At 45.7% G+C, this 115,343-nt stretch carries 106 protein-coding genes, 1 tRNA gene and 1 pseudogene (1 of these 108 running past the window's edge); 52 read left to right on the top strand and 56 right to left on the bottom strand.

The features are described from left to right. Positions 1-458, top strand: partial view of a S9 family peptidase gene (locus H6F98_RS19580; protein ID WP_192220374.1) — the 3' portion only. 1,444 nt of this gene lie to the left of the window's left edge; only the last 458 of its 1,902 coding nucleotides appear in the window; its start codon lies off the left edge, out of view; the stop codon is at positions 456-458. Between the two features lie 94 nt (positions 459-552). Here H6F98_RS19580 and H6F98_RS33120 read toward each other — a convergent pair whose 3' ends face one another. Further along, positions 553-903 carry a hypothetical protein gene (locus H6F98_RS33120; RefSeq protein WP_206759661.1) on the bottom strand — a complete coding sequence of 117 codons (351 nt, stop codon included), beginning with the start codon at positions 901-903 and terminating at the stop codon, positions 553-555. Positions 904-956: 53 nt separating this feature from the next. Between H6F98_RS33120 and H6F98_RS19575 the strand changes: the two genes are divergently transcribed. The 5 genes from H6F98_RS19575 to H6F98_RS19555 all read left to right on the top strand — a co-directional run bounded on the left by H6F98_RS19575 (position 957) and on the right by H6F98_RS19555 (position 8,752). Continuing rightward, positions 957-1,178, top strand: coding sequence for a hypothetical protein (locus H6F98_RS19575; protein WP_192220373.1), 222 nt, complete (start codon positions 957-959; stop codon positions 1,176-1,178). 201 nt (positions 1,179-1,379) lie between these two features. Continuing rightward, positions 1,380-2,675, top strand: a complete 1,296-nt coding sequence (locus tag H6F98_RS19570) for an SDR family oxidoreductase (RefSeq protein ID WP_242058623.1) — start codon at positions 1,380-1,382, stop codon at positions 2,673-2,675. Between the two features lie 378 nt (positions 2,676-3,053). Beyond that, a complete protein-coding gene (locus tag H6F98_RS19565; RefSeq protein ID WP_192220372.1) occupies positions 3,054-5,270 on the top strand; it encodes a CBS domain-containing protein in 2,217 nt (738 codons plus the stop codon). Between the two features lie 328 nt (positions 5,271-5,598). After that, positions 5,599-5,847: a hypothetical protein gene (locus H6F98_RS19560; RefSeq protein ID WP_192220371.1), complete on the top strand. Its 249-nt coding sequence runs from the start codon at positions 5,599-5,601 to the stop codon at positions 5,845-5,847. Positions 5,848-6,199: 352 nt separating this feature from the next. Then, the gene (locus tag H6F98_RS19555) at positions 6,200-8,752 is read left to right on the top strand and encodes a filamentous hemagglutinin N-terminal domain-containing protein (protein WP_192220370.1); all 2,553 of its coding nucleotides are present in this window, start codon (positions 6,200-6,202) and stop codon (positions 8,750-8,752) included. 94 nt (positions 8,753-8,846) lie between these two features. Here H6F98_RS19555 and H6F98_RS19550 read toward each other — a convergent pair whose 3' ends face one another. After that, entirely contained in the window at positions 8,847-9,188 is a 342-nt protein-coding gene (locus tag H6F98_RS19550) for a 2Fe-2S iron-sulfur cluster-binding protein (protein WP_192220369.1), read from the bottom strand. A gap of 3 nt (positions 9,189-9,191) precedes the next feature. Then, positions 9,192-9,569 (bottom strand): calcium-binding protein, encoded by a 378-nt coding sequence (locus H6F98_RS19545; RefSeq protein ID WP_192220368.1) that lies wholly within the window; start codon positions 9,567-9,569, stop codon positions 9,192-9,194. Positions 9,570-9,804: 235 nt separating this feature from the next. On the opposite strand from H6F98_RS19545, the gene H6F98_RS19540 reads away from it, so the two are divergent. Beyond that, positions 9,805-10,665, top strand: coding sequence for an Npun_R2479 family HD domain-containing metalloprotein (locus H6F98_RS19540; RefSeq protein ID WP_192220367.1), 861 nt, complete (start codon positions 9,805-9,807; stop codon positions 10,663-10,665). A gap of 198 nt (positions 10,666-10,863) precedes the next feature. Here the strand turns inward: H6F98_RS19540 and H6F98_RS19535 are convergent, their stop codons facing one another. The 8 genes from H6F98_RS19535 to H6F98_RS19500 form a co-directional block, all read right to left on the bottom strand. Further along, a complete protein-coding gene (locus H6F98_RS19535; protein WP_192220366.1) occupies positions 10,864-11,643 on the bottom strand; it encodes an ion transporter in 780 nt (259 codons plus the stop codon). Positions 11,644-11,658: 15 nt separating this feature from the next. Next, positions 11,659-13,419 carry a DNA mismatch repair endonuclease MutL gene (gene mutL / locus H6F98_RS19530; protein ID WP_192220365.1) on the bottom strand — a complete coding sequence of 587 codons (1,761 nt, stop codon included), beginning with the start codon at positions 13,417-13,419 and terminating at the stop codon, positions 11,659-11,661. A gap of 299 nt (positions 13,420-13,718) precedes the next feature. Next, positions 13,719-15,218 carry a PAS domain-containing sensor histidine kinase gene (locus tag H6F98_RS19525; RefSeq protein WP_192220364.1) on the bottom strand — a complete coding sequence of 500 codons (1,500 nt, stop codon included), beginning with the start codon at positions 15,216-15,218 and terminating at the stop codon, positions 13,719-13,721. Further along, positions 15,215-15,718, bottom strand: a complete 504-nt coding sequence (locus H6F98_RS19520; protein WP_192220363.1) for a Rab family GTPase — start codon at positions 15,716-15,718, stop codon at positions 15,215-15,217. The genes H6F98_RS19525 and H6F98_RS19520 overlap by 4 nt, the downstream gene beginning before the upstream one ends. 69 nt (positions 15,719-15,787) lie before the next feature. Then, complete coding sequence (locus tag H6F98_RS19515; protein ID WP_192220362.1) at positions 15,788-18,289, bottom strand: OmpA family protein; 2,502 nt, start codon at positions 18,287-18,289, stop codon at positions 15,788-15,790. A gap of 194 nt (positions 18,290-18,483) precedes the next feature. Continuing rightward, positions 18,484-19,095: a hypothetical protein gene (locus H6F98_RS19510; RefSeq protein ID WP_192220361.1), complete on the bottom strand. Its 612-nt coding sequence runs from the start codon at positions 19,093-19,095 to the stop codon at positions 18,484-18,486. Between the two features lie 88 nt (positions 19,096-19,183). Continuing rightward, positions 19,184-20,314: an aldo/keto reductase gene (locus H6F98_RS19505; RefSeq protein ID WP_192220360.1), complete on the bottom strand. Its 1,131-nt coding sequence runs from the start codon at positions 20,312-20,314 to the stop codon at positions 19,184-19,186. A gap of 147 nt (positions 20,315-20,461) precedes the next feature. After that, positions 20,462-20,968 carry a bifunctional nuclease family protein gene (locus H6F98_RS19500; RefSeq protein ID WP_192220359.1) on the bottom strand — a complete coding sequence of 169 codons (507 nt, stop codon included), beginning with the start codon at positions 20,966-20,968 and terminating at the stop codon, positions 20,462-20,464. 297 nt (positions 20,969-21,265) lie between these two features. Here H6F98_RS19500 and ribE point away from each other — a divergent pair, with 297 nt between their 5' ends. Beyond that, positions 21,266-21,955 carry a riboflavin synthase gene (gene ribE / locus H6F98_RS19495; protein WP_192220358.1) on the top strand — a complete coding sequence of 230 codons (690 nt, stop codon included), beginning with the start codon at positions 21,266-21,268 and terminating at the stop codon, positions 21,953-21,955. 89 nt (positions 21,956-22,044) lie between these two features. Here ribE and H6F98_RS19490 read toward each other — a convergent pair whose 3' ends face one another. Beyond that, complete coding sequence (locus tag H6F98_RS19490) at positions 22,045-22,953, bottom strand: alpha/beta hydrolase (RefSeq protein WP_192220357.1); 909 nt, start codon at positions 22,951-22,953, stop codon at positions 22,045-22,047. 154 nt (positions 22,954-23,107) lie between these two features. Between H6F98_RS19490 and H6F98_RS19485 the strand changes: the two genes are divergently transcribed. After that, complete coding sequence (locus H6F98_RS19485; RefSeq protein ID WP_192220356.1) at positions 23,108-24,793, top strand: M14 family metallopeptidase; 1,686 nt, start codon at positions 23,108-23,110, stop codon at positions 24,791-24,793. A gap of 46 nt (positions 24,794-24,839) precedes the next feature. Here H6F98_RS19485 and H6F98_RS19480 read toward each other — a convergent pair whose 3' ends face one another. The 4 genes from H6F98_RS19480 to H6F98_RS19465 all read right to left on the bottom strand — a co-directional run bounded on the left by H6F98_RS19480 (position 24,840) and on the right by H6F98_RS19465 (position 31,157). After that, positions 24,840-25,241, bottom strand: a complete 402-nt coding sequence (locus H6F98_RS19480; protein ID WP_192220355.1) for a BON domain-containing protein — start codon at positions 25,239-25,241, stop codon at positions 24,840-24,842. Positions 25,242-25,853: 612 nt separating this feature from the next. Beyond that, on the bottom strand, positions 25,854-26,468 hold the full coding sequence (locus H6F98_RS19475; protein ID WP_192220354.1) for a Uma2 family endonuclease: 615 nt from the start codon (positions 26,466-26,468) through the stop codon (positions 25,854-25,856). 179 nt (positions 26,469-26,647) lie between these two features. Next, complete coding sequence (locus tag H6F98_RS19470) at positions 26,648-28,600, bottom strand: adenylate/guanylate cyclase domain-containing protein (RefSeq protein ID WP_192220353.1); 1,953 nt, start codon at positions 28,598-28,600, stop codon at positions 26,648-26,650. 544 nt (positions 28,601-29,144) lie between these two features. Next, on the bottom strand, positions 29,145-31,157 hold the full coding sequence (locus H6F98_RS19465) for an adenylate/guanylate cyclase domain-containing protein (protein ID WP_192220352.1): 2,013 nt from the start codon (positions 31,155-31,157) through the stop codon (positions 29,145-29,147). Positions 31,158-31,274: 117 nt separating this feature from the next. Between H6F98_RS19465 and H6F98_RS19460 the strand changes: the two genes are divergently transcribed. Beyond that, the gene (locus H6F98_RS19460; protein ID WP_192220351.1) at positions 31,275-31,547 is read left to right on the top strand and encodes a hypothetical protein; all 273 of its coding nucleotides are present in this window, start codon (positions 31,275-31,277) and stop codon (positions 31,545-31,547) included. Positions 31,548-31,871: 324 nt separating this feature from the next. On the opposite strand, the gene H6F98_RS19455 is transcribed toward H6F98_RS19460, so the two are convergent. Then, positions 31,872-32,306 (bottom strand): hypothetical protein, encoded by a 435-nt coding sequence (locus H6F98_RS19455; protein ID WP_192220350.1) that lies wholly within the window; start codon positions 32,304-32,306, stop codon positions 31,872-31,874. Between the two features lie 113 nt (positions 32,307-32,419). Here H6F98_RS19455 and H6F98_RS19450 point away from each other — a divergent pair, with 113 nt between their 5' ends. Both H6F98_RS19450 and H6F98_RS34635 read left to right on the top strand, forming a co-directional pair. Continuing rightward, positions 32,420-32,617, top strand: a complete 198-nt coding sequence (locus H6F98_RS19450; RefSeq protein ID WP_192220349.1) for a hypothetical protein — start codon at positions 32,420-32,422, stop codon at positions 32,615-32,617. Between the two features lie 69 nt (positions 32,618-32,686). Then, positions 32,687-32,815 (top strand): annotated as a pseudogene (locus H6F98_RS34635) (hypothetical protein); the annotation flags it as partial. Between the two features lie 67 nt (positions 32,816-32,882). Here the strand turns inward: H6F98_RS34635 and H6F98_RS19440 are convergent. Further along, positions 32,883-33,944: a sulfonate ABC transporter substrate-binding protein gene (locus H6F98_RS19440; protein WP_199348697.1), complete on the bottom strand. Its 1,062-nt coding sequence runs from the start codon at positions 33,942-33,944 to the stop codon at positions 32,883-32,885. A 436-nt stretch (positions 33,945-34,380) separates the two neighbouring features. Between H6F98_RS19440 and H6F98_RS19435 the strand changes: the two genes are divergently transcribed. From H6F98_RS19435 to H6F98_RS19370, 15 genes are all read left to right on the top strand, one after another. Then, positions 34,381-36,090 (top strand): fumarate reductase/succinate dehydrogenase flavoprotein subunit, encoded by a 1,710-nt coding sequence (locus tag H6F98_RS19435; protein WP_192220347.1) that lies wholly within the window; start codon positions 34,381-34,383, stop codon positions 36,088-36,090. 101 nt (positions 36,091-36,191) lie between these two features. After that, positions 36,192-36,419, top strand: coding sequence for a ferredoxin family protein (locus tag H6F98_RS19430; protein WP_192220346.1), 228 nt, complete (start codon positions 36,192-36,194; stop codon positions 36,417-36,419). 10 nt (positions 36,420-36,429) lie between these two features. Next, entirely contained in the window at positions 36,430-37,404 is a 975-nt protein-coding gene (locus tag H6F98_RS19425) for a HEAT repeat domain-containing protein (protein WP_192220345.1), read from the top strand. Beyond that, the gene (locus H6F98_RS19420; protein WP_192220344.1) at positions 37,397-38,497 is read left to right on the top strand and encodes an Mrp/NBP35 family ATP-binding protein; all 1,101 of its coding nucleotides are present in this window, start codon (positions 37,397-37,399) and stop codon (positions 38,495-38,497) included. The genes H6F98_RS19425 and H6F98_RS19420 overlap by 8 nt, the downstream gene beginning before the upstream one ends. 173 nt (positions 38,498-38,670) lie before the next feature. After that, complete coding sequence (gene ssuD / locus H6F98_RS19415; RefSeq protein ID WP_192220343.1) at positions 38,671-39,828, top strand: FMNH2-dependent alkanesulfonate monooxygenase; 1,158 nt, start codon at positions 38,671-38,673, stop codon at positions 39,826-39,828. Further along, on the top strand, positions 39,825-40,610 hold the full coding sequence (gene ssuC / locus H6F98_RS19410; RefSeq protein ID WP_192220342.1) for an aliphatic sulfonate ABC transporter permease SsuC: 786 nt from the start codon (positions 39,825-39,827) through the stop codon (positions 40,608-40,610). The genes ssuD and ssuC overlap by 4 nt, the downstream gene beginning before the upstream one ends. A gap of 188 nt (positions 40,611-40,798) precedes the next feature. Continuing rightward, positions 40,799-41,566 (top strand): ATP-binding cassette domain-containing protein, encoded by a 768-nt coding sequence (locus H6F98_RS19405; RefSeq protein WP_192220341.1) that lies wholly within the window; start codon positions 40,799-40,801, stop codon positions 41,564-41,566. A gap of 361 nt (positions 41,567-41,927) precedes the next feature. Continuing rightward, positions 41,928-43,022: a dimethylsulfone monooxygenase SfnG gene (sfnG, locus tag H6F98_RS19400; protein WP_192220340.1), complete on the top strand. Its 1,095-nt coding sequence runs from the start codon at positions 41,928-41,930 to the stop codon at positions 43,020-43,022. 17 nt (positions 43,023-43,039) lie between these two features. Further along, a complete protein-coding gene (locus H6F98_RS34165; RefSeq protein WP_277927599.1) occupies positions 43,040-43,162 on the top strand; it encodes a hypothetical protein in 123 nt (40 codons plus the stop codon). A 73-nt stretch (positions 43,163-43,235) separates the two neighbouring features. Further along, complete coding sequence (gene ssuE / locus H6F98_RS19395) at positions 43,236-44,879, top strand: NADPH-dependent FMN reductase (RefSeq protein WP_192220339.1); 1,644 nt, start codon at positions 43,236-43,238, stop codon at positions 44,877-44,879. Positions 44,880-44,882: 3 nt separating this feature from the next. Further along, positions 44,883-45,968 carry an aliphatic sulfonate ABC transporter substrate-binding protein gene (locus tag H6F98_RS19390; RefSeq protein ID WP_192220338.1) on the top strand — a complete coding sequence of 362 codons (1,086 nt, stop codon included), beginning with the start codon at positions 44,883-44,885 and terminating at the stop codon, positions 45,966-45,968. Between the two features lie 151 nt (positions 45,969-46,119). Beyond that, the gene (locus tag H6F98_RS19385) at positions 46,120-47,298 is read left to right on the top strand and encodes an acyl-CoA dehydrogenase family protein (RefSeq protein ID WP_192220337.1); all 1,179 of its coding nucleotides are present in this window, start codon (positions 46,120-46,122) and stop codon (positions 47,296-47,298) included. A 58-nt stretch (positions 47,299-47,356) separates the two neighbouring features. Further along, entirely contained in the window at positions 47,357-48,700 is a 1,344-nt protein-coding gene (locus H6F98_RS19380) for an LLM class flavin-dependent oxidoreductase (RefSeq protein ID WP_192220692.1), read from the top strand. Positions 48,701-49,371: 671 nt separating this feature from the next. Next, positions 49,372-49,992 carry an alpha-ketoglutarate-dependent dioxygenase AlkB gene (locus tag H6F98_RS19375; protein ID WP_192220336.1) on the top strand — a complete coding sequence of 207 codons (621 nt, stop codon included), beginning with the start codon at positions 49,372-49,374 and terminating at the stop codon, positions 49,990-49,992. A gap of 215 nt (positions 49,993-50,207) precedes the next feature. Further along, positions 50,208-50,960, top strand: coding sequence for a YcjF family protein (locus H6F98_RS19370; RefSeq protein WP_192220335.1), 753 nt, complete (start codon positions 50,208-50,210; stop codon positions 50,958-50,960). A gap of 324 nt (positions 50,961-51,284) precedes the next feature. On the opposite strand, the gene H6F98_RS19365 is transcribed toward H6F98_RS19370, so the two are convergent. The 3 genes from H6F98_RS19365 to H6F98_RS19355 form a co-directional block, all read right to left on the bottom strand. Further along, on the bottom strand, positions 51,285-51,932 hold the full coding sequence (locus H6F98_RS19365) for a hypothetical protein (RefSeq protein WP_192220334.1): 648 nt from the start codon (positions 51,930-51,932) through the stop codon (positions 51,285-51,287). A gap of 222 nt (positions 51,933-52,154) precedes the next feature. Continuing rightward, positions 52,155-53,327, bottom strand: coding sequence for a molybdopterin-synthase adenylyltransferase MoeB (gene moeB / locus H6F98_RS19360; protein ID WP_192220333.1), 1,173 nt, complete (start codon positions 53,325-53,327; stop codon positions 52,155-52,157). A gap of 88 nt (positions 53,328-53,415) precedes the next feature. Then, positions 53,416-53,901: a Mov34/MPN/PAD-1 family protein gene (locus tag H6F98_RS19355; RefSeq protein ID WP_192220332.1), complete on the bottom strand. Its 486-nt coding sequence runs from the start codon at positions 53,899-53,901 to the stop codon at positions 53,416-53,418. 121 nt (positions 53,902-54,022) lie between these two features. On the opposite strand from H6F98_RS19355, the gene H6F98_RS19350 reads away from it, so the two are divergent. Next, entirely contained in the window at positions 54,023-55,165 is a 1,143-nt protein-coding gene (locus tag H6F98_RS19350; protein WP_192220331.1) for a hypothetical protein, read from the top strand. Between the two features lie 9 nt (positions 55,166-55,174). Here the strand turns inward: H6F98_RS19350 and H6F98_RS19345 are convergent, their stop codons facing one another. Continuing rightward, positions 55,175-55,366, bottom strand: a complete 192-nt coding sequence (locus H6F98_RS19345; RefSeq protein WP_192220330.1) for a hypothetical protein — start codon at positions 55,364-55,366, stop codon at positions 55,175-55,177. Positions 55,367-55,696: 330 nt separating this feature from the next. On the opposite strand from H6F98_RS19345, the gene H6F98_RS19340 reads away from it, so the two are divergent. Next, positions 55,697-56,785 carry a hypothetical protein gene (locus H6F98_RS19340; protein WP_192220329.1) on the top strand — a complete coding sequence of 363 codons (1,089 nt, stop codon included), beginning with the start codon at positions 55,697-55,699 and terminating at the stop codon, positions 56,783-56,785. Between the two features lie 145 nt (positions 56,786-56,930). Here the strand turns inward: H6F98_RS19340 and H6F98_RS19335 are convergent, their stop codons facing one another. The 9 genes from H6F98_RS19335 to H6F98_RS19300 all read right to left on the bottom strand — a co-directional run bounded on the left by H6F98_RS19335 (position 56,931) and on the right by H6F98_RS19300 (position 67,227). Then, on the bottom strand, positions 56,931-60,536 hold the full coding sequence (locus H6F98_RS19335; RefSeq protein WP_192220328.1) for a PAS domain S-box protein: 3,606 nt from the start codon (positions 60,534-60,536) through the stop codon (positions 56,931-56,933). Between the two features lie 132 nt (positions 60,537-60,668). Then, entirely contained in the window at positions 60,669-62,090 is a 1,422-nt protein-coding gene (locus H6F98_RS19330; RefSeq protein WP_192220327.1) for a GUN4 domain-containing protein, read from the bottom strand. A 228-nt stretch (positions 62,091-62,318) separates the two neighbouring features. Next, on the bottom strand, positions 62,319-62,543 hold the full coding sequence (locus H6F98_RS19325; RefSeq protein WP_192220326.1) for an indolepyruvate ferredoxin oxidoreductase subunit alpha: 225 nt from the start codon (positions 62,541-62,543) through the stop codon (positions 62,319-62,321). Between the two features lie 296 nt (positions 62,544-62,839). Next, the gene (locus H6F98_RS19320) at positions 62,840-64,075 is read right to left on the bottom strand and encodes an ATP phosphoribosyltransferase regulatory subunit (protein WP_192220325.1); all 1,236 of its coding nucleotides are present in this window, start codon (positions 64,073-64,075) and stop codon (positions 62,840-62,842) included. After that, positions 64,075-65,037, bottom strand: a complete 963-nt coding sequence (locus H6F98_RS19315; RefSeq protein WP_192220324.1) for a J domain-containing protein — start codon at positions 65,035-65,037, stop codon at positions 64,075-64,077. Before H6F98_RS19315 ends, H6F98_RS19320 begins: the two co-directional genes overlap by 1 nt. A 201-nt stretch (positions 65,038-65,238) precedes the next feature. Beyond that, positions 65,239-66,063: an inositol monophosphatase family protein gene (locus tag H6F98_RS19310; RefSeq protein ID WP_192220323.1), complete on the bottom strand. Its 825-nt coding sequence runs from the start codon at positions 66,061-66,063 to the stop codon at positions 65,239-65,241. 2 nt (positions 66,064-66,065) lie between these two features. Further along, on the bottom strand, positions 66,066-66,698 hold the full coding sequence (locus H6F98_RS19305; RefSeq protein WP_192220322.1) for a thermonuclease family protein: 633 nt from the start codon (positions 66,696-66,698) through the stop codon (positions 66,066-66,068). Between the two features lie 29 nt (positions 66,699-66,727). Further along, entirely contained in the window at positions 66,728-66,856 is a 129-nt protein-coding gene (locus H6F98_RS34160; protein WP_277927598.1) for a hypothetical protein, read from the bottom strand. Between the two features lie 2 nt (positions 66,857-66,858). Then, the gene (locus tag H6F98_RS19300; protein ID WP_192220321.1) at positions 66,859-67,227 is read right to left on the bottom strand and encodes a 2Fe-2S iron-sulfur cluster-binding protein; all 369 of its coding nucleotides are present in this window, start codon (positions 67,225-67,227) and stop codon (positions 66,859-66,861) included. Positions 67,228-67,299: 72 nt separating this feature from the next. On the opposite strand from H6F98_RS19300, the gene H6F98_RS19295 reads away from it, so the two are divergent. Then, positions 67,300-67,386 (top strand) — tRNA-Ser (locus H6F98_RS19295). A 537-nt stretch (positions 67,387-67,923) separates the two neighbouring features. After that, positions 67,924-69,873, top strand: a complete 1,950-nt coding sequence (locus H6F98_RS19290; RefSeq protein ID WP_242058609.1) for an ATP-binding protein — start codon at positions 67,924-67,926, stop codon at positions 69,871-69,873. Between the two features lie 333 nt (positions 69,874-70,206). Here the strand turns inward: H6F98_RS19290 and H6F98_RS19285 are convergent, their stop codons facing one another. The 6 genes from H6F98_RS19285 to H6F98_RS19260 form a co-directional block, all read right to left on the bottom strand. Continuing rightward, positions 70,207-70,326: a photosystem II reaction center protein J gene (locus H6F98_RS19285; protein WP_192220320.1), complete on the bottom strand. Its 120-nt coding sequence runs from the start codon at positions 70,324-70,326 to the stop codon at positions 70,207-70,209. A 47-nt stretch (positions 70,327-70,373) separates the two neighbouring features. Then, the gene (locus tag H6F98_RS19280; protein ID WP_192220319.1) at positions 70,374-70,496 is read right to left on the bottom strand and encodes a photosystem II reaction center protein L; all 123 of its coding nucleotides are present in this window, start codon (positions 70,494-70,496) and stop codon (positions 70,374-70,376) included. An 11-nt stretch (positions 70,497-70,507) separates the two neighbouring features. After that, complete coding sequence (gene psbF / locus H6F98_RS19275) at positions 70,508-70,642, bottom strand: cytochrome b559 subunit beta (RefSeq protein WP_192220318.1); 135 nt, start codon at positions 70,640-70,642, stop codon at positions 70,508-70,510. Between the two features lie 25 nt (positions 70,643-70,667). Beyond that, positions 70,668-70,913 (bottom strand): cytochrome b559 subunit alpha, encoded by a 246-nt coding sequence (psbE, locus tag H6F98_RS19270; RefSeq protein ID WP_192220317.1) that lies wholly within the window; start codon positions 70,911-70,913, stop codon positions 70,668-70,670. Between the two features lie 87 nt (positions 70,914-71,000). Then, complete coding sequence (locus H6F98_RS19265) at positions 71,001-72,005, bottom strand: photosynthesis system II assembly factor Ycf48 (protein WP_192220316.1); 1,005 nt, start codon at positions 72,003-72,005, stop codon at positions 71,001-71,003. 205 nt (positions 72,006-72,210) lie between these two features. Continuing rightward, a complete protein-coding gene (locus H6F98_RS19260) occupies positions 72,211-72,558 on the bottom strand; it encodes a rubredoxin (RefSeq protein WP_192220315.1) in 348 nt (115 codons plus the stop codon). A gap of 497 nt (positions 72,559-73,055) precedes the next feature. Here H6F98_RS19260 and ndhC point away from each other — a divergent pair, with 497 nt between their 5' ends. Genes ndhC through H6F98_RS19245 form a run of 3 tightly spaced genes read left to right on the top strand, consistent with a single transcriptional unit; the run spans position 73,056 to position 74,726 of the window. Then, entirely contained in the window at positions 73,056-73,418 is a 363-nt protein-coding gene (gene ndhC / locus H6F98_RS19255; protein ID WP_192220314.1) for a photosynthetic/respiratory NAD(P)H-quinone oxidoreductase subunit C, read from the top strand. After that, entirely contained in the window at positions 73,415-74,161 is a 747-nt protein-coding gene (gene ndhK / locus H6F98_RS19250; protein ID WP_199348691.1) for a photosynthetic/respiratory NAD(P)H-quinone oxidoreductase subunit K, read from the top strand. The genes ndhC and ndhK overlap by 4 nt, the downstream gene beginning before the upstream one ends. Continuing rightward, entirely contained in the window at positions 74,154-74,726 is a 573-nt protein-coding gene (locus H6F98_RS19245; RefSeq protein ID WP_192220312.1) for an NAD(P)H-quinone oxidoreductase subunit J, read from the top strand. Before ndhK ends, H6F98_RS19245 begins: the two co-directional genes overlap by 8 nt. Before the next feature lie 97 nt (positions 74,727-74,823). Here H6F98_RS19245 and H6F98_RS19240 read toward each other — a convergent pair whose 3' ends face one another. Continuing rightward, a complete protein-coding gene (locus H6F98_RS19240) occupies positions 74,824-77,058 on the bottom strand; it encodes an esterase-like activity of phytase family protein (protein WP_192220311.1) in 2,235 nt (744 codons plus the stop codon). A 418-nt stretch (positions 77,059-77,476) separates the two neighbouring features. On the opposite strand from H6F98_RS19240, the gene H6F98_RS19235 reads away from it, so the two are divergent. Both H6F98_RS19235 and H6F98_RS19230 read left to right on the top strand, forming a co-directional pair. Continuing rightward, a complete protein-coding gene (locus H6F98_RS19235; RefSeq protein WP_192220690.1) occupies positions 77,477-78,754 on the top strand; it encodes an MFS transporter in 1,278 nt (425 codons plus the stop codon). A gap of 89 nt (positions 78,755-78,843) precedes the next feature. Then, complete coding sequence (locus H6F98_RS19230; RefSeq protein ID WP_192220310.1) at positions 78,844-79,311, top strand: MarR family winged helix-turn-helix transcriptional regulator; 468 nt, start codon at positions 78,844-78,846, stop codon at positions 79,309-79,311. Between the two features lie 94 nt (positions 79,312-79,405). On the opposite strand, the gene H6F98_RS19225 is transcribed toward H6F98_RS19230, so the two are convergent. Beyond that, complete coding sequence (locus H6F98_RS19225) at positions 79,406-79,660, bottom strand: hypothetical protein (protein ID WP_192220309.1); 255 nt, start codon at positions 79,658-79,660, stop codon at positions 79,406-79,408. Positions 79,661-79,902: 242 nt separating this feature from the next. On the opposite strand from H6F98_RS19225, the gene H6F98_RS33630 reads away from it, so the two are divergent. The 3 genes from H6F98_RS33630 to H6F98_RS19210 all read left to right on the top strand — a co-directional run bounded on the left by H6F98_RS33630 (position 79,903) and on the right by H6F98_RS19210 (position 81,668). Beyond that, a complete protein-coding gene (locus tag H6F98_RS33630; protein ID WP_242058608.1) occupies positions 79,903-80,283 on the top strand; it encodes a type II toxin-antitoxin system Phd/YefM family antitoxin in 381 nt (126 codons plus the stop codon). After that, positions 80,280-80,543, top strand: a complete 264-nt coding sequence (locus tag H6F98_RS19215; protein WP_192220308.1) for a Txe/YoeB family addiction module toxin — start codon at positions 80,280-80,282, stop codon at positions 80,541-80,543. The genes H6F98_RS33630 and H6F98_RS19215 overlap by 4 nt, the downstream gene beginning before the upstream one ends. A 252-nt stretch (positions 80,544-80,795) precedes the next feature. Continuing rightward, the gene (locus H6F98_RS19210; RefSeq protein ID WP_192220307.1) at positions 80,796-81,668 is read left to right on the top strand and encodes a DUF2806 domain-containing protein; all 873 of its coding nucleotides are present in this window, start codon (positions 80,796-80,798) and stop codon (positions 81,666-81,668) included. Positions 81,669-81,821: 153 nt separating this feature from the next. On the opposite strand, the gene H6F98_RS19205 is transcribed toward H6F98_RS19210, so the two are convergent. Then, the gene (locus H6F98_RS19205; RefSeq protein WP_192220306.1) at positions 81,822-82,055 is read right to left on the bottom strand and encodes a helix-turn-helix transcriptional regulator; all 234 of its coding nucleotides are present in this window, start codon (positions 82,053-82,055) and stop codon (positions 81,822-81,824) included. Positions 82,056-82,260: 205 nt separating this feature from the next. On the opposite strand from H6F98_RS19205, the gene H6F98_RS19200 reads away from it, so the two are divergent. Then, on the top strand, positions 82,261-82,752 hold the full coding sequence (locus H6F98_RS19200) for a hypothetical protein (protein ID WP_192220305.1): 492 nt from the start codon (positions 82,261-82,263) through the stop codon (positions 82,750-82,752). 216 nt (positions 82,753-82,968) lie between these two features. Continuing rightward, complete coding sequence (locus H6F98_RS19195; protein ID WP_192220304.1) at positions 82,969-83,322, top strand: hypothetical protein; 354 nt, start codon at positions 82,969-82,971, stop codon at positions 83,320-83,322. Positions 83,323-83,365: 43 nt separating this feature from the next. On the opposite strand, the gene H6F98_RS19190 is transcribed toward H6F98_RS19195, so the two are convergent. Continuing rightward, the gene (locus H6F98_RS19190) at positions 83,366-84,100 is read right to left on the bottom strand and encodes a LuxR C-terminal-related transcriptional regulator (protein ID WP_192220303.1); all 735 of its coding nucleotides are present in this window, start codon (positions 84,098-84,100) and stop codon (positions 83,366-83,368) included. A gap of 231 nt (positions 84,101-84,331) precedes the next feature. Between H6F98_RS19190 and ilvC the strand changes: the two genes are divergently transcribed. Then, entirely contained in the window at positions 84,332-85,378 is a 1,047-nt protein-coding gene (gene ilvC / locus H6F98_RS19185) for a ketol-acid reductoisomerase (protein WP_313929910.1), read from the top strand. Positions 85,379-85,433: 55 nt separating this feature from the next. Here ilvC and H6F98_RS19180 read toward each other — a convergent pair whose 3' ends face one another. Continuing rightward, positions 85,434-87,290, bottom strand: a complete 1,857-nt coding sequence (locus H6F98_RS19180) for an ABC transporter permease (protein WP_192220301.1) — start codon at positions 87,288-87,290, stop codon at positions 85,434-85,436. A 408-nt stretch (positions 87,291-87,698) separates the two neighbouring features. On the opposite strand from H6F98_RS19180, the gene H6F98_RS19175 reads away from it, so the two are divergent. Then, entirely contained in the window at positions 87,699-88,493 is a 795-nt protein-coding gene (locus H6F98_RS19175; protein ID WP_199348685.1) for a serine/threonine protein kinase, read from the top strand. Between the two features lie 137 nt (positions 88,494-88,630). Here the strand turns inward: H6F98_RS19175 and ndk are convergent, their stop codons facing one another. Together ndk and H6F98_RS19165 are read right to left on the bottom strand one after the other, a co-directional pair. After that, positions 88,631-89,080, bottom strand: a complete 450-nt coding sequence (gene ndk / locus H6F98_RS19170; RefSeq protein ID WP_192220300.1) for a nucleoside-diphosphate kinase — start codon at positions 89,078-89,080, stop codon at positions 88,631-88,633. A gap of 229 nt (positions 89,081-89,309) precedes the next feature. Next, positions 89,310-90,452 carry a D-alanine--D-alanine ligase family protein gene (locus H6F98_RS19165; protein WP_192220299.1) on the bottom strand — a complete coding sequence of 381 codons (1,143 nt, stop codon included), beginning with the start codon at positions 90,450-90,452 and terminating at the stop codon, positions 89,310-89,312. Between the two features lie 293 nt (positions 90,453-90,745). Between H6F98_RS19165 and H6F98_RS19160 the strand changes: the two genes are divergently transcribed. Further along, positions 90,746-91,351: a YdcF family protein gene (locus H6F98_RS19160; protein WP_313929899.1), complete on the top strand. Its 606-nt coding sequence runs from the start codon at positions 90,746-90,748 to the stop codon at positions 91,349-91,351. A 53-nt stretch (positions 91,352-91,404) separates the two neighbouring features. On the opposite strand, the gene H6F98_RS19155 is transcribed toward H6F98_RS19160, so the two are convergent. Then, a complete protein-coding gene (locus tag H6F98_RS19155; protein WP_192220298.1) occupies positions 91,405-91,653 on the bottom strand; it encodes a hypothetical protein in 249 nt (82 codons plus the stop codon). Positions 91,654-91,882: 229 nt separating this feature from the next. Further along, the gene (locus tag H6F98_RS19150) at positions 91,883-94,294 is read right to left on the bottom strand and encodes a GAF domain-containing hybrid sensor histidine kinase/response regulator (RefSeq protein ID WP_192220297.1); all 2,412 of its coding nucleotides are present in this window, start codon (positions 94,292-94,294) and stop codon (positions 91,883-91,885) included. 235 nt (positions 94,295-94,529) lie between these two features. Here H6F98_RS19150 and cobN point away from each other — a divergent pair, with 235 nt between their 5' ends. Next, the gene (gene cobN / locus H6F98_RS19145; protein ID WP_192220296.1) at positions 94,530-98,525 is read left to right on the top strand and encodes a cobaltochelatase subunit CobN; all 3,996 of its coding nucleotides are present in this window, start codon (positions 94,530-94,532) and stop codon (positions 98,523-98,525) included. 87 nt (positions 98,526-98,612) lie between these two features. Here the strand turns inward: cobN and H6F98_RS19140 are convergent, their stop codons facing one another. After that, positions 98,613-99,230 (bottom strand): alpha-ketoglutarate-dependent dioxygenase AlkB, encoded by a 618-nt coding sequence (locus H6F98_RS19140; protein ID WP_192220295.1) that lies wholly within the window; start codon positions 99,228-99,230, stop codon positions 98,613-98,615. Positions 99,231-99,256: 26 nt separating this feature from the next. Between H6F98_RS19140 and H6F98_RS19135 the strand changes: the two genes are divergently transcribed. Further along, positions 99,257-100,000, top strand: a complete 744-nt coding sequence (locus H6F98_RS19135; RefSeq protein WP_192220294.1) for an SDR family NAD(P)-dependent oxidoreductase — start codon at positions 99,257-99,259, stop codon at positions 99,998-100,000. Here the strand turns inward: H6F98_RS19135 and H6F98_RS19130 are convergent. Both H6F98_RS19130 and H6F98_RS19120 read right to left on the bottom strand, forming a co-directional pair. Then, positions 99,997-100,182, bottom strand: a complete 186-nt coding sequence (locus H6F98_RS19130) for a hypothetical protein (protein WP_192220293.1) — start codon at positions 100,180-100,182, stop codon at positions 99,997-99,999. The two genes, H6F98_RS19135 and H6F98_RS19130, sit on opposite strands and share 4 nt — an antisense overlap. A gap of 247 nt (positions 100,183-100,429) precedes the next feature. Further along, positions 100,430-101,788, bottom strand: coding sequence for a TrpB-like pyridoxal phosphate-dependent enzyme (locus H6F98_RS19120; protein ID WP_192220291.1), 1,359 nt, complete (start codon positions 101,786-101,788; stop codon positions 100,430-100,432). A gap of 93 nt (positions 101,789-101,881) precedes the next feature. On the opposite strand from H6F98_RS19120, the gene H6F98_RS19115 reads away from it, so the two are divergent. The 3 genes from H6F98_RS19115 to H6F98_RS19110 are packed head-to-tail and all read left to right on the top strand — an operon-like array spanning position 101,882 to position 103,397. Next, positions 101,882-102,100, top strand: a complete 219-nt coding sequence (locus H6F98_RS19115) for a hypothetical protein (RefSeq protein WP_192220290.1) — start codon at positions 101,882-101,884, stop codon at positions 102,098-102,100. Positions 102,101-102,125: 25 nt separating this feature from the next. Further along, a complete protein-coding gene (locus H6F98_RS32840) occupies positions 102,126-102,275 on the top strand; it encodes a hypothetical protein (protein WP_199348683.1) in 150 nt (49 codons plus the stop codon). A 39-nt stretch (positions 102,276-102,314) separates the two neighbouring features. After that, positions 102,315-103,397, top strand: a complete 1,083-nt coding sequence (locus H6F98_RS19110) for a hypothetical protein (protein ID WP_199348681.1) — start codon at positions 102,315-102,317, stop codon at positions 103,395-103,397. A gap of 18 nt (positions 103,398-103,415) precedes the next feature. Here the strand turns inward: H6F98_RS19110 and H6F98_RS19105 are convergent, their stop codons facing one another. Beyond that, complete coding sequence (locus H6F98_RS19105) at positions 103,416-104,189, bottom strand: class I SAM-dependent methyltransferase (protein ID WP_192220289.1); 774 nt, start codon at positions 104,187-104,189, stop codon at positions 103,416-103,418. After that, positions 104,182-104,598 carry an alternative ribosome rescue aminoacyl-tRNA hydrolase ArfB gene (gene arfB, locus H6F98_RS19100; RefSeq protein WP_192220288.1) on the bottom strand — a complete coding sequence of 139 codons (417 nt, stop codon included), beginning with the start codon at positions 104,596-104,598 and terminating at the stop codon, positions 104,182-104,184. Before arfB ends, H6F98_RS19105 begins: the two co-directional genes overlap by 8 nt. 110 nt (positions 104,599-104,708) lie before the next feature. Between arfB and H6F98_RS19095 the strand changes: the two genes are divergently transcribed. Then, on the top strand, positions 104,709-106,454 hold the full coding sequence (locus H6F98_RS19095; protein ID WP_192220287.1) for an ABC transporter ATP-binding protein/permease: 1,746 nt from the start codon (positions 104,709-104,711) through the stop codon (positions 106,452-106,454). Positions 106,455-106,668: 214 nt separating this feature from the next. Here the strand turns inward: H6F98_RS19095 and H6F98_RS19090 are convergent, their stop codons facing one another. The 5 genes from H6F98_RS19090 to H6F98_RS19070 form a co-directional block, all read right to left on the bottom strand. After that, a complete protein-coding gene (locus tag H6F98_RS19090; protein ID WP_192220286.1) occupies positions 106,669-108,324 on the bottom strand; it encodes a cellulase family glycosylhydrolase in 1,656 nt (551 codons plus the stop codon). A 666-nt stretch (positions 108,325-108,990) separates the two neighbouring features. Beyond that, positions 108,991-109,863 carry an SMP-30/gluconolactonase/LRE family protein gene (locus H6F98_RS19085; protein ID WP_192220285.1) on the bottom strand — a complete coding sequence of 291 codons (873 nt, stop codon included), beginning with the start codon at positions 109,861-109,863 and terminating at the stop codon, positions 108,991-108,993. A 56-nt stretch (positions 109,864-109,919) separates the two neighbouring features. Then, positions 109,920-111,749 (bottom strand): M48 family metalloprotease, encoded by a 1,830-nt coding sequence (locus tag H6F98_RS19080; RefSeq protein WP_192220284.1) that lies wholly within the window; start codon positions 111,747-111,749, stop codon positions 109,920-109,922. A 165-nt stretch (positions 111,750-111,914) separates the two neighbouring features. Continuing rightward, positions 111,915-112,961 (bottom strand): DUF1611 domain-containing protein, encoded by a 1,047-nt coding sequence (locus H6F98_RS19075; protein WP_192220283.1) that lies wholly within the window; start codon positions 112,959-112,961, stop codon positions 111,915-111,917. Continuing rightward, positions 112,945-114,000, bottom strand: coding sequence for a dipeptide epimerase (locus H6F98_RS19070; RefSeq protein ID WP_192220282.1), 1,056 nt, complete (start codon positions 113,998-114,000; stop codon positions 112,945-112,947). The genes H6F98_RS19075 and H6F98_RS19070 overlap by 17 nt, the downstream gene beginning before the upstream one ends. A 99-nt stretch (positions 114,001-114,099) precedes the next feature. Between H6F98_RS19070 and H6F98_RS19065 the strand changes: the two genes are divergently transcribed. Both H6F98_RS19065 and H6F98_RS19060 read left to right on the top strand, forming a co-directional pair. Beyond that, the gene (locus H6F98_RS19065; RefSeq protein WP_192220281.1) at positions 114,100-114,312 is read left to right on the top strand and encodes a high light inducible protein; all 213 of its coding nucleotides are present in this window, start codon (positions 114,100-114,102) and stop codon (positions 114,310-114,312) included. A 365-nt stretch (positions 114,313-114,677) separates the two neighbouring features. Then, complete coding sequence (locus H6F98_RS19060) at positions 114,678-115,223, top strand: NUDIX hydrolase (RefSeq protein WP_192220280.1); 546 nt, start codon at positions 114,678-114,680, stop codon at positions 115,221-115,223. Positions 115,224-115,343: the final 120 nt, after the last annotated feature.

Raw genomic sequence — 115,343 nt, 5'->3', positions numbered from 1 at the left:
TAGTTGGGTTGACATACACACCGGACGTGTTTGCAGCAGGTGTGGACATTGTTGGCCCAAGCAATTTAGTGACATTGATGAAGAGTATTCCTCCCTATTGGGCACCCCTGTTAGCAAATATGTACCACCGTGTTGGGAATTTGGAGACAGAAGAGGAGTTTCTCAAATCGCGATCGCCTTTATTTTTCGTTGACCGCATCCAGAAACCCTTACTGATTGGACAAGGCGCAAATGACCCACGGGTTAAGCAAGCGGAAAGTGAACAAATCGTTGAAGCGATGAAGAAAGCTGGCAAACCTGTAGAATACGCCCTCTATACCGACGAAGGACACGGCTTTGCTCGTCCAGAGAACCGACTACACTTTTTTGCGATCGCAGAAGAGTTTCTTGCTAAGTACTTGGGTGGTCGTTTTGAACCCATAGGTGATATTCAAGGTCATTCCGGTATCGTCAGCTAAGACTTCTTTCTGGTAGAGACGTGATTAATCGCGTCTCTATTCTCACCTGTAACTATTCATGTATTCGATTAGCAGAGAACCTCTAAAGGAGTTCTTATAGGGAAGTTTTTTGTATTTTTGATACCGATTGACTCAACATTGGTTCATTCCCATAGACAGACGAGCAGACAATGCCGCAGTGATAGGCTTGGCACAATAGGACTGTAGCGCAAGAAGGCAGAAGGCAGAAGCCATATCGGTTGTACGCTAAGTCTTTTAGCCAATGTCCAACTGGATGGTTATTTCCGCCGCGCTGTACTAGCCAGTCTGGGAGGGGGATTGAAGATGAGTCAACTAAACAAACAACAATACACTCATCGTCAGTGGTTGTTTGCCATAAGTGCAAATGTGCGATCGCAAACGGTGCGAAAAGAGTGAAGTCGTTCTGAATTAAAGTTTGGCTCAAAGAGAAGGGGCATTATTCAAAGCAGCATTCAGGAGTAACAGAGAAACTCATCCATGACACAAATGGAAACCAAAACAAGCGAGACAAGGGCTTCCACCGGGCAAGCTTTAACTAAGTCGCGCCCGATTATTATCTTGCTCTCCTTGATTATCCTGATTGGCTTCTTAGCCTTTCGGATTGAGATTGCTTTTCCGGCAACGCCAAGCATCCACAATACCTTTCCCCTGACACAGCCTGCCCCTCAAGAAATCGGCTCCTATGATGTGTTGGGCTAGGCCATTAATAAAGATGAGGCAACAGGTTTACTCCAAACCGATGATGGGAAGAAACAACTCTCACCGGAAAATGGGGCAGTTGCTGTAACAGAGGAACTGCTGAGTCTGGGTCGTAAGGCATTTTACTCGGAAACCTTTGGCAATGAAGTCTTCCAAACCGATGTAGTTGGTGCCCTGGATGGCCCGATCAACCCTGTGACGATGACAAAGGCGATCGCACGGCTTGGAGGTAAACACACAACAAATTTGCAGATTCCCTTGGATGAAGATGTCACCATTGGTGGACGCAGCTTCAAGAAAGGCACATTACTAAATACAGGTTTAGATGTGCCAGCGCGATCGCTTCTTCCACTGGGTATGCGTCCCAGTATCGGTCAGGGTAAGCTTCGGGTGGGTATCACCTGCGCGTTATGTCATGCCAGTGTCGATAACAGAACTGGACGCATCCTGGAGGGGGCACCAAACATTGATATCAATACTGGCTTGGTTTTAGCATTTGCCACTAATTCAGCGGCAATGTTTCGTCAGACTGACGGTATTGGGCGTGCGACTGCCCTCCAATTTGCAAAACGGGGGGCAAAGGTGGTTGTCTCTGGTCGCAGTGAGGCAAAGTTAGCCTCGTTGGTGGACGAGATTCGGGGGTTTGGTGCTGAGGCAAGTTCTATCGTCGCTGATGTGTCGGTCTTTGATCAGGTTAAGGCGATCGCTGATCATACCGTGGAGGTGTATGGGCGACTCGATACGTGGGTGCATGTCCCTGCGATCGGCTTGTTTGCCACATTCGATAACATCACACCAGAAGAGTTTAAGCACGTCATTGATGTAGATCTGATGGGGCAGGTATACGGTGCGATGGCGGCACTACCCCATCTCAAGCGTGAGGGACGAGGGGCGCTAATCCACATTTCTTCAATGGAAGGAAGGCGAAGTCTTCCCTACCAGAGTGCATACTCCGCCGCAAAACACGGTATCGAAGGCTTTACCGAAGCCATGCGCGTCGAGTTGCAACATGAGAAAATTCCCATCAGCGTGACCAGTGTAAAGCCTGCGGTGATCAACACCCCCTTCTGGAACAATGGTCTTACGAAGTTAGGCGTAAAGCCGGCAGGGATACCGCCCTACTACGACCCCAGATTGGTAGCTGACGCAATCCTTCACGTTGCCGAACATCCCACCCGCGACTTCCTCGTTGGGGATGCAGCTAGAGCATTAGATGTACTACAGCGGCTTTCGCCAGAACTGGTAGATTCTTTGTTGCTACTCATCGGCTTCCCCCTCCAGCGAACTGATCAGCCGAAGTCACCAGAGGATCGAAACAATTTTTACGAGCCTGTCCCAGACGATACCCGAATTGACGGAGACTTTAATAAGCAGGTGATACCGAGTGTTTCCGACTGGCTGGATAAGAATCCAGTGGTCAAGTGGGGTGCGATCGCTGGTGTAGCAGCATTAGCCCTGCTGGCAACACAGGTAGGAAAAGACGGGGGGCGAGTTTAGGAGCAAGCGGGTTGAGTTGTCGCTGCTCTACATCAAAGGGCAGCAAAAGTTCGGATAACTTTGCTCAAAAATGTATATCAGTTGGGAAAACTCACGCCTTATCAGGGTTACAGCATTTGCTATAGCGAAGCGCTGCCGCAAGGCGGCGGATCGCCTAAAGTGACAGAAGAGCGATATTGTTAAATGTGAAAGAATATAGCAATTTGTTGCGCTGATGTGAGGATTTATTGCAATGCCTAAAAAATTACAGTGTCATTGAGTGTATCACAGCGTACAATTGCCAGCATTACCCCTGTTGGTGCGAGTTCATCAGGCTTGTACCATGCTGTTACCCTGTGCAACATAATGCTGTGCAAACGCTAGTCCATAGAATTGCTCATGCAGCCTAACGGTCTGCCCCTCCAGCCTTTAGCTTTATCACCTGCGATCGACTCTTGTTTCCTGACAGTGGCTCCTGATACTCCACTGCTTGATGTCTTAACACTAATGAGTCGCTTTCGCAGTTGTACGCTGCCTGCTGACAATTCCAACAACAATGCTGATGAAGCTTACACCCAGATCAATAACATCTCCTGTGTTGATCAGGAATGGCAGACAGTAATTGATGTTGTCGATACCGCAGGTGGTTGTGTCTTAGTAACCCACGATGCGCGGCTATTAGGCGTATTTACAGAGCGAGATATTGTTAAGCTAACAGCGGCAGATATTCCTTTAGGAAATCTCAAAATTGGCGACGTTGTAGCGCAACCCCCGATTAGCCTCAAGCAATCAGAGACTCACGACATTTTTACAGCGCTTGGGCTGTTTCGCCAACACCGAATTCGCCACTTACCAATTCTGGATGAGCAAGCTCGACCTATAGGAATTGTCACCCACGACAGTATTCGCAGAGCTATGCAAGCTGTCAATCTACTGACGCGACTGCGGTATGTCAAAGATGTGATGACAACCCAGGTTATTCATGCGCCAGTGACAGCTTCCGTGCTGCATTTAGCAAAACTGATGACAGAACATCAGGTTAGCTGCGTGGTTATTTGTCAGTCGTCAGAAACTACTAATAACGAAGAACAGCCAACCGATAACAAACAACTAATCCCCATTGGTATTGTCACAGAGCGAGACATCGTGCAATTTCAAGCACTGGAGCTGGATTTGTCCCGAATGCCAGCTCAAGATGTGATGAGTACGCCGTTATTTTGCCTTCAACCCTCAGATTCTTTGCGGCTTGCTCATGAGGAGATGCAACGATATCAGGTACGGCGCTTAGTTGTCTCCGGTAGCAATGGAGAGTTGGTGGGGATTGTTTCCCAAACGAGTTTGCTGCAAGTACTGAACCCAGCGGATATGTACGGAGTCATTGAGATATTGCAGCAGGTGGTGGAAGAGCGAACGTCTGAATTAGAGAAGACAAATCAGCAGCTACGCCATGAGATTATCGAGCGCCAACGAGCTGAGTCAGAGTTATTGAAGGCGCATGATCAATTGAAAATCCAAGTCGAGGAAAGAACGGCTCAACTTACTCAAGCGAATGCCCAACTCAAGCAAGACATTCTTGAACGCCAGCGGGTAGAAGCAGCCTTACGGCAAAGTGAAGCGAAGTTAAAACAACAAGCGACCAAGCTAAGAAATGCTATTCAGGAACTGCATTCTTATCAGGCTCAGCTAATTCAGACGGAAAAAATGTCTTCTTTGGGGCAACTGGTTGGTGGTATCGCTCACGAAATTAACAATCCGATTAATTTTGTTTACGGCAATATTGCTTACGCGAGTCAATACATTCAGGACATTTTGCGGCTACTGCAACTTTACGCCCAGCACTATCCTCAACCTGTGTCAGAAATCCAGAAGATTGTGGAGGAAATAGACCTGGATTTTGTGCAAGCTGATCTTCCCAAGCTCTTTAATTCCATGAAATTAGGAGCCGATCGCATTCGTGATTTAGTGCTGTCGTTGCGGAACTTCTCACGTCTGGATGAAGCTGAGATGAAATCCGTCAATCTGCACGAGGGTATTGATAGCACTCTACTGATTTTACAGAATCAAGTGAAAGCAACGGCGGGACGTTCTGAAATTCTAGTAGTCAAAGAGTATAGCAATCTACCGCTAGTGGAATGTTATGCAGGACAACTCAACCAAGTGTTTATGAATCTTCTCTCTAACGCGATCGATGCGCTGGAAGAATCTAGGATACTGAATGCAACATTTATGCTTGGCAATTCACAACTCCCAGTATCAATGCCGATGATCACAATTCGTACTGGGATTGAGGACGTAAATCAGGAAGAACCTTCTTTGAAATCCTCATCTCATCCTAAGGGAAAGCCTTTAGCACGTACTCCTCATGCTGTTATCCGCATCACAGACAATGGTTCTGGGATGACAGAAGCCGTGCGTCAGCGTCTTTTTGACCCGTTTTTTACAACAAAGCCGGTAGGAAAAGGTACAGGTTTGGGTTTATCAATTAGCTACCAGATTGTCGTCAAAAAACACGGTGGACACATAGAGTGTAATTCCACGCCTGGGCAAGGAACTGAGTTTGTGATCACAATTCCAATTTCGCAACGGAATCAATCCACTGGATTTGCGATCGCCTAATCTGAAAATAGGTGTTAGGTGGTAGGTGGTAGGGAGAGAAATTTTCATCCTTTTTTTGTACTCCTATTTACGGATGTCTAACTTATCAAAGGTAAAAGATAATAACTTTTTCCCTTTTCCCAAAAACCGATTAGTGAAATAGGCAATGCGAGATGCTCTCGGCAACTTAGCGTACAACGCCTAAGCAAATAGTACCCTCAAGGGTACTGTGAAAGCCTTACAGATTTGACCACAATTTAGACATAGACGATTTCCTTCTACCCAAACATTTGGAAGTCAGGAAACGTACTAGAAACTCAAATAGTGAAGACAAGAGGATAAATCTACCATGCTTGAAGCACAGGAAAAAGTTGTGGAATCTGAAGAGATACAGCAGTCATCCACAGAAATCGAACAGAAGCTGCCTGTAATTCTAGGTGACATGAAGGCAGTGTTGGAAAAGAACGGTATCACAGGGCTTAAGGTAGTTGAGTTCAAACTTGTGAAAGATGAAGATATTCAAGCTCAACTATCGTCTAATCCTAATCGTGTTTGTTGTAAGCCATTTGGTTTTACTGTGGTTTGCGGACGTTGCTGAATCTAAAGCTTTGTATTCCCCAGCAAACACTGCGCTCTGGTTCTGATTTCTAATGAAATTTCAGATTTTTGGAACGAAGAGCTAGTTTCTAAGTTGGGACTTACGCAATCCATCTCCTAGCCTCTAAATTTCGGGGATTAAATTTATGTCCCAAAACTTAGGCAACGAAATAGTTGATATTGTGTAAGTCCTGTAACTTTAATTTTTTCTAAGTTGTGGTGAGTAGTGGTAGATAGTTAAAAGAGCAACTAACCTGCTGATTTCTTCATTACCTGAGCGAAAAAGAATGGTGTAAAGCACCGAAAATTGTAGATAATTGGTCGATTCCCTTTGGTTAAAAGACTGATTTTCTATGAAGCAACACCTTTATCCATTCGGAATTGCTACCGGGATTGCTTTATGTTGCTTGACCATCACAACTTCTACCCAAGCTCAAATTGTTCAGGACGCAACCCTTAACACCAGCGTCACCACCCACGGCAACGTCACAACGATCGCTGGTGGCACTCTAGCAGGAAGCAATTTGTTTCATAGCTTTGATCAGTTTTCTGTAAGCAACGGGAACACAGCTTACTTCAATAACACCACAGATATTCAGAACATTATTAGCCGAGTAACGGGTTTGTCCACCTCTAATATTGAGGGGACTATCCAAGCTAACGGCACCGCCAACCTGTTTTTGCTTAATCCCAACGGCATTATTTTTGGTTCCAATGCCTCAATGAACATCGGTGGCTCTTTCCTGGCGAGTACGGCGAGTAGTCTGACCTTTGCTGATAGCACCGAGTTTAGTGCTACTGCCCACCAAACCACACCCTTGCTAACCATAAGTGTGCCGATTGGCTTGCAATTTAATGGAACTGTGGGGAGCATCCGTAATCAATCTACCACCCGTGGGAGTGACAGTACAGGTGAAGAATATGCCGTTGGTCTTCAGGTACAGCTTGGTAAAACCCTAGCGCTTGTAGGCGGTGAAGTGGTGCTAGAGGGAGGATATCTGACAGCAGAAGCCGGACGGATTGAGCTTGGTGGTGTCGCTGGGACGGGTTGGGTTAGTCTCAACCCAACAGCACAAGGCTGGGTTTTGGGATATGAAGGAGTACAGAATTTTAGGGACATTCGACTGTCCCAGGAAGCTTTTGTGGATACCAGTGGTCAGGGGAGCGGCGATATCCAAGTACAGGGTAGGCGCGTAATCCTGGCTGAGGGTTCACAGATTAATAGTATAAACGTAGGGTCAGAACCGGGAGGGACTTTAACTGTTACTGCCTCAGATTCCGTCGAAGTGAGCGGCACTTCACCAAATGGTAGCATTAGTGGCTTGTTTACTATAACTGAAGCCGGAAGGGCGGGTGACATTACAATTGACACTCGGCAGTTGATTGTCCAGAATCGGGCTGGTATATCAACCGACGCGCAATCAGCAGCTACTGGAGGAGGGGGAAATTTGACGATAGTTGGCACCGAGTCCATAAGCTTAATAGATGGCTACTTGCTTACCCAAACTCAGGGGAGCGGAAATGCTGGAGACTTGAGGATTGAAACTGGACAGCTAATTGTCCGCAATGGGGCAACAGTGTCAGCTTCTACTTATGGTCAGGGAGAGGGTGGGAATATTTGGGTTAATGCTTCTTCTGTGGATATTTTCGGGGTTGGCTCTAGTGGGATTTCTAGTGGATTATATACAGTCACCTTTAGCACAGGTCAGGGAGGTAACATCACGGTTGATACCAGGGACTTCCGGGTAGCAGACGGCGCGTTAATGAATGCTTTAACCTTAGCTGAGGGGAATGGTGGGAACATCACCGTCAACACGGATACTTTTGCCGCAGTTAATGGTGGTCAACTAGTCACCACTACCCGTGCCACTAGCCCTAACGGGGGAAATGCCGGGGACATCATCGTTAATTCTACTAACAGCATTATCCTCTCTGGTAGCGATCGCACTTTTGCTGAACGAATTGCCCAGTTTTCCACAAGTGTTGCTAATGAAGGTGCTGCTAGCGGGCTATTTGCTAACACCACTCAAGGGTCTACAGGTAATGGCGGTGATGTGACGCTCAATACTAGACAGCTAAACATCAGGGCTGATGCTCGTGTAACAGTGAGTAGTCTTGGAACAGGTAATGCAGGTAACTTGCTGATTATTGCTCCTAGCTTAGTCAAGCTCGATCAGGGGACTCTGAGTGCGGAAACGGCAAGTGGTGAAGGCGGTAATGTCACGATTGAGCAGGTTGGAAGCATCCAGCTACGCAACAACAGTCTTATCTCCGCTAAAGCAGACAGCAGTGGGAACGGCGGCAATATCAATATCGACACTGACACATTAGCCGCCCTAGAAAATAGCGACATCACAGCTAATGCTTTCGACGGAAAAGGCGGTAGTGTCCAAATCACAACCCAAGGACTGTTTCTTTCTCCAGATAGTGAAATTACTGCCAGTTCCGAACGGGGCATAGATGGCGTGGTAGAAATCAACAGACCAGATGTTGACCCCAGCCAAGGATTAGCCAACCTACCAACTGAAGTCGTTGATGCCTCTAACCAAATTGACCAAACCTGTGCGGCTGGAGGTTCAGTGGCGAGTGGACAGAGCTACTTTGTCATTACAGGTTCAGGTGGCTTACCCGACTCTCCCAACGAAGCCCTTAGTCCTGATGCCGTTTGGGAAGATTTGCGTTTCGTTGAGAATAGGAAGCCGTCGCTATCACAGCCGACTGTGCCCGTACAATCGTTAGCAGCAACTAACAACCGACAACAAGCCACAAACAACAGACAACCGACGATTGTAGAAGCCCAAGGGTGGGCACTCAATCAAAAAGGAGAGGTAGTACTCACTGCTACTGCTCCGACACCCGTGCTTCATAGTTCTTGGCAAAAGCCAGTAGCTTGTCCTCGGTCTTAATATTGGTGTACACCTTCTTGGTTTTTGGGTTGTTTCTTGTGGGATGGGCAACTTGCCTGTTCAGATTATGCAATTTAGATGCATGTCAGTGTATTTATTGAGCTTGAGCCGTATCTGACTTAAAGTAAAGTGACGATTTATATAAAACTTGTTCTTGGTGAGTTTCTAGGGCGCAATCAGACATTGGGTAAGCCACACAAGTGACTGTGTATCCATCTGCTATTTCTGAGGGTTGTAAAAACTTTTGCTCACTTTGATCAACTTTACCACTAACAAGTTTGGCGATACAGGACGAACAGGTTCCTTCCCGACAACCAACGGGTAATCGGATACCTGCTTCCTCTGCCATGTCTAGAATGTACTGATCGTCTGGAACTGATATAGTGCGATCGAGATTCACTGCCGGATTCACTAATCGAACTTGATACACTGCCATTGGTTAGTCTTCTCCAAACTCGTATCCCATACCAACCCAATAGTGCCAATCTTTGACTGCTTCTTGAGTGTCGTCATCCGCTTCGATAGGCTCAATGTCAGATAGGGCAACAGAAAATACATCTTCAGCCGTACCTTCTTTGTAAAGCACCTCGACAAACATCTCCCTCTGGCAAGCCTCCTCTGGGGACATTTTCAGTACCTCAACGTCTTCGCTTTTTGATGTGCTTTCCCCTGTCAACCACTTAGCCTTAAAGGGAACGTTGAGCTTATTGTCGAGGTAGTAGTACCAACCCATTGCCTGTTCTTCTTCGTTGTAGGCATCGACAATGATCTCCATGTCAATGCGTTCCTCTCGGTTTTCGTCTCTTTCAATGGACATAAGGCACCTGATGCAGAGGACTGAACTCAGACTATGGTAAGGCTATAGCGCGATCGCATTTACCCAACTTTGCCAAAATTTTCAGGAACTATCCTACCCAGATAATAGTTACTGACTTCAGCTTCAGATTACTCTTATCCCTGCCAAGACATACCACAACGTTATCAACCTTCCATTAGTATGCGTTAGCATATCTTTAACTTTTACCTAATTTCCCGTAACACCTAGGGTATCAATGTTTAATCCTACCAAGCTTTTAATTGAAGCTTTCATACCTGAACTGAAGGCGGCTTACGACTCGGCTTATAGTAACCTGAAGCCGGAATATGCCAGTATTATTGCCTGGGTAGGGAACATGGCTTTAGAGAATATTGCCAATAGTAATGCTCTTTATCACAATGTAGAACATACTATTTTAGTAACTTTGGTAGGGCAAGAAATCTTGCGAGGAAAGCATATCCGTGAAGGTGGAGTTTCTTGCGAGGATTGGTTGCACTTCCTAATTTCTTTGGTATGCCATGATATTGGCTACGTCAAAGGCGTTTGCCGACAAGATCGAGTGGATTTAAGGGTGTACGCTACAGGTGAAGGTAACAATACCGTCACACTTCCGCCTGGTTCTACAGATGCCAGTTTGACTCCTTATCATGTTGACCGAGGTAAACTTTTTGTTCAAGAGCGATTTGGTGGTCACAATATCATTGATGCTCAAGTTATCAAGAAGAATATTGAACTGACTCGCTTCCCTGTGCCTTTGGATTCTGATCATCAAGATACTATCAACTACCCCGGTTTAGTTAGGGCGGCTGATTTGATTGGTCAATTGAGTGACCCACGCTATCTACAAAAGACGGCCGCATTATTTTATGAGTTTGAAGAAACAGGAGTAAATAAACAATTGGGTTATCAACATCCAGATGATTTGATTTACAGCTATCCGAAGTTTTACTGGAATGTTGTTTACCCTTACATCATTGATGGTTTAGATTATTTAAAGCTAACTCAAGAAGGGAAGCAAATTATTGCAAACCTTTATTCCCACATCTTTGAAGTAGAACACAATCGCGGTGCTAAAACTACTGCGATCGCATCCTAGTACTGCTACTCTTACTGAGTTTCTCCTAGATGTAGGTTGGCTTTGAATAAATCATTAATTGTACGTTCTTGCCCTAAAACGTAAAAATTAATTATATAGGAGTTCTCAGTTAAATAAGGTACAGTTAAAGGCTGCAAAACAAGCGCTACTAATCTGAAAAAAAGCTGATGGCTGATAGCTGACAGCTTTCTGCTATATTTAAACCTTGTCCAACTTGCTACCGCAGATTTTGCAGAACTGAGCATCAGTATCATGGAAGGGCAAACGACAACCGGAACAAGCTTTCTCTACCTGATTAGCTGTTTTGAGTAGTTGCTTAATCAAGTCACCCAATTGCCAAGGAATTAAAGCAATCCCTGTTAAAATCATCAGGACTGTCATTAGGCGACCGACTTCTGAAGTTGGGGTAACATCACCAAAGCCAACAGTTGTCATTGTTACTACTGAAAAATAGAACGCATCCAAAAACGTTCCGAAATCCTCAGCATTAACCCTATGCTCAACTTGGTAAATCAACCCAGAGTAAACAAAAACAATAGTAAATAAAGTAAATAATATTCTCGTGAAAATAACACCATCTTCACTGCTTATGCGTAAGAAATAAATTTTGAGATCTATAAATCGAATTAATCGTAAAATTCTGAACCATCTAAATATCCTGATAAACTGTATATTGTTTAAACCCAAAAAGAAAGGCAGTATTGCAATTAAATCAACAAAGGAAAAGGGACTAAAAATAAATTTTATTTTGTCAATCGCATAATAAAGCCGAATTAAATACTCAATGACAAAAACCACTAAGATCAATGTATCAATAGTATCAAGACTAATGCGAACAGGCTCCGGAAGAGGATAAGTTTCTGCTACGAAAATAAGTGAAGACAGCAGAATGAATCCCATAATGAGCAAATTAATTGCTCTACCGACGGGTGTTTCAATATCTTCCAAGTAAAAGGCAATTTCTCGTAAATTTAGCATTAGGAAAACTTTGAATTAAATGCCATGACTTTTGCCAATCACCCAATGACGGCGGAAAAAACGGGCAAGTGCTGACTCTTCCAACGATAAATAAATTGGGCGTCCGTGGGGACAGGTGCGAGGATTACGAGTGCTTTTCCATTGATCTAACAAGATTTGCATTTCTGGCAAACTTAGTGGTGTGCCATTGCGGATGGCACTGCGGCAGGCTGTTGCCACTTGAGCCGTTTGTAAATCTCCGCCTAAACTTAGTTCCAAAAGAGCAGTAGCACAATCCCCCCGCTTTTGCAGCATTTCTGGGGCGTTGCGTACTGCCCATAGTTGTTCACCAAAGGGTTCGATATCCAAACCTAAGCGCTGTAGTTGCTCAACTTGAGTAGTGGAGAGATTGCTGAGAATCACTGGAGGTTCTAAAGAGACTAGCTGCCAGCGATCGCATAATTGTTCATACAACACCCGCTCATGGGCAATATGCTGCTCTACCAACCACATCCCCGTCGGATGTTCTGCCAGGATATACATATTGTGAACCTGGGCGATCGCTTTTAGGGAAATTAGCCCAATTTCAGCAGCATTTTTGGCCGATTCTTCAGCTTGCGGTGCAGGTTGTATTGAGCGACTGACGTGATAGGCTCCTTTTTCTTCCGATACTTTCAGCAACTTTTCTACTCGTTGGGAGTGGGTTGCTTCTGGAAGATTGGTTGGACTGAGGCGCAAGGCTTGCTCAATTGCAGAGGATACTTGTTCTTTCCAGTAGGAGAGCGAGTGTAAGTAAATTTCTGCCTTAGCTGGGTGACGATTCCAGTCAATTTGGCTGGGGCAAATTTGCAGATGGAGGAAACAGATGGGGTAGCGATCGCGTGGACAAGTGCGTGTCAATGCTGAAAGAATTGTCTGTTCTAATTCAGGCGATCGCACTAAGCGTCGATTCGTCGCTACCTTTACCCAATCTGGGCGTCGTCGATGGCAGCGATCGGGTAATCCTAATACGAGTTGGATTTGAGATGAGGGGAGAGATGGAGTAGGGGCGGTAGGGGAGGTTGAGGGGAAATTTTCCCTCTCAGATTCCTCACTTTCTAAAGGGGTTGGTACTTCTAGCGTTAGTTGCTGTAAGTCAGTTTGCCGCACTTGCTTCAATATTTGGGGCAAAATCTGCTGTGCCGTCTTACCTGGACTGATAGTAAACCAGGGACGCTCATTTTGCTGAACTTGCCAAGTGACACAGGGATGGCAGAGAGCAATTTGATGAATTGTTGCTTGGACAATTTTCAATTGTTGACTAATCGTTGGTAGTCCTTTGCGGCGTACTGGCCAACTACCAAATAGATTAGAAACAGTGACAACTGTACCCGGTGCGATCGCTACCGTCTCACTTCTTATCGGTTCACCTTGAGAATCATAAGTCACTCGCCAACCCTCAAACGTCCCTTTGAGTCGGCTCAAAATTTCTAAATCTGCCAGTGCCGCTAGACTATGTAACGCTTCCCCGCGAAATCCTAAACTGCTAATCTTCCATAAATCATCACTGGTACGGATTTTGCTCGTACTGTGGGCAGAGGCGGCTTGCTGCAAGTCTTCCAAGCTCATGCCAGAACCATTATCTGCCACTCGTACCCGCCATTGATCAGACCATACTGAAACAACAATACGGCTTGCACGAGCATCGAGAGCATTTTCCACAAGTTCTCGCACAACTGCTGCTAGAGAGTCAATTACCTCACCAGCAGCAATGAGATTCACTACCTCTTGGGGTAGGGTTTGAATACCAACGCTCATAAATTCCTATTGTAGGCGGAGGCACAAGATGGGGGAGATGAGGAAGTAATTTCTGCCCTACCTTCCCTACCTTCCTTAAGTCGAATGGCACTGATTTAATGCATGAATTCAACTGCCACCTCTCGATCAAGCCTTGTGCAGGGGGTTTGGGGGAGGCACTCCGTCCCCCACCGGAGCTTTAGTGAGGAGGGGGTTGGGGGGAAGCCCCCCAAGCAGGGTTTTTCTACGAACGATTACTTTTTGCTTAAATCAGTGCCATTCCTCTTAAGTTAGTGAACAGTTGTGCAACAGATGATTTCTCAACTATCCAAGGGCAAAATCACTTTAAACGTTGTGCCAACTCCAGGTTCACTCTCCACAATAATCCTGCCACCATGCAAGTCCACAGACTTTCGGACAATGGCTAAACCCAGTCCAGTACCGGGGATATTACCCACATTCTTTGCTCGATGAAATGACTCAAATAACCGCTCTAGATCTTCTATCGGAATGCCTATTCCTTCGTCTTTTACCTCAAAAAGCACCTCTTCCTCTCTACAATAACAGCCAAAGAGGATAGTCGTATCTTGAGGAGAATACTTAATTGCGTTGCTCAATAAATTCCCGAAAATGTGCATTAGGAGTTTTTCATCCATACAAGCATTGTGACAGGAACCAGAATAGACAAAGGTAAGTTTGTGATTTACACCAATACCGAGTTGTAGTTCCTCAACTAAATCACTGCAAAAATTTTTGAGTACTAAGGGCTGAGGATTGAATTCTAGCTTTCCTGCCTCTACTTTGCTAAATAGAAGCACATCATCTAGGAGGCTTGTCATCCGATCTACAGCCGATTCAATCCGCTGGTAGTGTTTCTGCTTTTTATCTTCAGTCCACTTTTGACCGTAAATTTCTAGTAATTCTGTCGAAGAAACAATAGTAGTAAGGGGAGTCCGAAATTCATGGCTTGCCATTGAAACAAAGCAAGATTTAAGTTCTCTAAGCTCTCTTTCTCGTTCGAGGGCTTTAATCATTTCAGCTTCTACACGCTTGCGATCGCTAATATCTCGACCGATATAAACGAAATGTTCTAATCCCTCTACTTCTGTTGGAATTGCTGAGCAGGAAAAGGCAACAGGAATTTCTTCTCCTGTTTTAGTTTGACAAATAACTTCTACATCTTTCAAAGCTTGCTCTGGCTTTGAAGAGGATAGGGTATTTATTTTTTGTAGAAATTCTTTACTTTTGATTAGTATTGAAATAGGATTGTTATCTAATTCGTATTCGCTATATCCAAATAAATCTTGAGCAAATCTGTTAGATTTTTTTATAATCCCTGATGCTGTAGTTACCAATACAGCATCTGCCATTGATGTGATAATTTGATTTATATAATTTCTTGAAGCCGTTAAGGAACTTAATAAAAGAGCCGCTTCGTTAGTTCGTTGAACTAAGGTCTGCTGCAAGACCATTTTTTCTGTTACATCTTCAAATACAATAATTAACTGAGTATTCCCCGATTCTTTGTCAAAATGTCCACTGATATATAAGTCAAAGTATAGCGGAGAGTTAGGAATTCCTGAGCGAGTAATTCCTGTTAATTCAAAACTATCTTTTTGACCCTCTATAAGCTCTATAAGCGTTTCTTCAAGCCCTACTAATTCAGGAAAAGCAAGGCGAACATCGTTCTTATGCCTGACTTCAGAAGGACAATCTGCAAAACCTCTTGAGCCAGAGGATGCTTCCAAGATGATTAAGTTTTTATCAAGCACCAAATACTCATAACGAGATGTTATGAGTTTTTTAATGAGAGAATTCATACAGGAGATATTATAGATTCACCTAATTTGTTAAATATTTCATCCACATATGAGCCTGTTTTAGCAGACGTTTGATAAACTCCTAATACTTGATTTGAATATTGAAGCTCAACTAAATGACTGATTTTTGTCAATTTTTCCTCTTCGACTAAATCAGATTTGTTTAAAGCAAGGGTAATAGAGCCTTTAGGGTTAACAGAGGAGAAGAGTTTAATATGTTCAGAAATTCGCTCAACAGTCTCCTGCCGCGTAACATCTGCAACAATGACTGCGCCGCTTCCCCCTTGTAAATAAGTGGGTGCGATCGCCTTAAATTTAGTATGACCTTCTAAGTCCCAAATTAGCATCTGTAAATTCACGGATTCCAAAGTCTTTCGTGAGATTTTTACACCGACTGTGGAAAGATACTGATCACTAAACTGTTGCTCGACAAAACGGCGAATTAGACTAGTTTTGCCAACTCCAAAGTCGCCAACCAAGCAGATTTTTTTTGATATCATTAATGCTGCGTCTAAATTTTATTTTCCATTGTCACTAGTTACCCAATCCTGATCCAGGATAGCTAACGCTTATGGTGTGACAATCTCAAATTCTACACATCTACTGAGCTGAAGTGGTTGATCACGATTAAGACCGATAGGAACATTGGTTGTCCCTTCAACTTGCAATCGCTTGGGATCAATACCTTGATTGACCAGAGCATTCCTCACCGATGTCGCTCGTGCCACTGCCAATTGCTGATTTTCCGTAGAAGTGCCGATCGCATCGCTATAACCTAAGAGCCTCAGTGCTGTATTAGGGTACTGCTCCAGAAACGACTGAATTTGAGAAACCTTTGAAAGTTCGGCTGATTTTAACTCAGAGGAACCTCCATCAAAGTAGATGCGGGAAGCGAATGCTTTAGCTTGTAACTCTACCGTGTTGGTCACTGTTTTAACACCGGGAATTTGCTGAAAGGCAAGTGTAACTTTTCTTGCATCAGCCTTCTGAAGCACTACTCCCTGCACCGTAACTTCGCCCTCACTATAATCTGCCAATATCACTGCACCATCCATTTGATTCAGAATGTCAGCAACTCGCTTCACCTCGGCTGCCGTTGCCACCGGATCGGGTGGGACTTCGACAGGGATGATGGTATTGTTTATTTTCCGTTTCGGTTGAACTGCCTTAGCAATTTGTTCAGCTTTTGAGCGGAGGTATTGATTAGGCAACTTTCCAGAAAGCTTCAGGGTTTTTCGCGAGTAGTCTACTCCCAGACGATAAACCGCTAACTCTGGCTCGGATGCCAAAGCATCGCTAGTTTCTGCCTCAATGCGCTGGCTAACCCAACCGCGATATTGATAGATTCCCAGGGATAGAGAAATTGTACTTAGCACGGCAAAACTGATGAGCAACAGGGCAGTAGGAACTTTGCCTTTTTCCTTCTCATTAGAGGTTGTGCTAGCAGTTACCAAGTCTCCTAGAATCTCGTGTATCTGTTCGGGTACATTAGCGGGGTCGCCATCAAATAACTCAATCGCTCTACCATGATCTTGAACGATAGTTCCCAAAGCACCCCGCATCTTCCCCGTAAATGCCTTGGGCGATTGTCCTTGAGCCACGACTGCCAGATAACAGTACCCCGCCACTTCTAGGGTGATTTTGGAATTACCATAGTCGATCTGATCGATCTCCGAGACTTCCCCGCTTTGAGCGATACAATCATTCACAAAGCTGCGAATTGCCGTGAGCATCCCGGCTACCATGTCCGACTCTAGGCGCTGGCTATCTAAGCGTTGTACGTCAGAAATTACCAATCCAGAGCCTTTGTGAATTAAAAAAACAGCTTGGACGGTAAAAGGCATTGCCTCCTTGAAGATGAGTTCTGCCTCAGAAACCCCCTGCACCTTGGCACGGATTTTGCGTGAAATTCCCTCTAGAGTAAAGGTGTTTTCAACCTTCTCATTAATTGATTTAATAGCCTCCGCCATGTACTTAGAAATCGTACTGCCAATAACGGGATAGAGAGCATCCACCATCGCATCCCGCTCTAAAGTAATTTGTTCTTTAATGGCTGTACCCATTTCTGGACCAAGTGCTTTGGCAAACTCTCCAGGAGAGTCCTTCACCTGTTGGGCAACGGCATCAGGTAGAACGGGTGCCAAAGCAGAACTAAGCGCTCCTTTATCCTGTTGCGCTTTAATCTGAATCATTTCATCAGTAAGAGGAGCGATCGCTTGAGCAATTTCTTCCCTAGCTACAGTCACTTTTAGAGTCAAAATCTCAGTGACTAAAGGCAGGAGTAAATCAATCAACTCCTTGGGTTCATAAATCTGATGTTCGAGACTTTCTAGTTTATTTTTAAAATTTGCGATCGCTTGACGAGCATCCATGACTTCTTGAGTCAGAAGCAAACGTTGCCAACGCTCAAAAAGTTCAATTGAATTCTGTACCTCTTTATCACTAGTTGATGCAATCGATTGACTTGAGTGATGGTGTTGAGCTTTTTGCCAATGAGACTGAATGAGCCGATTGAATACTTCTTCAGACGGTTTATCTGAGTTTTCTGGCTGATTCAAATTCGCCTCAGACTCAACGGGTTGGTGTTTAGACTCATCTTGTTGCTCATCTTGCCGAATAGGCTGAGATAGCAGATTTTGTAAAGCTTCAATCGCCTTAAGAGAATCATCTGTCGCCAACTTGTCACCATTGCTTTGCTCTAAAGAGGTGAGCGAGTCAACGAGTAAAGGAGTAAAGGGTGTTTCATCCTCGGTTGAAGTTGAGGCATTCTCCATCTTTCCCACTGACTCAGGCGAAGTAGGGGTGGGTGAATCTTGGTGTTCCTCTACCAATTGAGAAGTACAAGCTTCAGCTAGATGGTTTAGGCTATTGGCATCGGGATAGATCCCTTCTGCCATCTGCCTTCTTTCCTCTGCCTTTCTTGGTTCATCCTGACTGATTACCTCCTGATCAGAGGGAGGAGATTCCTGGCTATATTCCTTAGTAGAATTAACTACCTCTAAATCAATTAATAAATCCAGCAAGCTTTGTAACGGGGAACTGCCAGATGGATTTTCTTTTGATAAAGCCATACCCTGAGCTGCCTCACCTAAATCTTGATTAGGTTGGTAGATGTTGCTTGAATGAAACGGAGCTAAATTTGTTTGAACTCCTAAAGAATCAATCCTACAATTCTACCCAAGAAAGGGGTTAGGTTTTAGAGCTTAGAACTTAGGTTCTAGATTGCCGTTTGTCACCTACCACCTATCCTCTAATCCATGCTACTTCACTCTGAAACTTTGCTAGCTTCTATTAATAAAGTATCATCCGAGCCATTGGTATGAGATGATTTTTTGAGTTCCGGAGTAAATTCCGCTTTTTTTATCCTTAAACCAAGCTCAAATAAAATATCTGCTACGTCATTCCTAGAAAGCTTTGCGTCTGTGAGCAGTGAAAATCGTTTTTCCAGTTCATCAAAAACCTGAGACTTGAGATTTTGGGTATCTTCTTGAAGCTTTTCTCTCGTTTCTGAGAGTTCTTTGCGAATTGAGGTTGTCTGGGAAGTAACGTTTTTATCTATTGAATCAAGACTACTAGAAAAATTCTTATAAGTTCCCTCAATTAATTGACGAATGTCTGCGTTATCTTTCTGGGACGTGAAGCTGAGAGACTTTATTTTTTCCTCAAGAGAGTCAACGGATATTCGGAGTTGTGTCAAACAATCAGACTTAACTTGCTCGGTGCGATCGCGCATCTCCTTCTCTAGAGAAGATAAATGAGATTCTAGCTTGTCGAGACGGCTATCATATTCTTGCAGTTTAGAGCCAAATATTAGATCACGAATTAGTTCAATATTGCCTATTCTTTCCCGCACTTCATCTCTAGTGATTTCACCCATTTTTCCCTCCTATGGCTATGGCACCATCACTATAACAAATACAAATTTCCCTTGGTGATGCTACACATTGACTTCCCCATAACAAGTATTATTCCCAAAGTCGGCGTCGAGGTTGTCCGTTAAGACGTTGATGGGTATCGGCGAGTAAGGCAGGAATATCTAGCTGTTCGGGACAGCGAGGTAGACAATCACCGCAGCTAGTACAACGATTTCCCTTGACACCGGGAAACCAATGACCAGCGTTTTCAAACATTTGATAGCGGTATTGACTAAAATTGCTCATCTCGTAAGCGACAGCTAAATTCCGCAAGCGCAGGACTTCTGGGATGTGAATCGTTTCAGGACAAGGCAGACAAGCATAGCATTGACTACAGTGGTCAGTACCTAGAGCCTCTTTCGCTTGCGCTTCCAGACGCAAAAACGCCTCAACTTCCAGTTGTGTTAGGGGTTCATCTTGGTTAGCAACAGCAAGAGGTGCTATTAGTTCAGTGGAATTAGCAGGGCCAATACTGAGGGTAGTGATTCGGCGATCGCTTAATAAAAAGCGATAATTCAACTCTAGTGGTGAAAAGGGCGCACACAACTGTTCTAGCTTGGGTGGAGGGGTATAGAGTTGCCCTCCCTTATCTGCCGGGGAGATGATAAAAATGCCCATATCCTTGTTGTGGGCTGATTCAATCGCTGCTGCATTGCGTTGAGAAAAGTAATAGTAATGAAGGTTTATAAATTCAAATAAATCTGTCTTAATCGCTGCCAGAATGACATCGAGTTGAGCGTGAGTTGAAAAGCCAATATGTCGTACACGACCATCTGCCATCGCTTCTTTTATAGCTTGCATACAACCTGTAGGAGACTCAACCCAAGCCAGGTGTTCCCAGGTGTTGATGCCATGAATGGCTAAACAATCCAAATAATCGAGTTGTAGACGCTGTAAAGACTCCTCTATCCACTGCCGCATCAAGCTAGCATCGGGGGTTGGCGGCAATTTGGTAGTGATGTGTAGCTGCTTTCGTGGCACCGACAACTCGGTTTTTAGAATCTTGCCAAGATACTGCTCACTTTTCCCATAACCTCTAGCGGTTTCAATATGGTTAATTCCTCTTGCTATTGCTTGGCAGACGGTAGCGTGAGCCTCTGACTCAGACGCTAAGCAGCGCATAGTGCCCAGAGAAAACACTGAAAGAAGCAACTCAGTTTTCCCAAACCGTCGGTAACGCATTTTAGCTATCAGCCGTCAGCTTTCAGCTTTCAGCTTAGAAGAAATAAGGGACGAGGGTTGAGCGTTAAAGTTATCAAAAGAAAACTAAGGAAGTTTTACTTTAAGCCAAAGCAAATTTATTAAAGCTGACAGCTAAAGGCTCAAAAGCTAGGCTTCGCCACCCGTTTTAAATCCTTTACGTTGGGAAAAATCTTCAGGGCGGATGTTGGAGACAAACTCCCGGAAGGCACGTCGTTCTTCTTCGTCAGCGTCTCTATCAACGGGGATCGAGGCATCGGCAATGACTTCTTCCATAACCCAGATTGGGCTATCTGTACGTAATGCGATCGCAATTGCGTCACTTGGTCGAGCATCGATTTCTTTTTTCGCCTCACCCTGACGGACACAGAGAATAGCGTAGAACGTGTTATCTTGGAGCGCGTGAATAATAATCTTCTCCAGACTCATGTTCCAGCCTTGCAGGAGGTTCACGAATAGGTCATGGGTAAGGGGTCGGGGAGGTGTTTGTTTCTCCAAGGCGCTGATAATTGCCTTTGCCTGATCTTGCCCAATGTAGATTGGTAGGGCACGTCGATCCGAGGCATCCTTCAGCAGGACAATCGGACTCTTGGTGACGGCGTCTAGTGCAATTCCAGCAACTCTCATTTCAATCATCAGATTAGCCTCTAGAATACAGTCGGCATCGGGGGCATCAAAGCGGAGCGGTAAACTAGTACTGGACGGTTTAGGACTGGAACAAACTTCGCAATCTGTCCAAATTACTTCACCAGTCAACCGTAAAATCAGCCCTTGAAAACCTAATTTTAGTGGGGATCAACAAGGTTGTATTCTCCAAGTATGCCCCAGTCTCAGGACGTTTGCGCTGGGACTTCACGAAAAAAACACAGATTATTGCTGAATATTTCACTACCACCCGCCCAGTCGCACACGCTCAGGAGTTGAACGAAAACAGTGTTTACAGGATTAATTCAAGCCCTGGGAACGATTCACCCGTTAGGAGGCGATCGCTTTGATATCTCCTGCCGCCCTGATGCCTCGCACGTAATCTTACAAGATTTAGCGATCGGTGACAGCGTTGCGGTCGATGGAATCTGCCTAACAGTAGAAGAAATCTTACCACAAGGGTTTGTCGCAACCGCCTCTGATGAAACGTTACGTCGTACAACATTAGGGCAAGAGCATCGCTCAGCTCCCTATGTCAATTTAGAAACATCAGTACGTGTTGGGAGTAAGCTCGGTGGGCACTTTGTCACAGGCCACATTGATGGCATTGGCTGTCTACAGGAATCAGTAGAAACACCTAATTCATGGGAACTCTCCTTCACCGCACCTGTTTCCTTACGTGACCTTTGGCAGCACCAAATTGCCCGCTATATTGTTCCCAAAGGGAGTGTCGCCGTTAATGGGGTAAGTCTAACTATTGCCGATTGTGACCCCCAAGGAAGCTGGTTCAAAGTCGCCGTTATTCCTCACAGTTATGCTCAGACCAATCTGAGCTATTTACAGATTGGTAGTTGGGTCAATTTAGAGGGCGATATCTTAGGCAAGTATGTTGAAAGATTGCTCGGTCATCAAGTTCCCTCATCTAACCACCAAGAGGAAATTTCACCGACATTTCTGGCTGAACATGGTTACCTGTGAGACGAATAAGCCCTTGTGCTAACTCCCTTGGCGATACTTGTGGACAATTCAACGACTCCACCCTGCTACACTTCGCAATTAAGGCTCCGCTATGGCTGGGCTAATTGCCCTTGTCTTGCTTGAGCTTGTTCAACCAGCCATTGAATTGCTTGTAAGTATTGAGCGCTACCAAGTTCCTCTACATTGTGATGTCCTGCTTCTGGCACTAAGAGCAGTTGTTTCGGTTCGGTTGCTGCTGTAAATAAGAGTTGGCTCATGTGCGCTGGAACAACTGGATCGGCAGTACCGTGAATAATGAGGATAGGCACTAAAAGCGATCGCACTTTAACAAGAGAGTCAAAGCGCTGATGTAAGAGTAACTTCACCGGAAAGATTAAGAATTGGCGATAGAGATGAGCCACCATTGAACGCATTGCTGTAAAGGTTCCCTCTACAACCAATCCGGCAATATTTGGGTGCCGTAGTGCCAAATCAATTGCGATCGCACCTCCTAAGGAATGACCATACAAAAAAATCTGTTCTGGTGGAATGTGCCTAACCTGAGTCAAGTAATTCCAGGCTGTTTCTACATCCTCATAGACACTGGATTCGGTGGGAAACTCGCCTTCACTACGACCATATCCACGATAGTCAATCAGCAAGGTGGAGAAGCCCAACTGGTGAAACCAAAATGCACGCTTCACTTCATCACCAACATTTGAGCCATTCCCATGCAGATAAAGCCATACCTTCGCTTCGGGGGCTGCACTCGCAGGAATCCACCAACCATGAATGTGGCTTGTTTGACCAGAAGCGGTTGAGACAGGTAACCAGACTTCTTCGTAGTTTAAATTGAAAGCTTTCGGTGTTGTCCGGATGGCACGCGGCGGCTTGAAAATAAAGTACTTTTGCCTAAACCAGAGGACTACACAAGCAACACAATATGCGATCGCTATTACTCCCCCAACGATGAGGAGGAGTCTCAATAAGAGTTGCCAAAAAACTTCAAGCACAGTCATTCTTAGGGATTGTTAATCAAACCTGGTTCTTTACCATCCACATTTTATTGGCTCTATCTCTCTTGTAAAACGCTAAAACCTAACCTGTGATAGTAACTGATAAATGTAGGTGAGTGATATCGTACATAGATTCAGCGACAGATGCAGATGAGAGATGCCAGACGTTCGGTTCGATAAGCTCTACCGCTACGAAGACTTAACCCAGATTCTCCAGGCTTACACTAAGGAATTTCCTCACCTTGTCAGTATCGAAAGCATCGGTAAGAGTTATGAAGGGCGTGACATCTGGTTGATGACAGTCACCTGCTTCGCCACCGGTTCAGCCACAGAAAAACCTGCCCTTTGGGTTGATGGCAATATTCATGCAACGGAACTTGCACCCTCTAGCGTCTGCCTTTACCTTCTGCAAGCCTTAGTCACAAGTTACGGAACTCACCCCGAAATCACCCGTTGTCTGGATACTCGTGCGTTCTACATTTGTCCCCGTGTCAATCCGGATGGTGCGGAGTTAGCGTTAGCAGACAAGCCGAAATATATTCGTTCTGGGACTCGTCCCTATCCCTATGATGAGGAACATCAAGACGGGTTGGTAATGGAAGATATTGATGGCGATGGTCGTATTTTAATGATGCGAGTCCCGGATGCGAATGGGGCATGGAAAGTCTGCCCTACAGAACCCCGCTTGTTAGTGCAGCGTGAGCCAACAGAAACAGGAGGGGAATATTATCGACTGCTACCGGAAGGACGAATCGATGATTACGACGGAGTTCTCATTGATATCCTGCGTCCTAAGGAAGGGTTGGACTTGAATCGCAACTTTCCTTACCTGTGGCGACAGGAGTCTGAGCAGCAAGGCGCTGGAGCCTATCCTACATCCGAGGCGGAAGTGCGATCGCTCGTTCACTTCATTACCAGTCATCCTAATATTACAGGTGCGATCACTTTCCACACCTTTAGTGGCGTTCTCTTGCGCCCCTACAGCCACCTCAGCGATGAGGAATTCCCGGTTAATGACCTTCGCACCTACCAACGCATCGGGCAAAAAGGAACCGAACTTACCGAGTATCCCAATATCTCTGTCTTTCACGAATTCCGCTACGACCCCAAAGAAGTTGTCACTGGGGCATTTGATGATTGGGTTTATGAACACCAGGGTATATTTGGCTGGACAGTAGAAGTCTGGAGTCCTCAGCGCCAAGCTGGAATTAGTGAATACAAATACATCGACTGGTATCGAGAACACCCTTTAGAAGATGACCTCAAGCTGCTGCGTTGGAGTGACGAAAAACTGGGAGGAAAAGGCTACATCGACTGGTATCCCTATGACCATCCCCAACTCGGTCAGATAGAGTTAGGGGGTTGGAATGCGATGTATGCGTGGACAAATCCACCTCCAGAGTTTTTGGAGAAGGAGATTGCTCGTTTCCCGGAGTGGCTAGTGTGGCATCTACTCATCTCACCCAAACTGGAGATTTATGAAGCGAGTGTCCGTCCTCTGGGGAATAGCACCTATACTGTGCGACTTGTTGTACAGAATACAGGCTGGCTACCGACCTACGTTACCCAAAAGGCGCTAGAGAAAAAGCTCGTGCGTGGTTGCATCTGTGAGATTGAGCTACCTGAGGGAGCAACATTAGAGATGGGGAAGCGGCGTGAAAATTTAGGTCAATTGGAAGGGCGTGCTTACAAACCCTCTGCCCCTACCAGGCGGCAGGGTGATGCCACTCAAGACAGGGCAAAGGTCGAATGGGTAGTCTCTGCTAACCAAGGTAGTGTTGTCAAACTGTTAGCCCGACATGAGCGGGCAGGAGTTGTCCGTACTGAAGTGACGTTGACATGATCTACTTTTCTGCTGTCTTTTGAGTTGAATTGCCCAGATAAAAGTCTTAGGCGGCAACTGTTACCTGAGTTGCGTCTACAGCCTCAGTGCCATCGACTTTGGCAGCTACCTCTTTAACCTTAGTGAGAATTGCTTCACTGGGCGCAGAGCCTTCAAGAACGATAGTGCTACCCTTTTGAGTAATGTGTAGGCTTTCAATGTCGTCAAAGCTAGGCTCTTGATCAAGTGCTTTTACAACGCGCTTGGCTAAGCCCTGTTCATCATATTCGCCTTCAAGTCCCATATACTCTGGAGGTGACGGCGGTTGATGGGCTGCTGCCTTCTCTCGGAGCGCCAAATCATACTCACCCGTCAGCCCTGGATTCATTTGTTCCTCAACGGCTTGAGGACTGGGGTTATTGTTTTCTTGGCTGTTAGTTTGTCCAAAGTGCCTTTCTGACCAGCTCATTATTTATTCTCTCCTAGAAATCTGTAATTTACGATACATAATTTCTTAAGAGTGTTGCATCTCTTAAAAGAGGTATTCACTTTAAGTAAGGAGGGTGGTGTCTGCCAGAAGCAAAGCAACGAGGAACTGCAAAGAAAGCTGTCGAGTTCTAATAGATTTGTAAAGCTTTAGCGACTCCTGTAAAAGCATCTTGAATCTCATCAGGGATTTTGTTAAAAATAATACGGAAATTTACGGCAAGGTATAGCCATCCTGAATTCCCCCACTGAGATCATGTTTAACTCCTGGGCTATGCAGAAGTTCTTCCAGGCAGCTCTCTAAAAAGAAAATCCCCCCACTAGCATTGAGCCAGTGAGGGTTTCGTCACACACACTGAAAATATCAGTAAGACTTGTAATACCGCGAGTGTTTTTCTAATGTGATCTGAGCGCTCGCAAGTATTACATATTGCCAAAATTGTATTAGTACAAAATTCGAGTTGGTTACGCGATCGCAACCAAGGCGAGTCCCGTTGGTTCAACCTGTCAACCTGTCTCAGGCTCTAATCTCTGGGTTGAGACTAAAATGCGATCGCCTCGGAGTAGGGTGCTCATCACCACAGAACACCATTTTCTAATTCCACACCCGACGCAAATTCAACACAAAACCCGGTAACACTGCTTCACCCGACAATTCAGCCGGATTCTCAAACACTTCCACATCCTTACCCGGTCGATAAATTTCTACCCGCCGATGCTGCGGATCGAGTAACCAGCCCAGTTTCGCGCCATTGTCGATATACTCCCTCATTTTATCTTGCAGAGACTTGAGGGTATCTGAGCTAGAGCGTAACTCAACCACAAAATCCGGGCAGATATTAGCAAACGTTCCTTTTTGTTCTGGAGTAAGTGCCTGCCAACGTTCTCGACTCACCCAAGAGGCATCGGGGGAGCGAGTCGCACCATTGGGTAAAATAAAGCCCGTTGAGGAGTCAAAGGCTTTACCCAAATCTTCGTTTTCTTCGTACCAGCGATCGAGTTGTCCAGTAAGGCTGCGGTTACGCTCTCCAGTTTCCCAGCCCGTTGGTGGGTTCACGATTAACTCTCCTTGTGCGGTTCTTTCCAGTCTCAAGTCTCGGTTAGCTGCGGCTATTGCGGCAAACTGTTCCTGGGTGACTAAAAGCCCAATTGTCTTAGGCAACTCAATCAATAGGGTTTTGTTTTCGGGACTGGTGGGTGTCTGTACCATCTTGACCTCTTACACAATAGGGACTAGGTGAATGATACCTACCCTATTAATTAACAGATTCTATAGATGAAAGGAGGATGAAAACCTCGCACAATATCTTGTTTTGGCACACCCAAATCGACTAATTCCAATCGAAGCCGTTGTATCTGAATTAGTTTTCATCTCCTTTGGAAAAGGTTCTACTGTTTTACCAAGTTAAAATCTTCCATCCTTGACCATTCCTCTGGCACTTCATGCTCTTGGTAGTACTCACAGCGTTCAACATACATTTTTGCAGCTCGATCTTGGGGATTGATTTGTAATATTTCTTGGAAAATCTGGTTAGCTTGAGCGAAATTTTTCTGACTATAAAGTAGAAGGCTTGTCTCAAAAGCTGTCTTAGTTTTATTTTTGAGTTCAACTATCGTTGCTGGTTCTGCATCATAAACTTCAAATACTGAAACTGATTCATCTCTTCCCTTTACTTTGACTTGACCCAACCACCTATAGCTGTACTTTGAAGGAGGGAGCTTAAAGAGAGTTTCTCCACTAATCAAAATCCCAGCGCCATATAACTTCGTTAAACCTTCCAAACGAGAGGCTAGATTAACCGCATCAGAAATTACTGTAGTTTCCATACGCTCTGGTTCGCCAATAGTACCCAGCCTTAAAATCCCAGTATGTAAGCCTACGCCAATTGCAATCGGTTGATAGCCGTTTTTGAGGCGGTGTTCATTATAAATCGACACCTCACGTTGCATTTCTATTGCGGCTTGCAAAGCGGCTTCAGCAGACTGTTGGGGAAAGAGTGCCATAATGGCATCACCAATATATTTATCAATGATGCCACCCTGATTTCTAATAGCTGGACTAACTTTCCCTAAGTAGTCATTAATAAAATTAAAGTTTTCTTGGGGAGACATTTTTTCTGACATTGTTGTGAAAGAGCGAATATCAGAAAACATAATCGTCATCTCTTTGCGAACCTGATCGCCTAATTCAACATCGATAATGCTTTTACCGAGGAAGTCCAGAAAGTCACGGGGCACAAAACGACTTGCAGCCGCCAAAAATTCATCTTTGAGTTGAGCCAGGTGCTGTAAGTGGGCATTTTCGGCTCTTAATCTCGTCCAGTGGAAGGAAAGGATTACTACCGCTGTTGCCATTCCTAAGGCAGTGGAATACAGCCAGATAGAAGTACGAGTGTTGGCGTTGATTTGCTCGATGACAGTGTTTTCAGGAATAACCACCACAATCAACCAGTCCAAGCCATAATCATCCGTTAGGGGAGTAACTTGGATAAATTGTCTATCTCCATTAAGCTCAAACTCAAGCGGATTGCTTTGGTCAATTTTGCTAAGATTACCAAACTTTTTTTCGAGATACTTTACCGTGCCTCGAATAAAATCATCCTCGCTCTTGAGTAGCTGATTAGGCTCTGTTTGCGCGCATTGATTACCTGTTGATTTGGCTAGTGGCTTTCCAGACCTATCGGTAATAAATAGTCCTCCTATTTCTAACTTATCGTTTTTCAAACGCCTGAGGAACTCATTGACTTCGCAAGCCAAGAAGTCGCTTCCTAAGACGGCAACTAGTTTGCCAGATTTATCGTAAACAGGGTAGGCGGCTGTAACGACAGTTTTTCCACTAGAAAAATCAGTGTAAACATCACTCCAAGTTGGTTCACCTTTGTTCTGGGCAAGCTGATACCAAGGTCTCCTCCGTGGATCGTAGTCTTCTAAAACTCGCCGAGATATTGTGGAATTAAATTTCTCTGCTGTTGATTCATTAATGATGAGCCTCAAGTTATTCTTTTCCCGTTGCTGCCATTCAGCCCCAAACATATCTCCTTTTACATTACCAACGTAGGTGTTATTGATTTCTTTGGAGTTTTGAAGCTGCTTGGAAAAGAAGCTTTCCATATCCTGAAAATCTTCCAAATCAAACAAATCTGACTCAATCGCGTTAGCGTTAGCTTGATTAACCTTGTGAGGAGTTTCTAGATAAAATTTAACGTTGTCTTCAATTCTGTCAGTGATTTCACTACGCAATTGAGTAGCAAGGTTTTTAATATCCTTTTGTCTATCTGTATAGGAAAGATAGCCTACGAGTGCTAACAGAGCAAATGGTAATGCAAGTACGATGCTGGACAAAACTTTTCCGGAAAGTTTAGAAACTGATCGGGTTAGAAATTGAAATAACATAGTCGGAGTACCCAGCTTAAATCGAATGGCACTGACGATACACCCCAAATAGAGCCTATGGCTTGTAGTTCGACCACAGATTCAGTGATGTTAATGCAAATTTTCTTCAACCTCAACACCTTGAACAGCTTTGCGATCGCGAATTATCTGCTTCACTGTTGATATCAGCTTAAAACAAGCTATTTCAAAGCGTTTCAGTCAAAATCTTGCTTGTCCATCCTACGCAGTCAAGCGAAAGGCATCTCACCAAGCAACAAGATAACAGCAGGTATACTCCATTCTCAAAAACAATTGCTAATGTTGGTGCGATCGCATTTCCTAAAAGACTAATTCATTAATAAGCTGATCTGCATTAAACATTGGATAGTCCTCTCCTCCAGCTTCCTGAAGCTTCCTAGAGCCTCCTCTACCTCTGTCCATGCAAATTGAATGCTGAGCAAACTTAGTAGGAATAATCTTCCTGGGGTTGATTCTCAAGGGTTCTGAACCAGACTTAATTAAAATCTTCAATCCCCGACCATTCCTCTGGCACTCCGTGCCTTTGATAGTACTCACAGCGTTCAACATACATAGTTGCCGCTCGATCTTGGAGATTGATTTGCAAGATTTTTTGAAAAATCTCTTTAGCTTGAGTAAATTCTCTTTCGTTATAAAGTAAGATAGCTGACTCAAAATCTGCCTTATTTTGGTTTTTAATATTAACTACCGCTTCTGGTTCTGCATCATAAACTTCAAAGACAGAAACGGGTTCATTTCTCCCCTTAATTCTGACTTGACCTAAACATCTATAGTTGTACTTTGAAGGATCGATTTTAAATAAAGTTTCTCCACTAATGAGGATACTTGCTCCATATAGCTTTGTTAAGCCTTCCAAACGAGAGGCTAGATTAACGGCATCAGAAATTACGGTAGTTTCCATGCGTCTTGGTTCACCAATAGTACCCAGGATGAGCCTACCTGTATGTAAGCCAATACCAATGGTAATCGGTTGGTAACCGCTATTTTTTCGATACTTATTATAATCTGACACCTGATGTTGCATGGCTATTGCCGCTTGCAAAGCCATCTCAGCCGTTGGTTGGGGAAAAAGTGCCATTATGGCATCACCAATATATTTATCAATTATGCCACCATATTTTCTAATTACTGGACTGATTTTACCCAAGTAACTATTAATGAAATTGAAGTTTTCTTGGGGTGTCATTTTCTCGGATAGCGTTGTGAAAGAGCGAATATCAGCGAACATAATTGTCATCTCTTTCTGAACATGATCACCTAATTCAATATCAATGATGCTCTTGCCTAAGAATTGCAGAAACGGATGAGGAACAAAACGATTGGCGGCATCAAAAAAATCATCTTTGAGATTAGCAAGCCCCTGTAGGTATCTATTCTCTGCTCTTAATAATCTCCAACGAACTGCTAAGATTACTACTGTCATTGCCAGTATCAATGCAGCAAAATACAACCCTATTGCGCTATAAATATTTGTATTGATTTCTTCTAGGAGTTCATTTTCGGGGATAATCACCACAATCAACCAGTCCAAGCCATAATCATCAGTTAAGGGGGTGACTTGGATAAATTGTCTATCTCCATTGAGCTTAAATTCAAGTTGTTCTCTTTTAATATTGCCAAAATTATCAAATCTATTTTCTAAATACTTAGTTGTTTCGCTAATTAATTTATTTTCGCTTTCAGTCGCTTTAATAAGTTTCGTCTGATTGCCTTTACTCTCTGTTGATGTCGTTAATAGCTGTCCAGACCTATCTGTAATAAATATTTCTCCAGCTTCTAAATTTTCTTCTTTTAACTCTTCAAGAAACCAATCAATTTCAGAAAACAAAAAGTCGCTTCCCAAGACAGCAATGAGCTTGTTAAAGCGATCGCAAACAGGATAGACGGCTGTGACAGCAGGCTTTTTGGTAGAAAAATCGACGTAACTCTCACTCCATATAGGTTTGCAGCCATTCTCAGCACGCTTATACCAAGGTCTTTCTCGCGGATCAAAGTTTCCTAAGATTTTCCAGGATTTAGAACGATTGAATCTATCCGCTATTTTTTCGTTCATGATGAACGTCCATTTATTCTCTTGTCGTTGCTGCCATTCAACTCCAAAAAAATCTCCCTTTAGACTACCGACATACATGTTATTTATTTGTTTAGAGTACTGAAGCTGTCTCGAAAAAAGCAGTTCCAAACTTTGAAAATCATCTAGATTTAATTGACCCGTATTAATAAATTCAAACTGACTTGATTCGATGACAGCAGCATTAGTTTGATTCACAAAATGGGTGTTTTTCAAATAAAACTGGATATTTTCTTCAATTCGGTCAGTCGTTTCACTACGCAGTTCATTAGCAATTTTTTGAATGTCGTTTTTCCTGTCTGTAAACAGATGATACCCAACAGGTGCTAATAAAACAAATGGTAATACAAGAACAATTCCGAGTAAAACCTTTTCAAAACGTCTAGAAATAGATTTTGTTATAGATTGAAGTGGCATAGTCGGAGTACCCAGCTTCGCTTGAATGGCACTGACTGAAAGAGAAACCCAACTCTATCAAGTTCGGTTGATAACTTTATTCATGGACTGTCGTTTTTCGTTCATGATTCATGGTTCATGGTTCATGGCACGAAGCAATTACGACTCAATCTGCAAGCCATCGCCAAGGCTTCGCTCAAGGCGGTTAAAGACAGTGGTGGTTCGGCTCATATCAGTTATCCGTCCGATAAGACGGGAGATGGCGACGGATTTGCTCCCAATTTTACAATCAGGTTAACAAGTCTAAATTTGAAGGGACACCGGAGAACGACTACTACACTAACATTACCGAAGATTCCCTATTGGCTTTCAGCCGAGGACAAGACGATAAAATCAAAGCAAAGTTGCTAGTAGCCTGGGTAACTACTATCTTGACAAGTTTTTTAACTATTCTGGTGGCAGCGCTTTAGATACAGGAATCTACGACCAAACTTATTCGATTGCCGTTGTGCAAGACAAAACGAATGGGGTGCATCCCATTTTTACAGAAATAATTTCTTGTGGGGTGGGCATCCTGCCCGCCCTTTAGCTTTGACCAAGAAGAATACAGAAGTGGCTATGTTCAGGAGTTCAGAAGAATTCTGAATTTAGACTGAAGTTAGGTTAAGCAAAATCGCCAAAAAGATTGCCCTGAGTTGAATTCAGGCAATATTCACTGCTCGTTTACTGGGTACACTAAAGCTGAAGACCCAGTAAATCGAACGCTTGTTGCTGTACAGGAGTCAGTTGCGTAATCTTGTCAAATGTTGGCACAGAAAACGGCTGGGGTTGAACAGTGTTCTTAACAACCGTAGCCAGGTCAGCCAACAGAGACTGAAAACTGTGTACAGGCAGTCCATCACTAGTCAATTTGTGAGCAGCTTTATGACGAGCTTTGGCAGAGCGTTGCGCGGGGGCAATTATAGAAGTACGGGCAACAGCAGCGTTGGCTTGATCATCATCATCAAACAGAATTGGGGCTAAAGCCCCTGGCATATGCCATTCCACATAATAAGCCAACATACACAAAAAAATGTGTGCCCGTACCCGGTCGGCAAGACGATGATAGATAGGACGAACTTGCAAATCCACCAGCTTAAAACTGCGAAAAGCTCTTTCAACAACAGACAAACTTTTATAGGTAACAACAGTAGCTTCTGCTGTTAGGAACGTGGATTAAATAAGCTGCAAAACCGAGCGAAGCGTAGTAGGGTAAAGGCAGAAATATCAGGGGTGTTGTCAGGATGGAAACCTACTCTCCAGAAATTGAACGGCAGATGCAGAAGTACTATCAATCGCTCTGTAAGAAAAATCGTCGTCGATATGCAGCGATTGAAGCCGTAAAACTAGGCTACGGTGGCATCACCTACATCAGTAAGCAGATTTTCTTTGATGATTTTCTCCCCCAGTGGAATTATACAGCCAAGCCACAACTAGAGTGAGAATTGCATTTTATTTAATTCACGTTCCTTAGGAGAAATTATTTTCAACATTTCTGTGATGCAAGCCCTCACCCAATTTTTGTAAAAGACTTGCAACGTCGCTATCAATTGATGAACATTTCGGGAGCGAGTCGATTCAATAAACAGCCAGAGGAAGTCATAGGGCTACATAGTTGTTCGCTGTATGGGCTGTGGTAAAAAGCAAGCCCAATACAAAGTCAAAACTCTGGCAACAAATGTGACATTCGACTTAAGCGATCGCTTACTATTTACTTACCTGAGCAACCTCACTAATCTTGAGCTGCTTGGGAAGCACCTTCAACTCATAGAACGTATCAGCAACTTTCTGCTGATAAGCGACAACCTCAGCGGTAATCGGTTGCACTCCATAAGAGCGTCGTTTTGCCACTTCCTCTAAAGTCGGAACATCAATACCAAGCTCAGGCGACAATAGTTTTGCCACTTCAGTAGGCTGAGAAGCTGCCCAGTCATCCACTTCTTGAATTTCCTCTAAAATTGCCTTGAGGCGATCGGGTTGTTGCTCTGCAAACGTCTTAGTCGCCAAGTAGAATTCCCGATTTGCGACTAAACCCTCTCCATCTTTCAAGATACGCGCCCCTGTTGCTCGTTTGGCGGCAGTGTAAAAAGGGTCCCAAATTGCCCAAGCATCAACCTTGCCCTGCTCAAAAGCAGCCCGCGCATCGGCAGGCGGCAGAAAGGCAGGTTTAATATCGCTGTATGGCACTCCAGCTTCTTTCAATGCTTCAACTAACAAGTAATGCACATTGGAACCTTTATTAAAGGCAACCGTTTTGCCTTTAAGTCCAGCCACATCTTTGATTTGAGAATCTTTCGGCACTAAAATCGCTTCCCCTTTCGGGTTGGGAGGCTCATTGGCAGCATATACCAAGGGAGCACCCGCCGCTTGAGCAAAGATAGGTGGCGCTTCCCCCGTATGTCCGAAGTCAATGCTACCTGCATTCATTGCTTCTAACAGTTGGGGTCCAGCAGGAAATAGAAGCCACTGTACCGAAACTCCCTCAGCTTTCAACCGTTCATCCAAGTTCTTCTTTGCCTTGAGGATGTTTACAGTTCCATACTTCTGATACCCAATCCGCACAACGCTACTTTGCTGTGGACTTGCATTGCCTGTTGGCGCAGTAGCGGTTGAATTGCCTTGATTACTGGAACTGCAAGCAGAGACTGCCAAACTCAGACTAAGACTGATCGCAAATAGCAAAGCAAAGGTTTTAATTGAACGCTGTTTGAGTTTGTTCCAGAAACGTCTTATAGCTGGAAGCCGGACTCCTCGTAACGGGGTTAACACGATATGCTCCTAGTTCAAACTGTAGAAACATTGAAAACGGAAAATCAGCATCAGATTTAGTCAATCATCTTTGATGCTAAAGTACGGCAATTTGGTAGGGATACTGTACTTAATTGTAGCAAGCAGTAGTATTGCACAGCAATCATCAAAAAATCAAGTTGATTAATGGCTTGCTTTTTGGCACTATCTCTGGGATGCTTCTATATTAATTCTAGATAACCCCGCTATTCCGGGCGACTTACAGTACATTTTCTTAAAATAGACAAAAAAGTCCAAATGCTATCGCTCAAGATGCAACGTTGATTTATAAAATAAAGCTTAAATTTATCAATTGCGTTAACCCAGCATAATGCAAGGCGGATTTGGCTGACTGACTTAGTTGATGTAGGATTTCAGGTTTAATCTTTGCTGCGCGATCGCAATTTTGTAGAGAACAATGGATATCAAGACCCAACGGATAAAAACTGACATTCTGATTATTGGTGGTGGCACTGCTGGTACAATGGCAGCGATTAAAGCCAAGCAAGCTAATCCAGAGGCAGATGTACTAATCTTAGAAAAAGCTAACATTCGCCGTAGTGGTGCGATCGCAATGGGAATGGATGGGGTGAATACTGCCGTAATTCCTGGTATTTCCACACCCGAACAGTACGTGCGAGAAGTCACAATTGCTAACGATGGTATTCTCAATCAAAAAGCAGTTTATGAAACTGCCTCTCTAGGCTATGAAGTTATTCAGGAACTCGATAGTTGGGGAGTTCAATTTCAGAAAGATCCGCAAGGAAATTACGATGTCAAGCAAGTGCATCGTGTAGGGCGATATGTTCTACCCATGCCAGAAGGGAAAGACTTAAAAAGCATCTTAACTCGCCAAGTCAAGCGCCATAAAGCAAAGGTAATTAACCGGGTAATGGCAACTCGAATTGCCGTGAGAAAAGGTCGAGCTGTTGGTGCTATTGGTTTCGATGTTCGCAATGGGGACTTTGTTATTATTCAGGCTAAAGCCGTCATCCTTTGTACGGGTGCTTGCGGACGTTTGGGATTACCTGCATCTGGCTATCTTTATGGCACGTATGAAAATCCCACTAATGCAGGTGACGGCTACTCAATGGCGTACCATGCAGGTGCAGAATTAACAAATATTGAGTGTTTTCAAATCAATCCCTTAATCAAAGACTATAACGGACCTGCTTGTGCCTATGTCGCCGGACCATTGGGTGCTTACACCGCTAATGCTGAGGGACACCGCTTCATTAATTGCGACTATTGGAGCGGTCAAATGATGCTGGAAGTCTGGAAAGAACTCAATTCTGGCAAAGGGCCAGTCCAGCTAAAGATGACTCATCTCGATGAGGACACCATTTCCGAAATTGAATCTATCTTATGGTCTAACGAACGACCGAGTCGAGGACGTTTTCACGAAGGTAGAGGCGAAAATTACCGCACTCACGGCGTTGAAATGAATATCTCTGAAATAGGGTTGTGTAGCGGTCATAGTGCCTCTGGAGTTTGGGTGAATGAGAAGGCAGAAACCACGGTACCAGGATTGTATGCTGCCGGAGATATGGCAAGCGTTCCCCACAACTATATGATTGGAGCATTCGTATATGGTCGGTTAGCAGGAACTAATGCGATTGAATACATCAAAGACTTAGAGCATCTTGAACCCGATCTCAACTTTTTAGAAGCAGAAAAAGCTCGAATCTATCATCCCTTAACACAGCCGGAGGGCATTCCCCACACGCAAATTGAGTATAAGCTGCGGCGAATTGTCAACGATTATCTTCAGCCGCCTAAAGCCAAGAACAAAATGGAAATTGGTTTAGAACATTTCGTGCGCTATCAGGAAACTCTCAATCAGATGGGAGCAAAAGATGCTCATGAACTGATGCGGAGTATGGAAGTTCACTTTATTCGAGACTGTGCAGAAATGGCAGCACGAGCATCACTGTATCGCAAAGAAAGTCGATGGGGACTTTATCATTACTATTCGGACTATCCTGAAAAGAACAATGAGGAGTGGTTTTGCCACGTCAATTTGAAAAAGAATGAAGCAGAAAAAATGTTGCTATTTAAGCGCCCGGTTGAACCCTACATTATAGATGTGAATGTAGAACAAGAAGTTTATGATGTTGCGGTTCGTTGAAAGAGAAAATAGGGCGGGTTTAACGGAGATATCTGTTTGACCACAAGTTAGTTGGTTAAACCCATCCCTACAGGAGATGCTTGCGAATAGGATTAGAATTCATGGCTTTAATTAATCAACGAGTTGACGTTCCTGTTATTGTCGATGAGTCTAAATGTTTGGAAAAATGCAATGCCTGTATTGAAGTATGTCCACTAGATGTGTTAGCAAAGAATCCTGAAACGGGAAAAGCTTACATGAAGTACGACGAGTGCTGGTTTTGCTTACCTTGCGAAAAGGAGTGTCCCACTAACGCGATTACAGTACAAATTCCCTTTCTTTTGCGTTAGGAGAAGAACGATGCAAGTTGATACAGATGATGAATTGAATCAATGGGTAGAACTGTTGCGATCGCCAAATCTAGACGAACGGTTAGTCGCCATCAAATCGCTGCAACATCTCGGTGATGAAGCCGCCGTTTACCCCCTAATCTCAGCCCTCCAAGATGAGAGTACAGTCGTCCAAAAGATTACCGTCACAGCATTATGGGAATTGGCTAGTCCAGTTGCCGTTGAACCTTTAATCAACTGTCTTAGTTCGCCGGATGAAGAAATTAGAAGTGAAGCCTTAGCAGCGCTTGGAGAGTTAGTGACGCAGGACGATCTTCTTACACTACTCGATGTACTTCGCCGTGATGATGTAAACGTGCAGATAAGCGTGTTGATTCTGCTGCGAAAAATTCATGACGTTCAGGCATTACCTTACATTCTCCCGTTTTTTGAATCTGAGAATGCTCAGTTGCGAGAAGCAGCAGTGACAACGCTTTGCTATCTCAATCAGGTTAAAACTTGCCCGCCTGTCCTGGTACTTCTGTCCGATCCAGCAGAGGTGGTGCGTCGTGCGGCGGCTTTAACGCTGGGACATTTAGCGGATGATCAAGTTGTTCCCTTATTGTGTCAAGCACTAACAACTGATTCCGATTGGCAAGTGCGCCGTAATGTGGCTAAATCATTAGCACTTCATGCTGCAACTGAGGCTATCCCCGCTTTGGGAAAAGCGTTGCAAGATGAGCATTGGCAAGTTCGCAAATTTGCAGCTCAAGCGTTGCAAAACGTTGCTGACGATAGCGTTTTACCAGACCTAGTGCAAGGCTTATCGGATGAATATCCAGATGTGCGACGAGATGCTGCGATCGCACTTGGAAATCTCGGCAATCCCTCCGTCCTCAACACCCTCCAGCAAACTTTGGACGATCCGGATGTAGATGTTCGCATCTATACGCAACGGGCGATGCAAAAGCTTCAGGCGTCTAGGCAAGAATTACCCAATGTCTAACCATCAATCGCCATTTAAGTATTCTAATGTTGAAGGAACGTCCGAAAGTTTACAACATCCTGCCAACCCTTTGATTGAATCCCGTCGCCAAGAAGCGATCGGCATTCTTAAACAAGTCACCGATTCCATTCTCAAAAATAATATTGTCAGCTTGGGAATGGTGCGAAATCTGCGGATTGTTGATGACTATATCTACCTGCGCCTTTATATTGGCGCACATCAACACTACCTGCAAGAACAAACTCAACAGGCTCTCTCGTCCTTAACCTGGTGTAAGAAAGCTTACATTCAACTGTGTACGATTCCCGGTGTCAAAACAACGATTGCAATTTCTAGTGGCAAAGGGGGAGTCGGAAAATCCACAACATCCGTTAATTTAGCTGCTGCGTTGAAATTATGTGGCGCACGAGTTGGTTTACTTGATGCCGATGTTTATGGGCCTAACGTACCTCAGATGCTAGGAGTTAGACAATCTGAGGTACAGGTGATCGATACAGCACAAGGACAGAGATTTCTTCCCTTAGAAGCGCATGGCATCAAAGTCATGTCAGTCGGGCTTTTAGCTGAACCAGAGCATCCTCTGGCTTGGCGCGGGCCTGTTTTGCATAAGATAATTACTCAATTTATCACTGAGGTAGAGTGGGGAGAACTCGACTATTTACTCATCGATTTGCCCCCAGGTACTGGAGATGCCCAAATCACAATTATCCAGGAAAGCCCTATCTGTGGAGCAATTATTGTTACCACTCCGCAGCAAGTTGCAATATCAGATGTTCGCCGCAGTATTAATATGTTTCGGCAAGTTGGAGTTCCTGTGTTGGGAATTATCGAGAATATGAGTTATTTAGTGTGCAAGCATTGTGGAGAACCCAGCCATATTTTCGGCAGTGGTGGCGGTGAACAAATTGCCGCTGAATTGCAAGCACCATTACTTGGAAAAATTCCCATTGAACCTCATATTTGTACTGCTGGTGATGTGGGACAACCGATGCCAATCCTTGAACCTGGCTCTTTAGTTGCACAGGTATTTATGGAAATAGCCAAAACCCTGAATACTACTTTTTCCTCAGAAAATTCAACAGCCCTCCAGTAGCCTCTTACTGTCTGCCTGACACATCTTAGTGAATCCCTGGTCAATTAAGTCTGACAGGTTAAGAACTGGATACGGGAACTTGCTTTTTACATCAGTTCATGTGATATTCTCTTTAATCCCTACTAAATACGGTATCTCGATCAAATTACCGTACTTTATAAGCCCTGACAACAATGCAAATTCTTTGGTTTTTCCCAACGCATGGTGATGGACGTTATCTCGGCACTGCATACGGTGGACGTGCCGTCACCCCTGAATATTTGCGGCAGATTGCCCAAGCTGTAGATAATCTGGGTTACACAGGTGCATTAATACCCACCGGACGCTCTTGTGAAGATGCCTGGATTGCTGCTTCATCATTAATCGCTGTAACCAAGCGGATGAAGTTCCTTGTTGCGATTCGTCCAGGAATTACCTCTCCTGGCGCAGCCGCACGGATGGCATCAACCTTTGACCGGATGTCGAATGGACGCTTGCTAGTGAATGTGGTGACAGGCGGCGATCCAGTTGAACTAGCTGGGGATGGTTTGCATCTGAGTCATGATGAACGCTATGACTTAACGGATGAATTCCTCACCGTTTGGCGAGGCATCATGAGTGGTGAGACGGTTGACCTTGATGGGCAGCATTTGCAAATCAAGGGGGGCAAACTCTTATTTCCGCCTGTCCAAAGTCCCTATCCTGCACTGTGGTTTGGTGGCTCATCAGCAGCAGCAAAGCGAGTTGCGGCTAAGCACATTGATGTTTACCTAACGTGGGGAGAACCACCTGATCAAGTCGCGCAAAAGATTCAAGAGGTTCGCCAACTAGCAGCAGAACAAGGCAGAACAGTCCGTTTTGGGATTCGCCTTCATGTGATTGTGCGGGAAACCGAGAGCGAAGCGTGGGATGCGGCGAATCAGTTAATTAAGTATGTCGATGAAGAAGCGATCGCAACCGCTCAACAAGCCTTTGCTCGTGCTGACTCCGAAGGACAACGGCGGATGAGTCAACTCCATGGTGGTAGCCGAGAAGCCCTAGAAATCAGCCCCAACCTTTGGGCAGGTGTTGGCTTAGTCCGAGGTGGTGCAGGTACAGCCCTAGTTGGTGATCCAGATACCGTTGCTCAACGAATGCTGGAATATACAGAACTGGGAATTGAAACCTTCATCTTCTCTGGATATCCCCACCTAGAAGAAGCGTATCGAGTCGCTGAATTATTATTCCCTCGTCTACCGTTAGAGAACCAACCCGCTCCCCTCCAAACTCATATCATGAGTCCCTTTGGTGAAATTGTCGCCAACGAGAACTTTCCAAAACAACGACAAGTTACTCCAGCGAGTGCGTCATGAACAATAAATGGCTAAAAAATAAGCGTGTTCAGCAGTTAATTCCTTGGGCTGTGCCCGTCTTGCTAATTGTTCTCTGGCAGTTTTTTGTGCAAGTAGGTTGGCTCTCTACCAGAGTTTTGCCTGCTCCAACAGGCGTTGTACAAGCGGGTATCCAACTTGCTAAGAGTGGAGAACTCTTCCGACACATTGGTGTGAGTACTTGGCGTGCCTTCCTCGGTTTCGCGATAGGTGGCGGTATTGGTTTAGTCTTGGGATTGCTCAATGGCATATTTCCCATCTCTGAAAAGCTTTTGGATACATCCATTCAGATGATTCGGAATGTTCCCCATTTAGCTTTAATTCCCTTGGTAATCTTGTGGTTTGGCATTGGGGAAGAATCGAAGCTATTTCTAGTTGCTCTGGGCGTAATGTTTCCTATCTATTTGAATACCTATCATGGGATTCGCACTGTCGAGCCAGGATTAATTGAGATGGGCAAAGTCTATGGGCTGAAACCAGCGGCTCTCTTCTGGCAAATCATTCTTCCTGGAGCATTGCCTTCAATTCTCGTGGGTGTGCGTTATGCCTTGGGAATTATGTGGTTGACGCTAATTGTTGCTGAGACAATTGCCGCTGATTCTGGCATCGGTTATATGGCAATGAATGCTCGTGAGTTTATGCAAACCGATGTCGTGGTATTAAGCATTCTGATATATGCCTTGTTGGGAAAATTAGCAGATACTGCTGCTAGGATTTTGGAAGAGAAATGGCTAGCTTGGCATCCTAACTATCAGCTAGCTTAAAGAATTTGGAATTAGCTTTTAGCCCTGTTCCTGTCCAACAGTTAATCAGACAGTTTTTTTGAATTTGGTTTACTGGAAGAACAGCGGAGCAGCTTTAACATCGAGCAAGCTGGTGAATTTCACGAATAAACCAAGGTTTTGTCGCTAAGAATTAACCGCTTAATGCAATAAAAAAGGAGATTTCAAACGTGAAGCTATCTGAGCAAGGGACACACCTAAAAATTGTAGATTTGACCAAGACTTTTGGCAGTATTACTGTTTTAAAGTCAGTGAATTTAGAGGTTGCACCTGGAGAATTTATCGCGATTGTTGGTAGGAGTGGTTGCGGTAAGAGTACGCTTCTACGTCTTGTCGCTGGCTTGGAGACATCCAGCCAAGGGGGAGTGTTACTGGATGGAGAGCCACTGCGTAAGCTCAGCCGAGCAGTTCGAGTGATGTTTCAGGATGCGCGTCTACTGCAATGGAAGCGAGTACTAGAAAATGTGGGACTAGGCTTGCAAAATAACTGGCGCGAGAGAGCAGAGTGGGCACTTGAGCAAGTTGGACTCAAAGAACGGGCGGGAGATTGGCCGGCAGTACTTTCTGGTGGGCAACGGCAGCGGGTTGCCCTAGCAAGAGCTTTGGTAAGTCAGCCGCGTTTACTTCTACTAGATGAGCCTTTGGGGGCATTGGACGCTCTCACTCGCATTGAGATGCAACGGTTGATTGAGCAGTTATGGCAGGAGCAACAGTTTACGTCGCTTTTGGTAACGCATGACGTGGAAGAAGCCGTGGCATTGGCTGATCGAGTGTTGCTAATCGAGGCGGGGCAAATTGCTCTGGATGTCCGTGTGACACTGCCACGCCCGCGAGCAAGGGGCAGTGCCCAGTTTGGTCAAATCAAAGAAATGGTACTTGAGCGAGTCATGAATCGCCAAGGTACTAATACAAGTAAAGTAGTGCAACTGAGCCGTTAAACATTCAGCTTGCGGAGAAAAAAACTTTTGCCACCATTTACTGGGGGTGGTTTCTTAATGTCTTAAAAAGACTATCCAATAACTGAATAATTTAACGAAAATCTGCTTGCTATTCACAATTTACTGTGATATTCCTACTTAAAGTAAAAATACGATATTCCGATTCAATTACCGTAGATTAAGCTCTGAGTTTTAGCTGGAATTACAGGAGTTGTTTGTCTTAGGCAAGCTAAAAAACCTTTCCACGCAGCCTAAGCAAAAGATATTTTTCGTGTCGAAAGCAACGGTTCATTTGTGTGAAATGCGGCTCAGCTACGCAGCTAAAGTTTTGCCTAATTAGCCTTTTAGTAGTGGTCACATCATGAATATTCGTTTTGCCTATTGGATTCCCAATGTCAGTGGTGGGTTAGTCGTCAGCAAAATTCCTCAACATACTGACTGGACTTTTGAATACAATGCCAAACTCGCTCAGACAGCTGAGGAAGTAGGTTTTGACTACGCTCTAGCACAAGCCCGATTCATTGCTAGCTATGGGGCTGAGTATCAGCTAGAAGCACTAACTACAGTCGCGGCTTTAGCTCCAGTTACCAAGCGCCTCAAGCTAATTGCGGCGGTGCATCCTGGTTTATGGCATCCAGGTGTCGTCGCTAAGATGGGTGCAACAATTGATGCACTCTCTGGTGGTCGCTTTTGCCTGAATGTAGTTAGCGGCTGGTTTAAGGATGAGTTCATCATCTATGGAGAACCTTGGTTAGATCACGATGAGCGTTACCGTCGCTCGGAAGAATTTATCCAAGTCCTCAAAGGGATGTGGACAGAGGATGAATTCAACTTCCGGGGCGACTTCTACCGGATTAACGGAGGGTGGGTCAAACCCAAACCTTTATCAACTCCACATCCAGAAGTTTTCCAAGGGGGCAACTCCAAAGCGGCTCGGCGCATGGCATCCCGTGTTTCTGACTGGTATTTTATGAACGGCAACACGGTTGAAGGTGTGCGAGAGCAGATTCAGGAAGTGTCTGCTTTAGCCCGTGAAGAGGGACGAACCGTGAAGTTTGGGTTAAATGCCTTTGCGTTGGTACGAGATACCGAAGCCGAAGCTCATGCGGTGTTGGAGGACATTATCGCTCAAGCGGATGTGGAAGCTGTTCACGGTTTTGGGGAAGCGGTGAAGAATGCGGGCGCTTCTAGTCGTGAGAAGCAGGGAATGTGGGCAAATTCTAACTTTTCTGACTTGGTGCAGTACAACGATGGTTTCAAAACTGGATTAATTGGTACGGCTGAGCAAGTGGCAGAGAAAATTCAGGAGTATTACGAAGTTGGAGTTGATCTAATTCTCTGCGGTTTCTTGCACTATACCGATGACCTTCCCGCGTTTGGTCGGAATGTAATTCCTCTGGTACGAGAACTAGAGGCAAGTCGGCGTACAAATCCAGAAGTGTTGGTGACAGTTTGAGTGAAAGGAGACGCGGAATGCACGGACTCATACGCTGCACGACCCAGCTCGATGGAAGTATTACGCCGTTGGAAATTACCATCTCAATGGTGTCAATCCACCGCGCCATCCTTGGTTATAAGAAACTCACGAGATTGTAGAGATAACGTTGAATTCTATCTCTACAAATTCTCAAATTGCTAAAGTTAATATAAGCAAATACAGGAGGAGCAAATGGCTAATCATGCTTTGCTCAAATGTGGTAAAAACATTTCGACATTTTCAGGATTGGCTACTAATTTAAATACAATTTTGAGGCTGTGTCAGCAGCGTGTAGTCAAGGGGTTTTCGCTCCTGTTTGCTGTGGGACTAGGGTTGAGCCTGATGGTAGCGGCTTGTAGCGCCCCTACGTCCGTCGCTCCCAATAGCACACCTACAGCTAGCCAGAATCGCGTCGTGCGAATTGGGCATCAAAAATTTGATCCCTTTACGCTTGTGAAGGCCAGAGGTGGGTTAGAGGAACGATTAAAGCCTTTGGGTGTGTCTGTTGAGTGGACAGAGTTTCAGTCAGGACCACCACTACTAGAAGCGCTCAACGCGAGTAGCATTGACATTGGGCGTACTGGGGATGCGCCTCCAGTTGTTGCCCAAGCCGCTGACGCACCTTTGGTTTATGTCGGTGGTGGTGCTGCCAAACCCCAAAGTTCAGGCGTTGTTGTACCAGCTAACTCCTCAATCAAAACCTTAGCTGATTTGCGGGGTAAGAAAGTTGCCTTTACTAAAGGTTCAAGCGCCAATTATCTAGTTGTAAAGGCGATTGAATCAGGAGGACTGAAGTTTAGTGATATTAAACCGGCTTACCTTTCACCTGCTGATGCAAGGTCAGCATTTGAACAAGGCAACGTAGACGCTTGGGTGATTTGGGACCCGTTTTTTGCTGCTGTCCAGAAACAGAAAGATGTTCGTGTTTTGGCAAATGGTCAAGGATTAGCGGCTAACCGAGATTTTTACTTGGGTTCTCGTTCTTTTGCGGAAAAAAATGCCGACATCATCAAGGCAGTTCAAGAAGAAACCCAGGTGGTAGCCCAATGGGCAGATGCTAACCCTACAGAGGTTGTCAAGATTCTTTCACCGCTTTTAGGGGTTGAACCTGCCATCTTGGATGTCGTGACGAAGCGGCGAGGTTACGAATTTGAAACCATGAGCGACGAAATGGTTGCTGAACAGCAAGAAATTGCGGATACCTTTTTCAAGCTAAAACTCATTCCCAAGCCAGTCGAGGATGATTACATGACTATTATTATTGCGATCGCAGGCAGCCCATCTCATCCTTCCCGCTCAGCAGCAGTGCTGGAATACGCGAAAACGGTTCTTGCCTCAGAAGGATTACCTATTGACTTAATTACAGTTCGCGATTTGCCTGCCGAGGACTTATTGTTTGCCAATTTTGATAGTGTGGGAATCCGGAAGGCGCAAGCTTTAGTTGAAAAAGCGGATGGAGTGATTATCGCGACACCCGTTTACAAAGCTTCCTACACGGGTGTATTGAAGTCGTTCTTAGACTTGCTACCTCCCGGTGCCTTCTCCGGTAAAGTCATTCTCCCGATCGCAACTGGCGGAACCTTGGCACATCTTTTAGCAATTGATTACGCTCTCAAGCCTGTAATCGCAACACTTGGAGCGAGGTATGTCTTGGGTGGCGTGTATCTGTTGGATACGCAAATCCAAGCTAATCCTGATGGCAGCGTACACCTGGAAGCCGAGATCGAGCAAAGACTCAAAGCATCACTGTATGACTTTGTCGATGGGATACAGCAGGTCAAAAATCATCAGTTTGCTCAATCTAAAAAAGAACCGGCGTTAGCACCTTTGGAGTAGGCAATGTTGAGTCAGTTCAAGCATCTCGTGATTAAACACCAAAAGCCCCGTTCGACACCTAACGTTGTCTTGCTGTTCGCGACGACGCTTTGCTTAGGTTTGGCAACCTCTGCTTGCGCTCCGAATAACTCTAGCCGTTCTACTACTCCAGCAGTCAGTAACCACAATGAAAGCCCACAAGCAACCCAAGCTTCTAGCGCTGACAAGCAAAATGTCGTGCGGATTGGCTATGTCAGGTGGGGGTTGCTGCCACTGATTAGACAGCGCGGAACACTAGAGCGTGAACTAGCTGCCAAGAACATTAAAGTTGAATGGGTGGGACCATTCCCGAATTTTGCTCCCGTGTTGGAGGCAATCAACGCTGGTAGTGTTGACCTTGCTGCTGGTGGGGATATCCCTGCGATATCAGGGTTAGCTGGTGGGGTTCCGGTGTGTCTGCTTGCCTATCGACCTGCTGTTCCCCAGGCAGAAGCACTTTTAGTACGAGCTGACTCTCCGATTAAAGCCCCCACCGATTTGGTAGGTAAGACAGTTGCCGTTAACCGAGGGGGTTGGGGCGAACATTTGCTGCTAAAAGTGCTGGAGAAGGAAAACGTTCCCAAGGAGCAGGTAAAGCGTGCGTATATGTCACCAACGGATGCAATGCCTGCTCTCATGCAAGGTCATGTCGATGCTTGGGCGATGTGGGACCCTGGTTTAGCGATCGCAGAAGTCGATCATCCTACCCGTCGAATTGCGAGTGGCGAAGCCGCTCCCCACTACGGAGTGTATGTCGTCCACCGCCAAGCTTTATCTGAAAAAGCTACTACCATTAGTGCTGCCTTAGATGTAATTAAGCAAGAGGGTGAGTGGGTAACGACCAAACCAGACGAAGCCACTGGAGTTTTGGAGAAAGCTTTAAGTGTTTCACCCAAAGCCGCCAAACAAGCCTTTGAGCGTAAACCCGTTGAGAAGGTACTTCCCCTAGAACCTCTTGTTTTGACTGATATTCAGAATTCTGCCGACTGGATGCTAGAGCAAAAGGCAATTCCAAAACGAGTCGATATTGCAACCTCTGTTTGTCCAAGCATTACAGCACTCAACAAGTAATACCATAAGGTTTAATGTTTGACACTTATTGGTGAGGAGAGGTTGTAGGTTGTAGGGAAAGTCAATTCATCACCTACCACCTAACACCTGACTCTTTAGAGAGAAGTTATAGGTTGTAAAGAAAGGATTAATTGTTATCAGGTCTTGCCCCATGCAACTAGTTATCAAAGAATCGACGGACTATAAGGCGATCGCCACTGCCTTAGCTAATGAATTTGCTGAAACTGCTGTTGAGCGTGATGCCAAAGGAGGCACTCCGCAATATGAACGCGACAAATTACGGGAAAGCGGCTTACTCCACCTAATTATTCCAAAAGAATTTGGAGGAATTGGAGAAAGCTGGACTACTACCTTAAAAATTGTTCGGGACTTTGCTAAGGTAGACAGCTCAATTGCCCATGTTTTCTCTTACCATCATCTAGGCGTTGTTGCCCCTCATGTATTTGGCAATTCCGAACAGAAAGAACGCTATTACACTCAAACTGTAAAGAATAACTGGTTTTGGTGTAATGCCTTGAATCCACTTGACCGAAGAGTGATTCTTACCCCAGATGGAAACAAGTTTCGTCTCAACGGCACCAAAAGCTTTTGCTCTGGCTCTATAGACTCTGATGTGCTGCCTGTAACGGCTGTACAAGAAGGAGTTTCTGGACTAACAGTTGTTGTGGTTCCAACTCAGCGAGAGGGTGTGGTTGTTAATGATGACTGGGACAACATGGGGCAACGACAAACGGATAGTGGTAGTGTCACGTTCAATAATGTGCTGATTGAAAAAGATGAGATTCTTTTGCCCAGTTCCGATGGCAATACCTTCAAAACAATCCGTTCCTGTTTGACACAAATAACTTTTACGAATATCTATCTCGGTGTTGCTCAAGGTGCCTTTGAAGCGGCGAAAGAGTACACCAGAACCCAAACAAGACCTTGGCTTACCTCTGGGGTAGATAGTGCGACCCAAGACCCGTATATTCTCCAGCATTATGGAGATATGTGGGTTAACTTACAGGGAGCAACTGCCTTAGCAGATCAGGCTGGAGAGTTGTTGCAAGCGGCATGGGAAAAGGACTTGTCACTGACAGCAGAACAACGAGGGGAATGTGCGATCGCGATCGCAACGGCTAAAGTCGCTGCAACCAGAGTCGGATTAGACATCGCCAACCGGATGTTTGAGGTAATGGGAAGTCGAGCGACAGCCTCTAAATACGGGTTTGACCGCTATTGGCGCAATCTCCGCACCTTCACACTTCATGACCCCGTAGATTACAAAGTCCGCGCTGTGGGCAATTGGGCGCTTAATAATCAGCTTCCTATACCTGACTTTTACTCGTAACGGGTCATACGTCATTGGTCATTAATTGATGAACAACTGACTAATGACAAAAAACAAAATGAGACAGATACATTTATCGGCTTTTTTAATTGCTGGACACGTTGCCCACAGCCATGCTCTTTGGCGGCATCCCCAAACTGAATTGGGTTTTTTTCAACCCGAAATTTATCAAAATACCGCTCAAATTCTGGAACAGGGGAAATTTGACTTGGTTTTCTTCGCTGACCGCTTAGCAATGGGTGATGGTTATGGTCAGAACTTGGAAGTCGGATTGCACTACGGCGACCAAGATGCGGCTCGGTTAGACCCGGTTCCGGTTCTGGCGATGATGGCAGCGAGTACGCAGTACATCGGTTTGGGGGCAACTCGCTCGACAACTTACTACCACCCTTACCAAGTCGCACGAACATTTGCCAGCTTAGACCATCTCACTCGTGGTCGTGTGGCTTGGAACGTTGTAACTTCTGTTAATAACGGCGAGGCGCAAAACTTCGGGTTGGAGGAACACTTGGAGCATGACCAGCGTTATAACCGGGCTGACGAATTCATGGAGGTTACCTTCAAACTTTGGGATAGCTGGCAGGAAGGCGCAATCTTACTAGACCGAGACAATGGGATTTTTGCTGACCCGTCTAAGGTGAACTACATTCACCACCAAGGGGAATGGTTCAAATCTCGCGGTCCATTGAATATTCCTCGTAGTCCCCAAGGACATCCCGTGATTATCCAAGCGGGTTCTTCTGGACGTGGGAAAGAATTTGCCGCTCGTTGGGCAGAAGTGGTTTTTACAATTCAACCCAATATTGCTCGTGCCAAAGACGCTTATATCGAGTTAAAGTCCCGGATGGCGGAGTACGGACGCGCCCCAGAGGACTGCAAAATTCTAACAGCAGTGATGCCATTTGTTGGGGAAACAGAAGCGATCGCACTAACCCAGCAATCCTTACACAACGAGTTAGTTCATCCCCTGGTTGGTCTATCAACCTTGTCTAACCATACAAACTATGACTTTTCTCAACACGCATTAGATGAACCTGTTGAAAAGTTAGAAATTCCAGGAATGCGAGGAATGTTCGACTTGGTTTTAAAGCTGAGCCAAGAAGAAGGTTTAACCTTAGGAGATATTGGCAAACTGTATGGGGCAAGTGTGCTAGTCCCACAGCTAGTAGGCACTCCTACACAAGTCGCTGATCAGTTAGAAATGATGTTTCAGGCTCAAGCCTGTGATGGTTTTGTCATTTCACCTGCCTATCTACCTGGGGCATTTGAAGAGTTTGTAAAATTCGTTGTCCCAGAACTCCAACGCAGAGGGATATTCAGAACAGAATACACAGGCAAGACGCTACGAGAACATTTTGGGCTGAAGTATCCGGAGAACACTTTTGCTAAGCTGTCCCGATAACTTATCAGCCCAGAAACTTCCTCGTTAACATCACAGCAAGTCACTATTCGGAATCGACAAGGTTCTGCTCCTCGCTCATTGGCAAATAACTTTTCTAGGATTGAGGTTCCGGGATTTTTCTGATCTCGCTCACATAGCTTTGCTACTGACCGGAGTTGATTGAGTTTACTGCTCTTGACTTGAACCCAGAGTGACAGAAGAGCGATATTTAAAATGTACAGTACGCCATTCAATGGCATTAACGGAGGAAGCGATTAACTGTTTTGATTACTATCCTCTCAACCCAAAAATCCAGCCAAGCTAGTACAAAAAAGCAGAAGGCAGAAGGAACAAAGGCTTATACTTTCTACTTTTTGCTCCGTTGTTAACTGGTTACTTATTTCTGCCGCGCTGCACTAGCTTAAAACTAAAGTTAATCAGGGTGTTCAATAATTAGTGTTTTGCTTTGAGCTAACGCTTGAAGGTAATATTATAGTGTTCCGTCTTGGAGCATCTTCATCAGAACATATCGTGCAACGGTTTCTCTACCGGGACAAGAACTGAATTGAGCTGATGAGCAGGTGACAGGATGGTTAGCATAGACAGGATCGAGATAAGATACTGTTTGATGCTGAATCTACCTAAGCCCAGTTTCCAAGCTCGACTTTTTCCGGAAGGCATACTGAGGAACAATGTTATCTCCAAACAAGAGTAAGTTAGATTTAACAACGACGCTTGAAGCGGATTCGATAGAGATTTCAGGACTGACATACGTTCCTGAATACATCACTTTTGAGGAACAAAATCAATTAATTCATGCTATAGACCAACAGGAATGGTCAATGAAGTTGAAACGACGGGTTCAACATTATGGCTATAGATATGATTATAAGAATGGCTCACTAGCTTCTGCAAATTATTTAGGAGCTTTGCCAGATTGGGCAGAACATATTGCAAATAGGCTGTTTAATGATAAGTTAACAGAAAAAGCTTTTGATCAATTAATTGTTAACGAATATCAACCCGGACAAGGCATTATTAGCCATGTTGACTGTGTCCCCTGCTTTGGGAATACGATTATTTCCTTAAGCTTAGGAAGTCCCTGCTTGATGGATTTCACGCATTCTCAAACTCACCAAAAGGTATCTCTGTTGTTGTCCGCAGGTAGTTTAGTCGTAATGCATAGGGAAGCTAGATACCTTTGGCAGCATGGCATTGCTCCACGAAAGAAAGATAACTATAAGGGGACAGAAATTACTAGAACAAGAAGAATATCTATGACCTTTCGAGAGGTTTTATTCCCTTATAAGTAAGTTCCTGTTAGAAGTCAAAGTGGCTATCTCCTGAGTAGAGACAGTAAATCAATTCTATAAAGCGAACTACGCAAAATTGTGCGATCGCCTTTTGCTCCAAACCGATAAAACGTCCAGACTATCGAATTACTGTCAGAGGATAGAGGTAACTTAGACTTTACCTTTGTAGAGTGAAGGTAAGTTATTCACTAAAGTTATAGAAGCCAACAGAAACCATGCCAGTACAAGATAGAGAGCGTTTAGATACTGACCAAATGAGTGAAGCGATCGCAACAGCAACTCTTCTTGCAGCTTCTACAGCTAAGCTAGCTTCTGAAGCAGTACGGTTGGCGGCTGACAACATTACAACGACTACCAACGTTGTAGGAGAAGCAGTTGCACCTGTGGCTCAGCAATTAGTGGAACAGGGGACACAAACGGTTGGAAAATTCGTCACTCCTATTGCTGAAAATCCCCTGGTAAAATATGCGGCTAAGCTTCCAGGGATTAACTGGCTAATGGCAGCACTTGGTCAAGTTGATGTAGAGCAGGTGTCCAAAGACGTCGAGAAGCTGCGACAGGAGTACCCTTTAGAAACCCCTGAGCAACTGGCTCACCGAATTATTGTCGATACCTCATTAAAAGCCGGGGGAATTGGCTTACTCACTAACTTCATACCGCCTCTAGCGCTAACACTGTTTGCCGTTGATTTGGCTGCCGTTTCAGCACTACAGGCAGAAATGATTTATCGCATTGCGGCAGCATACGGATTTTCGCTTAAAGATCCAGCAAGACGAGGCGAAGTCTTGGCAATCTTCGGTTTATCTGTCGGAGGTTCTGGAGCAGTAAAGGTTGGGCTAGGTTTAGTGGAACTCCTCCCCGGCGTGGGTGCTGTAGTTGGAGCATCAAGTAACGTAGCTTTGCTTTACTCACTAGGATACGTTGCTTGTCGATTCTATGAGACAAAGCGAAATTCGACTGTTGTGTAGATTAGACTTCTACTCAAAGTTGATAGAACCCTTGATTTTCGGTTAGTCCGCCCTCACTAAAGCTCCGGCGGCAGACTTGGTTTGTATAGCCCCAGAATTCCATTCTGAGGGCTTGGTGCAAGATGTCAGATAAGTAAGAAACCTTTAATAAGGGCTGTAAAACCTCCCGGAAATATTTCTGGGAGGTTTGAGATTTTTGAGAGGTTAGGTGTGATTGCCTGTAGCCTGCTGAGTACGCTAGCGAAGTATGCCGTTAGGCTTATTGCTCATTCATTCCCTCCCAACTTCTCCAGGGGTGGGAGAAGAACCAGGAATGCCAGTTCGTCACGGATTCAGGGGATTAATGGGAACATTTGGCTGAATGGGTACTATGGGTGCAGGAACTAAACTTGGAATAATGTTTGGTGGTGTTGGATTGGCGGGTGGTGGCGGCACAAGAGTGGGAAATAATTCGCGAGGAAAATCATCAGCAGCAATACAAGTATCTAGCGCTCCGGGAGTAGAAGCGTCTACTGCACGGCTTAAACCAATCACACACTCAGAAAAGCGCACAGGAAGAAGGCTACGGCGGCAGTAATCTAGAACCCGAATTACCTCTGCACCTTCGGTACGAGTGTTGATATCAACCATACAGCTTGCTAGCTCTAGTGGGCGTCGGACTCGTGTGCAAGCGGCTAATGCTTCGTCAGAAATTGTCGGTGTCTGGTAGCTGATTCTAAGGACGCACCCAGATAAATCCTTCGGGGCAAGTGCTTGTGAACACGCTACTGATGCTCGTTCTGGGGAGACATCTGCACGTAGGAGTTCGCTAGCACAGACTTGAAATTCAGTTAACGCAAGTGCAGGACGATTGGGAATCGCTAAAGCCAACAAGCTTGCGATCGCAAGTTGACTTGCACAGAATCTGACTAATCGTGGAAGAGTGCGACTTTTCATGCCTGGAGTAACGTTGAGGCAACTTTGCCTACTCATGATGGTTTTACACAAAGATGTTATAGGCTATGCTACTCGGTTGCGGACATTTGCGGGTAATGAGGGCTGGGGATTAGATAACTCGATTAGGACTTACGCACTTCAATTATGTAGGGCTTGGCAATGCCAAGCCCCGACAATAGAATCAGGCTTTTACCAATTAACTGCGTCACTCCTGTCTATAATCACCTAATCCCAATCTTCCATCAAAAACTAACCCCCTTAATACTCAGGCACAGAGGGGTCAATTTCCCGGCTCCAGGCAGTAATTCCGCCTTTGACATTAATTCCCTTAATACCAGACTCTTTCAAAATTCCCAACGCCTTCGCTGAGCGACCTCCCATCTTGCAATGAGCTACCAACTTATGACCATTGAGCAGTTCCTTCACTTTTTCCACACCTATACCGTTTTCAATTTCCGGTAGTGGTACGAGAACTGAGCCAGGAATCTTCGCAATCTCATACTCATTAGGATTGCGGACATCTAGCAGGACAAAATCATCAGCACCACTTTCGAGTAGTTCTTTGAGTTCCTGCACAGTCATTTCTTGCATTTCCATTTGCTGCTTCGCTTCCTCTGCTTTCGCTTGAGTGATGCCACAGAAAAACTCGTAATCAATGAGCTTCTCAATGACTGGACGCTCTGGATTGGGTCGCAGTTTTAGTTCCCGGAATTTCATATTCAGGGCATCATAAAGCAGCAAGCGTCCGCTAAGGGTTGTACCTTGACCCAGAACAATTTTGACAGTTTCCGTTGCTTGGATCACACCAATAATTCCTGGCAAAATGCCGAGAACACCACCTTCTGCACAGGAGGGAACCATTCCTGGTGGTGGTGGTTCCGGGTAGAGGTCGCGGTAATTTGGACCACCTTCATAGTTAAATACGGTGGCTTGACCTTCAAACCGAAAAATCGAGCCATAAACATTCGGTTTGTTGAGCAGCACACAGGCATCGTTGACTAAGTAGCGGGTGGGGAAGTTATCCGTACCATCCACCACAATGTCATAAGGCTCAAGAATATCTAGAGCGTTTTCTGAGGTAAGACGAGTTTCGTAAAGGTCAACCTGGCAATAGGGGTTGATTTCGAGAATCCGGTCTTTGGCAGACTGAATTTTTGGTTTCCCTACCCAAGAGGTTCCGTGAATGACTTGGCGTTGCAGATTCGAGCTATCAACGACATCAAAATCAACAAGTCCTAGTCGTCCAATCCCCGCAGCGGCAAGGTACAAGAGTAGGGGCGAACCGAGTCCACCGCTACCGATGCAGAGAACGCTGGCGGCTTTGAGGCGTTTTTGCCCTTCTAGTCCGACTTCAGGCAAGATTAAGTGTCGAGAGTAGCGTTCGTATTCTTCTTTTTGGAGCTGGATTTCATCCAGATTTGGGTTGAGCATTTCACTCGCTAGTAGAGCTAGAGACAAGACATATATCTTATCTAAATGCTTCTTGTCTTTTTATTTTGATAGTTTTTAATATAAGTTTTCAATCGGCTGAGGACGAAGCTGTAAAAATTTCTTCCGGTTGGAACTGATGCTCATCATCCAAACTCCAGCTTTTGAGGTCGATCGCTTTTCCTTCTTGGACACTGACAATAATGTACGAGTATTGCTGCCATGCGATCGCACGGTCAAATTCGGAAGGGATGGCTGGATGGTCAGGGTGAGAGTGGTAGATTCCAATGATATTGAGGTTGCGATCGCGTGCGTCTTTCTGTGCCTTGAGCATCACTGTCGGTGCAATGCTGAAGCGACGACGTTTGCTAGACTCAAGCTGAACTGAACCCTCAATCGCTTGAAACGTAGCGGCTTGGGCATCCCAACTATTCTCTGTCGGCAAGACATCCACTAAGATTTTGGTATCACCTCTAAGCTCACCCAATAGTAAGCCACAGCACTCTTCAGGATAAGTACGTTCTGCATGGGCTTGAATTACCTGGAGATGATAGGAGAGAAGTTTTAATGTCGCCACACTTTTCCTTAATGAGTAAGTTCGCCCGTGTTCACTACGACATCCGGATTTGAAGATATGGTTATTGTATTTCAAGACCAGCGTGATTAGTGCGATCGCTCTCACTTAGGACGTTTATATCATGACTAAAACACTTGACCCAACTCAAAACAACGCAGACTTTCTTCACTTCTTTCAGCAATATGCAACTGAATGCTTACTTAACCAAGACCATGAAGTGAGTGAAGCCTTAAGGCGTAGGCAGATTACTCATAACACGTTTCGACGACTAGAAGAAACTTATAAAATTTCTTTCAATCTAGACTCTAGCCTTTCTTTAAAGTCAATCAAAAAGCAAGTTATCAAACAAATAGAAGCAGCAGCTTATTTCATTCGAGATTTTCAAATTAGTATTTTAGGTCAACACACTAGTATTTTTCATTTGTATGAGATTGAAATTCAAATTGCTCATAATCTTAGATATGCATTTAAATTTGACTCAGGAAAACTTTTTATTCAGCTTCCTTATTGGCAGGTAAATTTTCTTGATTGCCACATTTCATATCAGCAGATGAAAAACCGTTGGAACCGAGGGGAGCATCTTCAACAAACGTCTCCGGTTCGTGAGGCTTGGTGGTTATTCAATCCAATTGGGGAATTTCGGTCTAATCTCAGAACTACACTTTTACTCGCTGTCCAAAAGCAAATCTTGGGAATTGATAACCTCTTTGTCAACTTTGGACTTGCACAAGCGAGTAATAACTCAAATCTGCCGTCAAAGGACGAACCTAAAGAAACTCAGAGTTTTAAGGATAAAGCAATTGCTTTTCTCAGTGCGAGTGTCAATGAGGAGAAACTTGGCATTAGCCTAGAGATGGCACTAAAGAATCAAGATGAAAAAAGTTTAGTTCAGTTGCTTGGGTTATTCAAAAAAAACTTAGCTGACCCTGGTCAAATTGAAGAACTGATTGACACCGGAGTATTTAGCCTGCAAGAGATAATTCACGAAGAACAATCTCAAGTGGATATCAAGATGTTTGGGTTTGTTAATGTCGGCAATTACCACCGTATTGATGTTGCCCTCAATCTGAGTTCAGGGTACTTAAAAAAATATGTTGAGTTTGTGCCTCGAAAAGCCAAGATGAAAGCCCTTCAAGTGGGGTTTGTGAATGTCTACACCATTGATGACATTACTGTGAAACCAAACTTTCATGGAGCAATGAAACTCAATTTTGAAGCGGCTGCTCTAGAGCGATCGCTTCGGGAATTACAGTTAGTCAAGTAAAGTTAGATTTCAGCTTCCTCTCTCAATCCACTCACGTCCGGCTCTCTCCGCAGCTTGAGCCGAATAATAAAGTTTGTGTTCTCCAAAAACTGCACCACCAGGACTAATGACTCGAAATTGCCATTCCTGAGTATCGCAGAAATACACCATCAAGATTAACTTGTCGATGCTTACGAGGAGGTAGATTGTTGTATGGGCCATGCTTGAGGCACTCCCTTACTTCTTGCTCTTTCGTCGGGGTGAGCCGCTCGAACATCCCGAACAAATGCGATTAGTTTAGCTTCATTTGGGCATTAGGATTAGCCTCAACTTGATCTTGTCCCATAAAGCTTTCTAGATGCTGCCAGAGCGATGTAAGCGGATTTGCTTATGGTAACTGTCTGTTATCCCCCTTAAGATCTAGAGATAGAGCTTTACAATTCTAAAAATAAAGCTCATGCATTTCCACAAAGGGAACCGTAGCAATCACGGTTGAAGCCATCTGCTCAAGGGTGTTCTGTTCAATGTCCTGATACATCTTGAGAGAAAATTGTGCTAAAAAGTACAAAACTGGTCAATACGACTTCTGTTGAGAGCTTGAGCCAGATTTGGGCTGAGCGCTATGTTCCAGACTTATCAACGCTTTCTATAAGAAGCAACCAATGTGCCGTTTCTGAGCTAGTTGAGGCGGCATCACCACAGGGGCGAGTGCAAACTATTGCTAAACTTTCTCGGAGCGTGGAGATTAATTGCAAGTGTGCTGGGATACAGACGAGTGTCCTGTTCTCTTACATTCCGAATATTGTCAACCTGACCGAATCTCAGGGAATCGCTAAAGCAGCGGGGCAGGTTTATGAGAAGGTACTGGAAGTTTACCAGACGCAGTCGCCTCCCCCGGCATTACGGGTCGCTAAGTCAGAGGCTGAGACGATTGATTTCTCTAGTAATGTTGAGGCATCATCGGCAAAGCTAGGGCTATCTGTGTCAGAGGTTAAACAACTAGCCACCGTACTTGAACCTGTATTACTCGAATTTCAGGAGCAGCATCTGTCATCACCTGATAGACGCGCTGTTGGCTTTCTGAGTACACAGTTTCACTTGAGTTCTAAGTTAGTGCTAAATCGGCTGACACTTGCTGAGCAAGTCTTAGTCAGTCCCTACTTCAAATTCGTTGAAGAGCAGGTTTGTATCCCTTGGCAGCGAGTCTGTGCAGCGGCGGCAAAGCATGAGCTTGACTCACCGCGTCTAGCCCTTGTTCAGCAACTATTACCAAAGAGTGAAGACATTGCTGAGGCAGTTTACCAACAATCTGTCAAATTGTACTCCAATCATCGTAGCCGTCGCGGCGGGCTGAGTAATCGAGAAGTAAAGCTCTCTACTGTGAGAGACTTGCAAATGTTTCAAGGCTATTTATCGCTATGTGTTCTAGAAGAGAGCATGGCATCTGTGCAGGATGAACTGCTTCCCTTGTGCATTATGGTCTTTCCAGCCGTAGATGTGAGTTGGGAACTCGTTGAACAAATGACACAGTTACTCATGGATGAAGTCTTGGCGCGGGTGTCAAACGAGTACAAGTCCCTCCTAGTACCCTACACAACGGCAATGCAGCAGCTCTTCTCTAACCTTGAGACGAAGGTCTAAACTTATGTCTCTCCCTTCAAGAGTTCAGGACTTACGCACTGAGTAGAAGATTACGTTCTTCTGAGCGATCGCGTGAAGTGAAGCTATAGTGAGAAACGATTGTCAGAATCTCAAACCCTTGAACTGGCGTTATGGTGCGTAAGTCCTAAGTTATTAAATGCTCTAGCTCCCTAAAGCGAAGCTTAAATTCTGTACCTTGGCTTTGGCTCACTTCAATCTGCCCCTCAAGTTGTTGAATCAAGACACGCACTAACTGCAATCCCAAAGATTTTGCACGGGAGAAGTCTGGGAGTTCGGGTAATTTTACTCCATTATTTCCAATAACCAGTTCAAAGTCATCACCTCCGTCACAGGAGACAGAAGTACCCACAGAGCATAGACCAATCCAAATCGTTCCGCCCGTATTTCCTGGAAAACCATGTTTTAGAGCATTAGAAACCAGTTCATTAAGGATTAAACCACAGGGAATCGCCGTATCAAGGTTGAGCAATATGGGTTCAAGATTGAGCTGCAAGCTAATTCTATCTGGGTCAACAGCATAGTTTTGAATCAGATGCATCGCCAAGCTCTCAATATAGTCAGCAAAGTTCACCCTAGATAGGCTTTTTGATTGATACAGTTTCTCGTGGATAAGTGCCATTGACCTGACACGGCTTTGGCTGTTTTGGAACATCTCTAGAACCTGTGGCTCTTGAATACGCTGTGATTGCAAATCGAGCAAGCTAGAGACAACTTGCAAATTGTTTTTGACACGATGATGCACTTCTTTGAGCAGTACTTCTTTTTCCCGCAAAGATGCTTCGAGTTGCTCCTCTACAAGCTTGCGATCGCTAATATCCGTTTCAACACTAGTGACAACCCAGCTATCGGTTGTCTCATCTCGTTGAGGGAACATCGTCATCGAAAACCAGCGCAAGGAACCGTCTTTATGTCTGAGTCGGTATTCTAGTTGGGCTGTGCGCTCTACAAAGATGTTTTCATAACTTGGCACAATAACGTTCTCTAAATCCTCTGGTAACACTCGTGAAATCCAGAGATTTCTATCAGCCATGAGTTCTTGTGGCGTATATCCATAAAGTATCTCTGCTCCCGATGAGATAAATTCAAATTCCCAATCAAGATTGGCAAATACCTGGAACCGAATGATGACGGCAATTGCACTGTCTAAAATCGCATTGAGTTTAGCTTCCGATTCTAAAAGCGCATTCTCTGCAAGTTTACGATCAGTAATATCATCGGAAATTCCCGCAACTCGATACAACTTGCCATAAGAGTCATAAATGGGGAACGAGCGATCGCAAATCCAACGAATTTCTCCATCCGGTCGGATAATTCGATATATGCCTTCAGCGGTTTCTCCTCGAACCTGGCATTCCAGCAAATTTATTGCTTCCTCGTAGTCATCGGGATGAATACTATCTATCCAGTCTTGATGACTCTCATACAACCGTTGGGATGAGCGTCCCCAGATTTTCTCATAGGCAGGACTGATATATTGTGTTCTTTGCTCATCTACAGAAAACATCCAGAATACTGAATCAATGTTTTCGGCTAGCTGCCGGAAGCGTTCTTCACTCTCGCGCAAGACTTCTTCGGAATGCTTCCGCATCAAGGCATTGGCAAAGATATTTGCTAATGCCCTCAATAGTGCAGCATCTTCATCAGACCAAGTTTTGCTTGTCCGAATCGAGTTAAATGCCAAGCTGCCAATTAAGCAACCTTCGTAAGCAATTGGTACGGCAATATAAGACTTCACCTCAAACGATTCGGATAGCGATTTTCTTGGTTCTGGTAAGTCCGCTACACGGGGAGTATGGATGGTCTTAAACTGACGCAACTGCTCTACTGTATCGGGGATCGTTTCTAATGCTAGCCCTTGTTGAGGGTAGACAAGCGGGGGAATTCCATCAGCAAACCATTGATGAGTATTAAAAAATCGCTCGTTAGAGATTAGAAAGATACAAGCACGGTCAACCTGAGCAAACTCTCCAATCTCCTGCAAAGCCTGGTTAATAGCCTGATCGACTTCTGTTGCTTTTAGGTTAATAAATTGAGTAGAAATGTTGGTTAAGAGTGCTTCAAAATCGAGTCGATATTTCAGCGCTGCTTCTGCTCGCTTACGATCTGTTACGTCATAAAGCTGAGCTAACATACACAATTCACCACTTAAGTCAATCAACACAGCCGAAGTAATGCCATCGCGAATTTCACCGGACTTGTTGCGAAATTGTATTTCTAACTCGTGGATAGGCTCGTGTTGAAGCTGCTGGATGTAGTGTCGCATGACTTGAGAACGCTCTCGAACCCATAGACCCAACCCGACACTCGTTTTGCCAATCACTTCCTCTCGATTGAAGCCCAAGAGCGTGAGAAAACTGTCGTTGACATCAATATACCGACCGTCTGCAATCGTTGTAATCGTGGTTGCAGCCGGATTAGAGCGAAAGGCTTTGGAGAAGCGTTCTTCACTTTGGTGGAGTTCCTCTTCGATTCGTTTGCGATCGCTGATATCGGTTGAAATACCGCACACTCCGTAGGGATTCCCATCAGCATCAAATACAGGAAACTTTATTGTGAGATAGGTGTGAATACCATCTGCCTCTTGTAAGTTTCTCTCGATAGTAATCGCTTGTCCAGCTTCCAACGCAGCATGGTCATTGGATTGAAACTGATTAGCAATCTGTAGCCCAAAGAGTTCCCTATCAGTTTTGCCAATTACCTGCTTCCAACATAAGCCTGTTAGAGATTCGCAATGACGGTTATATATCAGGTATCGTCCCTGCAAGTCTTTCAGGTAAATCCTCATCGGAGCAGCATCGATAATTTCTTGCAGCAGTCGTTGGCTCTGTTGCAGTTCAGTTTCAACCCGCTTGCGATCAGTAACGTCGCACACTTGGTTCAAAAGACAGAGTTCGCCACCTAAATTAACCACTTCAAAAGAGGCGATCCCATCTCTGATTTCACCCGATTTAGTGCGATAGCGAAACTCAAAATCGCGAATCCCTTGCTGTTGTTGCAGCAGTTGACGAACCCGATCGCGAGGCTCCCAAGGGGAAGCCGCTTCGCGATCGCTCTCATCAGCATATAGGTTTAACTCGCTGAGATTACGACCAATTACTTCTTCTCGACTATAGCCAACCAAATTGAGGAAACTATCATTGATGTCAAGAATTCGTCCCTCGGACAACGTGCTGATTGCACTGGATATTGGATTGGCTCGAAAAGCTTTGGAGAAGCGCTCTTCACTTTGCCGTAGCGCTGCTTCTACCTCTTTAAGACTAGTGATATCACGATAGGTGATGACTCTACCAATGATGTCTTCACCTAAAACTTGAGGTTTTGAATAACGCTCGAAAACCCTGCCATCCTTAAACTCTAGAAAGCTGTGACTTTCTAAATCAAGTTGAGCATACTCGGCTTTCACCTGGCTTAGAAACGCTTCTGAATCCCTTAACTGCTCTTGCAGAAAGGGCAATAGTTGCCAATCAGCTTGCCAAGTAATGATGGACTCAGGAACCTGCCATAGTTCTACAAGGTTACGATTGAAGTGAGTGACAGAACCTTGTGCATTAATTGCAAGAATTCCATCAGCGGTAGCCTCTAAGGTGGTTCGCAGCAATGAGAGTGCTTTTTCGGTGGTTATCTCGGCTTGCTTGCGTAACGTCTCTTCTACTTGTTGAAGTTCCAACTCTAGCTCAGCGTTCCTCGCTTGCAGGGCAGCAATTCGTTCAGTATCAGACAGAGGTTCCATAGGTGATTGCAACTTAGCCTTTGAATCTTAAATTTTGAATTGCTTAAGCCGTGCTTGCATCATCGCTTTGGCTATGTTCCCATTGCTTGACTTCAACGCCTTGCCTGAGTGCAACAAACGCGATCGCTTTTCTTAAAGTTGACAAGCTTCCACAAGCGACAAGAGCCGATCAACCTCGACAGCACCTTCCACTCCTATCAACTCGATAGCGCCAGTACCCCAGCCAATACTAAGTCCTAAGGGAAGATGCCCAGGAGGGTCATTTAAAGAGAAATTAAGTTGGGAATATAACTTCCAGTTATCATTCACTCGCCAACCAACCTTGTCGCCGAACTTTTCATAGACATTGGAATCATAAACCCCAGGCTTGCCACCTTGATCCATCCAGATGCGCTTTTGCACACTGAAGCCAAAGCGATCGCGGCTAAAATATCTCCATAGCTCATTGATCGTCTGCAAATCCTTACAGGGAAACTTTTCAATATCTTCGTTATCCAGATAGCCTCGCTCCTGTTGTGCCATCACTTCCAGCATCTTTTGACGTGTTTCCTCATCGGCTTCTTTCCACTTCCCCACCGCCAGTAAATCTCGTAGTTTTGTGTAATCAATGCCTCGTTCTGATTCCAGAGGAACATCAAGCGCCTGGGGAGGAGAATGATCAATGGGAGCTGAATTGAGATCTTCTAATACTTCCAGAGCGGATTGATAGCGCTCTTTGACTAAATTTTTTAGGAGTTTGTCCAGAATTTCTCCTAATTGAGGGTCAACCTTTGCCCCCAATGGCAAATGTTCTCGCCAAGCCAAGCAACCTTCTAGAGGATTGAAGAGGTTAAAAGGCGGCATTCCAGTGAGTAAATGAGCAATAGTTGCCCCCAAAGCATACAAGTCACTAGCGCAGTAGGCTTTACCAGACTGGAGTTGCTCAGTGGGGGCATATCCCAATGTGCCTATTAGCGTTCCTTGAGCAACCAAGCATGTTCCCGTTGCCAGTTTAGCCACACCAAAATCAATCAAGATTAATTTGCCGTCACTATGACGACGCATAATATTCGCTGGTTTGATATCTCGGTGAATAACGCCCTTGTCATGAATAAATTGCAGAACTGACAGTAAATCCGCTAGAATTCCCCGAATTTGTTCTCCTTGATAGGGTGAACTTCCCGCTTCACCTCTATCTTCTAATTCATCCAGTAAAGTCTGCCCATCAATGAACTCTTGCACCAAATACAAGCGACTATCTTGTTCAAAATGGGCGTAGAGTTCAGGAATTTGGTCATGTTTGCCCAATTCATACAGTCGCACGGCTTCTTGATTAAACAACTCTGTTGCTTTCTGGTCTTGCTCTGGTGGAAGCAGAAAGAGTTTAATAACACAAGGATGGTTGAGACGGTGTTGATCTACGGCTTCAAAGGTTCTACTATATCCGCCTCGACCCAGTGGCTTTAGGGCACGGTAGCGGTCTTTCAGTAATAATTTTGTGCCACAGGCTAGGCAAAACTTTGCGTCATCTGGATTTAGTGGCTTAGAGCAATCAGGATTGAGGCAGTGGCTCATACTACAGGAAGAGGCAGGCGTTGTCTTTATTTTGCACTCTCCTGCTGGCTAATGTTGCTGAGATTGATACTCTGCCCACTTCTAGCGATCGCATTTTGTATCCAATACATTAGACTTCTACATGAAGTCAGGAGAAAGGTGAAAGGGCAAGGGGCTTACGTGAAGAAAGATTCCTTTATCCTTTTCCCTTTTTCCTCCTTCTAGTTTGATGCGTTGATCGTGACTTTACTATGGAGTCTGCTGCAAATCAGGTCGTTCTTCCGGGACAATTGCTCCTTCTACTGGGCAGACTTGCAGGCAAATCCCACAGTCGATACAAGTGGCAAAGTCAATCCAGTACCAGTCAGTACCCTTTGTATTTTTACCGGGGCCTTCGTGGATACAAGCCACGGGGCAAGCATCGACGCAATCGGCGACACCTTCACAAGTATTCGTAACAATCGTATGTGGCACAGTCTTCTCTCTTTTAAGGATTTGGCAACACTAGCTGAATCACTCGGTGCAGCATGGCCCAAATAACTATGCAGTTGAAAAAGGTTAAAAAGCTTACCTTAAAAGTTTTCTTTCCTTCTGCCTTCTGCCTCTTGCCTTCTGCCCTCTTGCACTCAGCTATCTCTAGACTACCAACATCAAAGACTTCCTCCAGTTCCTGTGCCTAGACCAACTCGGTACAAATAACCCACCAATAAAAACTCTTCCCCTGCCTCCCGTGATGAACGCAACGGGTAAGAAACGTTTGCCACAAAAGCCTAGGCGAGAGTTTCGATTACTGGTGTGCCATCAGCTTTAACCCAGGCAATGTAAGTAATGCGGTGATGTCGGGCATACTCGCGGATATCGCTGGGTGAACGTCCTCCCAAATCCATTTCTACCCGTACCAAATGCTTTGAATCTCTAAGTTTTTGGGCATAAGCAAAAGCCACTGCTTCTGCTTGAGGTATCTCTGGGACGACTAACCAGTCACTTGTTGGGATCTGACGGGGTAGTTGAGGGGTTGAGAGCAAAACGTAGTGCAAGTCTTCAATATTTAGACAAAAACCAATACCTGGGTAAGTTTGTCCCTGAGGATGATACAACCCCAGCAGTTGGTCATAACGACCACCACTGCCTAATAGGCGTTGATTTGCCTCGGTATCACTGACAACTTGAAAGACGATCCCCGTGTAATAGTCCAACGTTTGAACTAAGCTGAGGTCAAGAATTGGCTCAAGTGGTGAGGGAGAGCTTTCTTGCAACAGTTCCAGCAAAGATTTGAGGTTATTGACAATTTCCTGCTCTGATGCATCTAAATCCAGACTGGCAACCTTTTGTAAGACATCAGCAGGTTGTCCCCGAAGGTCAAACAGGAACAAGGCGCGATCGCGTAATTCTGGGGATAAGGGCAAAGTCTCTAAAGCAACGCGGTCGAGATCAGCGATCGCTTTACGCACTTTGTCTCGCACTGGTGGTGGGAAGGGAGAAAGAAGCGATCGCGTCAATCCCGCTTCCCCTAAAACCAAGTGCCACTGCTGCAAACCTAGCTGATTCAAGCAATCCGCTAACAATAGGAGAATTTCTGCATCTGCCAATACACCTCCAGCCCCTAGCAGTTCCACACCTGATTGGTAGAACTCCAACTGACGCCCGTGGTGACCAACAGGAGGGCGGCGAAAGACATTGGCATTGTAATAGAGGCGTTGCGGTAAGGCTAACGTTGCTTCACTTGTACTGCCTGCAATTCGGGTTGCAAATGCTCGTGCGATCGAAGCTGTGAGTTCCGGACGCAATCCCAGTGTTCCTTCCTCAGCATCCTGCAACTGGATAACCGTTGAGCGTGCGATCGCACCCCCTGCCATCAGTGTATCCAACCACTCTAGAGTAGATGTGATAATCCGGTGATAGCCCCAACGGTGAAATACTTGCTGCAAGTGATCGGCAATCCAGCGTTTTTGGGTAACTTCGAGGGGCAGCAAATCTCTTGCACCCGCTGGTGGTTGATGAACCATTAATTCTTCTTGAACGGATTACGAAATAAACTCTTGCTTGTTGAGGGATTTTCAGGCGGCTTGCTCTGAGGTTGTTTTGAGGAGCTTGCTGACTTTGTAGAAGCATTTTTCTCCATCAACTTGTCAAGATACTGTTTTGCCTTAATTGCCCTCTCCTCCTTAGGATTCAATTGCAAGGCTTTATTCAGGTGAACTTTAGCCATTGCCATCTGATTTTGCTTCAAATAAGCAATTCCCAGTAAGCTATGACCGTTGCTGTTGGTTTGATCTAACTTAAGCGCTTCACGCAACTCCAACACAGCAGAGGCAAAGTTATTTTTCACCATATACCCTTCTGCACGACGGATATACTCAGGAACTCTCGATGCCGTAGAGTCGAGCTGAGGCTCTGGCTTGGGTGGGGGGCTAGGAGGCTTTGACCTAACTGGCTCAGGATTAGTTGTTGTTCCGGCTTTCCCTTCTTGTTTGATGCTTTCGCCCTTGCTCCCTTTAAGCATTAGGTAAACTAAATTGAGTTCGCTGATTTCAGCAATTTTATCTGACACTTGGTCAAGGGATTCATATTGCTTGGAAGCAATGTTTTGTACCGCGCTTTTGTAAGCAAAGTCTAAACTTGCACCAGCGCGACCTAATTGTTTTGCCGCCTCGCTAGCTACTGGAATTTTCCCTTTTTCTTTTTCTACAGCCAACCGTCTACCCATGTGTCCCAGGCTTACAATGTAGTCACGACTGGTTTGAGACAGTTGTTCATAAGCTGGATTAACAAGTTTCGATAGCAGCTGATTTGCTAGTTTTTTCTCCGCTTCGGTTCCGGCTTTGCAGCTATCAGGATGCAGTCTGCGGGCAATCTTAAGATATCGTTTCCGAACTTCCTTTTCATCCGCGTTGACTGGAATCCCTAGAACTGCGTGGTGGTCTGTGAAATCTAACTTAAATAGTCCGCGATCAATTGTAAAAGACATAGTGCGCCGTCCAAACTCTGTGCCGCAAGGGATTGTTTCTAGTATGTCTTAGATTTCGGTGGAATCGACAAAGCCTTGACCTTAGCTTGATCTACATTAAGAGTTTACTAGGAAGTTGGCTTTCGCCTGAACAATGGTTTAGTGACTTTTAACAAGAGGGTTTGTTGAATCGATAGCCATTTGGGATGCTAACTCTTAGAATTACTGCCAAGAGGATAGTGGAGGAACTTGTAAAAGTTCAGTACTTAGTTGGTCGTGAATCTGACCATTCGTTGCTAAGATTCGACCCGAATCAATTAACAATGGACTACCGTCGTAAGCGGTTACTTTTCCCCCAGCTTCCTCGACTAGAATAATTCCAGCCACGACATCCCAAGGAGAAAGCCCTCGCTCCCAATAGCCATCTAGTCGTCCACAAGCAACATCAGACAAATCCAGCGAGGCGGAACCACTACGGCGAACGCCCTGAGTTAGGTGAGTGAGGTGGCAAAACTCGGCATAGTTATTGTCAGAAGTCTCACGTCGGTCGTAAGCAAAGCCACTAACAAGCAAGCTCTTACTGAGTTCAGGAGTCTGAGATACTTGGATTGGACGTCGATTGCGAGTTGCGCCTAAGCCTTTGGCAGCACGAAATAATTCGTCACGGAAGGGATTGTAAATTGCTCCTACCTGCGGCTTTCCAGAAATCAGTAATCCGATGGAGGTAGCAGCAATCGGGTACTGGTGGGCATAATTGGTCGTGCCATCCAAAGGATCTATCGCCCAGAGGTAATCGCTCTCCTTATCTCCTTGTTGACCCGATTCTTCTGCCAGGATGGAATGTTCGGGGAAATGACGCTTTAGTACCTTGAGGATTGCCGCTTCCGCCTCTTTATCAGCAACGGTGACTAAGTCCCCAGGACGCCCTTTTTCTTCTACAGCTTCCAAGTGACCCCAATAGGATTGCAAGATAGCACCAGCGGCTAGGGCGGCTTCGGTGGCAATGTCTAGGAAGATGTGTAATTGTTCAGACGTAGGTTCGCTCATCGTTAAGGCGTTGGGTTGAGGGGCAAACGACGAAATTCTGCTGGGGTCAAGCGCATCGGTTTAAGTGGGTTCCAAATGCCATATCCCATGATTCTGGCGTATTCCTGCGCTCTGGCAATGCGCTCATCATACTTGTCATTTGGCGCTCGTGGTGCAGAAAGAACATACCCATCTTTTACTAATTGCTCATTAAGCAATTTGCCATCGTACCAAACATAGGCGAGCCACCGACCAAAACTATCTTTTTCCTGTTTGTCAGGTTCTAGGAAAACTGGCTGTAAGACGAGTTGTTGACTCGTTGCTACGCTAATCATCTTCTCCAAGCGGTTTTGTGCCATCAAACCCCAAGGCTGCTGCTTTAAGTCAGGTGCTTCAATACCAATCAACCGTACTCGCTCAATTCCTGGCGGTTGTTGGTTAGTGTTCAACACCTCTATTGTTTGTCCACTAACCACCCGCTGCACCTGAACAGTAATTCCATTCTTGGCTGGTTTAGATTGGCAACCCACTAGTAATAGCAGACAGCTAAAAAAAATACAGCATTGCCGAAGACGACTAAGTGCAGCACGGCGGAAATAACTATCCAGTTGACAAAGGCTAAAAGGCTTACTGTACAAGCAATATTGCTTTTGCATAAGAGCCTCCTGCCTTCTGCCTTGTTGCACTAAGCCGCTTCCTGAAATTCGGAATAGGGAACTGAAGCTTGAGCAACCTGGAAGTAAAGTAGCTGGAAATTTTCCCCAAATCCCAGTCTCCAGCCCCAGTCTCCAATTCCCAATCCCCAATTCCCCATCCCTAATCCTCATCCAGTGGCAGTCCAAATCGCACTTTTCCCCTTGCAAAGTAACGACCAAACTGAAGTTCGTAGACTTCATCTTCATCCTGTGTCTCAACTTCCAAGTCTGAGCAGGGATAGCTGACACACAACAGAGCATAGCCCTTATCGCGCAACTTTTGAGAAAGCCCCATAGCTTCTGGCTGGTAGACTTCCCCACGACGAACTCGAACAGCACAAGTAGTACACGCCCCATTACGGCAAGCAAACGGTAGTTTCCCGCCTTGGTTTTCCACCGCTTGCAGGATGTAGCGGTCAGATGGTACTTGTAGAGTTTGCTGAGTGCCGTTTTGGCGATCGCAAATTTGAATCGTATAGTTTTTTTTCATTACTTCAGTGTATAATCTTAGATCGTGTGCTGAGTTTATAAAACTCATAGTCACACATTTCTAATCTCCCCTGGAGAGATGGCCGAGTGGTTGAAGGCGCAGCACTGGAAATGCTGTTTAGCGGTAACGTTAACGAGGGTTCGAATCCCTCTCTCTCCGTACCAAACCAAATAATACACAAAGCTTTGAGTCTATTACAAATGGAGAGCTTCGATCGGACAGGTGTAACTTTTTGACTATCTGGTAGCTAACTGTAGTCTCTACCCTGCCAAGCGGGTCGCAACCGACGACTAGTTCAAATCAATAAAGTACAAATTTCTTGTAGGAACGCACGGCTGTTCGCCCTTGGCGATATTGCTTTGAATAGCGATCGATGTCGTTAAAAAACAGAAGGAAGCACGAAGCGATCGTTTAGAGCCAAGCTCAATCTATTGATAAAAAATTTTGTAAGTCAAGATATCATCAATTCTGAACTCACATTTCTCTCCCCGAAGATAGATTCAACTGCCTAAAGGAATATACATACTAATTTGAGTTAAAAATTGCTGGGCTTTACGACTTACCTCTTTCAAGGTGGCAAGTTTTAAGTGTTAGGGTGAGCGGCGAGTCTTGGAGTTAGAATTTCCCTGAAGTCCTAATATGACCAAGTCTTGATCTAGATTTTCCCCTAAAACCTACCACCTACGCGCCTTAACCTTGACAGGGCTAGCTTTACGACCCGGCACTGAAGTCAACGTTCAATGTGAGTTTTCAGTGTTAGGTTCTCCAGAAGTACAAGAAGCCAAGTCTAAGTCTATACACCTAGGTGTATCACCATCAACTCTTAATTCAATTTGGGGAAAATTAAACGTACAAAAGCTACAACCCAAAGTTTTAATTCTTAGTTTTGCTGCTTCTTTTGTTCCTGTTTTACTGCTAACAGGTTTGGCAGCGTGGGCTGTACCTAAGCATCTTTTTGCTCTAGAACGGACTCGTCTAGAAGATCAGGTTTTAGCCTTCAAAGGTTACATACACGCTAGCCAAAAAGGTCTGAAAACCTTGACGGTTAACTACACCTATTGGACAGAATTATTCGATGGCGTAAAACGTAGAGACATAGCTTGGCTCAAGAAAACCGCCGATGGATTGCTGATGCTTAGCGATCAAGTCAACGCGCTACAACTGATTACTCGTGACGGGGAAATCTTAGTTGAAAATAATCAACTATTGCGTCAGCCTGCGGTGAGCAAGCGGATTAACGCTTTGATCGCACAAGGAAAGCCTGTTGAAGAAATAATTAATACAGAAAATGGTCAAGTGCTGCTGCTGTGTGTCTCTCCCATCACTCGTGATGATGGTACAGGAGAGCCACCAGGAACCTTGATACTCGCTCAGAATCTTAATAGAGCTTGGTTAGATAACTTTTTGAACTATTCTCAACCAACTACCCGGCTAAAACTTTTTTCGCTTCACGGGAAATTGATTACCTCTAGCAGTAACGCTCTTTCCAGCCAGAACTTCCCTATAGGCACAACGGAAAAGCTACTTCCCTCTTCTCAGGCTTTGCGAACCGTGCAACAGCGCCGCTCAGTCTATGAAATCTTGCTTGACTCAGAGTTTAATCGTGTATACTCCACACTACCCGATGCGACTCAACAGAAGGTTGTAGTAGCGATTGGTGTTGAGTCCAGTGAACTCAAACAAGCTTCAACAATTTTGAAGCGCCAAATCTGGAGTACGCTTGTACTGGCAACCTTGCTATCAATTGCGATCGCTCGTTTATTAGCACGCACCTTGCATCTAGAAGTCACTCGTCAGTCGCTAGAAAAACAGACAAAAGAACTGCAACAAGCTAAAGAAGCCGCTGAAGCCGCTAGCAAGGCGAAAAGTCAGTTTCTGGCGAATATGAGCCATGAGCTACGCACACCCTTGAACGCCATTATTGGTTTGAGCCAACTTCTCGAAGAGGATGCCCAAGATCTAGGCGTAGATGAGCAGGATTTTGTCAATGACCTCCAGTCGATCAATAATGCGGGTAAGCATTTGCTGGCACTGATCAACGACATCCTCGACTTGTCGAAGATTGAAGCGGGAAAAATGGCTCTCTACCCGGAGACATTTGATATTCCAGCACTGATTAAGGATGTTATCACCACAGTAAAGCCGTTGATGGAGAACAATGGCAATGTTCTAGAGGTTTACTGTGATGAACGACTTGGCACGATGCACGCTGACTTAACTAAAGTGCGGCAGGTGCTGTTAAACCTGCTTTCCAATGCTGCTAAGTTTACTCATCAGGGTAAGGTAATGCTGAGGGTTACTCGTGAGCTATACGGATTGGGGAGTCAGGAGCAGGAACCAGACGGGGTTGGGACAGATACTCCATCTAAAAAGCCTTTATCTAAAACCCCAAATCCCCAATCCTTTGAATGGGTTTGCTTTTATGTCTGTGATACAGGCATTGGCATCTCGACGGAGCAACAACAGCAGTTGTTTCAAGCTTTTACACAAGGCGATGCCTCAACGACACGCAAGTATGGCGGCACTGGACTCGGATTGGTGATTAGCCGCCACTTCTGTCAGATGATGGGCGGTGAGATTGGTGTAAGAAGTCAGCTTGGGCAGGGTTCTACTTTCACAGTCTGCCTACCTGTTGGACGTTGTTGATTTTGTGCAGAAACTTGTGTGCTTGGCTGAAAAAGGCTTTTATGCAGAAGGCTCCGCTCCAAGGAATGGCAACGAAACTTCTGCTCACGGCTGAAAGGACTAACGGTATCAAGCCTCCTCACAATCCTTGATTTGGAGGCTTCCACTTGGTTGCCTTTGCCTTCTGCCTTCTGCCTCCTACCTTCTTCAACGCTAACTGCTATTGTCCCCAAACCCACATACTTATTAAAATACCGCCAGTTTGATCAAACCAGCGGTAGATGCTTTTTCAGTATTTAGGTTTCACGCCAAGCATTAAATCAATTGCTTGTTAACGTCGATTCTAGGTCAGCCTTACAGAGAGGAACCCAGTCCTGCGTAAGCGCCGTAGAAGAAAATACCAAGAATTGTGAGGACACCCATTCCTGCGACAGTTGCAACGATCCACAAGGGGATTTTTCCACTTCCAGACATAGCTTTATCTCCTACTTCAAAACAACAATGATTAGACTCAAACCCAGTTAATTAAAGAAATAACTGGAGAACAAAATACCAAGAACAAAAATCAGTAATAGACCTAAGTAAAGCGAAGTCCGATTGAGTTCAACTGGTTGGTTATTTGGATTGGGACCGCGATCTGGCATAATCGTTTCTCCTAGCGTTGAATAAACTGCATTGAAGCGATCGCACCTAAGAAGAAGACTGTAGGCACAGCTAAGGTGTGAACCGCCAACCATCTAACCGTAAAAATTGGATAGGAAACTGGCTGATTTGGTGTATTGCTCGTCATAGTTTTCAACCTGTTTTACAAAAACTTACTTGATAAATTGTTCGACTTGCTGTTTAGCATTATAGCGATCGCTCACGATTGGCAGTTCCTGCCGATCTTGGGTGAAATACTCATCAGGGCGCGGTGTGCCAAACGCATCATAGGCAAGACCTGTGCTGACAAATAACCAGCCTGCGATGAACAGTGCAGGAATTGTAATGCTGTGAATTACCCAGTAACGAACACTTGTAACAATGTCTCCAAATGGACGCTCTCCAGTGGTACCCGACATAGCTGTTTCTCCTTCCTTTTAACAGTTGAAAACTCACTCTCTATCATACGAAATCTGCTTGTATTGATTCAAGCAATTTCTTGTAGATCAAGCCGCTTGTTCTGACGGCTCATACTTTAGTAAAACACCCTTCTGACCAATGATGAATCCCTGTTCTGGGCTTACAAAGACAATCTTGTACAAGTTTGAGGGAACATTCTCAATCCCACGGTCTTTTTGCCAAGTTTTACCACCATCCAAGCTTACTAAGAGATTACCACTACCACCTGTTACCCAAATTTCTTCAGGTGTTCGATAGGCTAAATCCAGTAACCCCCAACTTGTTGAAAACTCTGGAGTTTGAGGTTCGTCCCAGGCTTCGGGGTCTTCAGGGCTGCTAAACTGCAACTGACCACCTCTGGAGAGTACCCAAAGCCGTCCATCTTTCCCATATCCTATACTCTGAAGGCGCTTAGAATTTTTGCGATTGTGCTGCTCCCAAGCACTCTGACCGGGTTCCCAGGTTGAGTAGAAGTTACCTCTAGCGGAAACGGCAACGTACTTACCATCGTCAGAACGTGACATATTCCGGACAACACCAACCGCTTCTTCCACCATCGCTTGCCAAGTCTGACCCGAATCTTTGGTCTGATAAATGGCACCAATGTCGGTACTCATTTCTGCCGATTTAGGGCCAAGAGCAACAATCTTATCCGGTATACCGGGTAACTTCTCACTTAAGGGAATGCGAGACCAAGAAGACCCAGCATCAGTAGTGTGCAGTAAGATAGAAGGCTCGCCTGTAATCCAGCCTTCTTCACCACTAAAGCTTACCGAGGTAAAGCGGTAATTCTGCTCACCAAGTGCCAATCCTTTCTCTTGCCAGGTCTTACCGCCATCTATTGTTTCTAAAATTGTGGAATTACTACCGACTGCCCATCCATGATTTGGGTCGCCTGTAAAACCAACGTCTTGTAGAGTAGCCTCCGTTGGCAAGGGAACAACCTGCCAAGGGTTATAGCTCAGAGATTCGGTATAACTACAGCTGATACAAAAAAAGGCGATCACCACTACTATTACAATTTGTTTCAGCGTTCTCACAAAATAGGTCATATCATCCAGAACTGGTAAAAGCGAATTGTCTATCCTTATAAAATGGCAGCGCTTTCTCAGATTTCCTGAAATTTGCGCCCAGAAAGGAGTTTGAGAGCCGGGATTTCGGCGAGTCTGAGCGGGGCATAAACCGTTTGCTAAAGAACACACCCTTAGCAAGACAAACCAATTTCTGGCTTGTTAAAACCCCCCACTACGTTCTCGCTCAGCGCAAGCCGTACAGACTCAGAAAGAATATAACGCCTAAGGCTAAAGCCCCGAAAATCAGGATATTTTTTTGCCCTGGGGTCAGACTGTTAACACCAAAGCCATAACTCAAGTTTTCCTGAAACCCAGAAGGGGCACCAATTGAACCGACATTCTCAAATTGAGAAGTCCGAACCCCGCAAACCGGACAACGCCAGTCGCTTGGCAACTCTTCAAAAGGCGTTCCAGCCGGAATATCCCTAGTACTATCTCCCTTACTTGGCTCGTAGACGTAGCCGCAAGCGCGACATTCGTATTGAGCTGGTGCTTGTTCAGCAAGGGTTTGCTCTTTGGCTTGCTCGCTCATTACTTACAAAAAACAATTAGGAAGCAAATCTTAAAATCTATGTTAAAAATTATCGCATACCTGAACCACTTTAATACTCTGGTAAGATACGCATCTCTATTACCACCTCCCAAGAGATAGAGGTAAAGGCTACTGAGTACAACTTGGTGTAAGATTAATCACCCTCTAGGAACAGGTATAGCAAAAGGCTCTTATGCAGAGGGCTTGTATGTTTATTACTAGTAATTGCGATCGCTTTAGCGTACACTGTCTGCCGATTCCTCCCAATACCATAGTGGGGGCAGCAGGAGATTGCTCACAGGAATCAGTCAACAATAAAGGAGTAATTTGCTCTTTTGGGAGAATTCAGGCAAACTACCCTAAAATCTGACCAATTAGTACGATTACTTTTCACAATGCTCCCGCTCAGATTCTCTAATTCGGATAAAACAGCCAACCCCTTATAATTAAGAATGTTGAAGAAGTAATAACGCAAATTTCTAGGGCAGTTACCTATTGTGTTTGTTCTTAGCGGCTACGAGTATCTCTTAGGCTTCTTTCTGGCTTGCAGTTCAGTCCCTTTCTTGGCATTGTCTGCGTCTAAGCTTCTGCGACCTAGCACACGCTCTCCAGAGCGACGCACTACATACGAATCTGGTATGGAACCTATAGGGGGAGCCTGGATTCAGTTCAACATCCGCTACTACATGTTTGCGCTTGTGTTTGTCATTTTTGATGTTGAAACTGTATTCCTGTATCCCTGGGCAGTCGCCTTCAATCGCCTTGGACTACTGGCTTTTGTTGAAGCCCTTATTTTTATAGCAATTCTAGTTGTTGCTCTTGTTTACGCATGGCGCAAAGGAGCCCTTGAATGGTCATGAACCAAAACATTACAACTGATAGTAAAGCCTTGGCTGAGCAGCACAAAGAGCGAATTCTCAACCCCATCGAGCGTCCATCAATCACGCAAGACCTCTCAGAGAACGTGATTCTCACGACAGTCGATGACCTTTACAACTGGGCGCGGCTTTCCAGCCTGTGGCCAATGCTGTACGGTACAGCCTGCTGCTTCATTGAATTTGCAGCATTAATTGGTTCCCGATTTGACTTCGACCGTTTTGGTTTGGTTCCTCGTTCCAGCCCTCGGCAAGCCGACTTAATCATCACGGCCGGCACAATCACAATGAAAATGGCACCCGCACTAGTGCGTCTCTACGAACAGATGCCAGAGCCAAAATACGTGATTGCAATGGGTGCCTGTACAATCACAGGTGGGATGTTCAGCGTTGACTCTCCAACATCGGTGCGCGGTGTGGATAAATTGATTCCTGTCGATGTTTATATCCCTGGCTGTCCTCCTCGTCCAGAAGCGATTATTGATGCGATCATCAAGCTGCGAAAGAAAGTCGCGGATGAGTCCATGCAGGAACGAGCAAAGCTCAATCAAACCCATCGGTACTACAGCACGACCCACAAGATGGAGCTTGCACCGGAAATATTGACTGGGAAATATCTACGATCTGAGACTCGCTATACTCCTCCCAAGGAACTCAGTGAAGCGATGGGTATGCCAGTTCCACCAGCGCTCAAGTCTACAGTCAAAGAGGAGGTTGATCGTGGCTGAAGAAGATTCTAAACAAGAAGCTACGAAAGGAAAAGATCAAGGGGCAGGTGAGTTATCACCGACTACTAGTGGCGAATCTGAGATTGTAGAAGTTGGTCAGGTTTCCCAGTGGTTGACGGAGAACGACTTTGAGCATACAGCTCTAGAGCGTGACCATTTGGGTGTAGAGATTATTAAGGTAGAACCTGAATTTCTCATCCCGATCGCAACAGCGTTATACGCTTATGGTTTCAATTACCTCCAGTGCCAAGGCGGTTACGATGTGGGGGCAGGAGACAATTTAGTTAGCTTCTACCACTTAATTAAATTAAGTGACAATGCTGACAAGCCTGAGGAAGTGCGCGTCAAAGTTTTCCTACCGAGAGAAAATCCGAAAGTACCCTCAGTGTACTGGATTTGGAAATCCGCCGACTGGCAAGAGCGGGAGTCCTACGATATGTTCGGGATTATCTATGAAGGACACCCGAACCTGAAGCGGATTTTGATGCCAGAAGATTGGGTAGGTTGGCCGTTGCGGAAGGATTACATCTCGCCTGACTTCTATGAGTTGCAAGATGCTTATTAGTTGAGGCAGTTTGCCTTAATTACAATTTTTTGGGTGAAAGCACTCACTTCAGTTTTAGAAGTGGGTGCTTATTTTTTGAGGTTGCACTTATTGAGACTCAACGCGGCACAAACAAGAGTCGAGTGTACATCTGGCCGCCATCATTATCACTGACAATCCAATAACCCGCTTCAGTCGCTGCCATGCCTTCGACTTTCTCTTCTAGCCAATTGTGGTCAGCAAATAAATCAATGACGCGAGTTTTTTGCAACGTCCCTCCAGGTTGAACTCCATTTAAGGAAAAGCGATAGACTCGCTTGACTCGTGCATTCGCTGCCCCATTTGCTCCTCCTTGATTATCCCGTTCGACAACCAAAAAGCTGCCATCCGTATCGCGGACTATTTCACTCAAACCTACCCAGCCATCGACGTTATCGGTATCTAGAGGATAGAAGTAAAAATTCCAGATTTTACTGGCGATATCATATTCCCCAATGCGAACTTGATTTTTCGGAGCATCTTTCATTTCTCGCTGCACAGCTACATAAACTTTGCTGCCATCAGCATTCGTAGTTACACCTTCAAAGCCAAAGCGAGTGACAATTGCTGCTGCCTCTTGGGGTAAGGGAATTTCCTCTTCAACTGTGCCTCGATCGCTAATTTTGAGCAATAGGTTAGGTTTTTGTTGTCCTTCCCTGTCGTCGCCTTCACTTACCAGCCAAAAGCCACCAGCAGGATTTAAAGTAATGCCTTCTAAGTCATAGGACATTGGTTTACCATCCTTGGTAATTATCATGGTGCGGCTGACTAATGCCTTACTACCATCAAGATTAAAGGTGAAAATTCGAGATGGAGCGATCGCACTATCCGGTACAGCATAAAGCTGGCGGGAACCTGGGACTGGCTGCAAACCACTGAGGGCACTAAAAGGTGTCTCTTGGCTTTCGCTCATTACTAGAGGCTGTTGCTCAGTATAGGGGTTAGCAACAGTGGTTTCTGCTTGAAAAATATCAATCGTGCCATCACCTTCATTGGCTGTTAGCAGCAAGTTCCGCTTCGGAATTGCCAGTACACCTTCTGGCGACATACCTGTAGGCATGAAACCCACAAATTTGGGATTTTTGACATCGCTGATGTCGTAGGCAACTACAAAACTACCCCGTTCCGAAGCAACAAAGGCAAATTCTTGCTCACCGAATTTGGCAAGAGTTGCACCTTCGACTTCAATACCACGTTTATCGGAACGGTTGTCAGGATATTGTCCCATCCTGACGGCGAGTTCTTCGATGCTGCTGCCACTGTCGTAGATAACGTTTCCTTCTAAGTCCAAGATTGACCAACCACGTCCTCCGGAATAAATACCATCTCCAAAGCTTTCTTGGTCTGTATCGCCTTCATTAGCAATGACTAAATAATTACCATCGGCTGTAAAGGCAATTGAGTCAGGTTCTCGTCGTCCTTCAAATGCTTGATTTAAGCGGATATCACCATTAGCTTCCAGGTCAGCTTTTTCATGCTTTGAGGTACCTGCTGAGAAAATGCGTGTGACTTTTTCTGAGGGGATATCTAAAATTGCGATCGCATTATTCTCCTGCAAGGTGACAGCAGCCGTTTTGCCATCCCGACTAATCGCCACATACTCTGGCTGGACATCCTCAACATAATTTACCCCAGCTACACCGTTGAGATTTAAAGGTACATTAGTAACTTTTGATTGGCTGGGATTGCTGTAGTTGATAGTAACAACATTAATCGCACCTGGACGCTGGCCGGGTAAATTTTCAACATCTTCCTCATCTTCAATTGCTACAATTACTTTCTTCCCATCCGGTGTAATTGCCACACTATCAGGCCCAATTCCTGGCAGCAGCAGTTGACCTGCAACGGTTCGCGTTTTTAGATCAATAAATACTAATGTTCCCGGCTTCTGGTCAGTAATGCTTTGTGTCTTTTCATCAATCAGATTCAGTACTGCCGCCACAGCATAGCGTCCATCCGGCGTAATCGCCACAGATGTGGGTTCTCCCAGTTCGGCAACATCCACTGTTCCTAGTGGCTGAGGATTCTTTAGATCTGTGATGTCCACAAAGCCAATTTTTTGATCGCCTGCATTGGTAAAGGCAAGGGTGTTGCCGTCTGGACTTGCTGAGATAATTTCCGCAACTGCACCACCAACAACATAACGATTCACTGGGGCAAAACTGCGGATGGGGGCGCTATTGGCTGTTGGATTACCCAATAAGCAGGTAGCAAAAAATATAGAAGAGGAAATCAGGAAGCGGAGGGAAAAACGCGCCATAAACCGATATTTACGCCTAAAGTAGCTTGCTAGATTCATCAATTGCGATCGCATTGGAGTATAAAACGCTAGGCTTCCTACTTGGTTTATGAACAGGTTAATGGCACATTAATAAGCGGTAAATCTGATTTATTACTATAAGAAACTATGCTATCTTAATAGTACGCACGCTAAGTAATCAGAATCCGGCTTACTAAAACGGCTAAAACCCACCTCACCCAAATGGATGATGCTAGCCGTGTTTAAGTTTTGTTACATGTATAGTACGCACTCTAAACAACCCTCAGCAGACTACTTTGGCAAGGCAATCTTCTAACTAAATATTACGCATACGAAATGAATGACTGCTAATTAAATGCTTAGCCTTGCAAAAACTAACTCAAAGAGACAATAACTTGGACTATGGAACGCTTGAACCATGGAAGGATGTCAGCGGTTGTGAGTGTCGAACACAAGTAAGGCACTGAACGCAATGGATTTTGGGGTATCAAAGTTGAAGCCTATCCTGCGGGCTTTGGAGTCAAGAAATTATCGTCTCTTTTTCGCCGGACAAGCCATCTCCTTAGTTGGCACCTGGATGACACAAATCGCTACGGTTTGGTTGGTTTATGATCTGACGAATTCAGCTTTGTGGCTGGGAACTGTGGGATTTTCCAGTCAAATTCCTAGCTTTTTAATTTCTCCCTTTGGCGGGATTATAGTTGACCGTTGGAATCGTCATCGTATTTTAATTACCACCCAAATCCTGGCAATGATTCAGTCTTTGGCGTTAGCGGCTTTAGCGCTGAGTGGTGTCATTCAGATTTGGCACATTATCTTGCTGAGCCTCTTTCAAGGTCTTATCACTGCCGTTGATTCACCTGCTCGTCAGGCTTTTGTACCGGAGATTATTGAAAGAAAAGAAAATTTAGGAAATGCGATCGCGCTTAATTCTTCTGTCTTCAACGGTGCGCGTTTAGTGGGGCCTGCGATTGCCGGGTTGCTGATTGCCAGCGTTGGCACAGGTGTTTGTTTTCTCATGGATGGACTTAGCTATATTGCTGTGGTTGCAGGCTTGTTAGCCATGAAGCTTAAGCCGAGAAAGATAGTTACACAAACAACTAATGTCTGGCAACGGTTAATAGAAGGATTCAGCTATGCCTTTGGCTTCCCACCGATTCGGGCAATCTTACTACTGCTTGCCTTATTCAGCTTTATGGGAATGCCCTATACAATTTTAATTCCAATTTTTGCCAAAAATATCCTTCAAGGTAGTGCGGAAACTCTCGGTTTCTTAATGGCTGCTGTGGGAGTGGGAGCGTTAGTAGGTGGTGTTTATCTAAGTTCTCGCTCTACTGTAATTGGTTTAGGCAAAATCATTGCCATTGCTCCTGCTATTTTTGGCACAGGGCTAGTAATTTTTTCTCAATCCCGTATTCTCTGGTTGTCTCTATTCATGATGTTCCTGGTTGGCTTTGGTGGGATTTTACAAATTGCCTCTAGTAATACAATTTTACAAACCATTGTGGAGGACGATAAACGTGGACGATTGATGAGCTTGTACACGATGTCGTTCTTAGGTATCTTACCTTTTGGCAATTTGGCTTCTGGAGCATTAGCTGATAAAATTGGCGCTCCAGATACCTTAATGATTGGTGGTTTCTGCTGTATTTTAGGTTCTTTAGCTTTTACCAAACAGTTGCCTAAATTAAGGCGTTTGATTCGCCCCATCTACGTTGAGATTGGTCTGCTTGATAAAGCTTCTTCCTAGTTCTAGCTGATAGCTGACCGCTATCAGCTTTTTGGTTTTCCTCGCTAAATGTTAAGCTGATGTTACGCACACTAAATAATTGTTGCTCCATGCCTTCTACTTCTGTAAATCGCAGACATTTGGCACAGTGGGATGAAGTTTTAGCTCCCCATAGCCTTGGCTATCGGATTAAACTACTCTCTCAAATACTTGGTCGCACGTTTCAGGAGCGATTAGAACCATTTGGACTAACTACCTTTCACTGGGTTGTCCTGTGCTGTTTGTGGGAAGAAGATGGCTTGGCAACTTCTACTATTGGGGAGAGATTGCAACAAGTAGGCGGTACTCTAACCGGGGTGCTAGATCGAATGGAGGAACGCGGACTCGTGCGTCGGGAACGTGATACTCGCGACAGACGGATTTGGCGGATTTGGTTGACAGAAGCAGGTAAGCAGCTAGAAACAGTACTACCACCCATTGCCGCAGAAATTCGGGAACAGGCGATGGCAGGGTTTTCAGTAGCTGAGCGAGAACTGCTTTCTCAGTTAATTGATCAGGCGATCGCTAATCTTTCATAAGCTAATGGCATTGACCTAAACTATAAGCAATTTATTCTTGCTTATCTGGTTCAAATATTCAGGAGATGGGACTTGCCATGCGTTGTCTCCTGACTTATTCACTTTGGTTTTCAATCCGTGACGGCTTTAAAAACAGCCAACTTACAAAGAAAAAGGAGGCTGTGGACAGTTGAATAATATCTGAAGCAGAAAGATATCCATCAGAAAAAGACGCAATACTTCTATCTGTAATTCCAAATAACCAGGATGATACACCTAGAAGCCAAATGGCGTTTCTGAGCTTACCCAAGAATATAGACTGTTCCAATACCTGTTGCTTATCCGGGATTTGAGTCGTCTTTCTTAACATATCTCGTCTTTACTACCAATCTCAAAGGATTACGTGTTGCCTCATTAACTTTTTTGCGCCCCTTTCCTTATCAAGTTAAGAAATATTTAATTTACTTGCCATGTGTCTGAAGATATACATTAAGTAAGACCTTAGACCCACCTACGCCAAAATCGCCTCAACCAACTTCAGGATAGGAAGGGTGGAGCTTCAACACAGAGTTAGGAGCAAGTCAGTTTACCTATTGACTCCTGTATGTGGCGTTGCTGTGTTCCCTCATCTTTCCTGATGGGGTTGTAGCTATCCGGGAACTTGAAAAAGCGATCGCTATCCTCATCAACGCTGAAGTGCGATCGCTCATAATAGATGAAAGTTTAATGAGTTTAAACGTTACTAAGTTGATGGCTATGATTCCTATTAATGAAGCCAAACAGCGATTGCAAGATTTGATCGATGCCGTGAGTCAATCCCATCAGCCGATCGTAATTACTTCCCAAAACAGCAATGCGATTTTACTATCTGAAGCAGATTGGTTGGCGATTCAGGAGACGCTATATCTACTTTCGATACCAGGAATGCGGGAATCAATTCGTGCTGGTTTGGCGACTCCGATTGAAGAATGCGATCGGGAGTTGGAGTGGTGACTTGGCAGCTTGTCTACACAAAACAGGCTCAGAAAGATGCAAAGAAGCTGACTCAAAGTAATTTACGAGACAAGGCGCAAGGACTGCTCGATATCATTGAAATCGATCCATTTCAGAATCCGCCACCCTATGAAAAGCTGGTAGGTGATTTATCTGGTGCTTACTCGCGACGCATCAATATCCAGCATCGTCTTGTGTATGAAGTGATTGAGTCAGAAAATACGGTGAAGATTCTGCGGATGTGGACTCATTACGAGTAGTTTTTTTACGATATGACTAAAGGTGCGATCAGCTTCACTGGTGCAAGACAATCGCTATTCTCGTCAACGCTGATGTATGGATGTTGCATTTGACGTTGATGTTTGACAGGAGTTGATGTTGGATTTTCTGGCACCAACCTACGGTGATGAGCGCTCGTACTGCTTATCTAGCTAAGGGAGGAACTAAAAGATAGCTCAGCTTATAGATCATTAGTACTATGAAGCTATGAGTGGTTTAATCAAAAGTTAGGCATGAGCAACGGAAACTCCATCATAAATATCGGGGACATCTCCAAGCCCGCAGTTGTTTTAATTGAGAAGATATCGGATGCAATTGGAGTCTACTTCGAGCCTCATCGCATAACACGGATGGCGCGTGCTGAAGCCGAAGCTCAGAAGATTAAAGCTACTGCTCAAATTGAAACTACCGAGTTACAGCAACGTGCCTTGTGTCGATTCCTTGCGGAAGAAGCGCAGAAACAGATCAATATTGAGTCAATTACGGCGAAGGCTTTACCTTACATCCAAGAAGAGTCGAAGCCTCAAAATATGGAGAACGATTGGATCGCAAACTTTTTTGATAAATGCCGTCTTATATCAGACGAGCAGATGCAGACACTATGGGCAAAAGTTTTAGCTGGTGAAGCGAATTCTTCTGGAAGCTATTCAAAGCGCACAGTTAACTTTCTTAGCTCCCTTGACAAGCAAGATGCGATACATTTTGCCACCTTATGCAGCCTTGGCTGGTTCTTTGGCGACAGATACATGGTGCCATTGATTTACAATGAGCAAGAATCGATCTACAAAGAGCAGGGCATTACCTTCGAGCTTCTAGAACATTTGGACGATATTGGTTTAGTCAGTTTTACTGCTATTAGTAGATACAGCCAAATAGAACTTCCAAAACATAGCTGTTTCTCTTACTACGAAATACCAATAAATATTGAATTCCCGATGGAGAAAGGAAATCAATTAGAGATTGGAAAAGTCATACTCACGCAGATTGGGCAGCAGCTTGCTCCAATTTGCGGATCTAAGCCTATTCCAGGTTTTCTTAATTATGTTTTGGACAGATGGTCAGGAACAGGACTTATCTTGTCATGTGCCTATCCTCGCAACTATTGAGTGGGATTGCCAATACATGACCCTCTAGCGTGATCGCTTGTTAAAATCAAACCCTTCTAGACCCACCCAACCCACCAGATCTATCCTTCCTCATGGCTGGTGTCATCAGTGCGATCGCTAACTTTATTAGCTTTCATGAGCTACAGCACCTCTTTACCCATTTCGACTGTCTGGAAAGCCAAACTGATCTGGCAACTCATCAGACGTAATTTTTAGAATCTCCAGTAAAGTCTTGTACTGAACAGGGGTCAGTTTTGGCACCGATCGCCCTGCTTCCCAATTCCTTACGGTTGTCTCGGTCACGCCCAGTGCCTCCGCCAACTCCTTTTGGGTGAGAAATTGCTGCACTCTTAGTCTCATTAGCGGCGATCGATCAGACTTTTTCATCTTTTCCGTAAAACAATTGACTGTTAGCGCAAATAGATTTACACTAAGCATGGATATTCAAAGAAGGGCAGCGCTCCTTGAACTGATCAGAGCACTCTAAAGTATCGCTGCCTTTTCTTAACCAGTTTGTCATTTTACGCAGTCCTGCGACACTGCGCTCACTTTAGCGATCGCCTTTCCTGAAGACATTACCCAGATTTTGACAATGAAACACTCCGACTGGCTGCGCCTTCAATCCGAAGGCGAAAGCATCTGTGCAACTATGCGTCAACAGGGTTATTTATGCCGTAAACAAACTCGACACCTATCTTGGAAGCTTTGCAAAGAGGGTCAGGAAGATTACGTTCTCACCTGGCTACCAACACCCATCAGCAATTGGACATTGATGCCCAACGATACCAGCCCCCAACGGGAACAACTTTGGCAACTCATTGAACGCACCTTAACCAGCATTCGGGAGGAAGTCATGAAAATGCCAAAACGCACTTCACAAGCTGAAGACTACTCCCGTCCTTGGGCGATTATCCGACTCCTACCTGAGGCAAGACGGTATACAGTCGCAAGATTCTTTCACCGCCAAGACGCAGAAGACCACCGACGCTTTCTCAACCGCTTCATGCCTGCTGCTGAATTTGAAGTCCTCTTTGATGTTCCCAACGAACAACTTCAACCCACAACTAACCAAAAAGACGATTAAATTCATATCTTGCACCTAGCGACTGGAAAGACGTTGTTGTTGGTCAATTAGCTCTCGTGTGTGACCCCTCCCCAAACCCCTCCCCTAAGAGGAGAGGGGCTTTCGGACTCCCCCTTCCCTTGCAGGGAAGGGGGCTGGGGGGTTAGGTTTTCCGAATTCGCCAACAGTATCTTTCTAATCGCCAAGGCTTGGTACAAAACACAGAATCAAGCAACCATGACAACCTTATTCCGCCGCATCAAGCCTGCACAAAACTTCCGCATCACCAAGCATCAAATTGCCAAAATCTTGAGAATTCCCGAATCACTAATTGTAAAAATCGAATCCTGGCTCTACGTTATCTTCGTCCATCGCCTCGACAAAGGAGGACAATTCATCAGCTACCGCCAGATGGAACAATGGAAAAACGCCATTGCTTGTCAACTGCAAAAATGCTCCACCCAGCAACAGTTACAATACTTGTGGAATGCAATTGAACGCGATCGCACAAAACACAACTCTCAATACGCCGATTCCGTTCTACCCTTCCTGAAAAAAATCTGGGCAAAATGCCTCCCTACAGCCGCTTAGAAGCTGAAGCGTCGCAGGATTCTTATTAAAACTTGTGCAAACTTTATCGGAATAGTCCCACTCTCTGGGAGATTGAAACCCATTGCAGTTGAGCCACCATCTCCGCTCGTGTTGAAACGTCGAGCTTGAGAAACATCCGTTTTAGCGCTTGCTTGACAGAATTCTGAGTAATCCCCAAAGTTGTACTGATTTCAGCGGTTCTCTTCCCTTGAGCGACCAAACCAGCAATCTGTAGCTCACGCTGAGTCAGACATTTTACCACCCCAGAATCAGGGGCAGTTGCGCTTGCACGTAGAGTGGCTAAACAAACCGATAGATGAGTACATAAGGCACTCAGCCGACTGAGGTCTTCTGTACTAAACGGCATCGTCTGGCTATTACGCATCAAATAGACCTTTCCAACAAGATGACCGCCACCAACAAGCGGCCCCATCATGATGTGTTCGATGCCGTAGCGCAAGGCAACGTGCTGATAAATTGCACTACGCTTCCAGTTCTCCGGGGATAGAACTAAATGATTGTGTACTGGGGCGTGTCGCTCAATCACTGAAGACATCACCGGGTCTTTTGGAATGCCAACTTCGTTGTAGCAATCCACAAATGAATCCGGTAATCCCCGTTTATCGGTTTCTACAATCTGAAAGTCCTGATCTAAAAGAGTAAAACCCCAAGCCTGTGATTGAAAGAGTTCACCTGCGGTATCGAGGAACACTGACCGCAGTTCGTACTCAGTAGAAGCGATCGCAAGGTGATGAAACAGAGATTGCAGAGTAGTCATTGAGCCTCTTGAGTACCCGTTTGGGGTCTAGGCACGGTTTAGACTCAACCCTACGATAAATAAACCACTACTGGCAACGAAGGATTTTTATAGCTGTCGCCAATGAAGTCCAATTAGGTTAAGACATTGACTCTATGAGCGAGTCTTCGCTCCCTTCGCCCATTTGGCTGAAAGCTGATTGCTGAAAGCTGACTGCTATAACCAAAGGCTTGCCACAAATTTTGGGGTAAAATCAAGAGTTCGCAATTACTCACAACACTCGCTCAAGGAGATGCTTCTATGGCCCGGATGTACTACGACACTGATGCCAACTTAGACCTACTCGCCGATAAAACAGTTGCAATCATCGGCTACGGTTCTCAAGGTCACGCTCACGCCCTCAATCTCAAAGATAGCGGCATGAACGTCATTGTTGGGCTGTATCCGGGCAGTAAGTCTGCAACAAAAGCCGAGCAAGCAGGTTTAAAAGTCCACTCGGTTGCTGATGCGGCTGCCGCCGCTGACTTCATCATGATTCTCTTGCCCGATGAAGTTCAAAAAACGGTTTACAAAGAGGAAATCGAGCCAAATCTCAAGGAAGGAAAGGTACTCGCCTTCGCCCACGGCTTTAATATTCACTTTGGTCAAGTTGTCCCGCCCCCCGAAGTCGATGTCGTGATGATTGCACCCAAAGGGCCAGGGCATTTGGTACGCCGGACTTATGAACAGGGAGAAGGAGTCCCTTGTTTGTTTGCCGTATATCAGGATGCAACAGGTCAAGCACGCGATCGCGCAATGGCATACGCTAAAGGAATCGGTGGAACCCGTGCAGGTATCCTAGAAACCAGCTTCCGCGAAGAAACCGAAACCGATTTATTTGGAGAGCAAGTTGTACTCTGTGGCGGTTTGAGTGCATTAATCAAATCTGGCTTTGAAACGCTCGTCAATGCTGGCTACCAACCAGAGTTAGCGTATTTTGAATGTCTCCACGAGGTCAAATTGATTGTTGACTTGGTTGTGGAAGGCGGACTTGCCCAGATGCGCGACAGCATCTCCAACACCGCTGAGTATGGCGACTATACCCGTGGGCCTCGCATCGTTACCGACCAAACCCGTGCCGAGATGCGGAAAATTCTGCAAGAAATTCAATCTGGGCAATTCGCCCGTGAATTCGTGTTGGAAAACCAAGCAGGCAAACCTGGCTTTACCTCGATGCGTCGTCAGGAAGCCGAACATCCAATCGAGGAAGTTGGCAAAGATTTACGAGCAATGTTTAGCTGGTTAAAGAAAAAATCGTAGGGATTTATAGGGGCGCACAACCGTGCGCCCGTTCCGTGAAGTGTTATTGATTCACTTAAACCGAAGGACGAGCTGCAAACAGCGCTTTAGTAGACGACTCTCCAGCTTGTTGCAGTTGCCGTGTCAATCGCCAACTCAATAGGCTCAGGATACACCACTGAACAACAAGCACTTGAGCAATTAGTGTTGTCGATGCGTGTCTGAGAGCATCCCAAGGAGCGCTTGTAAACAACCACAATCCTCCACCGTTCTCGCCGGGATGAATTGACAGTAAACCTAAAAGCGCTGGGAGTACAAGCGTCATCCCGACTACGGTTCCAGATGCCCAAATTGCCCGCTTATCCGTTTTCAGCAACAGCATCAACTGAGTGAGGGCAGCGCAGATCAAAATAAATGTCAGGTTCAAAACTAAACCCGAAAGGAGTTGTAGTTTGCTAGAACGGTCAGAACCTATAAATAAAATCAAACTACAAAGTGCAACAGGAGCAGCGATGATTGCAAGATTAATTGCGATCGCAACTACAGCAGGACTCTTTTCACCAACAATTAAATCCTGCACCAACGAAGACTTCCAGAAGCCTTTACGACCAGAAGTTTGTTCGCGTCGATAACGTGCCCAATCCTGCAAAGCTTGGCGGTGCGGTGACAATGCCGCAATCAAACCAACCAGTAGCAGCCAGTTCATCGAGAGCAAGGTAATAAAGTTATCGAACAACGATGGTGTGTGCTGTTTTCCAGTAGATTGAACAGCAAAGCCTAGAGTAACCACAGCAAATGAAGCTGAGAGGAAATAACTCTGTCGCTTACTCAGCATTGTGGTACTGGGATTGCGAAAACGCCGATTGAGGGCTTGCCAAATCCAGTACGTCCCAACCCCATAATTAAGCAGCGCGAAGATGATAACGCTGATGCCAGATGCACCTAAGGGGAAGTAGAACCATTGCCAGTCTTGGATAACACCTTGAGAGAAAGGAAGCTGTGTATATGGGGAACCCGTTCGATCAACCAAATAGGGCAGCAGAACGACGGGGCTAAATAGATTAAGCCAATCGTTGGGACTATAGGCGATCGATTTATAGTTGGTAAAACTCAAGAAAGCTAAAACAGCACCAGCGCCGAACCAAGACTGAAACCCACTAAACCAATAGCTAACTAAGCCCAACAACACGGCTGCACTGTAGAAGAATGCACAGCTACCAATCAGAACTACCCAAAAGCTGATAACTTCACCCAAGGGAATTTCAGCCAAGAACCCTAACCATAGCTGAAACGGTATCGTTAGTGCGGCGGCTAAATAAAGCAAAGCTGGGACTCCCAGGATTTTGCCGCTCAAAATACTCTGGCTAGACTGAGGGCTGAGTCGGATAAAGTTCAGGGTGCCACGCCGTTCCTCTCCTGCCAAGTCGCTGATGAGCATATAGCAACCCACCACCAACAGAGCAAACGTCAGCATCACACATAGCCCTGTAAACATCTGGGCATAGTGGTCTTTCCACCACTTTTCGACGTTAATCTCGTCTTTAGGGCAGTTGCCATTGTATTTAAGTTGTATGTCTTTGACTTTCCCCTTATGTACTTCTATCTCTTGTTTAAGTTGTTGGATTTTTTCGGGGTTGTAGTGTTGCGGCGTAGTGTAGTGGTTGAATTGGTTTTGTAGCTGTCTGTATTGAGCTTGCAGTTTCTGATCTTGCTGTTGATAAGAGAAATAAGTGGCTTGTACCTTGCAGTAAGGGTCAGATATGTGTATGTTTTCACTGGGAACCCGCCCTGACCAAGATAGGAAAAAGAGCATCTGGCAAACCAGTGACATCACCAGTGCGATCGCTACGTTTCGCAGATTTAGGCGACCTTTTAATTCCCGAAACAGTTGTGGGTTCCAGTCACCGATACGGTCTAGCCAATTGAGTTGCATGGGAAATATCTCCAGATTACCCACTGTTGACAAAAAGATTGAAGAGCAGCTAAGGCAACGGTAACCTTCCTGTAAGGGGAGTACTGTCCACCAGATAGCCTTGTTCCATCATTCCTACTGAAATCCAAAATTCAGTAAATCTCTGAAGGTATGTGACGCTATCAGAATCGTCATTCCAATTTCTCACAGAGCCTTTTATGATATTTGGGGCTTTCAGGTATCTCTCCCACCTAGTCTAGTTTGCGTTTGCCGTCTCTACATAGCTTATAGATTCAATAACTTCACTTAAGATTTCGCAAGTGTGCGCTTTCCGAAATCGTAAACATGTAACTTGAAGAAAAATGCAGTGCCTGTGACGCACCGACTGGAGTGGTGCAGAGGCATTCTGCTTCCCTCTGAGAACATAATATGGATAGCTCACCCATGAATCGGCTGATCGAGAGTGTCCATCAAGACCTACTTCCCGGTCTGCGGATCGAGAGCATCACTGCTCACAATCCAGTGAAAGTCCACCAGATCCCCTCTCCTTGGCAGCTACTCGGAACCGGGAACTATGCCGCAGTAGTCTATCATCCTGACCACCCTCTCCAGGTGGTGAAGATCTACGCGCCTGGTCGTTCAGGCTTCGAGGAGGAGTTGGAAGTTTACCGTCGCTTGGGTTCTCACCCGGCATTCTCTGAGTGCCTGTATGCTGGAGAGAGCTTTCTAGTCCTAAAACGGCTGGAGGGAGTAACCCTCTACGACTGCCTACATCTTGGACTACGAATCCCAGAGCGGGTCATACAGGATATCGATCAGGCTTTAGACTATGCGCGTGGGCGTGGTCTCCACCCCCATGATGTCCACGGTCGCAATGTAATGATGCTGGAAGGTAAGGGATTGGTTGTGGATGTCTCAGACTTCCTCCATGAAGAGACCTGCTCAAAGTGGAATAACCTGAAGAGAGCCTACTACTGGCTATACCGTCCCCTGTTCTCACCACTTCGGCTACGGGTGCCCTACTTTGGTCTTGATATTGTCCGCACGAGTTACCGCCTTTTGTTCAAAGGGAAGCGAATGGCGAACACTGTCGGAGTTACCATGCTGCTCGTACTGGCAGCTACGATAGCAATTACCCAGTGGCAAGCACAAAGCGGTCGGTGCGTGCGCTATGTCCTAGATGGCTCTCAAAAGACTTTGTACGGTGAGGACTGTAAATACTAGTAAGAGCCTTCCTCATTGATTGAACCTCATCACTGCAATCAGCGTAGTGTTTAGAAATATAGGAGGCATCGAGCCTCCCATATTTTCCGCCATTCCTCTCGTCTACTAAAACGACAACAGCTTAGTGTTTTTGCTTTCTACTCGTACAACCAGGGTGTTAAAGTAGGTTGCCAGCTCACGAGTTCCTCTTGTGTAAACCAGAGGTTAATCTCGTACTGCGCTGTCTCTGGAGCATCTGAACCGTGGATCAGATTGCGACCAATGCTTACACCATAATCACCGCGAATGGTTCCTGGTTCAGCGGTGAGAGGATTGGTTGCTCCAATAATCTTTCTTGCTGAGGCGATAACACCGTCTCCTTCCCAGACAGTTGCCACCACGGGACCAGAGGTAATGAAATCGACAAGTCCAGAAAAAAATGGTCTTTCTTTATGAACGTCGTAGTGCTTTTCGGCAAGTTCACGGCTGACATTCATCAGCTTTAACCCAACCAGCGTAAAGCCTTTTGACTCAAGACGGCGAATAACTTCACCCACCAGGTTGCGCTGTACACCATCTGGCTTGACCATGAGAAATGTCCGTTCCAAGTTTCCCTCCTAAAGGTTGTTTAACGGATTACCAAACCCAGATTAGACTACAACGCTGCCAACAGCCCAACACTTATAGCTGTAGCCATAAAGGTTAGGACAGATTGAACGACCCAAAGGCGAAGGGTGAAAGGGAAAAGCAAAAGGGAAAAACCTTTTCCTCTTTCCCTTTTACCTTTTTCCCATGAGCACCTATCACAAATTAAATGCGTGACAGCTTACTTCACACTCAACCGTTGTGCCGTTCCACTGCTAGCTTAACCAATTGGTCAACCAGTTCTGGGAAGGGAACACCCGTTGCTGCCCACAATTGCGGATACATGCTTGTTGCTGTAAAGCCAGGTAGTGTGTTGATTTCATTGATGAAGACTTCTCCTGTGGCTTCAACATAGAAAAAGTCCACTCGCGCCAATCCAGCCGCATCAACAGCCGCAAATGCCTGAAGTGACATTTCCTGTATTTGGGTCGTCACAGCATCTGGCAGTGGGGCTGGAATTAATAAACCCGCTTGACCCTCTGTATATTTGGTTTCATAGTCATAAAAATCACTTTCATAGGTAATCTCCCCAACAGCTGAGGCTTTCGGTTGGTCATTACCTAAGACAGCACACTCAACTTCCCGTGCGACAACGCCTGCTTCTACAATCAATCGTCGGTCGTAGCTTGCAGCATTATCCAAAGCGGCTTCTAATTCCGATCGTGATCGCACTTTCGCAATCCCTACAGAAGAACCCAAATTCGCGGGTTTGACAAAACAGGGATACCCTAATGTTTGCTCAATCTGGTCACAAAGCTTGGGGAACACACAAGGACTCGACCAGATTTGGGAACGGTTAACTGCCATGTAGTTCACCTGAGGTAACCCAGCATGAGCAAACGCCATTTTCATGGCAATTTTATCCATACCCATAGCTGAGCCTAAGACTCCAGAACCCACGAAGGGAACTTGCATTAATTTCAGCAAGCCTTGAACTGTACCATCTTCACCATTAGGCCCGTGGAGGATGGGAAACCAAACATCTACCTCTGACCAGCTTGCATTCTGACTCGCTTGCTTTAATTTAGAAAAACCTGTGGTTGATGGTAAGGTTTCAGTCTGCTTGGCTAGCGCCTGAGTATCAGTTGTTGAAGAAGGAAGATAAACCTCGTTTTCGCCGTCTAACTGTAGAGCCTTGCCAGATTCCAGGACTTGTTGTGCCACCTCTCCTGATTGCCAGAAGCCATCTTTTTGGATATAAACGGGCAACAGTTCGTAGTTGTCAAGATTTTGGTCTGCACTTAGGGCTTTTGCGATCGCCCTTGCTGAACTAATCGATACTTCGTGTTCCCCTGAACAACCACCAAACAACAGCCCAACACGCATTTTTGTCATTACTCACTTCTCCCAGCACTCCTCATCGCAGATAGCCTACCATAGCTGGCAGATTTCAACGACACTCAACTCAAGAGGTTGTTAGTTATTTGTTGTTGGTTGTTTGTAAAAGATACGCACTTGCTCCCCAAATCCCGCAATTGGAGGTAGACGTGAGAAGTTCCGGTTCCCCCCAATTTTGGGCAGGGGGCAAGATTTATTCAACTGCGTAAGTCCTGACAAACAACAAAGAACAAAGAACAAAGAACTAACAACCAACAACACTTTTAGTCTAGGAGTGAAAATCTGTTTAAGTGCTACGTTATCCTCCTAAAAAACGGTGGCTTGCTCTCACATTGCTTGGCTTGATATCCATGTTCTTCATCGTGATTGGATATTCAGCACTAAGCATTTACCTCTATGGCAGCAATACCTCGAAAGTTCCGGCTGATGCTGCAATTGTACTAGGAGCGGCGGCTTGGGGAGATAAGCCTTCCCCTGTCTTCCGAGAACGAATTAATCATGGGATTAATCTCTATAAACGCAATGATATCCAACGGCTCATTTTCACAGGTGGACAAGGGGAGAGTAGTGAGCCATCTGAAGCAATTGTCGCTAAACGTTATGCGATCGCGCAAGGTGTTGATGCAGAGGATATTTTGACCGAAACAAAATCAAGAACAACTCGGCAGAATCTCTACTACGCTAGTCAAGTCGCTGCCACACATCAATTGAGGCGAATTCTCATTGTCAGCGACCCCTTGCACATGAAGCGAGCAGTATTAATGGCACGAGATTTAGATATAGATGCTTACCCTTCTCCCACACCAACTACTCGATATCGCAGCTTCAAGAGCCAAATGTCGTTTCTGGCGAGAGAAACGTATTTTTACTTTGTCTATCAACTCTTCAGAATTTAGATCCAGTTTTTGGTTGAGATAAGCTGATGAAAGGACGCTTCAAAGCATTCAGCTCAATAAACTGATTTGCTGTTTAGCCCGATCTCATTGTTCCCTTGAGTGTTAATCGTGGGTTTGCCACTGAGAAGGAGTGCAACGACAATCAGGAATTTGATGAGTGTTGGAGCAAAGATAAGGCTTAAGAACAGACAGAGTATAGCAACGATTGCTGCTCCTATCTGCACAATTTCATCCCTAGCATTGAAACTAACGCAAATCGCAAGTGTTGCGATCGCCAAACTGATCAATAATGACACCAGCATTCTAACTACCTCGTGTCTGTCAGAATCTTTACATATCTTTATAAGATACACAAAAATTCAAGGCTTTAACTTCCACTGATTGGCTCACCTGTTCAGGTGAAAGCTTGAGATAGACAGGACTTACGCAGAACCTCTAAGAAGTAGGGTGAGCACTGCCCCCCGTATTACTACGAATAGCGTTTGTGTTTAAACGAGCAATTTGCATAAATCTTAAAAAAATAGAGTGTCGTTAATTTTCCATCAACGCTGTAATTTTGTCCAATAACTGTACGGTTTCTATGGGCTTGGGCAAATAATCATCCACTTCAGATCTCAGTTCGTATTCCTGATCTGTCGGTATAGGAGTCGTTAGAGCAAGAATTTTGATTTGTTGGGTTGTGGGTGAGTTACGGAGGGAGTAGACCATCTCATAACCATCGACTCCTGGCAACTGCCAATCAACAATCACAGCTCTCGGCTGGAGCAGTTTAATTTGATCAATAGCTGTGGAACCATCAATAAGCCAAACAACTTGATATCCTGCGGTTGTCAGGGCTTCGCAAATTGGTGTGGCAGTCTCCTCATGGTTTTCGACCAAAACAATACTTCCTTGGGGCTTGGAGTTGTTCTTGAGTGTTGCTTTGGCAGAAGTGGTGGAGGAAATAGGTTGTGTCGGTAACCAGACGGTAAATACGGAACCCTCATTGACAACCGATTCAACTTCAATTCGACCTCCGTGTAGTTCGACTAGCTGTTTCGTCAACGCTAAGCCTAAACCCGTCCCTTCGTAACTGCGGTGATATACAGACTCTAGCTGCTGAAACTTTTGGAATAAAAGTGGTAACTGATCATCGGCAATCCCAATACCCGTGTCTTCAACTTGAAAAACGGCTAAGTTGTTTTCTCGCCAGACTCGTAGTGTGACTTGTCCACCTTCCGGGGTAAATTTGACGGCATTACCCAAGAGATTAAAGAGGATTTGTCTAACCCGACGTTGGTCAGCACAAAAGCGATCGCTTTCTAGTTTTACCCGAAAATCCATCTCCAAGTTCAAGTCCCGAAGCAGTGCTTTTTCCTGTAAGGCTCCTAACGTTTGGTGTGTCAGCTTACTTAGAGAGAATTCACTAATATTTAAAACTGCCTTTCCTGCCTCAACTTGAGACAAATCTAGAATATCGTTGATGAGTTCCAAGAGGTGTTCTCCACTCTCTTGGATGGTTTGTAAATAACGCCGTTGCTTAACCACTGGTACAGTTCTTTCTCCTTCTTGTCCAAAAGACCAGCGCAACAAGGTGGCAGACATTCCAATCACACAAGTAAGAGGTGTCCGTAACTCATGACTCATCGCCGCTAAGAATTCACTTTTGGCACGGCTTGCTGCTTGTGCCGCTTGCAGGGTATCCCGAAGTTCTTGTGTGCGCTCAATTACTCGTTGTTCGAGAGTCGTTTTTTGTTGTTGCAACTGAGCATATAACTGAGCTTGGTAGATGGCGACAGTCAGATGTTCCGCAATCTGCTTCAAAAACATTCGTTCACTGTCTTGCCAATGGCGTGGCTCAAAACACTGATGAGCAATCAGTAACCCCCACAGGTTGTTTTGAACAACAATTGGGGCAATTAATTTGGCTCGTACTTGCATCTGTTGCAGCATGTTCAGTAAGCAAGGAGATGCAGCATAGGCACTTTCAACATCATCAATGGCAACAGTTAGCCCTTGACGATATCGCTCTCGACAGTTGGGTACATGAATTGAGCAGTCTTGCTCTTCAACCAAATTCAGCACAGAGAGGATACTGTCGGAAGCTCTTGCTTCATAAGTAACGCAACCCCAGTTCGGTTTAGAGGCGAGGGGTAAGGGTGATGACTCAGTTGTGATAGCCGAGGGAGCAATTTCTTTACCGATGCTATCTGTCGGCAATATCTTTTCTTCCACATCAAGGTCAATACTAAACCCCTTAGAGTCAGATTTCTCTTCAGGAGGTGGGAAGTCAAATTGGTAAATTACTAATCGGTCTACTTGTAGGAAATGCCGTACTTGCTCAACGGCTGTTTTGAGGATGACGGGTAACTCTAAACTCTGACGGATTTGAGTCGTGACTTGATGGAGTAGTCGTTCTTGTTCAACCTGATGACGCAACGCCTCTTCTACTAGAGGTTGACAGGCATAAACTGTCGAGTCAGTTGAGTTTTGTGCTAGTGGAGGGTTGCTTTCTTCTGAGGAGAGTAGTTCTAGTAGTGCGAGTGTAAATTCACCCTGAGTTGCGGCATCATTGGGTTGAATGGAGGCTTGGGTAATGCTAATTAATTTGAGGGTATCCGAAGCGTTTTCTAGCTGATGAGCCAACTGAGTCAGGAAAGAAGCGATCGCATCTGGCTCGAATGTTAACCCGACCTGATACAGTGTTGGTGTTGCTCCATTCCCATTCAACAGCTTTGATTGTGGCGTTCCCAACAATAGGACACTAAATTTTTTAGAGACTACAACAGTAAATCGTTGTGCCTGATTCTCTGGAGCAACTACTGTACTAGAGAGTTCTTTGTGTGTTAAAAGGACAACCCCTTCCCCTAGTGTTGAACTCCACAACTGTAATAGTTCTTGCAGCCGCTCAAACATAGTTAGGCGTAGATTTCGGCTGAATCTAGGATTACCTGATATAGGCATTATTTTGATCTACATCTCAAATTGCAACAGCGATTCACCCATAACAGGCTACTCAATCAATCAGCCTGACAGAAATCCATCGGATGATGGATGTTAATAAGGTTTCTTCGTTGATGCTATCCAAGACGTAGCAACTCAGTCATGATATATTCTTCAATCTTCATCTCTAACATCTCGCCGTAACCAGGATGAGTTAAAAGTTGGGTTGCCATCAGGAAAACTAGAGGACAAAGCCATGCATCGTATTGCCGCAACGCCAGGAGGGTGGAACCCTCAAGTTGAAGGCGTTGTTTTTATTGAACAAACACCAGCACCTATTGTTTTTCTGACGGCTGCTGATACAGATATTCAGACTCTGGCAGCATCAATCGCTCAACTGCCAACCGAGTTCCCAGCAGTACGGGTAGTTAACCTCTTGCAATTGCAGCAGCAACTGACTATTGATACCTATGCCGAAACTGTCTTGGCTTCTGCCCAGATTATTATTCTACGGCTCTTAGGAGGACGTTCCTATTGGTCTTATGGATTAGAAGTTGTACAGGAGACAGTACAACAAACGGGGGCGGCTTTGGTAGTTTTGCCTGGAGATGAACGTCCTGATCCTGATTTAATCAGTCACTCAACTCTCTCACTGACAGCAGTTAACCAACTCTGGCGCTACTTTACAGAAGGTGGCATCAAGAATTTTGTGAATGCCCTCAAATTTGTTGCTGATGTCTGCTTGGGGGAAACATATCATCCAGAATTGCCAGAAGTTGTTGCTCGTGTTGGAGTTTATTCGTGGCGCTTCGATCCCCCCCAACCCCCCTTAAAAAGGGGGGAGAGTAAAGGACAAACAACAAACAACAAAGTTGGATTGCTGTTCTACCGCGCTCATTACTTAGCGGGGAATACTGCGCCGATTGATGCTTTGTGTCAAGCGTTAGCCCAACGACAGTTGGAACCTGTTCCGGTGTTTGTCTCCTCTTTGCGCGACGCTGAGGTGCAGGCAGAGTTGTTGCCGTATTTCCAGCCTAAAGATGGTTTGGGGATTGGGCTGTTGCTCAATACAACGAGTTTCTCGGTTGCCAAGTTGGAGGCGGAGACTCCGCAGTTGGAGTTGTGGACTCGTCTGGATGTGCCTGTGTTGCAGGTTATTCTGAGTGGCGGCACGGTGGAACAATGGTCTGAGCAGTTTCAGGGGTTGACACCACGCGATACGGCGATGAATGTGGCACTGCCAGAAGTGGATGGGAGAATTATCAGTCGCGCGGTTTCGTTTAAGTCTGTTCAAACGTGGAATCCGTTTCTGGAAACGGATGTTGTGGTTTATGAGCCTGTGCGCGATCGCATTAATTTTGTTGCGGATTTAGCTGCGAACTGGATAAAACTGCGCCAAACTCCTGTATCTGAACGTCGAGTTGCCCTGATTTTGGCAAACTACCCGAATCGTGATGGACGCCTTGCTAATGGTGTTGGATTAGATACGCCTGCTAGTTGTATCGAGATTCTAAAAGCGTTGCAGGAAGCGGGTTATCAGGTTGAAAATATACCGGAAACTGGAGACGAACTGATTAAGCGGCTAACGGCTGGGGTGACGAATGACCTGGAAGGGCGGGAGTTGCGAGTAGTACAGCAGCAGTTGTCTTGGGACGAGTATCAGGAGTATTTTGAAACGTTGCCGCCGGAGGTTCAGCAGGGAATATGCGATCGCTGGGGAGGTTTTGAGCAGGGGACTGAAAATCTCCGTGTTGCCTTCCCGATTGCTGGAATTCAACTGGGGAATGTATTCGTGGGGATTCAGCCATCGCGAGGGTATGATGCTGACCCTAGTTTGAATTATCACGCACCGGATTTAGAGCCAACTCATGCTTATCTGGCGTTCTATTACTGGTTGCGGCAATATTTTGGCGCTCAGGCTGTGGTGCATGTGGGGAAACATGGGAATCTGGAGTGGTTACCGGGTAAGAGTGTGGCGTTATCGGGTAGCTGCTATCCAGAAGTGGCTTTGGGTGCGATCCCGCATCTGTATCCTTTTATTGTTAATGACCCTGGTGAGGGTTCTCAAGCTAAGCGTCGATCGCAAGCGGTGATTATTGACCACTTGACACCGCCAATGACTCGTGCTGAGTTGTATGGTTCGTTGCAAAAACTGGAGGGGTTAATTGATGAGTATTATGAGGCTCAGAGTTTAGATCCTTCTCGGTTGTCTTTGATTGGCGATCGCATTACTCAGCTAATTTTCCAAGAAAATCTCTATCGTGATTTGGGATTAGAAATTTCTCAAGCTTCAATTCAGAATTTATCTGGAGAAAACCCGGATTGGGGGGAGGTTCCCCCCCCAACCCCCCCCACTGGGGGACAAGTGTCTCCCCCAGACCCCCCGCACAAGGTAGGTTTGTCTGTAAGTCACCTAGATCTGGGGCTGAAAAGTAAAGGGGTTATGGGTGAGGCTAAGGCTCAGGGTTACAAAGGAGGGGAGAATGTTTTAACTTTCCTTACCCGTGCTGAGGGCTATCTTTGTGAGTTGAAGGAGGCTCAGATTCGAGATGGTCTGCACGTTTTTGGGCAGTGTCCGCAGGGGCGGCAATTACGAGATTTGATTGTTGCGATCGCACGTCATCCTGGTAAGGGTCGTCTTGGTCTAACTCGTGCCCTTGCTAAGGATTGGGGATTGGATATCGATCCGCTTACGGCTGATTTGTCAATGGTAAATGGTCTGTCGTCAGTGGTTAATGGCAAAGATTGTCGCACTCTTGGTGATGTTGTTGAGGTACTCGAACAGCAAGCCGCGACCCTCGTTGAACAACTGCTTACAAATAACGAACAAAGAATAACAGACAACGAACAACACACAAAACAAGAACTAGATTGGATACGCGATCGCCTTTTTCCTGCACTTCAACAAACTAATCAAGAACTCACTCAACTCTTGCGAGGGCTGGATGGGTGCTATGTCCCCAGTGGTCCCTCTGGCGCACCGACGCGAGGACGTCCGGAAGTTTTACCAACAGGTCGCAACTTCTATTCTGTTGATATTCGTGCTATTCCCACTGAAACGGCATGGGATGTGGGACGTAAGGCGGCATCCGTTTTAATTGAGCGTTATACGCAGGAAAATGGTGAGTATCCGAAAACGCTGGGGCTTTCAGTCTGGGGAACCTCTACGATGCGTACTGGTGGGGATGATTTGGCTCAAGCGCTTGCTTTGTTGGGTGTTCAGCCAGTGTGGGATTATCCATCGCGTCGGGTGGTGGATTTTGAGATTTTGCCTGTGTCGGTGTTAGGCCGTCCTCGTGTAGATGTGACGCTGCGGATTTCTGGGTTTTTCCGTGATGCTTTTCCGAATTTGATTGATTTATTTGACCAAGCTGTGGAGGCAGTTGCAGCGCTGGATGAAGCACCAGAGCAAAATCCCTTAGCGTCGCAAGTTCAACAGGAACAACAGCAGTGGGAAGCAGCAGGGTTGAGTAAAGAGGAGGCTCAAATGCGATCGCGTTATCGTATCTTTGGCTCTAAGCCTGGTGCTTATGGTGCAGGATTACAAGGTTTGATTGAAGCCCAAAATTGGAATGATGAGCAAGACCTTGCTCGTGCTTATATCAATTGGAGTAGCTATGCCTACACTAGTACCCCTCATGTTCCTTACCAAGGGAGGGGTGAAGGAGTTGCTGCACCCGAAGCTTTTGAGCAACGCCTCCAGCAGATGCAAGTTGTCCTGCACAATCAAGATAACCGCGAACATGACTTGCTAGATTCTGATGATTATTACCAGTTTCAGGGTGGTTTAACCGTAGCGATACGGGCTTTGACGGGTAAGAATCCTCAAACCTATTTTGGTGATAACTCGATTCCTGAAAACCCGAAAGTTCGGCAGTTAAGAGAGGAAATTGCACGAGTGTACCGTTCTCGTGTTGTCAATCCGAAGTGGATTGAGGGAGTGATGCGGCACGGTTACAAAGGTGCTTTTGAAATGGCAGCAACAGTTGATTATTTATTCGCCTATGATGCTACAGCTAATTGTGTGGAAGACCATATGTATCAAGGTGTAGCAGAGGCGTATTTATTCAAACCAGTGGTGCAAGACTTTATTCAACAGAAGAATCCTTGGGCATTACGAGATATGGCAGAACGGTTACTAGAAGCGAATCAGCGAGGGTTGTGGAAGGAGGTGAAGAACGAGACAGTGGAAGAGTTGCGATCGCTTATTCATCAAGCCGAAGCAATTATAGAAGGTGGGCTTGGCAACTAGAATCCTGTGTTGAACAATACAGTTTGTTGTTTGTTATTTGTTAATACACAGTCAGCCTCGTAGCTAGTATTCTGCTGAATCAACTTGTCAAAGTGAATCAGTAAGGCTCATGCTCGTTGAGAGGTTAATTACTCGAAAGGTCAAATTAATCCGGGGAGGAACCGGACGTTTAGTTTTAGGAATGTGATGCTGCCAGTAGTGCTGCGTTGTCCCCTGCATCAACAAGAAACTACCAGAAGTTAACTCCAGTTGATGCTTCAAGCCTTTCTCGGCTCGGTGTCGGAGCATGAACCGCCGCGTTCCGCCCAAACTCAGAGAACCAATGACTGGACCCTGCCCCAACTCTGGTTCATCATCGCTGTGCCACCCCATACTGTCGTTGCCATCTCGGTAGAGATTGAGTAGCACACTGTTGAACACCACACCAGAAACCGCTTCAGCCTTTGCCTTGAGGTCAAGTAGTGTGTGTGTCCAGGGAGAGGGGTGCATCGTAATGCCAGAGTAAGTGTAGGATATACCGGGATTACCATACCAAGCCGTCAGCCTGGGTTGAGGCATTGAACGCCCGTAGATAGTAATCCAGTCCTGTCGCCAGTCGATCGCTTCAGTCAGTTGTGTGAGCAAGCGATCGCTTTCCTGCTCATCTAGGAAATGTGGGTAGAATACGATATCGGCGTCAGGTAGTCGGAGAGGAACGGTAAACACTCTATTTAGCGCAGGAGAATGTCACTATGAATTTACCTCTCACAGATAAGGTAGTGATCGTCACAGGCGGATCGCGAGGAATTGGAGCCGCTATCTGTAAAAAACTGGCGGCACAAGGTGCGCGAGTTGTTGTTAACTATTCTAGTAGTCCGGATGCAGCCAATCAGGTCGTTGAGCAGATTCAATCCAATGGAGGCACAGCAATTGCACTACGAGCTGATGTAACCGATTCAACACAAATCCTTGACCTGTTCAACCAAACTGAAGATAAATTGGGCACGGTTGATATTTTGGTCAACAATGCTGGAACAGCAGAGTACGGAACTCTCGCTGAGATTACCGATGAGTCGTTCGATAAGCAGATGAATCTCAACGTTCGGTCTGTATTTATTACCAGTCGTGAAGCGGCTCGACGCATGAAGGCAGGAGGGCGAATTATCAATATTGGCAGCGCGTTAGGTGAAGCAGTTCCGACACCTAATTCCTCGATTTACTGTGCTACCAAGTTTGCAGTAGCAGGGTTAACACGCGGTTGGGCGCGGGATTTGGGACCACAGAACATTACGGTCAACTGCGTTGAGCCTGGACCGATTGATACTGAACTCAACCCAGCCGATGGACTTCAAGCTGATTTTCAGAAACAACGAACCGCACTGGGACGCTATGGCAAACCCGACGAGGTAGCAGCCCTTGTTGCGTTCGTTGCCTCTCCTGAAGCTAGCAATATTACTGGAGCAACCCTGCGTGTAGACGGGGGTTGGGGCGCTTAGATCGAAAAAGCATAGGCTTCTCCCCACAATATCAGGGTGGGATGTTGAACCTGAGCGATGCGATCGCCAAAATTACCATAACCTCCACTTTGGGTGAAGGACGCGATCGCCGCTTTCCATCCTGGCATCTCGTGATGCAGTAGAGAACAACGAAGGGCATCGAGCAGCTTTGGGTCAATCATTGGGAAAGCTAAAGCGGCAGCCAGAGCAGCCTGTTTGCGGAAGTGTAGCCAATTCGCCCCCAACTCAATCAGTGGATAAAGTAGGCAGTTGCGATTGCAGTTGTGCCCTGCTTGAAGGGAACCTGAACCACCTGACGTTCAAGTTGCTGGAAAAGAGCGATAGCGAAGCGCTGCAGCGAAGCGCAGATTGCCTCTTTTTCTTGAATGTCAACAACTGAGGGCGGTATAAAATCAGCTCTCATTCGCTCTAACCGACAACAGGTAATCCTGCCAGAGCCATTGCCACTTCCTCTGCACTGTACTCAGTATCTACTAGTTTTCCTGCCTGATAGTCCATGTATGCCTGCATATCAAAGTGCCCATGACCGCAAAGGTTAAACAAAATCACCTTGCTCTCGCCAGACTCTTTGCATTTCAATGCCTCGTCGATCGCTCCCTTAACGGCATGGTTGGCTTCTGGAGCGGGAAGGATTCCTTCGGCACGAGCAAAGGTCAACCCTGCGGCGAAACAACCTAACTGATATTCGGAGCGGGGTTGTGCGAGTCCTAGGTTCACCACATGGCTAACGAGGGGAGCCATCCCGTGATAGCGTAGACCACCCGCATGAATGCCTTCCGGTACAAATGTGCTGCCCAAGGTATGCATCTTTACTAGTGGAGTCAGGTGAGCCGTATCGCCGAAATCATAGGCGTACTTGCCACGAGTTAGAGTTGGACAGGCGGCGGGTTCTACAGCAATAATCTCAACCTCTCGTTCACCGCGTAGCTTTGCGCCCAGAAACGGAAAGGCGATTCCGGCAAAGTTGCTGCCCCCACCTGTACAACCAACGACAATATCTGGATAATCTCCCGCCATTTGTAGCTGTGCCAAGGCTTCTTGTCCAATCACCGTCTGGTGCAGCAAAACATGGTTGAGGACACTGCCCAAAGCATACTTGCTTCCCTCATCTTGTGCGGCAACTTCTACCGCTTCACTAATCGCGATGCCCAGGCTACCTGTACTGTTGGGATACGCGGCTAGAATTGATCGCCCTGCATGGGTTTCTTCACTAGGGCTGGCAACCACTCTAGCTCCATACGTTTCCATCAACGCACGACGGTACGGCTTTTGGTTATAGCTGACTTTCACCATATAGACCAGCACTTCCAGCCCAAACAGTGCCCCGGCAAAGGCGAGTGAGGAACCCCACTGTCCGGCTCCGGTTTCCGTAGTCAGTCGCTTTACGCCTGCTTGCTTGTTATAGTACGCTTGGGCAACGGCAGTATTGGGTTTGTGGCTTCCGGCAGGGCTAACGCCTTCGTATTTATAGTAAATCTTGGCAGGGGTATCGAGGGCTTTCTCTAGTCGGCGTGCGCGATACAACGGGGTCGGTCGCCATTGACGGTAGATGGACTGAACCTCGTCAGGAATCTCAATCCAACGTTCTTGGCTGACTTCCTGTTCAATCAGGCTCATGGGAAACAGGGGAGCCAGGTCATCGGGAGTAATCGGTTGCCCGGTGCCGGGATGGAGAACGGGGGGTAGAGGCGTAGACAAATCTGCCTGAATATTATACCAGGCAGTAGGCATTTGGTCTTCCGACAGGAGGTATTTGATGGTGTCCATTCGGAGTTCTAGAGAGAGTAGCGGCTGTTTGCGTTGAGGCTTCTATTGTCGCTGATTGCTCCTCTCCCGCAAAACCTTGAGCAAGGAAGTGTTATGGTTCAGTATCAAAAACTGACTATTCCTTTTTCTGCGATGGGTTGGATTACATCACGGGCACGAGAACCTTTAGGAGAAGGGCAATTGACCCAATCACACCAGCGATCGCAGCTCGGATATTTGGTAACCGACTCTACCCAACATCAGAAATCGGGTACTCAACGGATTTATCCCACGTTAGATAGTGCCTCAAATGGGCAAGAGTACCTACGATGACGAGTAAAGTTACCAGAGCAAACGCATGGCTCAACGACCTGGAATCTTCCCCACCTTCTTCATCTCTGGCTTTGAGTGTTCGACGTTTCTTTGGAAGGACAAGCGACGGCGGAATCTAATTGAAGAGACACAGCACGATCGCCACGCACAGGAAGATTACAACATCTTGCGATAGCGAAGCGCTGCTGCGAAGCGCAGATCGCTAGGGATTGATGTGGCACGGGAAGCGATTCCTTGGCCGCTGGTCGATCGTGATGGCTGCTACGACTTCTCTCTTCTTGACCCCATGATTGCAGCGATGCAGCAGACGCAAATCATTCCCATCTGGGATCTCTGCCACTATGGGTATCCCGACGATCTCGATCCATTTAGTAATGAGTTTACCGATCGCTTTGCCCGTTACTGTCGCGCCGCAGCAGAGTATGTCATTCCCCGCTTGCGTGGCCCCTATTTTTTCACGCCGATTAATGAAATTACATTTTTCTCATTCTGCGGTGGAGAATGGGGCTGGGTAGCTCCGTATAAAACTACAAAAGAAGACCGATTCCGCTTTCGTCTGGCCCTATGTAAGGCAGCGATCGCAGGAGTTAATGCCATTCGAGAAGTGGAACCCGCCTCAAGGATGGTTCACATCGATCCCTTGGTTCAGGTGGTGGCACCACGCGATCGCCCAGATCTGGTAGAGGCAGCGCATCACGAAACCTATGTAGACACATTCCTAGCATGGGACATCCTTTACGGAAAAGAACACCCTGAACTCGGCGGTTCCCCGTCCATTCTTGATATCGTTGGCGCAAATAACTATTCCTTTGGTCAGATGGAATACCGGGAACAAGGACCGCATCAGGCACTCAAACCCGACGATGATCGCATCAAGCCACTCCATGACTTAATGCAGCGCCTCTGGGAGCGGTATCACAGACCGATGATCATTGGCGAAACCAGTGGGTTGGAAGAAGGAAGAGATGAGTGGCTAAAGGACGTAGTGGAAGAGTCTATGGCAGCAGTTAATTCTGGGATGGATTTGCATGGCATTTGTTTATTTCCCGCTGTTGATATGCCGGATTGGCATACGGGTGAGTGGCTGCACAACGGAATTTGTGACCTGGTGGAGGAAGGGAGCAATCTCAAGCGGATGCCCTATGAGCCTTATGTTGCAGAACTGCGACGATGGCAGAAGGAATTCAACCGCGTCACGGTACTTGATGCCAATCCGTTCAGCGATCCAGTAGAACTGCAAGATGTGATTGACGCTGCTAAACGATTGCAGCCAGAACCTGATCGCAATTGGCATTAAAAATTCAATCGAGCACTCTCACTCATTACTGGCTTCTGGAACAACCCGGAAGAGTGAAGGTTTGCTTGTGGACTTTCTGGCAACAAAGGTAGCATGGGCGTTGGGTAAAGGAAACTGACCATAACAACGATGAATCTCGACTTGGTAGCCCACCTGTTGCAGCATTGTGGAAATTTCTGCTGCTGTATATAGTCGCTGGCAGTGAACTTCGTCATCTCGGCGATAGTTGTTTCCCACTTGCCGAAAGGTAATGATTCGCCGAGTCAGGATGTGCTGATCTGGGTCTTCCTTTTTTTCCACCAAAACAATCCAATCTTCGCCTTCGGTAAAGCTTTTGACTGGAGTTGCACAACTTAGCTGTCCGGGTTCTGCAATGTCGAAGATGAAAATGCCTCCCGGTACAAGAGCATCATAGATGTGTTGGAACACCTGGGTGAGTGTTGCGTGGTCAGGGTCAAACAGGTAGTTAAAACATTCACCAATCGAAATCACTGCACTACAGTTAGGGATTTCGACCTTGAAAAACGACTCTACCTGAAATTCAGCCAGAGGAACCCGACAACGGGCAATCTCAATCATGGCAGCTGAAATATCAACTCCCAATACTCGATAGCCTGCCCTAACCAACTCCTCGGCTGACAGACCACTGCCACACCCCAAATCCACAATCAGTCCATCCTGAATGCCATGCTGTTTGAGAATTGCCAGAATTCCTGGAATCGCTTGCAGAACGTAGCTCCTGAAGCCAATGTCATGAATGTAAGCGAGGTCTTTTCTATACCACTCATTCATCGGTCACCTTCCCTCGCATCGACTTAATCTGCGATCGCTTAGTTTTGCTATCCAGACGCTTTCTTTGAGAACTCCGAGTCGGTTTGCTGGGTTTACGGGGTTTGGGGAGTGCGATCGCACTCTTAATCAAGTCTTGCAGCCGTTGTAACGCCTCTTCTCGGTTCTGCTCCTGGCTGCGGTGTTCTTGAGCCTTGATGACAATGAGCCCATCTTTGGTAATGCGCTGGTCGGAAAGCTTCAACAATCGCTCTTTGTAGCGTTCAGGCAGCGAGGAAGCCACGATGTCAAAGCGCAGGTGAATGGCAGTCGCCACCTTATTTACGTTTTGTCCCCCTGCCCCTTGAGAGCGCACTGCACTCATCTCAATCTCATACTCTGGAATGCTCACTGTATTAGAAATTTGTAGCATAATTTAACAATTGCCCAGAGATGAGTCCCACCAGTATTTGAGTATATTTTGCTCTGATTCAGCTCTATCTATTATCTCCTGGCAGACCGAGTTGTAAGGGAAACAAGCCGATGGATCGATTGAACTTCAATGTATTCCAGCAGTTCTGGACGATTGCCAAGTCCTACTGGTCAGGGGATGAGAAATGGCAAGCCAGAGGATTACTGCTGGGGGTCGTGCTGTTCCTGCTGGCGTATACGGGGTTGAGTGTGGTGCTCAACAACAAACGAGGGGTGCTGATTTCAGCCCTCTCAGCCCAGGATGAGCCACGCTTCTGGGAAACCGTGATCATTTTCATCGGTGTGCTGGTGATCTATGCACCATTGCTCGCAGGCTATACCTATCTGCGCGATCGCCTCAGTTTGCAATGGCGCAAATGGCTCACCCATCGATTCGTGGATAACTACTTTCGCGATCGCGCCTATTACAACCTGCATATCTCAGAAACCGAGATTGATAACCCAGATCAGCGAATTGCGGAGGATGTTCGCAGTTTTACCCAGGAGTCCCTCACTTTTTTGCTGCGGTTGGTGGAGTCGGTGCTGTCAACGCTCGCCTTCAGCAGCGTACTCTGGGGCATTTCTAAACCCCTAGTGTTTTTTCTGGTGCTATATGCCCTGATTGGAACTCTGGTTACAAGCGTCATTTTTGGTAAGCCGCTTGTCCGACTCAATTTTGAGCAACTCAAGAAGGAAGCAAATCTCCGCTTTAGCCTAGTGCGAATTCGGGAGAATGCGGAAGCGATCGCTTTTTACCGAGGGGAGGAGCAGGAGTCGAATCAGGTCAAACATCGGTTTCTGGATGTGTTTGAGAATGTCAAACGGCTGCTGGTTTGGGAGTTGAACTTAAATGTTCTGACGAATGCTTATGAGTTCATCCCCTTCGTCCTGCCTGCCTTGGTTGTCGCACCCGCGATTTTTGCTGGAGAAATGGAGGTGGGTAAAGTTTCTGAAGCACAGGGAGCTTTTGTCCGCGTCTTCTTCTCGCTCAATGTTGTCGTTGCCCGCTTCCAGCAATTGACCACTTTTGGAGCTGGAATTAATCGTCTGTATACCTTTGCAGAGTTTTTAGAACAGACAGAGGCAACCCAGGCATCCGATGAGGAAAAGCCAAGGATTCAGACAATTGAGGCAGATCGGGTGGCAGTCGAACAGCTCAGCCTGCAAACTCCCAATTATCAGCGAACGTTAGTGGAAGATTTGTCGATAGAGTTACCCGTTGGACAGGGGCTTTTGGTGATGGGGCCGAGTGGTTGCGGCAAGAGTTCTCTCCTAAGAGCGATCGCTGGATTGTGGGATTCTGGTGAGGGTGCGATTGTTCGTCCTGAACCCAACCAGATTCTATTTCTGCCGCAGCGTCCTTACATGGTGCTGGGCACTCTGCGCGATCAACTGCTCTATCCCAATACCCACCTTGAGGTTGACGAGCAACACTTGAAGCAAGTTCTGGAACAGGTGAATTTAGCGGGACTGGATGAACGATTTGGGGGGTTTGATGCCCAGCAGGATTGGGCAGATGTCCTCTCGTTAGGTGAACAACAACGGCTAACCTTCGCCCGGTTGCTGCTGAACAAACCTAATTACGCGATTCTGGATGAAGCAACCAGCGCGTTAGATCTGGGGAACGAGGAACGGTTATATCAACATTTGCAGGCGAAAGGGACTACTTTTTTGAGTGTGGGGCATCGCTCTACGTTGGCGAATTACCATCAGTCTGTGTTGGAACTTTCGCAGGATAAGACGTGGCAGATAAAACAACCTCTGGCTCTTGTCGAAGAACAACCGGAGTTGTTGGAACTTCCATCACTGATTGACTGAAAAATCTTGCCACAGTAAATTCTTAAAAAAAGCTTAGATTACATGACTACGGTCAGGCAAGACGAAAATGGCTCTATAAATCTTGCTGCAACGGTTTAAGCTCATCGGAAGTCCCCCGCGAGGGGGAACTTCCGCCTAAAACTTGGCTGACAGTTATAAGCGAGGTTTTAGTAAATTCCTAAAGAAAATCCTTCCCCTTGTCCGAGATGAAACCTTACCGCAATGAAACGGATATCTGCCGAGGTTGGTAGTCAGACCCAAGTTTGTTGGCACAAAATCCAATTTCTCGACTTTGACCAGGTTCAATGACTTGTCCCCAATCCAAGGGGGTGACTACATAATTTGAGCCTTGGGGTTTGAAATTACCATTCCAACTGTTGTTAATTGCCGCTTGATTCATTTGGAATGTCACTTGCCAATCACGCACACTGGTGTTGCTTGGATTAGTGACCTGCATACTCATACAAAAGCCGGATTGCCAATCTGACTGCATATTAGATGCTACTTTTAGCTGACCTCGACCAGTCGTCGGAACACTCACACTCGATTGAGAGTTGGGTGCGGGATTGATAACAACAGGTCTAGGACTTGGTTGTGAACTGGAAGGTTGTGAGCTGGGAGGTCGTGAACTAGAAGGTTGTGAACTGGGAGGCTGTGAGCTAATGGGAGTGCTTGCAGAACTTTGGGCAAAACTGTTTGCCCTCAGCAATCCCTGAAGTATTTCCTGCTTGGGAGCATCGACACTCAGCCAGTCATCTTGCAGAATGCCGCCTGTATCAGTGCTGTTGGGATTCCAACTCCAGTAGGCAAAGCTCAGATTTTTTTGACTGATGAAATCTACAAGCTTCCGCTGCCAAACTCCTTCCTTGGAATTCTTGTCTACCTGCCGTCCGCCAAACTCTCCAATTAAGACAGGAGCAATGCCTTTGGTGGCGATATAGTTCCATGCGGTTTCCCAGCGACTGGTGAGATTGTTAGGAAAGCGTGATTCGGAAAACCAAGGCTGATCGAAAACACCAGGACCATACTCGTGGGGAGAGTAGACCAATTTATTGGGACGTGACAAGCGTACTGGGAAGCGCTCAACACCCTCTAAATTTCCACCCATCCAGTGGACGGCTAGTTTTTGACCTGGAACGTTCTTTTCAACACCTTCTACGACGATTAACCAATTGCGGTTGATCGAGAGAATCGCATCGCCAGCTCGTTCTGCGGCTAGTCGCCAGTCTGTTTCTTTGTTGTTTGTACCCCAGCTCGCCCGACCGTGGGGTTCATTTTTCAAGTCTGCCCCAATGACGTTCGCCTGATTTTTGTAGCGGGTTGCCAACATTTTCCAGGTATCAATCCAGTCAGCTTCGGTAAATCCGTCACCGTACCACAATTCTGGAATGCGCTGGTCGTTGAGGCGGTGCGAGTCTAGTAGGATTAGTAATCCCTGGCGCTGTGCCTCCTGAATAACAGCGTCCATGACCTCTAAGGGTGATTTACCCTCAAGCTCTTTGTTGCTGCCAATGCTAAAGTCAATTCCCGTTACATCTGAGGCACGTAGGGATTGTACAGAGTAGGGAAGTCGAATCATGTTGTAGCCCAAGCCTTTGAGCTGAGCTAACATCTCCTTGTAGTCTCGCTTCCACAATCCATGAGGGGCGTGCATCTCTGTTTCAATACCGAACCAGTTCACCCCTCTAAGTAGTACAGAGCGACCGTTGGCATCGACAATTTTTGAGCGATTGGTGGAAAGCGGCGGCTGAATAATTGCGCTTGCGGCTGCATCCACAGGGCTTGGAGACGGTGAGATGATGCTGATAAGGGACGAAAAGGCGATCGCTAACCCAAACCAAAGCAGCCGCGAGTAGGGCTTCAAGTTCATTCGTTTCGTTCTAGAAGCGTACTGCCTTCTGTCCGACGTTTTGGTGGCTCTTATGTTGTGGCGAAACACAGAGGTTAGTTGAAGCTTGCTCAAGCAGCGATTAACCATCAGCATGAGCGCTGATGTAAAGTGGTTTAGCCGAGAGCGTGGCTGAAAAAATCTAGACATAGTTGTGAAAAGTAAAGCGGTTGACTCGGTCAGAACGAGAGAACTTGAGTTAACTCAACGTATTACTGGCTAAATCTTGTTAACATTTGCTGTCCGTCACCCTTGCTAACTCGACAACATCTAGCGGAATCCTGTTCCCAATAGTGACTCTAGCTTGCTCTGCAAAAGTACCTTATAAATTGAGAATCGCAAGCTAATCGAGTTCTTCTTGTGTCTGAGTTTTCTCCCTTTATTTATGATGATACTCACAGCTAGCAAGAGCCACTCTTACCTATCACTAATTCCGATGAGATTGATTGATTCACTCAATCAATTTACCGAATCAAGTCTTTTTGCGATCGCATAAATATTTCCTATCAAGAAATATTTACAATAACTTTATCTAGTTATCCAATTCTTTATAAAACCCTTACATAAAACGGCTTATTCAATTCCTAAATAAGACTTACTCAATCAGCAAGCAGAAATAAACATAATTGCCACAATGCCCAATTAACTCTAACCAAGCGGGTTAAAGCTAATACGGGAAACAAATTCCGGTACCCCCTGAATCCCAAGGTTAAGGCGGAAGATAGCGCCCGCTCCCGTTCCTTCAGTAGCACGGTCATCACCACCTGCTGTAGTAATGAACATCTCAGTGTAATCGGCTCCACCAAACGTAACACTAGTCACCTTCAAGGCAGGAAAGGGTATACGCAAAACTTCAGTACCATCAGGAGCGTAGCGGAAGAGATGCCCACCATCCCAACGAGCTGACCAAAGGTAGCCTTCTGCATCAATTGTTAAACCGTCTGGTACACCCTCACCTTCAGGGGTAGTGATATGAACCTGCTGATTGCTCAGAGCACCACTATCTTGGTCGTAGTCGAACCGATAAATTTTGCGTTGGTCTGAGTCAGCCTGATAGAACTGTTTTCTGTCTGGGGTGAAGCCCATGCCGTTAGAAAGACTGATTCCTTCAAGGATTAAAGTGAGGGAACCATCTATATCTAAGCGATATAGGCGAGCCAATCGGTTAGGAGTAGGCATCGTGCCACAAAAAACACGCCCAACCGGGTCAGCAATGACATCATTGAAACGAGTTTCCCGTTCCTCAGCAAGTTCAGGAATTACGGGAGTAATTTTCCCCTCACACCAATGCTCAATTGCCCCACGTTCCTTAAAAAGGAGAAGTGACCCATCTTCTTGAATGGTGAAGCCGCCAATACATTCACCAGAGTAGATTTGTTCACAGGTGTTGGTGGCGGGTTCATAGCGGAACAGGCAACCTGTAGGGATGTCCGTCCAGTAAAGGCGCTGTTCCAAAGGGTGCCAAAGCGGACCTTCAGCATTGTGGCACGAGCAATCGACAATGATTTCGGGTGAATTCATGTAGTTAAGTAGTTGTTGGTTGTTAGTTGTTAATTGTTTGACACCTTTGCGGCAATTTAGTCTTCTTCTTCCTTGCGTTCGTATTCTTCTAAAAGCTTTGCGACTCGTTCTTGGATGGCGAGGTGTCGTGCCACTCCTTCGTAGGCATAGCGGTTGTAGCCGTTACGCTCAATCAGGCTTTCCATGTTGTTGATTCGTTCTTGTGTGTTTGGGTGCGTTGAGAGCCATGCAAATACTGGTTCTTCGCGCTCTTCCTTATCCAGTGTCACCATTAGGTTACGCATTCCATCTGCCGCGTAGCCACTGGAAACTAGGATTCTGGTACCCAGCGCGTCCGCCTGACGTTCCATATCCCGGTTGTAGTCGAGAACAATCAGATTAGCAGCCGTACCACCGTAGGGGAAGTATGAGGTGACATTAGCAATTAGGTTGCCCTCGGTAACTAGTTGAAAACCATGAGACAAGACAGCATGGGATAGCTCGTGAGCAAGTAAACCTGCGAGTTCTGCTTCAGAGCGTGTTTTGAGAATTGCTCCAGCATTGACAAATATCTTCCCTCCTGGTAGTGCAAAGGCGTTGAGCTTGTCATCCATGACAACATAAAACTCATATTCAAAATCATCACGTCCGGCGACTGTCGCTAATTTATTTCCTACCTCCCGAACGTAAGCCAGCACCTCTTCGTCTTCTAGCATCGGCAGTTGTTTTTGCGCTCGATTCGCAACTGATTCACCAACGGCTGATTCTCCGCGTAGCATCAATACTGTGGTGTCGATCGCAGAAATTGGACCAAAGAGATTACCTGTGAGGATGAAGCCAAGTGTTCCAGTAATGGCATTGGCGATCGCATTTCCCCTCAACTTACGACGTAGATGCGACCTGTAACGCTCTAAATTCTCCTCTGCTAAAGCGGTAAACTCCCCAGCCTGCGGATTATCCGGGTGAAGCAAAGCAAATTGCCGCGCTGCCAGCGATGCTTCCAACCACTTGTCCGCCTCACCCAACTCTTTAATCGTCGCTTTGAGTAATTCCGGCTCATTCGGATAAAGTGTTGTCGCTCGCTCTAAAATCTGTAACGACTCTTCTTCCCTACCATACTCTTCAAGGGCTTGAGCGTAGCGCAAATGACCAGGGATAAATTCAGGATACTGCTCAACTAATAACCGGAGTGGGGCAAGAATTTTTGTTTCTAGCTTCTGTTCTAAACCTGCCTCAGACTGACGCCAGTACACCGAACCTGCTGGTGTTAGTTGGGCGGTATCATAAATCGGTGCCGCTTGTTCCTGTACTTCAGCTTCTGCTGTAAATGGGTCTTTAGCTTCACGATATAGCTGCTGAGCAGCTTCAATCTGTCCACTTAGATAGAGTTGGTCGGCTTCAATTAGCTTCTGCTGTCGTGCGAGTTCTTCTGGGGTGAGTTCTGGTTCTTCTGCCTCAGTAGAGTCATCAGAACTAGGTGAGTCAGTTGTTTCAGTATTTTCTGTAGTCTCTGATTCAGCCGTTGAGTTCTCGGAATCCGGAGTTGTTGTGTCCGCATTTTCCGTAGTACCTCTTTGAACCTCTGTTTCAGCCGTAGAGTTTTGATTGGGAGAATCTGTTGTTTCTGCATTTTCTACCGCCTCCCCTTGCTCAGTTGTTGGTGCAGGTGCAGCGTCCGGAATAACAATGGTTTCTACAGTCGGTGATGAGCGATCGCTTACCGTTCTGGATGGAGGAAGCTCTTGTGCCGTTTCCGGAATTACAACAGTTTCCGGGTACTCTGTTGCTGTACTAGCGATGACATAAACGGATTCAGAGGGTTTTAGGGATTCCGCTAATACAACCGATGTCGAGGTTGGTAGCAAGATTCCTAAAGAGATTAGCAGCGAATTCCAGAGGAGTTTCATGAGGGGATTTCTGGGGATTGCTTAATGAAGTTTGATTCAGGGATTTGGAACACCACAGCGAGATCGTACCGCTGTGCAGGAAGTAGCTTAGGCAAGTCTTTTCAATAATTATGCAGCGCTCAATCGCTCTCGTGTTTATCTGCCGGAAGAAAGCCTTTTTGAGGCTTAATCTGCCATCACCGCGTCCACTAGCAAATCCGCTCCCAAGCGCACAGCATCCGTGCAGGGTAAGCCTGTCTCAGTTTTTACCTGCTCGATCGCGTGTTGAGCAGCGTCCGCATCTAAATGACCTGTATTGAGTGCGATCGCAACCACTTGTACAGGCGCAAACGCTCCAGCCGCACTAGCCACCATTTCATACAGTCGAATCACCTCTGGTAACGGTGGAATCGGTACATGGTCATGCTGACGGATATGACTTTGTCCAGCCCGATGTACCAATACCAATTGGGTTGGCTGAGTACCTCGAATCAACGGCAGGGTTGCTGTTGAACCCGGATGCAGCAGTGAACCTTGCCCTTCAACAATTAGTAAGTCGTAATCGTTACCAGAGCGCATCACCATTTGCTCGACTGCACCAGCCGCAAAGTCCACCCGTATTGCATCCAGGGGTATTCCCTCCCCAGAAATCATCACACCCGCTTGTCCTGTTGCTAGAAACTTCGAGCGTAGCCCTTTACTCTGTGCCGCTCGATTCAACTCTAGACTCGCTGACATCTTGCCGACACTCATGTCAGTTCCAACGGTTAAAACACGTTTACAGCGAAGCGATCGCGCTTTTCCACTTCCTACCCCTAATCCCTCTGGTTCCTGACGAATATCCCAAATTACCTGACCCTCTTTCAGTAATCCCTGTAACTCCAAGTCAGATGCCATCGGTGTGTGCAACCCATTAATCACCGACAACCCACCTGCTACCCCCTGCTTTACCTCCTGCCACCAAGCATCTGGTAGGCTACCCCCAGAAGGGGCAATTCCAATCGCTAGAGCATCGGGTTGATAAGCGAGTGCTGAGGCTACAGAATCAACAATTGGAGCATTGCAGACAATGCCAGTGAGTGCAAACAAGGATTCTCCAGCACATTCCTTGTCAATCACTGCCACAATTGTTGCTTGTGCATAGCGTAAAAGCGTTAGTCCCGTTTTTCCATTAGGGCCACGAATCCCTTCATGGAGCAAAATCGCAAGGCGATGGTTAGGGGTTAGATGCATGGCGCTGCACTCCTAGTCCTGGTAAGTCATTTGGCATCAAACGCCCATCCTGTACTGTTGCCCCTGTAAAGGGGTCATCCACTAAGTTTAAGTGGCTGTCTAAATCGAGATAATCTGCCAATGGCGAAAGCTGTGCTGCGGCTGTATTAGCGAGAGTGCTATCGGAATAGCAGCCGAACATTACCTGTAAACCACACGCTCTTGCTGTATGTACCATACGCATCGCCTCGGTTAGACCTCCCGATTTCATGAGTTTGATATTAATGCCATGTACGCGATCGGCTAGAGAAGGAATATCACGACTAGTGAAGCAGCTTTCATCAACAAAAATCGGTAAAGGCGATCGCTTATACAACTTTGGTAATTGTGCTTCTTGCCCTGCTGCCAGTGGCTGTTCTACGTGCCTTACTCCCTGACTTGCCAGCCAATCACACATTTTCACCGCCTCATCCAGACTCCAACCCCCATTCGCATCAACACTTAACTCTGCTTGGGGCGCTTCTTCTCGAATGGCTAGCAGCATCTCCTGATCAGCCGCAATTCCCTCTGGACTCCCCAGTTTGATTTTCAGCACACCTCCACCCGTAAAGGGCAACCAATCTCGTACTCGCTGTCTTGCCCCCTCCGGTGAATTAATCCCAATCGTTGCGGAAGTTGGGACAATCTGACGACGACTTAACCCCCACAAACGCCACAACGGCATTCCTACCCGTTTCCCTAACCAATCGTACAAGGCTAAATCAATTGCAGCCCAAGCTGCTGAAGGTAATTCTGCCTCCGCCAACACCCGCTCAATCTTCTGCCGTTCCCAAGGGCTAAATGTTTCCAACATTGGTGCAATCACCTGTAGTGCCTCAAACAGACGCTCCGTATTTTGTCGATCTTCCCGAATGATTGAAAACGGGGATGCTTCTCCCCAACCTTCAATGCCTTCCTGTTCTACCTGCACCCACACGTTAGTTGTCTGGGAGGTTGTCCCTCGACTGATGGTTAGGGGAAATCGCTTATGTACAGTGAAGAGTTCTACGCCAATACGCATAATTTTTCTGAGTCTTGCTCTCGTTTCTTTACAAAACTTAAATATTTTGTTACATTAGTTTACATAGTTAACAATACAAATACACCCTAGGAGAATCTTATGCGTAGCAATGGAGTTATTGTGGACGAGCAAGGCAAATTAAATAACTTTGCTGTTGAGCCAAAAATGTATGTCCAAGCCAATCCTCGTACTGGCTTTACTCCCTACGCTGAAGCCCTCAATGGACGTTTGGCTATGATTGGATTTATTTCACTGTTAGCGTTGGAAGCATTTAGTGGTCAGGGATTGATTGGCTTCTTGTCCAGCCTCTAGTGAAAGAAGGCTCTTATGCAGGAGGCTTTTATGAATATTGCTTGTAAGGCAAGCTTTTTAACCTTTTTCAACTGGGTAGTTATTTCCGCCACACTGCACTAGATGTAGCGAAAAAAATACAATACATCTTCACTAAGTTATCGGGTGGCGCTTGAGTCAGGTTATTATTTCCCTGACTCTATTTTTATGGCAATATCCAATCGGTTAGAGGAAATGGGCATAGCCAATAATACCAATTGGGTTTGGCTTTGGCACAAATGAAACAAGCCTCTACCAGAAGCAGCCTTAAGCAATTGTGTCACTAGTTATACCCAATTGGTATAACTAGTGACAGCTAAAAACCAAAAACTTACAACTAACAACTAATGCAGAGATGGAAAACTATCAACTCCAATCTTGTCTTTGACAACCCTTGGTGTCAAGTCAGGCAAGATGAGGTTGAGTTACCAAATGGCATCGTTCTTGATGATTATTTTGTCAATATTAGACCTGATATTGCGCTTGTACTAGCAGTAACGCCACAGCGAGAAATTGTCTTTGTCCGTCAGTATCGCCACGGTGTCAGTGAAATTCTTCTAGAACTTCCTGGTGGTTCATTTAACCCACAATTAGAAGATGGCTTAACAGCGGCTCGAAGAGAATTAGAAGAAGAGACGGGTTATGTTGCTGAGCGAACAAATCTAATAGCGACTTTATACGATAATCCTGTAAAAGATACAAATAAAATTTATTTAGTTCTTGCAGAGAATGCCCAGCCTTCGGGTACACAACAACTGGATATCACAGAAGATGTTGAAATCGTATTAATACCTGTGACAGAGGTTTTAGAAAAAATTTCAACAGGAGAAATTTGTGTCTGTGGAACAATTGCTGCTTTATTTTTAGGTTTAAACCTTCTGTCTTTTGAATAAATCTTCTGGCTCTTCAGTACTTAGTATGCTAAATCAACAATTAAGATGCCAATTAAGCAAGCATCTAATTCGGTAATTTTCAAAATGTCTAAAACCATAAGCAGAGCGTTTAATCAACTT

It is taken from the genome of Microcoleus sp. FACHB-SPT15 (assembly GCF_014849525.1).
Classification (GTDB): Bacteria; Cyanobacteriota; Cyanobacteriia; order Cyanobacteriales; family Coleofasciculaceae; genus Symplocastrum; species Symplocastrum torsivum.
This window is presented reverse-complemented; position numbering and strand designations above follow the sequence as displayed.

Bases quoted from the DNA above. Each gene is read 5' to 3' on its own strand.
- H6F98_RS19310 (WP_192220323.1), bottom strand. From the start codon at position 66,063: ATGAGCGAACCTACGTCTGAACAATTACACATCTTCCTAGACATTGCC.
- H6F98_RS19505 (WP_192220360.1), bottom strand. From the start codon at position 20,314: ATGCGTTACCGACGGTTTGGGAAAACTGAGTTGCTTCTTTCAGTGTTT.
- ssuD (WP_192220343.1), top strand. From the start codon at position 38,671: ATGCAAATTCTTTGGTTTTTCCCAACGCATGGTGATGGACGTTATCTC.
- H6F98_RS19200 (WP_192220305.1), top strand. From the start codon at position 82,261: ATGAAACACTCCGACTGGCTGCGCCTTCAATCCGAAGGCGAAAGCATC.
- H6F98_RS19510 (WP_192220361.1), bottom strand. From the start codon at position 19,095: ATGGGTGAAATCACTAGAGATGAAGTGCGGGAAAGAATAGGCAATATT.
- H6F98_RS19535 (WP_192220366.1), bottom strand. From the start codon at position 11,643: ATGCTAAATTTACGAGAAATTGCCTTTTACTTGGAAGATATTGAAACA.
- H6F98_RS19320 (WP_192220325.1), bottom strand. From the start codon at position 64,075: ATGGTTCATCAACCACCAGCGGGTGCAAGAGATTTGCTGCCCCTCGAA.
- H6F98_RS19175 (WP_199348685.1), top strand. From the start codon at position 87,699: ATGGATAGCTCACCCATGAATCGGCTGATCGAGAGTGTCCATCAAGAC.
- H6F98_RS19490 (WP_192220357.1), bottom strand. From the start codon at position 22,953: ATGACTGTGCTTGAAGTTTTTTGGCAACTCTTATTGAGACTCCTCCTC.
- H6F98_RS19520 (WP_192220363.1), bottom strand. From the start codon at position 15,718: ATGATATCAAAAAAAATCTGCTTGGTTGGCGACTTTGGAGTTGGCAAA.
- H6F98_RS19115 (WP_192220290.1), top strand. From the start codon at position 101,882: ATGGTTCAGTATCAAAAACTGACTATTCCTTTTTCTGCGATGGGTTGG.
- H6F98_RS19195 (WP_192220304.1), top strand. From the start codon at position 82,969: ATGACAACCTTATTCCGCCGCATCAAGCCTGCACAAAACTTCCGCATC.
- cobN (WP_192220296.1), top strand. From the start codon at position 94,530: ATGCATCGTATTGCCGCAACGCCAGGAGGGTGGAACCCTCAAGTTGAA.
- H6F98_RS19420 (WP_192220344.1), top strand. From the start codon at position 37,397: ATGTCTAACCATCAATCGCCATTTAAGTATTCTAATGTTGAAGGAACG.
- H6F98_RS19550 (WP_192220369.1), bottom strand. From the start codon at position 9,188: ATGGCAGTGTATCAAGTTCGATTAGTGAATCCGGCAGTGAATCTCGAT.
- H6F98_RS19095 (WP_192220287.1), top strand. From the start codon at position 104,709: ATGGATCGATTGAACTTCAATGTATTCCAGCAGTTCTGGACGATTGCC.
- H6F98_RS19465 (WP_192220352.1), bottom strand. From the start codon at position 31,157: ATGCCACTTCAATCTATAACAAAATCTATTTCTAGACGTTTTGAAAAG.
- H6F98_RS19210 (WP_192220307.1), top strand. From the start codon at position 80,796: ATGAGCAACGGAAACTCCATCATAAATATCGGGGACATCTCCAAGCCC.
- H6F98_RS19225 (WP_192220309.1), bottom strand. From the start codon at position 79,660: ATGTTAAGAAAGACGACTCAAATCCCGGATAAGCAACAGGTATTGGAA.
- moeB (WP_192220333.1), bottom strand. From the start codon at position 53,327: ATGCTCAACCCAAATCTGGATGAAATCCAGCTCCAAAAAGAAGAATAC.
- H6F98_RS19425 (WP_192220345.1), top strand. From the start codon at position 36,430: ATGCAAGTTGATACAGATGATGAATTGAATCAATGGGTAGAACTGTTG.
- sfnG (WP_192220340.1), top strand. From the start codon at position 41,928: ATGAATATTCGTTTTGCCTATTGGATTCCCAATGTCAGTGGTGGGTTA.
- H6F98_RS19300 (WP_192220321.1), bottom strand. From the start codon at position 67,227: ATGAAAAAAAACTATACGATTCAAATTTGCGATCGCCAAAACGGCACT.
- H6F98_RS19385 (WP_192220337.1), top strand. From the start codon at position 46,120: ATGCAACTAGTTATCAAAGAATCGACGGACTATAAGGCGATCGCCACT.
- H6F98_RS19060 (WP_192220280.1), top strand. From the start codon at position 114,678: ATGCAGAGATGGAAAACTATCAACTCCAATCTTGTCTTTGACAACCCT.
- H6F98_RS19235 (WP_192220690.1), top strand. From the start codon at position 77,477: ATGGATTTTGGGGTATCAAAGTTGAAGCCTATCCTGCGGGCTTTGGAG.
- H6F98_RS19390 (WP_192220338.1), top strand. From the start codon at position 44,883: ATGTTGAGTCAGTTCAAGCATCTCGTGATTAAACACCAAAAGCCCCGT.
- H6F98_RS19265 (WP_192220316.1), bottom strand. From the start codon at position 72,005: ATGACCTATTTTGTGAGAACGCTGAAACAAATTGTAATAGTAGTGGTG.
- H6F98_RS19475 (WP_192220354.1), bottom strand. From the start codon at position 26,468: ATGGTACAGACACCCACCAGTCCCGAAAACAAAACCCTATTGATTGAG.
- H6F98_RS19365 (WP_192220334.1), bottom strand. From the start codon at position 51,932: ATGAGTAGGCAAAGTTGCCTCAACGTTACTCCAGGCATGAAAAGTCGC.
- H6F98_RS19090 (WP_192220286.1), bottom strand. From the start codon at position 108,324: ATGAACTTGAAGCCCTACTCGCGGCTGCTTTGGTTTGGGTTAGCGATC.
- H6F98_RS19350 (WP_192220331.1), top strand. From the start codon at position 54,023: ATGACTAAAACACTTGACCCAACTCAAAACAACGCAGACTTTCTTCAC.
- H6F98_RS19155 (WP_192220298.1), bottom strand. From the start codon at position 91,653: ATGCTGGTGTCATTATTGATCAGTTTGGCGATCGCAACACTTGCGATT.
- H6F98_RS19500 (WP_192220359.1), bottom strand. From the start codon at position 20,968: ATGATTGAAATGAGAGTTGCTGGAATTGCACTAGACGCCGTCACCAAG.
- H6F98_RS19435 (WP_192220347.1), top strand. From the start codon at position 34,381: ATGGATATCAAGACCCAACGGATAAAAACTGACATTCTGATTATTGGT.
- H6F98_RS19380 (WP_192220692.1), top strand. From the start codon at position 47,357: ATGAGACAGATACATTTATCGGCTTTTTTAATTGCTGGACACGTTGCC.
- ndhK (WP_199348691.1), top strand. From the start codon at position 73,415: ATGAACCAAAACATTACAACTGATAGTAAAGCCTTGGCTGAGCAGCAC.
- psbF (WP_192220318.1), bottom strand. From the start codon at position 70,642: ATGACGAGCAATACACCAAATCAGCCAGTTTCCTATCCAATTTTTACG.
- H6F98_RS19080 (WP_192220284.1), bottom strand. From the start codon at position 111,749: ATGAAACTCCTCTGGAATTCGCTGCTAATCTCTTTAGGAATCTTGCTA.
- H6F98_RS19370 (WP_192220335.1), top strand. From the start codon at position 50,208: ATGCCAGTACAAGATAGAGAGCGTTTAGATACTGACCAAATGAGTGAA.
- H6F98_RS19375 (WP_192220336.1), top strand. From the start codon at position 49,372: ATGTTATCTCCAAACAAGAGTAAGTTAGATTTAACAACGACGCTTGAA.
- H6F98_RS19430 (WP_192220346.1), top strand. From the start codon at position 36,192: ATGGCTTTAATTAATCAACGAGTTGACGTTCCTGTTATTGTCGATGAG.
- H6F98_RS19545 (WP_192220368.1), bottom strand. From the start codon at position 9,569: ATGTCCATTGAAAGAGACGAAAACCGAGAGGAACGCATTGACATGGAG.
- H6F98_RS19285 (WP_192220320.1), bottom strand. From the start codon at position 70,326: ATGTCTGGAAGTGGAAAAATCCCCTTGTGGATCGTTGCAACTGTCGCA.
- H6F98_RS19315 (WP_192220324.1), bottom strand. From the start codon at position 65,037: ATGTCTTTTACAATTGATCGCGGACTATTTAAGTTAGATTTCACAGAC.
- arfB (WP_192220288.1), bottom strand. From the start codon at position 104,598: ATGCTACAAATTTCTAATACAGTGAGCATTCCAGAGTATGAGATTGAG.
- H6F98_RS19150 (WP_192220297.1), bottom strand. From the start codon at position 94,294: ATGCCTATATCAGGTAATCCTAGATTCAGCCGAAATCTACGCCTAACT.
- ssuE (WP_192220339.1), top strand. From the start codon at position 43,236: ATGGCTAATCATGCTTTGCTCAAATGTGGTAAAAACATTTCGACATTT.
- H6F98_RS19525 (WP_192220364.1), bottom strand. From the start codon at position 15,218: ATGAATTCTCTCATTAAAAAACTCATAACATCTCGTTATGAGTATTTG.
- H6F98_RS19075 (WP_192220283.1), bottom strand. From the start codon at position 112,961: ATGCATCTAACCCCTAACCATCGCCTTGCGATTTTGCTCCATGAAGGG.
- H6F98_RS19165 (WP_192220299.1), bottom strand. From the start codon at position 90,452: ATGACAAAAATGCGTGTTGGGCTGTTGTTTGGTGGTTGTTCAGGGGAA.
- H6F98_RS19190 (WP_192220303.1), bottom strand. From the start codon at position 84,100: ATGACTACTCTGCAATCTCTGTTTCATCACCTTGCGATCGCTTCTACT.
- H6F98_RS19345 (WP_192220330.1), bottom strand. From the start codon at position 55,366: ATGGCCCATACAACAATCTACCTCCTCGTAAGCATCGACAAGTTAATC.
- H6F98_RS19460 (WP_192220351.1), top strand. From the start codon at position 31,275: ATGGTTCATGGCACGAAGCAATTACGACTCAATCTGCAAGCCATCGCC.
- mutL (WP_192220365.1), bottom strand. From the start codon at position 13,419: ATGAGCGTTGGTATTCAAACCCTACCCCAAGAGGTAGTGAATCTCATT.
- H6F98_RS19205 (WP_192220306.1), bottom strand. From the start codon at position 82,055: ATGAAAAAGTCTGATCGATCGCCGCTAATGAGACTAAGAGTGCAGCAA.
- H6F98_RS19335 (WP_192220328.1), bottom strand. From the start codon at position 60,536: ATGGAACCTCTGTCTGATACTGAACGAATTGCTGCCCTGCAAGCGAGG.
- H6F98_RS19515 (WP_192220362.1), bottom strand. From the start codon at position 18,289: ATGGCTTTATCAAAAGAAAATCCATCTGGCAGTTCCCCGTTACAAAGC.
- H6F98_RS19105 (WP_192220289.1), bottom strand. From the start codon at position 104,189: ATGAATGAGTGGTATAGAAAAGACCTCGCTTACATTCATGACATTGGC.
- H6F98_RS19085 (WP_192220285.1), bottom strand. From the start codon at position 109,863: ATGAATTCACCCGAAATCATTGTCGATTGCTCGTGCCACAATGCTGAA.
- H6F98_RS19230 (WP_192220310.1), top strand. From the start codon at position 78,844: ATGCCTTCTACTTCTGTAAATCGCAGACATTTGGCACAGTGGGATGAA.
- H6F98_RS19260 (WP_192220315.1), bottom strand. From the start codon at position 72,558: ATGAGCGAGCAAGCCAAAGAGCAAACCCTTGCTGAACAAGCACCAGCT.
- H6F98_RS32840 (WP_199348683.1), top strand. From the start codon at position 102,126: ATGGCTCAACGACCTGGAATCTTCCCCACCTTCTTCATCTCTGGCTTT.
- H6F98_RS19120 (WP_192220291.1), bottom strand. From the start codon at position 101,788: ATGGACACCATCAAATACCTCCTGTCGGAAGACCAAATGCCTACTGCC.
- H6F98_RS19540 (WP_192220367.1), top strand. From the start codon at position 9,805: ATGTTTAATCCTACCAAGCTTTTAATTGAAGCTTTCATACCTGAACTG.
- psbE (WP_192220317.1), bottom strand. From the start codon at position 70,913: ATGTCGGGTACCACTGGAGAGCGTCCATTTGGAGACATTGTTACAAGT.
- H6F98_RS19450 (WP_192220349.1), top strand. From the start codon at position 32,420: ATGGAAACCTACTCTCCAGAAATTGAACGGCAGATGCAGAAGTACTAT.
- H6F98_RS19135 (WP_192220294.1), top strand. From the start codon at position 99,257: ATGAATTTACCTCTCACAGATAAGGTAGTGATCGTCACAGGCGGATCG.
- H6F98_RS34165 (WP_277927599.1), top strand. From the start codon at position 43,040: ATGCACGGACTCATACGCTGCACGACCCAGCTCGATGGAAGTATTACG.
- H6F98_RS19305 (WP_192220322.1), bottom strand. From the start codon at position 66,698: ATGCAAAAGCAATATTGCTTGTACAGTAAGCCTTTTAGCCTTTGTCAA.
- H6F98_RS19565 (WP_192220372.1), top strand. From the start codon at position 3,054: ATGCAGCCTAACGGTCTGCCCCTCCAGCCTTTAGCTTTATCACCTGCG.
- H6F98_RS19575 (WP_192220373.1), top strand. From the start codon at position 957: ATGACACAAATGGAAACCAAAACAAGCGAGACAAGGGCTTCCACCGGG.
- ssuC (WP_192220342.1), top strand. From the start codon at position 39,825: ATGAACAATAAATGGCTAAAAAATAAGCGTGTTCAGCAGTTAATTCCT.
- H6F98_RS19180 (WP_192220301.1), bottom strand. From the start codon at position 87,290: ATGCAACTCAATTGGCTAGACCGTATCGGTGACTGGAACCCACAACTG.
- H6F98_RS19555 (WP_192220370.1), top strand. From the start codon at position 6,200: ATGAAGCAACACCTTTATCCATTCGGAATTGCTACCGGGATTGCTTTA.
- H6F98_RS19485 (WP_192220356.1), top strand. From the start codon at position 23,108: ATGCCAGACGTTCGGTTCGATAAGCTCTACCGCTACGAAGACTTAACC.
- H6F98_RS19130 (WP_192220293.1), bottom strand. From the start codon at position 100,182: ATGATTGACCCAAAGCTGCTCGATGCCCTTCGTTGTTCTCTACTGCAT.
- H6F98_RS19570 (WP_242058623.1), top strand. From the start codon at position 1,380: ATGACAAAGGCGATCGCACGGCTTGGAGGTAAACACACAACAAATTTG.
- H6F98_RS19065 (WP_192220281.1), top strand. From the start codon at position 114,100: ATGCGTAGCAATGGAGTTATTGTGGACGAGCAAGGCAAATTAAATAAC.
- H6F98_RS19330 (WP_192220327.1), bottom strand. From the start codon at position 62,090: ATGAGCCACTGCCTCAATCCTGATTGCTCTAAGCCACTAAATCCAGAT.
- H6F98_RS34160 (WP_277927598.1), bottom strand. From the start codon at position 66,856: ATGGGGAATTGGGGATTGGGAATTGGAGACTGGGGCTGGAGACTGGGA.
- H6F98_RS19070 (WP_192220282.1), bottom strand. From the start codon at position 114,000: ATGCGTATTGGCGTAGAACTCTTCACTGTACATAAGCGATTTCCCCTA.
- H6F98_RS19240 (WP_192220311.1), bottom strand. From the start codon at position 77,058: ATGCGATCGCAATTGATGAATCTAGCAAGCTACTTTAGGCGTAAATAT.
- H6F98_RS19480 (WP_192220355.1), bottom strand. From the start codon at position 25,241: ATGAGCTGGTCAGAAAGGCACTTTGGACAAACTAACAGCCAAGAAAAC.
- H6F98_RS19560 (WP_192220371.1), top strand. From the start codon at position 5,599: ATGCTTGAAGCACAGGAAAAAGTTGTGGAATCTGAAGAGATACAGCAG.
- H6F98_RS19280 (WP_192220319.1), bottom strand. From the start codon at position 70,496: ATGCCAGATCGCGGTCCCAATCCAAATAACCAACCAGTTGAACTCAAT.